Genomic DNA, 110,555 nt, shown 5'->3' on the forward strand with positions numbered 1-110,555 from the left:
TTCGGCGGCTGTCGAGGGCGGGCGGCGCGCAAATCAATTTCCGGCGCCCGCTACTGTTATCGGATGTGAGCACCCCTAACCCCGCCGAGCCCGGCCGCGCCGTCAGTTCCGCTGTGGACAGTGATGTCCCCGAGCAGGTACGGATTCGCCGAGAGAAGCGGGAAAGGCTGCTCTCGGGCGGCGGGGAGGCCTATCCGGTGGTGGTGCCGCGCACCCACACGCTGGCCGAAATTCGGGCCGCCTACCCGGATCTGGAACCCGACACCCAGACCGGCCTGCAGGCCGGTGTCGCCGGGCGCGTCATTTTCGTCCGCAATACCGGCAAGCTGTGTTTCGCCACCCTGCAGGAGGGCGACGGCACCAAGCTGCAGGCGATGATCAGCCTCAACGGTGTCGGCGCCGACGCGCTGGCCGCCTGGAAGGCCGATGTCGACCTCGGCGACTTCGTCTTCGTGCACGGCGAGGTCATCTCCTCGCGCACCGGTGAATTGAGCGTCATGGCCGATTCCTGGTCGATGGCGGCCAAGGCGCTGCGGCCGCTGCCGGTGGCGCACAAGGAGATGAACGAGGAGTCGCGGGTCCGGCAGCGCTATGTGGACCTGATCGTGCGTCCCGAGGCCAGGGAAATGGCCCGTACCCGCGTGAACGTGGTCCGCGCGCTGCGCACCGCGCTCGAGCGCCGCGGTTTCCTCGAGGTCGAGACCCCGATGCTGCAGACCATCCACGGTGGTGCCGCCGCGCGCCCGTTCGTCACCAACTCCAATGCCCTCGACATGGAGTTGTTCCTGCGTATCGCGCCGGAACTGTTCCTCAAGCGCTGCGTGGTCGGCGGCCTGGAGAAGGTCTTCGAGATCAACCGGAACTTCCGCAACGAAGGCGCCGACTCGACCCATTCTCCCGAGTTCGCGATGCTGGAAACCTACGAGGCGTACGGCACGTATGACGACTCCGCGACGATGACCCGGGAATTGATCCAGGAAGTCGCGCAGGAGGCATTCGGCACCCTGCGTGTGACCCTCGCCGACGGCACCGAATATGATCTCGGTGGCGAGTGGACGACCGTCGAGATGTATCCCTCGCTGTCGGAGTCGATCGGTGTGGAGGTCACTCCGGAAACCACTGTCGAGGAATTGCTGGCACTCGCCGAACAGGTCGGTCTGGAAATTCCGGCGGGCAAGGGCTACGGTCACGGCAAACTGGTCGAAGAACTGTGGGAACACGCGTATGGCGACAAGCTGTACGCGCCGACTTTCGTCCGCGACTTCCCGGTCGAGACTTCACCGCTGACCCGTCAGCATCGCAGCAAGTCCGGCGTCACCGAGAAGTGGGACCTCTATGTTCGCGGCTTCGAGTTGGCCACGGGCTATTCGGAGTTGGTCGACCCGGTGATCCAGCGGGAACGGTTCGTCGATCAGGCGAGGCTGGCCGCCGCGGGCGACGATGAGGCGATGGTGCTCGACGAAGACTTCCTTGCCGCGATGGAACACGGTATGCCGCCGACCACCGGAACCGGTATGGGAATCGATCGCTTGTTGATGGCACTCACTGGTTTGGGAATCCGGGAAACGATCCTGTTCCCCATTGTGCGGCCGACTAGTCGCTGACCAGTGAATTTGCGGGGCGAAGGCCCCGTGTTGGAAATTTCGTAATTCGGGGTATTCTTGCCTCGGGTATTCGGCCTGGAGGCAGGCTTGACGATTTCGAGAGGACGCTCATCTCATGGCAAAGAAGGTCACCGTTAGCCTGATCGACGATGTCGACGGTGAGTCCATCGCGGACGAGACCATCGAGTTCGCTATCGATGGGGTGTCGTACGAGATCGACCTGTCGGAGGCAAATGCGGCGCGCCTGCGCGAAGGCCTGGACGAGTGGGTCGCCAACGCGCGCCGCGTGAGTGGCCGTCGCCGGGTGAAGGCAGCCGGTGCGCCCGCGCCGCAGGGCAAGAGCCGCGTTTCCATGGACCGCGAACAGAGCGCCGCAATTCGTGAATGGGCCCGCCGCAAGGGGCACAAGGTGTCTGCGCGTGGGCGTATCTCGGCCGACATCACCGAGGCTTACAACAAAGAGGTCGGCAAGGGCTGAGATATTGGCGGCGCGGGCGCCGCGTGTTCGCGGCCGTCCCGACGATCAGGCACCGTTGCTTGCTCCTTCGTCGCGTACGCAACGGCGCCTGATCGTCGGGACGGCCGCGAACCGGCCGACTGCGTCGGCCGTCCCCTCCTCAGGGTCGGGGAGGGCGGGGTCGGGTCGGGTCGGGATCTTGAAATATTGTTTGCCATCACGTGATTCGTGAGCTCGGGTGGGGAGTTCGCGGGCGCGGGGTGGCTTTTTGGTGTCTTGGGGGTCGGGGTGTGGGCTGGAGCCAACGCGTGTTGGTTGGCCCAGGAGCCGAGGGGCGGGGCGTTAGACTGACTGACGTGCTTACGGTGTTTCGACTCAGTGCTGTCGGGTGTCCCGACCCGATTTCGGGCGCACATGGGTAACTCACCGGGCACGGGCCAACTCGCCCCACACATCCCGCCAGCCGCCAACGCCACGGCCGACGCACCTGAGTCCGGCCAGAATCGCGGAGAGGCGGCACAGTGACTGCGTTTGTCGGGTCGTTTCTTCGGTACACCGATGACACCGGGCGTCAGCACGAGTTGTCGCTGGAGCCGGAGCGGCAGCGGTTCACCATCGGGCGCAATGTGCAGGCCGACCTGGTGCTCGGCTGGGACGCGGAGGTCTCCCGCCTGCACGCGGCGGTCGAGTACCTGGGCGCGCACTGGACGATCGTCGATGACGGGCTGTCGCGGAACGGGACGTTCGTCAACGGGGAACGGTTGGTCGGTCGGCGGCGGTTGAGTCCGGGGGACCGGATTCGGGTGGGGACCACGCTGGTGCACTTCTTCGATTTCGGTGGCGTGGTGGACGACGCGACGCATACGGCGTCGGGGACGACGATTCCGACGATGCGCTCGCTCACCGAGACCCAGCGGGCGGTGCTGATCGCGCTGTGCCGGCCGTACAAGCACGGGACGGGGTTCGCCACGCCCGCGTCGAATCAGCAGATCGCCGAGGAGCTGTTCCTGTCGATCGATGCGATCAAGACGCATCTGCGGGCGCTGTTCGCGAAGTTCGGGGTGGAGAATCTGCCGCAGAATCAGAAGCGCACGCGGCTGGCGGCGCTGGCGATGCAGAGCGGGATGATCTCCGATCACGATCTGTGAGCCGATCGCGTAGGTCGGCGAGCGTCTGAGCCATGTCGGCGGGGGACGCGGGGCGGTTGACTTGTCGTAACGCCGGAACACGGGGAACGAGGTTCCGGGACACGAGTCAGGAGACTTCCCATGTTCGCAGTTCGGTTGGCCGCCATTGTCGCGGCAGTGGTCAGCACGGGGCTGATCGCGGGTGTGTTCTACGCGTATGCGATCTCGGTGATGCCCGCGTTGGCGCGCACCGGTGATCGCACGCTGATCGATGTCATGCAGAAGGTCAACATCGTGATCATCAACCCCTGGTTCATGATCGGCTTTCTCGGCACGGTCGGATTCACGGCGCTGGCCGCGGTGCTGCACCTCGGGTCGGGGCACCGCTCGACGCTGATCTGGCTCGGAATCGCCTTGGCGCTCAACGTGATCGCCTTCGGAGTGACGATCGCGCTGAACGTGCCGCTCAACGAGGCGCTGGACGCGGTGGGCGATCCGGCGGCGATCGCCGACACCGCCGCTGTGCGTGCGGATTACGAGGCCGACTGGGTGCGGTGGAACATCCTGCGCGCGGTGTTGCACACGGCGGCGTTCCTGGTGCTGTGCGGCGCGCTGTTCGTTGCCGGTGTGCAGCAGGGCAAGTCGAGTGCCGAGGCCACCGGTGTGGTTGCCGGACAGCCGGTTTCGCAGGTGGCGGCCGCGCCGACGGTCGGCGGGTACGGCCAGGCGCCGTACCGGTACTGACGGCGATCTTCCGATAGCGCCACGCGACCACTGGAACGTGTTCCATTATGCATGGAACACGTTCTAGTGAGGAGTCGTTTCATGCGACGTAGTTCGAGATCGTTGCTGGTACTGGCCGCCGCCGCGCTGCTGGCCCTCGGCAGTGCGGGCACCGCGGCCGCCGAGTATCCGGTCGACTACAACTTCTTCGCCGGGATCGCACCGGAGCTCATCACCCCCGGCGGATCGCTGCCCGGGGCGAACGATCCGGGCTGCGTCCCGTCGGCCGAGCATCCCAATCCGGTGGTGCTGCTGCACGGCACCGGCGGTGGGGCACAGACGAACTGGGGTGTGTACGCCCCGCTGCTGGCCAATGAGGGCTACTGCGTGTTCTCGCTCACCTACGGCGCCTACGGCCTGCCGTGGCCGGTCTCGGCGGTCGGCGGGATGCGTCCCATCGAGCAGAGCGCGGCCGAGGTGGCGGCCTTCGTCGACGGGGTGCTGGCGAGCACCGGCGCCGCCGAGGTCGACCTCGTCGCCCATTCGCAGGGCAACATCGTCGGCAACTACTACATCAAGCGGGCGGGCGGCGCGGACAAGGTCGGCAAACTGGTCGCGATCGCCCCGCCGTGGCTGGGCACCAACGCGCTCGGCGCCGCCGACATCGCCCACTTCAGCCGGGCGCTCGGGGCTGGACCGGCCTTCGACGCGGTCGCGACCTCGCTGTGTCAGGCCTGCGGGCAGATGTTCGCCGGCTCGCCCTTCCTGACCGCGCTCAACGCCGACGGTGTGTACAGCCCGGCGGTCACCTACACCAACATCGTCTCCGCGATCGACGAGCTGGTCGTGCCCCACACCTCGGGGCTGGTGCCGGGGCCGAACACCACCTCGATCGTCGTCCAGGACGGTTGCGCCCAGGACTACTCCGAGCACCTGGCCATCGCAGGCAGCCCCCGCGCGGCCGGTCACGTCCTCAATGCCCTCGATCCGGCCCGCCAGGCGCCGGTGCCCTGTGTGTTCGTGCCGCCGTTCACCGGTTAGGCCCGCCGCGCACCCTCGCCGAAGTTTCGCTGTAGGCAAAACTGGGGAGGAAACGAATGCCGCGACGTGCGCGTTGTGAGTGAATGACCATGTTGTCGCCGGTCATCAATAGGGTGGACCGGCGGCGTCACGATCCCCTGCCAACTAGAGTGGATGGCGGGGGCCGCAACCCCCGGGCTTCATGGCAGGCTGACAGCGACAGTTGTCGGTCCGACGCCCTAGGTTGTACCGAGCACACTGCGGCGTCTGTTGCCAGAATGTCGGAGCAGGAGAGTGAGGGAGCGATGTTCGAGAGGTTCACCGACCGCGCGAGGCGTGTCGTTGTCCTGGCCCAAGAAGAGGCCCGGATGCTCAACCACAACTACATCGGCACCGAGCACATCCTGCTTGGGTTGATCCACGAGGGCGAGGGCGTGGCGGCGAAGTCGCTGGAGTCCCTCGGAATTTCGCTGGAGGGTGTGCGCAGCCAGGTCGAGGAGATCATCGGACAGGGCCAGCAGGCGCCGTCCGGTCACATCCCCTTCACCCCGCGCGCCAAGAAGGTGCTGGAGCTGAGCCTGCGCGAGGCGCTGCAGCTCGGCCACAACTACATCGGTACCGAGCACATCCTGCTCGGTCTCATCCGCGAGGGTGAGGGCGTCGCCGCCCAGGTTCTGGTCAAGCTCGGTGCCGACCTGAACCGCGTCCGCCAGCAGGTCATCCAGCTGCTGTCCGGGTACCAGGGCAAGGAGCCCGTCGAGGGTTCCGGTTCGCGTGGTGAGGCGGGCACTCCGTCCACTTCGCTGGTGCTCGATCAGTTCGGCCGCAACCTCACTCAGGCCGCGCTCGAGGGCAAGCTCGACCCCGTCATCGGCCGCTCGAAGGAAATCGAGCGCGTCATGCAGGTGCTGAGCCGCCGCACCAAGAACAACCCCGTGCTGATCGGCGAGCCCGGTGTCGGTAAGACCGCGGTCGTCGAGGGTCTCGCTCAGGCCATCGTCAACGGCGAGGTCCCCGAGACGCTCAAGGACAAGCAGCTCTACACCCTCGACCTGGGCTCCCTGGTCGCGGGCAGCCGCTACCGCGGTGACTTCGAAGAGCGCCTGAAGAAGGTGCTCAAGGAGATCAACACCCGCGGCGACATCATCCTGTTCATCGACGAGCTGCACACACTCGTGGGAGCAGGAGCCGCGGAGGGAGCGATCGACGCGGCCTCGATCCTGAAGCCGAAGCTGGCCCGTGGCGAGCTGCAGACCATCGGTGCCACCACTCTCGACGAGTACCGCAAGTACATCGAGAAGGACGCCGCCCTGGAACGCCGTTTCCAGCCGGTGCAGGTGGGCGAGCCGACCGTCGAGCACACCATCAACATCCTCAAGGGCCTGCGCGACCGGTACGAGGCGCATCACCGCGTCTCGATCACCGACAGCGCGCTGGTCGCGGCGGCCACCCTGGCCGACCGCTACATCAACGACCGCTTCCTGCCGGACAAGGCGATCGACCTCATCGACGAGGCGGGCGCGCGCATGCGCATCCGCCGGATGACCGCTCCGCCGGACCTGCGCGACTTCGACGACAAGATCGCCGATGCCCGTCGCGAGAAGGAAAGCGCGATCGACGCGCAGGACTTCGAGAAGGCCGCGCGCCTGCGCGACAAGGAGAAGCAGCTCGTCGCCAAGCGTGCCGAGCGGGAGAAGCAGTGGCGTTCCGGTGATCTGGACGTCGTGGCCGAGGTCGACGACGAGCAGATCGCGGAGGTGCTGGCCAACTGGACCGGCATCCCCGTCTTCAAGCTCACCGAGGAGGAGACCACCCGTCTGCTCCGCATGGAGGACGAGCTGCACAAGCGGATCATCGGCCAGGAGGATGCCGTCAAGGCCGTCTCCAAGGCGATCCGCCGCACGCGCGCCGGTCTGAAGGACCCGAAGCGCCCCTCGGGCTCGTTCATCTTCGCCGGTCCTTCCGGTGTCGGTAAGACCGAGCTGTCCAAGGCGCTGGCGAACTTCCTGTTCGGCGACGACGACGCGCTCATCCAGATCGACATGGGCGAGTTCCACGACCGCTTCACCGCTTCGCGCCTGTTCGGTGCCCCTCCCGGGTACGTGGGCTACGAGGAGGGCGGCCAGCTCACCGAGAAGGTGCGCCGCAAGCCGTTCTCCGTGGTTCTGTTCGACGAGATCGAAAAGGCGCACCAGGAGATCTACAACACCCTCCTGCAGGTGCTCGAGGACGGCCGTCTCACCGACGGTCAGGGTCGTACGGTCGACTTCAAGAACACCGTGCTGATCTTCACCTCGAACCTGGGCACCTCCGACATCTCCAAGGCGGTCGGCCTTGGCTTCACCCAGTCCAACGCCGAGGGCTCGAACTACGAGCGGATGAAGCTCAAGGTCAACGACGAGCTGAAGAAGCACTTCCGCCCCGAGTTCCTCAACCGCATCGACGACGTGATCGTGTTCCACCAGCTCACCAGCGAGCAGATCGTGCAGATGGTGGACCTGATGATCGCCCGCGTCGGCAGGCAGCTGAAGAACAAGGACATGGCCATGGAGCTGACCGATCAGGCCAAGAGCCTGCTCGCCAAGCGTGGCTTCGACCCGGTTCTCGGCGCCCGTCCGCTGCGTCGCACGATTCAGCGCGAGATCGAGGACCAGCTCTCGGAGAAGATCCTCTTCGGCGAGATCGGCCCCGGCCAGACCATCACGGTCGACGTCGAAGGCTGGAACGGCGAGGGTCTCGGCGAGGACGCCAAGTTCACCTTCACCAGCAAGACGAAGCTGACCAAGGCCACCGCCTCGGACGACAAGCCCGAGGTCGTCCTGACCGGTGCCGCCGAAGGCACGGCCCCCGAGGCCGCCGCCTCCGGCGAGTAACCAGCGCAACGAACGAGCCCGCCCCGGCATTCACGCCGGGGCGGGCTTTTCGTGTGCCATCGGCCCGGCGACTCGATCCGGCGTACGCCGGTGCGCGTACCGATTCGTCATCGCACCGGCTCCGGCCCACCTTGGTACCGTGAATCCAGTAGTGGGTTCGCCGTGAGGGGTGTGCTGTGACGCTGGTCGATCCGGGTGCGCGCGGTCTCGAGGATGTGCTCGCCGGGCTGCAGTGGCGGTTCGCCGGACGCGACGAATTCGCGCTGGCGGCGGGCGAGTGGCGGCACCTGGCGGGGGATCCGTGTGCGCTCATCGTGCTCGACGGGTTGATCAGGGTCGAGGGGCTGGAGGAGGCAGAGGATCTGGCGAGTGGGGATTTCCTGTTCGTTCCCGGGGACGACCGGTTCGCGATCAACGCCATGTCCGATGGTGTCGTGCTGTGTGTGCGGCTCGCGCCGGTCACCACGGGCAGCGCCATGGCCGCGCTACCGCAGCGGGTGCTGCTCACCGAGTTCGTCGGGCATTCCCCGCTCGCCGCGACGATGTTCCGCCACCTGGTGCAGCAGTGCCCCGATCCGTACGGCGTGCAGGGTGACCGGGTCGCGACACTGATCGCCGCCATGGCCGTCGAGGCATGGCACACCCGTGGCTGCGCGCCGAAGCGGTGGCTGCTGCGGGTGAACGAACCGGGCGTGGCGCGAGCGGTGGCCGCGATGCACGCCGATCCCGGCCAGGAATGGACGGTCGAGGCGCTGGCCAGGGTCGCCTTGGCGTCGCGGTCCGGTTTCGCCGCCCGATTCCAGGCCGCGACCGGACTCACCCCCGGCCGCTACCTCACCCGGCTCCGGCTCGACCGCGCCCAGCGCTTCCTCACCGAGAAGGATGCCTCGGTGGCGAATGTGGCCCGGCGTCTGGGCTACCGGTCCGAAACGGCTTTCGGCCGAGCCTTCCGCCGCCACACCGGCCACACGCCCTCGGAGTGGCGGCGGGTGGCCGGTGTGAACTCGTAGAACAGGACGCGCAGCCCGCCCAGGTGGGCTGTCGAGGCTCCGTAGCCTCCGTCCTGCGCGGCCCGGCGGATTCCGGTGGACCGAGTGTGGCGCCGCTACTGCCGAACCTGGGTCAGCGACACTCGGACCAGCACGCCGCCGATCACCGCGGCCGCTGCGGCGAGCCAGTAGGTCGGCGCGAGGCCGATGCTGTCCACCCCGCGTCCGCCGACCGCGGAGCCCAGGATGATCGCGGTCTGGAAACCGGCCACCACCAGCCCGCCACCCGCTTCCATCCGGTCGGGCAGCGCGCGCGCCACCCACACCTGGACGAGGTTCAGGATGCCGCCGAACGCACCGCCCCAGATGACCACGGCGACGTAGCCGAGGGCGGGCACGGGCCCCGAGGCGATGATCGCGACCAGGGACAGGCCGATGGCGAACGGAACCGCGATCAGCAGGATGCCGAGGTGCCGGTCGGCCAGGGAACCGAGGACGAAATTGCCGATCAGGCCGCCGATGCCGAACAGCGCGAGCAGCACCGGAATCACCGCGGGACCGGCGCCCAGCAGCTGGTCGAGAGCGGGGCGTACGTAGGTGTATCCGGCGAAATGGCCGCCGATCACCGCGACCACGCTGATCAGGCCCAACGCCACCCCCGGCGACCGCAGCGCGCCACCCAGCGCCCCGAACCCGACCCCCTGGCTCGGCGTGATCGGCGGCAGCATCAGCCGCACCGCGACCGCCGACACGACCGCCAGCCCCGCCGCGACGACGAACACCGTCCGCCACCCCGCGTACGTACTCAGCAGCACGCCCAGCGGCACACCGGCCACCGTCGCGACCGTGGTCCCCGCGTTCACGATCATCATCGCCTTGCCGAGCCGGGCCGCGGGCACCAACTGCGCCGCGATGGCCAGCGCCATCGACCAGTACCCGCCGACGGCGACGCCGAGCAGCAACCGCGCCACCAGTAGCAACGCGATGTTCGGCGCCAACGCCACCACCACGTTCGACACCGCCGCCGCGATGGTCAACCCGATCAACAGGGTGCGCCGATCGAGCCGCGGAAACACCGAGCCCAATCCCAGCGCCGCCACCAGCGCGGTCAACGCGGTCGCACTCACCGAGAGCCCGACCACCCCCTCCGCCACCCCGAGATCGTTCGCGATCACGGTCAACACCCCGGGCGGCAGGAACTCCGCGGTCACCAGCGAAAAGCTGCCGAGAAACATCGTGAGCAACGCGGGCCACACCCGGCGGCCCACTCCGGGCGCCGCGGCACCACTGGTCAAGGTCGTAGTCATGCCAGATGCAACAACTCCGCGTCCCGCTCTTCGCGACCGAAACGCCACACCGCCCGACCCAAACGCCAGGGGTTCGTTTCACCCGGCCGTTGTCGGAACCGGGCCCGGCAGCGGAACCCGTTGGGGTCCTTCGTGTTCGGATCAGGCGAAGTGCTGGAGAAGACCTGACCGATGGCGCGCGGCGTACTCGAACACCTCGACCAGCGCGGCGTAGCCCTGGTCGAGATAGTCGAGTCCCCCGTTGCTCTCGTTCAGCCAGATCCGGGGATACACGCCCGCTCGGTCCATTCCGTGCGGGTCGTAGTGCGCGGCGAGCACGTCGAACGGTGTCCCGCTCAGCAGTTCGGCGGTATGCGACACGTCATCCGGAGTCCATCCGCTGTATTCGCCGATGGGCAACGGCGTACCGGTGAAGAACAGATCGATACCGGTATCCGCCGCTTCCAGCAGGTACTTCAACCCCGCCCACGACTTGTCCAGGTACCCGCTCGGATCGGATTCCGGCGGCTCGAACTCGGCGAGAAACTCCTGCGCGCAGTCGGTGTGCCGCATCACCAGCTCCAGATCTGCCGCGCTCACCCTGGTGAACGACATGGTGACCCCCATGAAAACTCCCCTTTCTTTGAAAAATGCATCGAAGAATTACGCGAATCGACCGATCGCCGCGGATTTCGTGGCGGAGGCGTACGCGAAGAAGGCCTGCAGGTCGTTGTAGGCGACGCGCAGGTGGTCGAGGGCTTCATCGCTTTCCGAGATGTCTGGGCCGGCGCCCTCGTCGTCCATCAGCTCCGGGGAGAAGTGCTCGGCCAGCCGGTCGAATGGCGTGGTGGTGAGGACCTGTGCCGCGGCGGCCACTTCGGCCACCGTCCATACGCTGAGGCAATCGTCGCGCTCGGTCGGCTCGTCGTCGTGCAACAGGTCGAAGTCCACGGCCGCCGCGGTGAGCAGGCACCGCAGTCCGTCCCACATCTGGTCCAGGTCGCCGAGTGGCTCGCCGGGCAGGCGGATCGGCGCGTCGAGGAACTCGTCCGGGATCTCGGGCGACGCGGCGATTCGGTCCGCGTCGGCGGCTGAGATGCGGGTGAAGACGAAGACGATGCTCATGGCGCCTTTCGTGGCAGTGGTCGGACCGTCACGAAAGTAGGAAACCTGCCTTGGCGATACCTTGGCGACTCCTTCTCGCCGGTTCGACGGCCCGGCGCGGCCTATTGCCAACCCGGACGGACCAGGCCGGATTCATAGGCGATGACGACGAGTTGGGTGCGGTCGCGGGCGCCGAGTTTGGTGAGGATGCGGCTGACGTGGGTGCGGGCGGTGGCGGGGCTGAGGTAGAGGCGGGCGCCGATCTCGGCGTTGGTGAGGCCCTCGGCGACCAGGGTCATGACCTCGCGTTCGCGGTCGGTCAGGTCGGCCAGGGCGGCGGGCGGTGGTTGTTTGGCGTGGGTGGAGAACTCGGCGAGCAGGCGGCGGGTGACGCCGGGGGAGAGCAGGGCATCGCCCGCGGCGACGACGCGGACGGCGCGCAGCAGGTCGGTGGGTTCGGTGTGCTTGACCAGGAAGCCCGCCGCGCCGGCCCGGATCGCCTCGAAGACGTATTCGTCGAGCTCGAAGGTGGTCAGGACGACGACGCGCACCCCGGCGAGCTTCGGATCGTCGGCGATCATCCTGGTGGCGGCCAGCCCGTCCAGGATGGGCATGCGAATGTCCATCAGCACCACATCGGGCACCAGCGCGCGCGTCATCCGCACCGCCTGCTCCCCGTTCTCGGCCTCGCCGACCACCTCGATGTCGTCCTGGGCCTCGAGCAGCGCGACGAACCCACCGCGCACCAGCGCCTGATCATCGGCGACCAGCAGCCGGATCCTGGTCGCCTCCGCGCGCGACGTGTGGCCGCTGCCCGCGAACGACTCGTCACCGATTCCGCCGGTCCCGGATTCGCTCATCCGGTGGCCTCCTTGTCCTCAGCGGATTTCGTCGTGCCCGACCGCGAATCGTCGGAGATGCGGGCCGCCCTCGACGACGCGCCACCATCGGTCTTCGCCGATCCCGCGCCCGACGCGGCTTCGGTCTGCCCAGATCCTGCGCGCGAGGTGGTCTCGGCTCGCGTCGATCCCGCGCGCCAGGCGGCTTCGGTCTGCGTCGATCCCGTCCGCGAGGCGGTCTCGGTCTGCGTCGATCCCGCGCGCGGACCAGCATCGGTCTGCGTGGATCCCGAACGGGCGGCGGCTTCGGCCTGCCTTGATTCCGCGGGCGACGAGGTCTCGACCCGCACAGCCCGCGGAGCGGCGGGCGCGCTCCCCGCCGGGCGGGTGGGCAGTCGAGCAGCCACCCGGAATCCGCCGGACGGCCGCGGTCCGGCGGTCAACGCCCCACCCAGCGCGTGGGCGCGCTCCCGCATGCCGATGATCCCGTTCCCGCCCGGCCCGGTGCGGACCGCGGTGCTGGTGGGCCGGGTGTTGTCGACGGTGATGTCGACCGATTCGGGGGTGTAGCGCAGGGTGATCAGCGCGTTGGCGCCGGGCGCGTGCCGCACCACGTTGGTCAGCGATTCCTGCACGATCCTGGCCGCCGCCACATCGATCACGCTCGGCAGCTTCTTGGGGGTGCCGATGATCTTGGTGTCCACGGTGAGTCCGGTCGCGCGGGTCCGCGACAGCAGGGTGTCGAGATCCTCGAGGGTGGGGGCGGGCATGCGCGGTGCCGGTCGTGGCGGCGGTTCGACCGGGGGCGGGGACGCGGGTGCATCCTCGCGGGCCCGCACGGGTTCGGGCGGATCGGGCAGAACCGATGTGCCGCTGCGGATGGCGTGCAGCAGCGTGTGCACCTCGGCCAACGCCTCCTTGGAGGTCGTCTTGATGGTGGCCAGCGCGGCCGCCGCCTGCTGCGGCTTGCGATCGAACAGCTCGAGCGCGACCGAGGACTGCACATTGATCAGCGAAAGACTGTGCGCGAGAACATCGTGCAGCTCGCGGGCGATGGCAAGGCGCTCCTCGCTGGCCGCCCGCGCCTGCTGTGCCTGCGCGTCGCGCTCGGCGGCCTCGGCCCGCTGCCTGCGCGCGAGCACCACCGCGCGCCGCTGCCGCACCCCCTCGGCGATCCCGACGAGCACCCCCATCCATGCCAGCAGCCCGAACACCGGCCAGGCGCCGGTCTCGCGTCCGAGCAGCGCGGGGATGGGCCACACCATCAGCAGGAAGCCGAAGGCGACCAACGGGTAAGTGCGCCACCGTGATCCGGTGCTCGCGGCGGTGAAGAAGGCGATCACCAGGGAGAGCAGGACCGGCCCGTACCCGTAGCCGCCGAGCACATAGGTGACCGCGGCGAGCAGGGTCACCACCAGGACAGGTTCGGGTAGCAAGCGCCGGAAGCCGAGCGCGATCGGACCCGCCAGCAGCAACAGGTACGCGAACGCGTCGAGCGAACGCACCCCGGTCTGCTGCTCGTTGGCGCCGGAGCTACCGACGAGCTGGATCACCGCGACAACCACTGCCAGGCCCCAGTCCTGAACGACCGAGCCACGCTCCCACTTCGCAGACGCTCCCACCTCTCTTACCCTATTGCGTGCGCCCGCCGCCCGCGTCGGCCTGCGCCCGTAATTCCGGTTCGCCCGTCCCGGTACGCCGATCACGGCGGCCGCCAGTGCGAACAGCGTCCGGTTTGCCCACCGATCGCCGGTCGATCCGGCCCGGCCGTGCGCCGCGCGGCGTAGTGCCGAAGCCGCCTCGGGACGGATGTGCACAACCCCGGTCACCCCGGATTCTGAGTCCCATGAACGATTCCATCGTCGTCACCACCGAGCTGACCAAGCGCTACGGCGAGCACAGCGCCGTCGACGCGGTGAGCATGCGGGTCGCCGCCGGGGAGATCTACGGCTTCCTCGGCCCGAACGGCGCGGGCAAGACCACCACGCTGCGCATGCTGGCCGGACTGATCCGCCCCAGCGCGGGCACCGCGACCGTGCACGGCCTCGCCCCCGGCGACCCCGACGGCCTGCGCCGCATCGGCGTACTCATCGAGGGCCCCGGCTTCTACCCGTACCTGTCGGGCCGCGACAACCTGCGCGTCCTGGCCCGCTACCGCGGCTACGGCGGCACCGAGGTCGAGGCGGCACTGGCCCGCGTCGGCCTGACCGACCGCGCCGACGACCGTTTCCGCACCTATTCGCTCGGCATGAAGCAGCGACTCGGCGTCGGCGCGGCCCTGCTCGGCGACCCCGACCTGCTGATCCTCGACGAACCGACCAACGGCCTCGACCCGGCGGGCCTGGCCGACATGCGCACGCTCATCGTCGATCTCGCCGCCGACGGGCACACGATCCTGCTGTCGAGCCATCAGCTGGCCGAGGTGCAGGAGATCTGCCACCGGGTCGGCGTGATCTCCGGTGGGCGCCTGCTCGCCGAATCGACGGTCGCCGAACTGCGCGGCACCGCAACGCTGTTCGTGCGCGCCGAACCCGTGGACCTCGCCTTGGCGGCGATCCGCGCGACAACCGACACCCCGGCGCGGGCGAGCGCCGACGGCATCAGGGTGGAGATGAGTGCCGCCATGGCACCGGTACTCGCCCGCGCGGTGGTGTCGTCGGGCGCCGACCTGCTCGAACTGCGCGTCGACGAGAAATCCCTGGAAGAAGTGTTCTTCGAGATGACAGCTGTGGAGGCCGCGAAATGACCGGTGTGACAAGGGATCTGTGGGCGAGTATCCGGGCCGAATCGATCCGCCTCGGCCGCTGGCCCGCCTTCTGGATCGTGCTCGGCACGTGGGTGCTGCTGAACCTGATGTTCGCCTACCTGTTCAACTACCTGGCCTACCGCTCCGGCGAGAGCGACGCGATGTCGGACGGCCTGCCCCGCGATGTGCTGCTCGGCCAGCTGCTCCCCGCCGCCGTACCCGAGGTGTTCACGCAAGGGATGGCGATGTTCGGTGGCGCGCTGATGCTCATTCTCGGCGCCCTCGCGGTGGGCAGCGGATACGGCTGGGGCACTTGGAAAACCGTGTTCACCCAGGGTCCGAGTCGCGTCGCCGCGGTCGGTGGGCTGCTGGTCGGGCTGCTCGTCGTTGTCCTCGCCCTGGTCTGCGTGGCCTTCGCCGTCGACCTCGGCGTCGCCTCGCTCGTCGCGGTGAGCGAGGGACAGTCGGCCGCCCTGCCATCCCTCGGTCGGACCGCACTCGGAATCGGCACCGGGACAGCCATTCTGAGCATGTGGACCCTGGCGGGCGCGCTCATCGGCGCCATCGCCCGCGGCCCCGCTCTCGCCGTCGGCCTCGGGCTGGTCTGGGTCCTCGTGGTGGAGAACCTGCTGCGCGGCGTGTCAGCCATCTTCGGCCCCATCGAGGTGGTGACCGACCTGCTCCCCGGCACCGCCGCCGGTTCGCTGGCAGGCGCCATGCGCACCGTCGACGGCCCGGCCACCCCCGGCGTCCTCGACATCCTCACCCGCGGCGAATCTCTCGCCCTGCTCGCCGCCTACCTGCTCGCTTTCGCGGGCGGAACGGTGTGGCTGATGACCCGCCGTGACCTCACCTGACCGCCGCTCGGCCGTCGCGGCTGGAAGAGCCTGTGGGATCCGATGCCCCTGGACTGGGCGGGACACCGCGAGCGGCACCGAGTAGCCGACGGCGGTGTGAGCTCAGCTCCACCCAGCCGGGTTCGATGCGGTCTCCCGCGAGATCCCCGAGCCCGTCTCGGGAAATCCACCGAATCGGTCATTGTGCAGGTGGGCGAAGAAATAGCACATCTCCTCGCACTCGGCATCGGTCACCGCGGTCGACGGATCGGCGCGCACGGACTCGTAGTGCTCCCGGCCCATCGCGACGATGAACCCACGGCAGTACAGGAATCCGTCATCGGAGCCATCGGTGATCTCCTGGATGTCGGCGCGATCGATGTCGTAGAGGGCGCGTTCGAGCACCCGGTCCAAGGCGGTGAGCTCGGCGCTGGTGAAATCCGCCGACAGCGTACGCAGTTCGGCGATGACCGGATCCAGCAGATCATCGTCGAACGAGCCGTTGGGTCCTGGCGTGAGCAGTGCGCTCCGAGCGGCACTGGATCCGGTCCGCTCCCAGGCGGTTTCAATCAGGTTCCAGAAGTCGGCGATCTCGGCATCGGTGGGAAGTGTCGTCACGAAGCAAGACGGTAGCGGCGGCCACCGACAGAATCGATCGGTTCCGCGGGTGGTGCGTGCTCTCCGCCGAAGCGACGCCGACGCGGCTCACCGCGGGCCATTCCGACGCTGGAGGTGCCCGACAAAGCCCACCGGCGCATGCCTCCAGACAGATCCCGCCGCTAGTCGGCCCTTGCGCTCGACACCGCTGACGCATCGAGCACGCGGTGGGCGAGTGTGGACAGCCCGTCGGTGATCTGTCGAGCCGACAATCCGCGGTCGAGCTGGTGCAGGTAGACCTCGGCGGCCAGTGGCGCCAGCAGCGTGTCGACCAGCGAATCCGCCTCGGCGACGCCGGCTTCGACGAGCAACGCGCGCACGTGCGCCGCCCAGAACCCGTACGCGCCGGTCGCGAACCGGGCTCCGCCGGTCTCCGCGCCGAGCACCAGATGCGCGTGACCGCGGAGCAACTCGATCATCGCGGCATAGAACGCGGCCAGGCGGTCGGCGGGCGCGGCGCCGGGGCCAAGCGGTGGCTCCCCGCGCAGCAGCTGTTCCTGCAGGGCGCGTTCGTGTTCGTCCAGCAGGGCGACGGCGATGGCGTTGCGATCGGGATAGCGGCGGTAAAGCGTGCCGCGACCGACCCCGGCGGCCTTGGCGATGTCGTCCATGCTGACCGTGCGCGGGTCGCGGGTGGCGAAGAGTTCGGCCGCGGCCGTCAGCACCTTGGCTCGATTGCGGGCCGCGTCGGTGCGCTCGGTGGGGGGCGGCGCGTCCAGCGCCGCGCCGGTGAGCAGGTCGGATCGGGGCTCCATGGATCCGACTCTAGCCCAGATCCGAATATGTGGACAATGTGTCCACTTGTGTCCTATCGTCGAAAACGCAAGCAAATGGACAGCATGTCCACTTATGGAAGGCTCGATCATGACCCACCTGCTGCACCTCGACGCCAGCGCTCGCCCGAACTCCCTGAGCCGCGCCCTCGGCGCGGAATTCGCCACCGCCTGGCGCGCGGCCGAACCCGACGGCGCCTACACCTACCGCGACCTCGCCGCCGAGCCCACACCGTTCATCGACGCGGGCTGGACCGAACTCTGCGACGCCGTCCTCGCCGCGGGCCACACCGACCTCGACGAACTCGCCGACCTGGCCGTCACCCCCGCCCAGCGCGCCGCGTTGACCATCGTCGAACCGCTGCTCGCGCAGGTACTGGCCGCCGACGTGATCCTCATCGGCACCCCGATGTACAACTACTCGATCCCCGCCGCGCTCAAAGCCTGGCTCGACCAGATCACCTTCCCGCGAATGTCGCTGGGACACCGCAGGTTCGTCGTGGTCACCGCCCGCGGCGGCGCCTACTCGCCCGGTGCGCCGAAGGCCGCCTTCGACTACCAGGAGCGCTACCTGCGCGACTTCTTCGCGGGCCATTTCGCCGTCACCGACACGGTCTTCGTCAATGCCGAACTGGCCAACGCCGTCCACGACCCGGCCCTGGCCCACCTGCGCGAGGCACACGAATCCTCGCTGGCCACCGCCCGCGCCGAAATCCGGGTACTCGCCGAGGATTACGCGCGATGAGCTGGCTGATTCTGATCGCGGCCGGGCTGGTGGAAATCGTCTGGTCGCAGACCATCAAACCGACCGAGAACTTCACCCGGCTCGGGCCGACCCTGCTGTGCATCGCCCTCGGCTCACTCGCGGTGTACCTGCTCTCACGGGCCATGCACACCCTCCCGGTTGGCACCGCCTACGTCGTGTTCACCGGAATCGGGGCGGTCGGCGCGATCGGGTTGGGCGTGCTGATCCACAAGGATCCGCTCAGCGCGGGTCGCGCGCTCGCGCTGTCGCTGATTCTCGGCGGCATCGTGCTCGCCCGGCTCACCAATCCCGAGTGACGCTGTCGCACACCCGATGCGGCGATCGCCCGGTCGGAGCCGGTAGGGTCAGCTGATGGACCAGCCAGTTCGCCCCCCGGACCTGTCCACGCGGCCGCACGAGCTCATGGTGGAGCGCGTGATGAAGGCCTCGCCCGGCCTGCTCTACGCGGCCTGGACCCAAGGCCTCGATCTGTGGCTGGCCGTTCCCGGATCGGTGCTGATGCGGGCCGGGGTCAACGAACCGCTGTACTTCGACACCGGCTCGGCCGACAAGCGCAATCCGCACTACGGCCGCATCCTGACCCTGGAACCGGATCGCCGGGTCGAGTTCACCTGGGTCACCGCCGCCACCGACGGCGTCGAGACCGTGGTCGCCGCCGAATTCCGCAAACAGCCGCGCGGCATCCGGCTGCGGCTGCGCCACTCCGGCTTCCCGACCGCCGCCGTGCGCGACCTGCATCAGCAGGTGTGGCCGGAGATGCTGGAACGCCTCGACGAGGTCACCAGCGCCGCCCCATGAGCCACCCGCGCGCGAGTAGCTTCGTAACCGGATCGCACGCACCCGAAGCGAAAGGATTGTGAATGCCTACTCGTAGTGCACGAACCACGTGGGCAGGCGGGCTGCAGGACGGCTCGGGCCAGGTCGAACTGGTCAGCTCGCAGGTCGGCAAGTTCGACGTGAGCTTCCCGCGCCGCGTGGCCGACACGGCCGAGGGGACCAGCCCGGAAGAGCTGATCGCCGCCGCGCACTCGTCGTGCTACTCGATGGCGCTCTCGGCCGAGATCGCCAATGCCGGCGGCACGCCGGAGAGCTTGGACGTCACCGCAGACGTGACGCTCGGCCCCGATCCCGAGGGCGGCTTCCGGATCAGCAAGATCAAGCTGACCGTGCGGGCCGTCGCGTCCGGCATCGGTGCCGAGGGCTTCTACGCCGCGGCCACCGCCGCCAAGCACGGCTGCCCGGTGAGCAAGGCGCTCGCCGGTGTCGCCGAGGTGGAACTGGACGCCGAGATCATCTGATCCCGCGCCGGGCACGCGTGCCGAGCGCGCGCGTGCCCGATCAGCGCTGGGTGAACCAGCGATGCGCGGCCGGGGTGTACATCGCCGGGATCGCGATCACCACGGCAAGGACGTGCACTGCCCGCAGGCTCGCCAGCACGGTGGACTCGGCGGTGTACCCGGCGAACAGCGTGCCGAAATCATCGGTCGACAACACGACCGCCAGCGGCTCGATGATCAACGAGACCAGCCCGACAACTCCGATACCGACGGTCAGCACCGCGCGCGCGATACGACTGCCGTTGAGCATGTACAGCGCCACCCCGAACACGGCCAGATAGATGGCGAGCCGGGGCAGCAGTCCGGTCGCGGTGGCGCCGAACTCGCCACCGCCGCGCATCGCGCGCAGCAGGCCCTCGGCGACACCGGCACCGAGCGCGGTCACCAGTCCGGCGAACGCGACGGTCACCGCGCGCGGACGGACCGCGGAAACAACAGCAGAAGCGGGAACAGAAAGGGCAGTGTCGGTCATGACACCGACACTGCCTTTCCCGCATACGCGCCAGGATCACCCTGCGGTAGCGACCTGCTCTGCTACCGGAGTGCTACGCCGAGAGGCGAATTCGGTGAGCGCGGCGAACGCCAGCCCCAGACTCGCCCACAGCGTGGCCGTCTGGGCCAGTGAGGCCACCCGGAATTCCCACAGCAGCGAGGCCGGGAAATCGTCGGCGACTTCGTTCACGCCGGGCAACACGATGTAGCCGACCGTGGTGACCAGCACGAACGCCGCGACACCCGCGATCAACTGGACCGTGCCCAGCTGACTCGCCAGCGCACGGTACGCCGCGACCCCGGCCGCGACCGCGAGCAGACCGACGACGACGGCGGCCACCCACAGCCAGGTGCGCTCGTTGATGGTGTCCGGATCACCCACCGCGGGTGGGTTGGCCGGGTACTTGAAGAACGGCACCGCGACGATCGCCGCCCACGCGAGCACCGCGCCGGTCAGCACCAGCCGTGGTCCCGAGAGCGTGCTGAACCGCCGGGCGTAGTTGATCGCCAGGGCGAACAGCGCGCCGAACGCCATCCCGGCCAGGCCGAGCGCGAGGAACTGGCCCGCCTTCTGCCCGGACCGGCTGACCTCGGCCTCGTCGTCGCCGTGGGAGTGGCCACCGGCGGCTTCTTCTTCGCCGTGACCGTGCTCGGCCGGAGCGGCCGCGGCCTCTTCGATCGCGATCGCGGCGTCGATCTTGGGCTCGCCGACGAAATAGCCCACCGAGGCGGCCAGCAGGCCGGCGATCAGACCGGCCAGCAGGCCGCGCAACAGCAGGGTCTTGAGTGAATCGGTCAGTGGCACGGGACACCCAGCAGATGACGTCCGTCGTGCATCAGCTCGTGCAGGAACATCCCGCTACGCGAGACGGCCCCCTGATCGAACCCGACCAGGTACAGCGTGAGCAGAGCGAGCAGAACGACACCGACCGTGACGAGCACGGTTGCCAGGTTGTCGAGGCCGGCCTCCCGGCCGGGTGAATGCGCGATGGCCATTCGGGTCCTCCTCAGGGATACGCGTCCCATGGTCGAGTGTGGTGCGAAGGTGCCGGTGTCTGGCTCTCCGGCACCGGGGACCCGGTACGTGGATACAGTGGCGCGACCGCTCCGGACTCACACCGGAATTACCGCGCACCCTCGCGTATGTTCACTCGAACTGTGACAGTCGCCCTGCGTCTCGTCAATACGAGCGCCCGCATGTCCAGCGGAAACGCCGTTATCAGCCCTTGGCGGGGACGTCGAGAACAACCTCGAACTCGAGCAGCGAGGCCCCGGTCGACACCGGCTTGGGACGCTCGCCCTCGCCACCGTTGCCCGCGTGCGCGGCCCGGGCCGGTCCGTCGCGCCAGGCGGCGAAGGAATCCTCGGAATCCCACTGCGTCACCACGAAATACCGGTTGTCACCGGCGACCGGGCGCAGCAGCTGGAAACCGAGGAAACCGGGGGAGTTCTCCACCGCGTGCGCACGCGCGGCGAATCGCTTCTCCAGCTCGGGTCCGGCACCTTCGGGGATCTCGATCGCATTGATCTTCACAACAGCCATGCCAGAAACAGTAGCTTCGCGTCCGGCAGAATCGGCAGGGTGTTGTACGACGAAGGGGGCACCGGCGCCCCGATCCTGCTGCTGCACGGGCTGATGGGCAGCGCGCGCACCTGGGCCGATCAGCTGCCCTGGCTGCGGACGCACGGTCACCTCTACACCGTCGACGCCGCCGGGCACGGTCGCGTCCCGCCCGCCGAGCTCACCACCGAGGCGTTCGTCGCGGATCTGGCCGAGCTCACCGCCGCGATCAGCGAGCCGATGGTGATCGTCGGGCATTCGATGGGCGCGATCCACGGCTGGGTCTTCGCCGCCACCCACCCCGAACGCGTGCGCGCCCTCGTCGTCGAGGACATCGCCCCCGATTTCACCGGGCGCACCGCCGCGCACTGGGCCGCGCTCATCCACTCCTGGCCCCAGCCCTTCCCCGACGAGCGGGCGTTGCACGACTACTTCGGCCCCATCGCGGGCCGCTACTTCCTGCGCGCGTTCACCGCGGGCCCCGACGGCTACCGCCTGCACGGCGAGGTCGACACCTTCCGCGCGATCTCCGAGGAATGGGGCACCCGCGATTTCTGGACCGAATGGAAATCGCTCCGGGTACCCGCCCTGCTCATCGAGGGCGAGCACACCATCACCCCGCCGGGGCAGATGCGCACCATGGCCGACGTCCATCCCGATGCCGAGTACGTGCGGATTGCGGACGCGGGCCACCTCGTCCACGACGAACAACCCGAGGTCTATCGCACCCACGTCAGCCGCTTCCTGGCTCGCGTCCTGCCCTGACGATGTTGGACAGCTGATCACCAGGCACTCAGGTGAGCATCGGCCGAGAAGCGAACGCCACCAGAGCCTGGTGATCAACAGTCCAGGTCGGTCGTGGAAGGGCTAACCCGTGCCGCCTTCGCCTGCGAGGGCGAAGAGGCCGTCTTCGGTTTGTTCGATGAGGCCGTCGACGAGGAGGGAGTCGAGGGCGCGGGCGCGCTGGCCGGGGTCGCGGGTCCAGGCGAGGTCGAGGCGGATCTGTTCGACCGGGCCGCTGGCCGCGCGCAACACGTCGAGGAGGCGGCCGCGGGCCTGACGGTCGGTGCCCTCGTACTTCTGCACTTTGCGCGCCACCGCGGCGGCGGGACGACCCGCGTCGACCCACGCGCAGTCGGGTAGCGGGCACTGCGCGCAGCTGGGATTGCGGGCCGTGCAGACCAGGGCACCCAGTTCCATCAGCGCCGCGGAGAATTTCGTCGCGTGCGCTACGTCGGTGGGGAGGAGCGCTTCGGTTTCGGCGAGGTCGCGCGTGGCGGGATTGCCCGGCTCGCGCCCGTGCACGGCGCGTGCGACCACGCGTCGAACATTGGTGTCCACCACGGGAACTCGCTGACCGTAGGCGAAGCAGGCCACCGCGCGGGCGGTGTAGGAACCGATGCCGGGCAGGCTCAGCAGCACGTCGACATCGGTGGGTACCTCGTCGCCGTGCTCGGTGGCCAGCACCCGCGCGCACTCGTGCAACCGCAGCGCCCGCCGCGGATAGCCGAGCTTGCCCCACGCGCGCAGCACCTCGGCCTGCGAGGAGGCCGCCATCGCCGAGGGCACCGGCCAGCGTGCCACCCACTCGCGCCAGATCGGCTCCACCCGGACCACCGGGGTCTGCTGCAGCATGATCTCGCTCATCAGGATGTGCCACGCACTGGCTTCGGGCCTGCGCCACGGCAGGTCGCGTGCCGTGGCGGTGAACCAGTCAACGAGGACGTCCGCGTCGATACTCACTGTTTCCGTTCCACCTCTGCCAGGCTCTCTTTGCCGACGCGTAACGCGCCGGACTCGCTGGTAACCCCCGGCCTGTGCACAATGGTCGGTATGCCTGGTTCAAATCCGATAAGCGCCTGGAAGTCGCTGCGCGAAGGCAACGAGCGCTTCGTCAACGACACCCTGCTGCATCCTAGCCAGGGCGCCGCCGACCGAGCCAAGCTCGTCAGCGGTCAGCACCCACACGCGATTCTGTTCGGCTGCGGCGACTCCCGCGTGGCCGCCGAGTTGATCTTCGACCAGGGTCTCGGCGACATGTTCGTGGTCCGCACCGCGGGCCACGTCGTCGACAGCTCGGTGCTCGGCTCGATCGAGTACGGCGTCGCGGTGCTCAACGTGCCGTTGATCGTGGTGCTCGGCCACGACAGCTGCGGCGCGGTGAAGGCCACCATCGACGCGCTCGACGGCGGCGAGGTGCCCGGCGGGTTCATCCGCAGCGTGGTCGAGCGGGTCACCCCGTCGATCCTGGTCGGTCGCCGCGAAGGGCTCACCACCATCGACGAGTTCGAGGCGCGCCACGTGGTGGAGACCAGCCGTCTGCTCATGCAGCGGTCGATGATCATCTCCGAGCGGGTGGCCACCGGTCAGTTGGCCATCGCCAGCGTCACCTACAAGCTCTCCGACGGCAAGGTGCACCTGCGTCGCACCGTCGGCAACATCGGTGAGGTGGTCTGAAACCGGCCGAACCAGCCGGGTTCACCGCCGACACGCCGAGGTCATCGAGCGCGCGTCCCCGCGCTGCGCTTACCGTTGAGGCGTGCTGGAACCGAATGGACCGCTACCACCGGAGATCTACTGGCGTCGCCGGGCACTCGCCATCGGCGTCATCGTCGTCGCGCTCGCACTGGTGATCTGGCTCGTCACGCTGGTCGCGCGCGGTGGCGACTCCTCCGGCGGCACCGAGGCCGCCGCGACCACGTCATCGTCGTCCACGACTGCCACCACGTCGTCGGTGTCGAGTAGTACGAGCGAGACCAGCGAGTCGGCCACTCCCAGCGAGGAGGCCACGCCGACCACCGACCCCGACGAGCCGGCGGCACAGCCGTGCACCGATCAGTCGCTGGCGTTGAAGGTGACCGTCGGCCAGCCCACCTATCGGGTGGGCGACCAGCCGGGCTTCGGCACGGTCATCACCAACATCTCCTCGGCGCCCTGCGCCCGCGATCTCGGTGCGGGCCCGCAATTCCTCGTCTACACCCTCGACGGCCAGCGCCGGTTATGGGCGAGCGACGACTGCAATCCCGACGGACCGCCGGAGATGAAGACGCTCAAGGCCGGTGAGCAGCTGTCGTACAAGGGCACCTGGTTCGGCACCACCTCGCAGCCCGAGTGCGCCGGTGACCGTCTCCCGGTCCCCGCGGGCGCCTACATGGTGGTCGCTCAGCTCGGCGCCGTCCGCAGCGCCGCGGAGCCGTTCAACCTGGCGGAGTGAACCCGGGGCATACATTGTCCGGGTGCGCCGTAGGTCACATGTTCAGGTTCGGTGGATTTGCAGTGTTCGCAGGATCGGGGCGGGCGTCAATGGCTGTTGGCGCGGAAATGGCGTGACCGCGCGGAATTCGGGGTTTGCCGGGGTTATTCCACGCCCACCGGTTCCCTGGGTGCGCGAGATTTGCGGAGTTCGGCCAATCGCAGCGCCGAACGCAGGTCGCTCACCTCGTGGATACGCATCGAGCCGATCTTGGTCTTTTCCGATCCGGGCGGGACGAGCGCGGTGGTGAAGCCGAGTCGTTCGGCCTCGGCGAGGCGGCGGGTGAGCCCGGTGACCTTGCGGACCTCACCGGCCAGACCCACCTCGCCGAGGATCACCCAGCCCGCGGGCAGTGCGATGTCGGCCTCGGCGGAGGCGATCGCGAGCGCGATGGCCAGATCGGCGGTCGGCTCGAGCAGCCGCATCCCGCCGACGGTGGCGGCGTACACGTCGTGCTTGCCGAGGAACACCCGTCCCCGGCTCTGCAGCACCGCCAGCACCATCGCCACGCGGTTGTAGTCCAGCCCGCTCACCGCCCGGCGCGGCTGCGGGATCTCGGTCTTGACGGTCAGCCCCTGCACCTCGGCGACGAGCGGGCGTTTGCCGTCCATCGCCACCGTCACCGCCGTGCCGGGCACGGCATCGGTGCGGTGGTGCAGGAACAGCCCGGACGGATCGTCGACACAGGCGATGCCGTCCTCGTGCAGTTCGAAACAGCCCACCTCGTCGGCGCTGCCGAACCGGTTCTTGATGCCGCGGACCATGCGCAGCGAGGAGTTCTTGTCGCCCTCGAACTGCAGCACCACGTCCACCAGGTGCTCGAGCGTGCGCGGCCCGGCCACATTGCCATCCTTGGTGACATGGCCGACCAGCAGCACCGCGATCCCGCTCGCCTTGGCCAGCGAGGTCAACGCCGCCGTCACCGCGCGCACCTGGGTGACACCGCCGATCACCCCGTCCACCTCGGGCGCCAGCATGGTCTGCACCGAGTCGACGACCAGCAGCGTCGGGCGCACCTGTTCCACGTGCCCGAGCACGATCGACAGGTCCGATTCGGCCGCCAGGTACACCCGGTCGTGCACGGCACCGGTCCGGTCGGCGCGCAGCCGCACCTGCCCCGCGGACTCCTCGGCCGTCACGTACAGCGCGGTCGCCTCGCGCTGTACGGCCCACCGGTAGGCCACCTCGAGCAACAGGGTCGACTTGCCGACGCCGGGCTCACCCGAGAGCAGCACCACCGAGCCCGGCACCACCCCGCCGCCGAGCACCCGATCGAGCTCGCTGACCCCCGTCGACCTGGCCTGGGTGATCTTGGCGTCGATCTGCGACAGCGGCGCCGCCGCGGTACTCGGCAGCATGGCGCGCCGCCCCGGGGCCGCGGCCGCCGCCGAGACGGCCACCTCGTTCACCGTGCCCCAGGCACCGCAATCCGGGCACTTACCCACCCATTTGGACACCTCGTGCGAGCACGCGGAGCAACGGAAGACTGCTTTGGACTTGGCCACACGCGCACCCTACGGACCCGCCCCGACAAAAAGGAGCAGCCGCCGCGGTGGACCGCGACGGCTGCTCGATTCGGCTGACTCAGTGCCCGCCGCCCGCGCCCTCGGGCGCGGGGCCGGACTTCTCGTTCTCGACGCGCTCGACCGCGGCGGCGTCGACCGGGACCGACACCTGCACGGTGCCCGCGTCCTTGAAGTTGAAGGTGACGTTGTAGGTCAGACCGGGGGAGATGGCCTCGGTCAGGCCGGTGATCTCGATGCTGGCCGGGGTGGCCTCCGGGTCGATCGACGGGGTGTCACCGCTCGCCGTCGTGGTCGGCGCGGCCGTGGTCGTCGGCGCGGCCGAGGTGGCACCGTGATCGTCGCCGTGCGCACCCGAGGCGGCCGTGGCCTTGCCCGTGCCCGCGACCACGGTCTGCTGCGGCGCGAGCACGAACTTCGTGTCACTCGCGGGGCCGGTGATACTGACCTGACCGAGGTCGGTGGTGACGCTGGTCAGCTCGTCGGTGACCGTCTCGCTGTTGTTGATGATCGACAGCGCGAGCACCGCCTTGCCACCCTTGTCGTGCTCGGCGGTGGCCTCCGGGTACACGATGTGCACGTTGCGCAGGGCGATGGCGCCGATGTCGGCGTGGTTGCCGTTGATGGCGGCCGCCTGCGACGAGGTCTGGGTGTGCTGACCGGCGCTGCAGCCGGTCAAGGCGATGCCCGCGGCAGCGGCGAGCGCGGCAACCGTCACCATGCGACGTCGCGCCGAGTGGGCGGTCACAGCTTTCAGGGCAGTCACGGTTTGTCCTCCATGTCGACCGGGCTCACTCCGTCCACACGGCGGATCGGAGGGTAGTAACTAGGCAGCGTAGTAGTTCGCTTCGCGCGCGTGGCGACGGGGCTCGCGACGCGCGGGCACGGAAGTAACAGTTCGGTGTCCGGAGCGGGGTTGCCCGATCGATGCCGGGCGCGGTGCTCGCGTCAACCGGTCCCTGTGCTGGTGGTTAACCCGTTCTGGCACAACGCAATGCACACCGATTCTTTCTTGTCAACCCCTGCGGTGGCCTCGTTGTGGCCCTGACCTGCACAGTTGATCGCGCCGTTATCGAGTCGCATGTTAAACTGTGAACATCGAAAGGGGCACGGGACACATGATTTTTAAGGTCGGAGACACCGTCGTTTACCCCCACCACGGAGCGGCGCTGATCGAAGCAATCGAGACCCGCACCATCAAGGGTGTGCAGAAAGAGTATCTGGTCCTGAAGGTTGCGCAAGGCGACCTGACCGTTCGGGTTCCCGCAGAGAACGCCGAATACGTCGGCGTCCGTGACGTCGTCGGCCAGGAAGGTCTCGACCGCGTCTTCCAGGTGCTGCGCGCGCCACACACGGAGGAGCCGACCAACTGGTCCCGCCGTTACAAGGCCAACCTCGAGAAACTCGCCTCCGGCGATGTGAACAAGGTGGCCGAGGTCGTGCGTGATCTCTGGCGTCGTGAGCAGGATCGCGGGCTTTCCGCCGGTGAGAAGCGGATGCTGGCCAAGGCTCGTCAGATCCTCGTCGGTGAGCTCGCGCTCGCCGAGGGCACCGACGACGGCAAGGCCGAATCGCTGCTCGACGAGGTCCTCGCCGCGGCTTCCTAGAAGTGCGACCTGTCGTAGCACTGGTCCCTGCCGCCGGTCGTGGCGTGCGCCTGGGTGAATCAACCCCGAAGGCGTTCGTCCCGGTCGGCGGCATACCTATGGTCCGGCTGGCTGTCGAGGGGCTGATCGCGTCCGGTGCGGTGCACCGCGTCGTCGTGGTCGTCCCCGCCGAGCTCCTCGACACCGCGACCGCACTGCTGTCCACCACATCACTGCCCGGCGGTTCGCTGCCCCCTGTGCCGGTGCAGGTCGTCGTCGGCGGTGCCGAGCGCACCGATTCGGTGCGCGCCGGAATCGCCGCCGCACCCGATGCCGCCGCCTATCTCGTGCACGACGCCGCACGCGCGCTCACGCCGCCGGAGTTGATCGCGCGGGTGGCCGCCGAGCTGCACGCGGGCAGCCAGGCCGTCGTTCCCGCCCTTCCTGTCGTCGACACCGTCAAATCGGTCGACGACACGGGCATCGTCACCGGCACCCCCGATCGCGCCCACCTGCGCGCCATCCAGACACCCCAGGGCTTCGCCGCCGAGCTGCTGCGCCGCGCCTACGCCACCGAGGTCGGCGCCACCGACGACGCCGGCCTGGTCGAACGCCTCGGCGTCGCCGTGCACACCGTCCCCGGCGACCCGCTGGCCTTCAAGATCACCACCCCACTCGATCTGCGCCTGGCCGAGGCGTTGCGCGCCGACGATGCCGCCGGGCAGGCGCCGAGCGCCCGCTCCGAGCAGGCGGTCGCCCGATGAGAGTCGGCATCGGCAGCGATGTGCACCCCATCGAGCAGGGCCGTCCCTGCTGGATGGCCGGTCTGCTGTTCCCCGATGCCGACGGCTGCGCCGGGCACTCCGACGGTGACGTCGCCGCGCACGCCCTGTGCGACGCACTGCTCTCGGCCGCCGGTCTCGGCGATGTCGGCGCCGTGTTCGGCGTCGGCCGTCCCGAATGGGCCGGGGTCACCGGCGCCGCCATGCTCACCGAGGTCCGCAGGCTGCTGGCCGAGGAGGGTTTCACCGTCGTCAACGCCGCGGTGCAGGTCATCGGCAATCGCCCGAAGATCGGCCCGCGCCGCGCCGAGGCGCAGAAAGTGCTCGGCGAACTGCTCGACGCGCCCGTCTCGGTGTCGGGTACCACCACCGACGGGCTGGGTCTGACCGGTCGCGGCGAGGGTGTCGCGGCCATCGCCACCTGTCTGCTCGCGGTGTGTTCGTAGCCCGAACGGGCCTGCACGTCTCCACCGCGCCACCACCTTCACGCCGCTTCACTACACCATTGCCGCCGTCGCGGCGAGTCATGAACCGGCCGGTCAACCCCACTCTCATCCCACCGACTAGGATCGAATGCCGTGACCTTGCGCCTTTTTGACACCGACACGCGGACCCTGCGGGAATTCACCCCGCTGGTCCCCGGCCGTGCCTCGGTGTATCTGTGTGGGGCCACCGTGCAGGGTCAGCCCCATATCGGTCATGTGCGCAGTGGCGTCGCCTTCGACGTCCTGCGCCGCTGGTTGCTCGCGCACGACTACGACGTGCTGTTCATCCGCAATGTCACCGATATCGACGACAAGATCCTGACCAAGGCCGCCGAGGCGGGTCGGCCCTGGTGGGAGTGGGCGGCGACGCACGAGCGCGCCTTCGAGGCCGCCTACGCGACCCTCGGCGTGCTGCCCCCCTCGGCCGAGCCGCGCGCCACCGGCCACATCACCCAGATGGTCGGGCTGATGGAACGGCTGATCGAGCGCGGGCACGCCTACGCCTGCGACGGCGACGTCTATTTCGATGTGCTGAGTTGGCCGAATTACGGCGAGCTGTCGGGCCACCGACTAGACGACGTGCACCAGGGCGAGGCCCCCACTCGCGGAAAACGCGATCCGCGCGATTTCACGCTCTGGAAAGCGGCCAAACCGGGTGAGCCGAGCTGGCCGTCGCCGTGGGGTCCCGGCCGCCCCGGCTGGCATCTGGAATGCTCCGCGATGGCCGAGTTCTATCTCGGCCCGGAATTCGATATCCATTGCGGTGGAATGGATTTGGTTTTCCCGCACCACGAGAACGAGATCGCTCAGTCCAAGGCGGCCGGTGACGGTTTCGCGCGTTACTGGTTGCACAACGGCTGGGTGACGATGGGCGGGGAGAAAATGTCGAAGTCACTCGGCAATGTGCTCTCGGTACCGAATGTGCTCACCCGGGTTCGCCCGGTGGAATTGCGTTTCTATCTCGGCAGCGCGCATTACCGTTCGATGCTCGAATACTCCGACAAGGCGCTCGATGACGCGGTCGCCTCGTATCAGCGCATCGAGGCATTCGTGCACCGGGTGCTCGACCGCGCGGGTGAGGTGCCGGTCGGGAAATGGACCGACGGCTTCGCCGCCGCGATCGACGACGATCTGGCGATCCCGAAGGCGCTGGCCGAGATCCACCACGTGGTGCACGAGGGCAACCGCGCGATGGAGGCCGGTGCGCTCGAGACCGCGGTCGAGCTGGCCGGTCAGGTGCGCGCGATGCTGGGCATTCTCGGCGTCGACCCGCTCGACGAGCACTGGTACACCCCCGCCGACAACTCGGCGGCGCTCGACGCGCTCGACGTGCTGGTCCGCTCCGAGCTGGATCGCCGGGCGGGCGCGCGGGCGGAGAAGAACTGGGCAGAAGCCGATGCCGCACGGGATCGGCTCATCGCGGCGGGTATCGAGGTCACCGACACCCCGCAGGGGCCGGAATGGTCGCTGGGCGCAGCTAGCGGAAAGGCGAACTGATGGCAGGCAATTCACAGCGACGCGGAGCGGTTCGGAAGGGCGGTACCAAGAAGGGTGCCGTCGTCGGCACCGGCGGTAAGCGCCGCCGGGGGCTGGAGGGCAGGGGCGCGACCCCGCCCGCCGTCGAGCGCACCAAGCATCCGGCCGCCAAGCGAGCCGCGGCCGCCGCCAAAGCCAAAGCGGCACAGGGCCGTCCGACCGGCAAGTCCGGTGTGCCGCGCGCGGGCCGCAAGTCCGACGAGGGGCCGGAGCTCGTACTCGGCCGCAACCCGGTGCTCGAGTGTCTGCGCGCCGAGGTCCCGGCGACTGCCCTCTACGTCGCGGTCGGCACCGAGAACGACGACCGGCTCTCGGAGAGCGTGCAGCGCGCCGCCGACCTCGGCATCTCCATTCTCGAGGTACCGCGCACCGATCTGGATCGGTTGAGCGCCAACGGGATGCACCAGGGCGTCGCCCTGCAGGTGCCGCCGTACCGCTACGCCCATCCCGACGACCTGATGGACAAGGTGAAGACCTCGGGCGAACCCGGTCTGGTCGTCGCCCTCGACAACATCTCCGATCCGCGCAACCTCGGCGCGGTCATCCGCTCGGTCGCCGCGTTCGGCGGTCAGGGCGTGGTGATCCCGCAGCGTCGCAGTGCCAGCGTCACCGCGGTGGCCTGGCGTACCAGCGCCGGTGCGGCCGCCCGGCTGCCCGTCGCCAGGGCGACCAACCTGACTCGCACGCTCAAGGACTGGGCGTCCCAGGGCTTCCAGATCGTCGGCCTCGACGCGGGTGGCGACACCACCCTCGACGAGTTCGACGCCAGCGTCCCGACGGTCGTCGTGGTCGGCTCCGAGGGCAAGGGGCTCTCGCGCCTGGTGCGCGAGAACTGTGACTCGATCCTGAGCATCCCGATGGCCGGTCCGGTGGAGTCGCTCAACGCCTCGGTGGCGGCCGGTGTGGTCCTCGCCGACATCGCCCGCCAGCGCCGTCTGGGCTGAGTCAGCGCGGTTTCCGGGCAAAACCGCTCTGTCACCGTAGAATTCGATCGTGGCCATTCCCAATCAGCCGATCGGCGAGACGGTCGAGCACCCGCAAGCCAACATGATCCTCGTGCTCGGGTTGATCAGCCCGTTCTGCTGCGGGATCCTCGGCCCGATCGCGTGGGCGCTCGGCAAGCGGGCGCTCAACGACATCGACGGGTCCTACGGCAGGCTCAGTGGTCGGCCGCAGGTGCTGATCGGCTATATCGCGGGGATCATCGGCAGCATCCTGATGCTGTTGATGGCCCTGCTGTACCTGCTCGGTTCGTGCAACGGGAACTTCTGAGCGTCAGTCCAGGCGCGGGGGCTCGCCGGGCGCGTCCCAGGCGGGCCACTCGGTGCTGATGCTGCCGGTCCAGCTCGGCTGACGGCGGTCGCGGAACGCGGCCATCGCCTCGCCGCCGTCGACACTCTTGGCGACGTGCGCGTTGAGCTCGGATTCGAGCTGCCCGACGACGGCCGGGGTCATCCCGAGGCCCTCCCAGAGCAGTCGCTTGGTCAGCGCGACGGGCAGCGGCGCGGGTCCGCTGGCGATGTCCTGGGCCACGGCCAGCGCGGTCGTCAGCACCTCGGCCGCGGGCAGGCTGGCGTTGGCCAGCCCCATCGATTTGGCCTCGTCACCGTCGAAGGTGCGGCCGGTGAGCATGATGTCGGCGGCATTGGCGAGCCCTGCCAGCCGCGGCACCGTCCAGTGCGCGTAGCCGTCGGCCAGCACGCCGCGGCGCACCTGGCTCAGCCCGTAGACGGCGTCGCGGGCGAAGTACCGCAGATCGCACTGCAGGGCCAGCGCCAGCCCGATCCCGACGGCGTGCCCGTTGACGGCGGCGATCACCGGTTTGCGCACCTGCCACGGCGGCGGGTCGAGGGTGGCGCTCACCTCGCCCGCCCGCGCGGACAGGTCGGCGCCGGCGCAGAAGGCGGGTGGGGTGCCGGTGATGACGACGGCGCGGATCGCGTCCTCGGCGTCGCAGCGGCGGAGCGCGGCGCTGAGTTCGGCGGCCATCGTCGGGGTGACGGCGTTCTGCTGGGCGGGACGGTTGAGTGTCAGCACGGCGACTCCGGCGGAGACGTCGACGAGCAGTTCCGAACTCATGGGCCGAATGGTACTAGCGGCGGCCGGCCGGCACCGGAGGTGGGAGCGTTCATTCGCGGAGCAGATGGCGGCCGATGGCGTACTTGTGCACCTCGGTCGGCCCGTCGTAGAGCCGGAACGCGCGCATGTCCCGGAACAGCATCTCGACCACGGTCTCGTCGCTGATCCCGATCCCGCCGAGCACCTGCACGCAGCGGTCGGTGACCTTGAACAGCTCCTCGGAGACGTAGGACTTGGCCATCGACGATTCGTGCCTGGCCTGGTGGCCCTGGTCCATCAGCCAGCAGCTGTGCCAGATGGTGAGCCGACACTGGTGCAGCGCCACCTCGTTGTCGGCGAGCATGAACGACACGCCCTCGTGCTCGCCGATCGGCTTGCCGAAGGCGGTGCGGATGCGCGCGTAGTCGATGGCGATGCTCTGCGCCCGTTCGGCGGCGCCGAGCCAGCGCATACAGTGCGTGAGCCGCGCCGGTGCCAGCCGTAGCTGGGCGTAGCGCAGGGCCTGCCCGGTGCGCCCGAGCACGGCCGAGGCGGGCAGGGTGAGGTCGTCGAACCGCACCACCGCGTGCCCGCCGACGTAGTTGCGGTCCATCGTGTTCATGATCCGCTCGATGACGATGCCCGGCGCGTCACCCTCGGTGAGGAACAGCGTCGGCCCGGCGGGCAGGTGCGGGTTCTCGGCCAGCAGCGCCATGATGATCCAGGTCTTGGCGCCGTCGGCGCCGGTGATCAGCCACTTGCGCCCGTTGAGCACGAAGTTCTCGCCGTCGAACACGGCTTCGGTGCTGAGCTGGCCGGGGTCCGAGCCCGCCCCGCCGGGTTCGGTCATGGCGAACACCGAGCGCTGTTCGCCGCGGATCACCGGCATCAGGTACTGGTCGACCTGGTCCGGGTCGGCGATCTTGCCGAGCAGGAACATGTTGCCCTCGTCGGGCGCGGCGCAGTTCATCGCGACCGGTCCCAGCGTCGACCAGCCCGCGGCCTCGTAGACCAGCGCCTGTTCGACATGGCTGAGCCCGAGGCCGCCGTACTCCACGGGTGCCTGCACGGTCAGCAGCTTCTCGGCACGGGCCAGTTCGACGAGTTCGGCGCGCAGGTCGTCGGTCGGACCGTGCGCGGTGAGCCGGTGATCGCGCTCGAACGGCACGATCTGCTCGGTGACGAAGTGACGGACCCGATCGCGCAGTGCCGCGAGATCGTCGGGCACGGAGAAATCGATCATGGGTTGCATTGTGCGCGGCGCCACCGGCGGCCCGTGGCCGTTTGCGCGGGTCGGGTCAGCGCGCGGGCGCGAGTTGCCGCTGCCGATGGCCGACGACCCGGCACACCAGATAGATGGTGAACGAGATCGCGGTGACGAAGGTCGACACCGGAACGCCCGGCGCGAGCGAGAGCAGCAGCCCGCCCACCGCGGCCACCTCGGCGAAGATCACCGACAGCACGGTCGCCCGCATCGGGCTGGAGGTGACCTGAGCGGCCGCCGCGGCCGGGGTGATCAGCAGCGCGAGCACCAGCAGCGCGCCGACGATCTGCACGCCGAAGGCCGCGGTGATACCGAGCAGCACGGCGAAGACCACCGACAGCGCCCGCACCGGCACCCCGCGCGCGATCGCGACCTCGGGATCGGCGCTGGCGAACAGCAGCGGCCGGTACACCACCGACAGCACGGCGAGCACGATCGCGGTGCAGGTGAGCAGCAGCGCGAGCCCGTCGTAGCCGACGCTGGCGACCTGCCCGGTGAGCAGCGAGAACTTCGATCCGGCGCGGTCGGGAGCCAGCCACAGGAACAGCACCGACAGGCCGAGCCCGAACGAGAGCACCACCGCGATCACCGAATCACGTTCGCGCGCACGGGAACCCAGCCAGCCGAAGAGCACGGCGGCGACCACCGACCCGGCGATGGCGCCGAACCCGATCCCGACACCGAGCAGCAGCGCGGCCGACGCGCCGGTCAGCGACAACTCGCTGGTGCCGTGCACGGCGAACGACATCTGCCGCATCACGATCAGCGGCCCGATCAGCCCGGCCAGCAGGCCGAGCAGGGCGCTGGCCAGCAGCGCCTGCTGGACGAAGTCGTAGGTGAGCAGATCGGCGGTGATGCCGAAGTCGAGCATCTGCTGGAAGACCTTGGTGAGCTTGTCCATCAGGCCGTCCCGCCCAGCGCGTCCATGTCGTCGCCGGTGCCGACCACGACCAGGCGCCCACGCACCCGCAGCACCTCGACCTCGGTGCCGTAGAGCTCCGAGAGCGTCGCCGAGGTCATCACCTCGTCGGGCGTGCCGATCCGGAACTCGCCGTCGACGAGGTAGAGCACCCGGTCGACCAGCGGCAGGATCGGGTTGATCTCGTGGGTCACGAACAGCACGGCGGTGTCGTGCTCGCGGCGACGCCGGTCGACCAGCTCGGCGACCAGGCGCTGATTGGCCAGGTCGAGGCTGAGCAGCGGCTCGTCGCACAGCAGCACCGACGGATCGCCGACCAGCGCCTGGGCGACCCGCAGCCGCTGCTGCTCACCGCCGGAGAGGGTGTCCAGGGGGGCGTGCGCGAAACCCTGCGCGCCGACCGCGGCGATGGCCGCCTCGACCTTGCGCGCGCGTTCACCGCGGCGCCGTCGGCCCAGGCCCCACCGATGCCCGTCGACGCCGAGCCCGACCAGATCGACCCCGCGCAGCTGCACACCGGCATCGATGGTCTTCTGCTGCGGCACGTAACCGATGCCGGGGTTGCCGACGGTGGCCTGCTCGCCCGCGATCTGCGCGGTGCCGGAACTGAGCCCGAGGCGGCCGAGCAGGACCCGCAGCAGCGAGGTCTTGCCGGAACCGTTGGGGCCGAGGACCGCGATGAACTCACCCGGTGCCACGTCGAGGTCGAGGTCGCGCCACAGGACGCGCTCACCGAACGACAGCGTCGCCGCGCGCAGGCGGATCGCCGCGTCGGCGGTGTCGGCCTGTGCGCGGACCGCGGTGGTGGTCTCGCTCAGCGCTGCTCCTTCGGTCATCTGGTCCGGCATGGTCAGTTCAGTGCCGCGGCGAGCGCCTTGGCGTTGGCGGTCTGCCACTGCACGTAGTCGACGCCCTCGGGCAGGGTCTCGGTCACCTCGATGATCGCGATGCCCGCGTTCTGCGCGGCGGTCCGCAGGTCCTGGGTGATCTTGTCGGTGGTCTGGGTGTTGTAGACGAACGCCTGCACCTGCTTGCCGGTGATCAGGTCGCGGGTGGCCGCCACGGCGGCGGGCGAGGGGTCGGTCTCCTGCTCGATCGCTTCCTGGAAATCGTGCGGGGTCTTGTCCTGCGCGGTCGCGGCCAGCAGCAGGTAGTGCGCCAGCGGCTCGGACTGGGCGACGGGCGCGTTCGGGTGCTGGGTGGCGATGGTGCCGGTGATGGTGCTGATACCGATCAGCTGGTTCTTGAAGGTGACCGCGCGCTCGGTGTAGGCGCCCGCGTTGGTGGCGTCGAGCTCGCCGAGTTCGGCGGCGATCCGGTCGGCGACCGCGGCGACGGTGGGGACGTCGTACCAGACGTGCTCGTTGTCGTCGTTCTTGTCCGGGCGCTCCTCGAAGGCCTCGACGGTGCGCTTGTTCCGGCCGGAGATGGCCTTCTCGATGAACTCGTCGTAGTGGCCGCCGTTGAACACGACCAGATCGGCATCGCTGATCTTGGCGGTGTCGGAGGCCGAGGTCTCGAAGGAGTGCGGGTCGGCGGCCGGGTCGCTGATGATCGAGGTGACCTGGATGTCGGGGCCTGCGACGGCGGTGGCGATGGAGCCCCACACATTGGTGGAGGCGACGATCGAGAGGCCGTCGTTGTCCGCGGAGCCGCTGCCGCAGGCGGTGAGGACGACCGCGGTCACCACACCTGCCGTGAGACCGGCAAAGACGCGGGCGAATCGAGTGTTCACGCGGAGCTCCTGGCAGTGCTGATCCAGGGCGGACGTGCTCTAGATCATAATGGAAACCGTTACCGTTTTAGATTAGCAGGAACGCGTACCCAGCACGAACCACACTGCGAAGCCGGGCTCGAACGGTTCGAGCCCGGCTTCGCAGGTAGAGGGTCAGACCAGAACGTTGGCCGGCTGGCTCAGCAGTTGAGCGCAGCGCAGCAGGCCGAGGTGGCTGTAGGCCTGGGGGTGGTTGCCGAGGGAGCGTTCGGCGACCGGGTCGTACTCCTCGCTCAGCAGGCCGGTGGGGCCTGCTGCGGCGACGAGCTGGGCGAACAGGGCCTCGGCGTCGGAACGCCTGCCGATCAGCAGGTACGCCTCGACGAGCCAGGCGGCGCACAGGTGGAAGCCGCCCTCACCGCCGGGGAGGCCGTCGTCGTGGTGGTAGCGGTAGACGGTCGCACCGCTGCGCAGTTCGGCCTCGGTGGCCACGACCGTTGCCGCGAAGCGCGGGTCGGCGGGGTCGATCAGGCCGCTGAGGCCGATGTGCAGGGTGGCCGCGTCCAGATCGGTGCCGTCGTAGGCGGCGGTGTAGGACTGCACCTCGTCGTTCCAGCCCTTGGTCTTCACCTCGTCGGCGATGGTGTCGCGCAGGGTCACCCACTCGGGGTCGGCGGGGCGGTCGAAGCGCTCGGCCAGGGTCAGCGCGCGGTCGATCGTCAGCCAGCCCATCACCTTGGAGTACACGTGATGACGCGGGTTGCCGCGGATCTCCCAGATGCCGTGGTCGGGCTCGGTCCAGCGCCGCTGCACCGCCGAGACCATGGCGTGCACCAGTTCCCAGTCGGCATCGGGCAGCGCCTTGACTGGCGCGGTCGCGCCCTGGCGCTCGCGCTCCTGCGCCATCGAGGTGATCAGGTCGACGATCGGCCCGAACACATCGAGCTGCACCTGCATGTTGGCCGCGTTGCCCACCCGCACCGGCCGCGAACCGGCATAGCCGGGCAGCAGGTCGATGACGGCTTCCGGCGGCAGCGTCTCGCCGTAGATCGTGTACAGCGGGTGCAGCCGCTCGGGGCCGGGCAGCGTGGCGAGCACCTTGTGCACCCACTCGAGGAACTCGTCGGCCTCGGTCAGCGAGCCCAGCGTCACCAGCGCCTGCGCGGTCAGTGAGGCGTCGCGCAGCCAGCAGTAGCGGTAGTCCCAGTTGCGCACGCCGCCGATGTCCTCAGGCAGCGAGGTGGTCGCCGCCGCCAGGATCGAGCCCGACGGGCGATGGACGAGCCCGCGCAGGGTCAGCGCCGAGCGCTTCATCAGGTCCGGCTTGAGCGGGGGCAGCTGCAGCCCGGCCGCCCACTCCGACCAGTACTGCTCGGCGAGCTGCCGACGCTGCCGTTCCGGTGTCATCGAGGGGGCGAGATCAGCCGTACCGCAGCGCAATTCGAGCACGATCGGGGCGACCGACGGATCGACCACCGCGCGCGCCTGCTCGTAGGTGCCGTCGGAGATGATCTCCCACTCGACACCGGGGGAGCGCAGCACCATCGGATCGTTGGTGCCGCTGACCCGAAGTCCGTTGCGCACGGCCTCGATTCGCACCTGGACCTGTCCGAACTCCGGTCGCGGCGCGAAGGTCACCACGGCCTTCGCGTCACCGGTGATCACCCGGGTCAGGTCGGTGCGGTTGGGGGCCACGTCGTGCGGCAGGTAGTCCACCACACCCAAACTGGCCCAGCGGGTTTCGACGGTCATCGTGCCGTCCACATACCGCTGCGACAGCGGCAGGCCGGCGCGTTCGGGCGCGACGGTGAAGTGCCCGGCCGCGTTGCCGCCGAGCAGATGGGCGAACACCGCCGCCGAATCCGGCTCGGGGTGGCAGAACCAGGTCACCGTCGCGTCCGGGGTCAGCAGCGCGACCGAGCGCGGGCTGGCCAGCATGGTCAGCCGTTCGATGCGCGGCGCGCTCGCCCCGGCCAGCCAGGTGCGGCGCTCCTCGGCGAGGAAGGCCAGTGCCCGCGCCACGTCCTCGGTGGACTCGACCCGCAGCTTGGCCAGGCTCTCGCCCTCGCCGACCTTGATCCCGACATCGGGGCCCGAGAGCACCCGGAACGCCTTCTCGTCGGTGACGTCGTCGCCGAAGAACACCGCGGCGGAGGAACTCTCCTGATGCCGGATGGTGTCCAGCGCGGTGCCCTTGTCGGTGGGAATCACCGCGAGTTCGATCACCGCCTTGCCCTCGGTCACCTGCACGCCCACCCAGCAGGCGGGGCCCTGGCGTACCGAATTCAGTGCGCGCCTGCCGATCTCGGGGCTGGCATTGCGCACGTGCAGGGCGGCGCTGGCCGGTTTGGTCTCGACCGTCACGCCGGGGTTCTCGGCCGCGATCTTCGCGAAGGCGGTCTGGATCTCGGCGAGCAGCTGCTTGGCATCGTTGTCGATGGCGTGCACGAAGCCGACGTCGAACTCCGAGCCGTGGCTGCCGATCAGCTGCACCTCGACCGGCAACCGCGACAGTGCGGCCAGATCACGTAGTGCCCGACCGGAAATCACCGCGGCCGTCGTGTTCGCCAACCCCGCCAGCGCGCGTAACGCGCTCACCGATTCCCGTTGGGGAAACGCTTTCGCGGGGTCGGACACGATCGGGGCAATAGTCCCGTCGTAGTCCGAGGCAACCAGAAGCCGTGGCACGCGCGCAACCGACGCCAGTGCACGGCGGACTTCCAAGGGCAGATCCTGTGCGCTCACGCATCCAACCTAGTGATCGGAGGAGTTGATCAGGGGGCGCGAAAAACAATACTGTGTCAATTTTGCCGCCCGGACGGCGCGGCGGGTTGTGCGGTCGAGTGTCTTGCGGTCGCTCGCGATCTCGCGGCTAATTCCGGGCTTTCCGCCCATCGCGCGGGCCGGTGTCGGCCGAGCTCACCGCGGGCGAGCCGCCGTCGGCGAGGCCCGCGGTCGCCGTAGGTGCACTGTTTCGCATATGCGACGTCGGCTATGCATCTTCCTACTGGAAGGCGCACAGCCGACGTGTGTCAACAGGCATGGGTGATTTGTGACGATGTTGCCGCGGTATCGGCAGCCTCGCGGTGCTATCCGCGATCGCCCAGCAACAGGTCGACCGTCAGCTCGAGCCGTTCGGTGACATCGGTCGCAGAGGCACGGCGAGTGAGCCACGCGACAAGGTTGGACAGCCACACATCCGAGATGACGCGGGCGATGGCGAGCTGGCGGTCATCGGGTTCGCCGTCGCTCATGGCGCGGGCGAAGACGCGGTCCATCACCTTGCCGACCCGGTCCACCTCGGCGGCCGCGGAGGCGTCGGCGAACATGAACGCGCGGGTCATGGCCTCGGTGAGCAGCGGGTCGCGCTGCATCATCCGGGTGATCTGGGTGAGCAGGCCGTGCATGCGCTCGGATGGACCGTCGCCGGGTAGTGGCCTGCGCTTGCCCTCGAACTGCTCGAATTCCCTGGCCAGTGCCGAGACCAACAGGTGGACCTTGGACGGGAAATAGCGGTACAGCGTGCCGACGGCGACATCGGCGCGCTCGGCGACCGCGCGCATCTGCACGGCGTCGTAGCCGCCCTTGGAGGCCAGTGCGAGCGTGGCGTCGAGGATGCGCTTGCGGCGCTCACGCTGTGCGGAAGAACTCAGCTCGTCCTCGGACAGTGTCGTCACGGTGGGCGTGGGGGCAGGACTGTCCATCGTGGAAACCCTTTCGCTGTGTTCTTTTTCATCGGCGGTGCCGCACGCCACTGTGCGCCTGGAGCATCCGTCAGTGTAGGTCTCTTGACTTACACCCGGCCCAGATATTAGAACATGTTCTAGGAGTGGGAGCCACGCCGGAAGGGCGGATTTTCTTGTGACCATCGCCACCACTGACGAGCATAAAGCCGCCGCGGAGTCGCTGCGGGGCTGGGCGAGTTCGGTCGCGCCGATTGCAACAATGCGGGCCCGCGGTGCGGGCAGCTGGCACGAGTACTGGCCCGCGTTGTCGGAGTTCGGCCTGTTCGGGGTCGCGCTCGACGAGGAGCACGGCGGACTCGGCGGTACCGTCGCCGACCTGGCCGTACTGCTGGAACAGACCGCCGACGACCTGGTCGGCGGTCCGGTTCTGGCCACCGCGCTGGCCGGGCTGATCACCGAGGGTGCTGTGTCCGACGGCACACCGTGCGCGGTCGCCGTGCCGACCGCGCAACACACCGCCACCGCGGTGGGGTCCGATGCCGACGGCTGGACCGTCACCGGCACGTGGGATCTCGTCTACGGCGCCGACGAGCGGACCCAGGTCCTGGTGCCCGCGACGACCGAGGACGGCACGCGCTGGCTGCTGATTCCGGCTGCGACGGTGACGATCACGCCGCTGGCCAACTCGGACCACACGGTGCCGCTGGCCCAGGTGAGCGCCACCGCGGTCACGGCCGGGTCGAGCTTCGCGCCGAGTGCCGATGTCACCGACCTGTTCGTCACCCTCGCGGTGGCCGAACTGGCCGGGATCGCCGGCTGGTGCCTGCGCACCGCGGTCGAATACGCCAAGGTCCGTGAGCAATTCGGCAAACCGATCGGCAGTTTCCAGTCGATCAAGCACCTGTGCGCCTGGATGCTGTGCCGCACCGAGCTGATCCGCGCCGTCGCCGCCGACGCGGCCGCCGCGGTCGACTCCGGCGGGACCGAACTGCCCATCGCCGCCGCCGTCGCCGCGGCCGTCGCGCTCGACGCCGCGGTCGACACCGCCAAGGACGCCATCCAGGTGCTCGGCGGCATCGGCTTCACCTGGGAACACGACGCGCACTTCTACCTGCGCCGAGCCAGCGCCCTGCGGCAACTGCTGGGCGGATCGGCCCGCTGGCGGGCCAGGGTCGCCGAGCTCACCAGGGCCGGACAGCGCCGCACCACCGGCGCCGAGCGCATCCTCGGCGACGCCACGGCCGACGCCGACGTGGCCGCCGAGATCGCCGACATCGCCGCCCTGCCCGCGGACGAACAGCCTGCCGCGCTGGTCAGGGCAGGTCTGGTCATGCCGCACTGGCCCGCGCCCTACGGCCGCGCGGCCGACCCGATGACCTGCCTGCAGATCGCCGAACAGCTGCGCCGCGCCGGACTGGAGACCCCCGACCTGGCCATCGCGGGCTGGGCGGTGCCGACGCTGCTGCGATTCGGTTCCCAGGCCCAGATCGACCGATTCGTCCGCCCGACGCTGCACGGCGAGGTGATCTGGTGCCAGCTGTTCAGTGAACCGGGCGCCGGTTCCGATCTGGCCGCGCTGCGCACCACCGCCGAGAAGGTGGACGGTGGCTGGGTGCTGCGCGGGCAGAAGGTGTGGACCTCGCTGGGCTCGACCGCGAACTGGGGCATCTGCCTGGCGCGCACCGATCCGGCGGCGGCCAAGCATCGCGGGATCAGCTACTTCCTCGTCGACATGCGCGCCGCGGGCGTGCAGGTGCGTCCGCTGGTGCAGATCACCGGCGAGGACCGTTTCAGCGAGGTCTTCCTCGACGATGTGTTCGTCCCCGACGACTGCCTGGTCGGCGCGCTCAACAACGGCTGGAAGATCGCGCGCACCACGCTGTCGGCCGAGCGAGTCGCCATGGGCGGCGGCGGAATCGGCGGCGCGCTCGAAACGCTGCTCGACCGTTTCCCGCCCGGCGGATGGGGAACTGAACTGCGGGAGGACCGTTTCGGCGCCCTGATCACCTCCTCGATCGCTGGTTCATTGCTGGAACAGCGGATCGCGGTGGCGACGATGGCCGGAGTCGACGCGGGCGCGCAAGCCAGCGTCCGCAAGCTCGTCGGCGTCCGGCATCGCCAGGACCTGGCGGAATACGCCTTGGAACTGACCGGTCCGGAAGGTTCCCTGGATGGCGACGCTCTGAAAGAATTCTTGCTCACACGCTGTCTCTCCATCGCGGGCGGTACCGAGCAGATCCTGTTGACCGTGGCCGCCGAACGGATTCTCGGCCTGCCGCGCGATGCGGACAGTTAGCTCGATGAGGGAGGACGCCGTGGATTTCACCCGCGACGAAAGCGCCGACGCGGTAGCCGAGGTGGTCGTGAGCCTGCTCGAACGAGAGCAGGCGCGCGATATGGAATTGTGGCCCAGTCTGATCGACTCCGGGCTGCTCGCAGTTCCCGTGCCCGAGCGCTTCGGCGGCGACGGCATGGGCCTGCTCGAGGTGTCGGCCCTGCTCATGGAGCTGGCCACCGACGCCGTCGCGGTGCCCGCGCTACCGACCTTCGGGTTCGGCGTACTGCCACTGCTGCCGGTGCTGTCCGACGAGCTCTCCGAGCGCGTGCTCGCCGAGGTCGGCAAGGGCACCGTGCTCACCGCCGCGCTGAACGAGCCGGGCGCGCCGTTCACCACCGCGCCCGCCACCACCGCGGTGCGCGACGGCGAGACGGTGCGGATCAGCGGCCGCAAGGTCGGCGTGATCTATGCCGAGCAGGCGCGCTGGATCCTGGTGCCCACCGATTCCGGTGTGGCACTGGTGGATTCGGTCGCACCCGGTCTGGAGATCATTCCGGTCGCAGGTTCGGCCGGTATCCCGGAGGCGACGCTGGTCCTCGACGAGGTCGAGATCCCCGCCGACCAGCTGCTGCCCGACGCCCTGCCCGGGCTGCACCGCCACGCACTGGCCACCATCGGCGCGGTCGCCGACGGCCTGCTCAAGGGCGCGCTCACCCTCACTGCCGAGCATGTGCGCACCAGGGAGCAGTTCGGCAGGCCGCTGGCCGAATTCCAGGCGGTGGCCCAGCAGATCGCCGACCTGTACGTGGTCTCGCGCACCCTGCACGTGGCCGCGGAATCGGCGTGCTGGGCGCTGGCGCAGGATGATTCGTCGCCCGAGCACCAGCACCGCATCGACGAGGACCTCGACGTGCTCGCCTACTGGGCGGCGTCGGAGGTTCCGCGCGCCATGCAGCACTGTCACCACCTGCATGGTGGGCTCGGGGTGGATATCACCCACCCGATGCACCGGTACTACTCACAGGCCAAAGACCTCGCCCGTCTGCTCGGCGGAGCGGGCCTGCGGCTCGACCTTCTGGGAGCAAGATGTTCATCGATCTGACCGCCGAACAGCGGCGGTTGCGCGAGGAATTGCGTTCCTATTTCGCCGATCTCATCAGCCCGGCCGAAGCCGCGGCGATGGCCACCGACCGGCACGGCGACACCTACCGCGAGGTGGTGCGCCGGATGGGCCGCGACGGCTGGCTCGGCGTCGGCTGGCCGAAGGAGTTCGGCGGCCAGGGTTTCGGCCCAATGGAACAGCAGATCTTCTTCAACGAGGCCGTCCGCGCGGACGTGCCGCTGCCGCTGGTGACCCTGCTGACCGTCGGCCCGACCCTGCAGAAGTACGGCACCGACCTGCAGAAGAAGAAGTTCCTGCCCGGAATCCTTTCCGGCGACATCCATTTCGCCATCGGTTACTCCGAGCCGGAGGCGGGCACCGACCTGGCCGCGCTGCGCACCTCCGCGGTGCGCGACGGCGACGGTGACTGGATCGTCAACGGGCAGAAGATCTTCACCACCGGCGCGCACGAGGCCGACTACGTCTGGCTGGCCTGCCGCACCGGCACGGTCGAATCCCGGCACCGCGGCATCACCATCCTCATCGTCGACACCAAGGACCCCGGCTATTCCTGGACGCCGATCATCACCTGCGACGGTGCCCACCACACCAACGCCACGTATTTCGACGACGTGCGCGTACCGGCGGAGATGCTGGTCGGCGAGGAGAACCGCGGCTGGCGGCTGATCACCACCCAGCTCAACCACGAGCGGGTGAGCCTCGGCCCGTCGGGCAAGATCGAGCAGCTCTACGACCGGCTGCGCGACTGGTCGGCCGAACACGACCTGCTCGGCGAGCCCGAGGTTCGCCGCGCGCTCGGCCGGGTGCGCACCATGGTGCGGCTCAACGAGCTGCTGAACTGGCAGGTCGCGGCCGCCGACACCAGTGCCGCACAGAACGCCGTGATCGCCGACGCCTCGGCCACCAAGATCTTCTCCACCGAATCGCTGCAGGAGGCGGGCCGGATCGTGGAGGAGATCATCGGCCGCTACGGCGATCCCGCCGAGCCCGGCACCGCCGAGCTGCTCGGCTGGCTGGACCGGCGGACCAAACAGAACCTCGTCGTCACCTTCGGCGGCGGCGTCAACGAGATCATGCGCGAACTGGTCGCCTCGGCCGGGCTCGAACTGCCGCGCGTGCCCCGATGAGCGAGGAGCGGCGCGTGCCGGAAAGCATTGCCCCCGAAGACATTCCCGAAGCCCTGGCGAAGCTGTCCGCCACCGGTGCGTCCGCGCCGCGCGCCGGGCGCGATCCGGTGAACCAGCCGATGATCAACAACTGGGTCGAGGCACTGGGCGACACCAATCCGATCTACGTCGACGACGAGGCGGCGCGGGCCGCCGGCCATCCCGGCATCGTCGCCCCGCCCGCCATGGCGCAGGTGTGGACGATGAACGGCCTGCACGGGACGCGCACCGCCGACGACCCGCTCGGTCTGGCCACGCAGCTGCTCGACGACGCGGGCTACACCTCTGTCGTCGGCACCAACTGTGAGCAGACCTACCACCGCTATCTCCGGCCGGGGGAGGAGGTGACCGTCTCCAGTCGGCTCTCGGAGTTCAAGGGCCCCAAGCGAACCGGACTCGGCGACGGGTGGTTCCTCACCTTCACCACGTCCTGGCACGTCGGCGACGAACTGGTCACCGAGATGCTGTTCCGCATCCTGAAATTCGCGCCCGCAGCTGCCGAGGCTGGTGGATCGGACGCAGGCGCGATCGACATCGCACCGGCTGGCCGGGTCGGTCCGGTGGTCTCGCGGGACACCGAATTCTTCTGGGCTGGAACCGAACTCGGCGAGCTGCGCATTCAGCGTTTGCCTGACGGCACCCTGCGGCATCCGCCCGTGCCCGCCCTGTGGCAGGACAAGGCCGAGTCCACCGACTACGTGGTGGCGGCGGGCACCGGCACGGTGTTCAGCTTCGTCGTGCACCACGCGCCCAAGGTGCCCGGCCGCGACCTGCCGTTCGTCGTCGCCTTGGTCGAACTCGACGAGGGCGTGCGCATGCTCGGTGAGCTGCGCGGTATCGACCCTGCCGAGGTGGCGATCGGGGTGCCGGTGCGGGTGGCCTTCGAGAGGCTGCCGGACGGATCGGTTCTCCCGTACTGGCAGGCGGTCGGATGACCGCGGACGTCGGCCCGCTACCCGCCCACCGGCGGTCCCCGCTCTCGGCCGGTCCGCCCACGCGACACGGTCCGCGCTCGACAAGCCTGCCCGTAGCTCGCCGCACCCGCGATGCGCACCGCCGTGTCGCGGTGGGCGCGCCACCGCGCTCCGCCCGTCCGGAAAGGACGCCACGATGACCTCCACCGTCGACCCCGCCGCCATCGCGGTGGGCGCCACGCTGCCGGAGCTGGTGATCCACGCCGATCCCACCTTCGTGATCAGCACCGCCCTGGCCACCAGGGACTTCCAGGACGTGCACCACGACCGCGACAAGGCGGTGGCGCGCGGTTCGTCCGACATCTTCGTCAACATCCTCACCGACACCGGCCTGGTTCAGCGCTTCGTCACCGACTGGGCGGGACCGAGCACGCTGGTGAAGTCGATCGCCCTGCGCCTCGGCGTCCCGCTGTATTCCGGTGACACCCTGACCCTTTCGGGCACGGTCACCGAGATCGACGGCACGCAGGTCACCGTCTACGTACGCGGCCGCGACAGTCTCGGCGAACACATCACCGCCACGGCCGTCGTCGTCGTTCCCGGGTTGGCATCGAAATGAGTCCAGGCCGGCGAGCCATCACCACAGCAGACGTAGGCCAGCACTTCACCGCCACGGCCGATGGTGGTCCAGCCCCAGCACCGGCACAGCGGTCGTCAATCCCCGAAGCGGAGTCGAAATGAGCACAGCGCACACCGAGTCCACCCGTGCGGGCCTGTCGGGCCGCGCCGCCATCGTCGGCATCGGCGCTACGGACTTCTCCAAGGATTCCGGCCGCAGTGAGCTACGTCTGGCCGCTGAGGCGGTGAGCGCCGCGCTCGCCGATGCCGGGCTCACTCCCGCCGATGTCGACGGCCTGACCACCTTCACCATGGACACCAACACGCAGGCCGCCGTGGCCAGGGCGGTCGGCATCCCGAGCCTGAAGTTCTTCAGCCACATCGGGTATGGCGGAGGTGCGGCGTGCGCGACCGTGCAGCAGGCGGCGATGGCGGTGGCCACCGGGGTCGCCGACGTGGTTGTCGCCTACCGTGCGTTCAACGAACGTTCCGGTGCGCGGTTCGGCCAGTTCTCCCCGGCTCTCGCCGCCGCACCCACCTCGTCGGGTATAGACGCGGGCTGGGCGTACCCACAGGGCCTTGGCACCCCGGCTGCCCAGGTCGCGATGGTCGCGCGCCGGTACATGCACGTCACCGGCGCCACCAGTGCCGACTTCGGCGCCGTCGCCGTGGCCGACCGCAAGCACGCCGCGGTCAACCCCAATGCCTTCTTCTATGGCAAGCCGATCACCCTGGAACAGCACCAGGATTCGCGCTGGATCGCCGAACCGCTGCACCTGCTCGACTGCTGCCAGGAATCCGACGGTGGCGTGGCGATCGTGGTCACCAGCGTCGAACGCGCTCGCGATCTCGCGCAGCGACCCGCCGTCATCGCGGCCGCCGCCCAGGGGTCCGGCGCGGATCAGTACGTGATGACCAGCTACTACCGCGACGCCATGACCGGCCTCCCGGAAATGGGCCTGGTGGGCGACCAGCTGTGGGCGCAGAGCGGCCTGACCGCCGCCGACATGCAGGCCGCCATCCTCTACGACCACTTCACCCCGTTCGTCCTCATGCAGCTCGAGGAACTGGGCTTCTGCGCCCGCGGCGAGGCCAAGGACTTCATCGCCGACGGCGCCATCGAGCTCGGCGGCCGCCTGCCGCTCAACACCCACGGCGGGCAACTCGGCGAGGCCTACATCCACGGGATGAACGGCATCGCCGAGGCAGTCCGGCAGATCCGTGGCACCTCGGTCAACCAGGTCGAGGACCTGGAACGCATCCTCGTCACGGCAGGCACCGGCGTCCCCACCTCGGGTCTGGTGCTCACGGCGTAGCGACCAGCTTTCGGTGCTCATGGCGTAGCGACCCAGGTTCGGTGCTCATCGCGTAGCGGCCAGTCTTGGTGCTCGTAGCGTCAGGACCAGGTTCGGTGCGCCATGAGCGCTACCAAGTGCGCTGCACGGTGCCTTTGGCACCGGTCACCAAGCTGCTCGCCGGCACGTCTTCGGCCACGACCGCGCCCGCGGCGATCACCGCATCCTGCCCGATGCTGACGCCGGGCAGAATCATCGCGCCCGCACCGATCCACACGTTCTCCGCGATGTCGATCGGTGCGCCGGTGAGGAATTCGCGCCGTTCCTGTGGGTCCACCGGGTGGCCCATGGTGATGAAAGTGGCCTTCGGGCCGATCATCACGCCTCTGCCGAGCCGGATTCCGGCGTAGTCGAGGAACGTACACCCCTGGTTGATGAACACGCGCTCGCCCAGGTCGAGGTTCAGTCCGTGGTCGGTGTAGAAGGGCGGGTAGATGGTGAGACCCGCCGGGAGCGGTCGGCCGAGGATCTGTTCGAGCAACGCAGTCTTCCCCGCCTCGTCGTCGAAGGGCAGGACATTGAGTCGGGACGTCAACGCGGTGGCTTCCAGCACCCGCTCGTGCATGGCGCGGAATTCGGCGCCGAGTACGCGTTCGCCGCGGGCAAGAAGTTCGGGATCGTGGATCAACATGAGGGGATCGCTCGCCATCGCCCGATTCTCGCCCGACCCGAATTCGTAGGCTCGACAGGGTGACTCCCTGCCACCTGGTCGACGTCCATGTACTCCTGATCCGCGATGACCGCATCCTGCTGAGCCTGCGCCGCAGCGGCGACAAGTACGACAACCGCTGGCACCTGCCCTCGGGCAAGCTCGAAGTCGGTGAATCCGCCGCCACCGGTGCGGCTCGGGAAGCCGCCGAGGAAGTGGGCGTCACCATCGACCCCACCGCGCTCCAGCTGATCCACCTCGCCCACGTGACCGCACCCGGCCGCGACGCCCGCCTCGGCCTCTTCTTCCGCACCGAACACTGGGTCGGCGACCCGGTCAATCGCGAACCCGACAAATGCTATGAGCTGCGCTGGTTCCCCCTCACCGATCTCCCCGCCAACCTCATCGAATACTCCGCCCTCGGCATCGTCGCCCTCAGCTCACCCACGCCCTACACCGAATTCGGTTGGCCCGGAAACTGATCGGTGGCCCCCGCCGTCCACACGCTGCCCGGATCCACCACCCCGCCGACGTGTCTCCCGACTTGGACGGTTGATCACCAGGCTCTGGTGGCGTTCGCTACTCGGCCGATACTTACCTGAGTGCCTGGTGATCAACCGTCCAACATCTGGTCATCGTGGGGGTGTGCGCGCCGGGATTTCACGGCCCGGTGGCTCGAGTGGGTTGCCGTGCGCTCGTCAGGAACGAGCTGAGTGGGCGGGCGAGTTGGGCGACGCTGTCCGGAGTGCCCGTTGGCGATTCCGCGCGGAGCCCGGCGAATCGGTCGAAGACCAGGCCCTCGAGGAGAGCGAGAAAGTCACCGGCGGTCCCGCGCGGATCGTCGGCGCCGAGTGCGGTGAACAGTTCGGTGGCGCGGTCGAGGGCGAAGAGGCTGCCCGCGAGGCGGGCATGAAGGTCCGGATCGGAGAGGACCTCGATGATCAGCGCGTGACGCGCGATGAGCTCGCTACGGCGATGTGTCAGCAGCTGATCGAGCCAACCGGCGATGTCGTGCGCGACGGTCACAGGGTCGAGCGGCCCCTCCTGTGCAGACCGAGAGAATGCGGCAGGTTGCTGCGTCGCCTGGGGTTCAGCGGGGGCGGATCGGCGCTGTTGGGTGGCGGCCGGTCGATCCTGTGCCACGGCGGTGTCAGTCTGTGCCGGGCTGGTCGTGCCCGCGGAAACCATCCCGATGTTCAGGTCAGGGGCGGTATCGGGGTGTGCTGCGGCGAAATCGGCTCGGGAGCGGGCGGTGATGCCGTCGGCGACCGCTTCGATCAGGGCGTGCCTGGTGCGGAAGTAGTACGAGGTCGAGCCCGACGGCAGCTCGAGCAGGGTGTCCACCCCGCGATGCGTGAGCGCCCTGATCCCCCGAGTCGCGATGAGCTCGATCGCCCCCGCCACGATCTGCCCGCGCCGATCTGTGGACATCGTCACCTCCGCTGGTAGCCGCCCGTTCCCGTCCTCTACAACTGTAGAGGACGAAGGAGGACGGTATGAACCCCGAAACCCTGATCCTCGACCCAGCGCAGGTCACGGCATCCAACGCACTCGCATCCCTGCTCGACCAGAACGGTCGCCCCCCGGCGCGGCCCACCGGCGCTCAACGCCTGGACCCGCACGGCCGCCCACTCGAGCATCGTTCCCGGCCCACGTTTCTCGGCCGGTGCGGCCGGCAACTCGGCAGCCTGTTCGGCCGTCCCGACCCGCCGGACGATCGTCGGCCCCCGTTGTCCGATCTGCCGGGCGACGGCCGCCCCTCGGCGCCGGATCCGCCGCGCGGTCGTCGGTCGTGGGTCCTCGGCTCGCCGCCCACCCGGCGCCGCGGGGTCTACCTGCACGGCAGGCCAGGGCGGGGTAAGACGATGGTGATGGATCGGTTCTTCGTGAGTGTCGATTCGGAACGCAAGCGCCGCTTCCACTTCCACGCCTTCTTCGCCGATCTGCACGCCACCACGCACACCCTCGGCTCCATCGAACGCGCCGTCGATGCCCTGCTCGGCGACGCGGAGCTGATCTGCTTCGACGAGTTCCACGTCAACGACATCGGCGATGCCATGCTCATCGCCCGCCTGATCGACACCCTCTTCGCCGACCGTCGGACCCTCGTGGTCACCTCGAACCACCCACCCGCGGATCTCCTCCCCAACCCCCTGTTCCACGATCGCTTCGTCCCCACCATCGACCAGATCCTCTCCAACCTCACTGTCGTCTCCCTGGACGGACCGGTCGACTACCGCACCCTCGGCCCCCGCCGCGACCACGGCTTCGCCACGGGCAACTACATCCTCGACCCGCCCGAACATGCCGCCGCCGACCCTCGCCGACGGGACCCGTCGGCCTCGCGCATCACCCTGGCCGACGGTCGCACCGTCCGCACACACGCCGTCGAGGGCGACGCGATCACCTTCGGCTTCGAGGACCTGTGCGGCGCCCCGACCAGCGCCGCCGACTACCTCCACCTGACCAGGGGATTCCGCCGCTGGACCTTGCGCGCGGTCCCGCCACTGCGCGAGGTCCCCACGGACTGGACCATGCGCCTGGTGAATCTCGTCGACATCCTCTACGACGCCGACCTGCCCCTCACGATCCACGCCGCCGAGCCGGTCGACGAGCTCACCGCGGGCGTGCAGGCGATCCCGGATCTGGCGCGCACCGCCAGTCGCCTTTGTGAACTGTCACAGGTCGCCGCGAAGAATATTCGTACTGCTCAGCAGGGTGGGTAGGGCGAGGGGGACAATGAAAGGGGAGGAAATCCAAAAGCGCCGATTTCCTCCCGAGCGAACCACTCGGCATGTAACTATGTGGCTGTTTTGTGCAGTCTCTGGGGTTTGGTGGTACAGCTGTGATCGGGGTGAATCAGCCCATACCGCGGGCGATCGTCGTGATCGCGCTGATCGTCGCGGCGACCATCGCGTTGCAGGGCAGTCTGCCCGGCGCCGGTGAGGCGTCGAATACCGCGCCGTCCCCACTGCTGGTGGCGGTGATGCCGGTGCTGCTGCTGGTCTCCATCGTCATCCTGGTCGCCGGAGTGATCGCCAGTCAGCATCGTCTTCCCTTGGCGATGCCGCAAGCCGAACGCGAAGAACTTCCCCGGGTGCAGTGGCGCAAGCTGGCGCTGCTGGTGCCGGTCTCGATCGCGGCCGTCGCGCTGGTCTTCGCGGGCGGGGTCACCGCACTGTTCCTGCTGCCGGGCGCGCGCCCGATGCGCCCCGCGGTCGAAACCCTCCCGGAAGGCTCCGGCCCGGTACCCACGCCGACGGGCGCACCGGCCCCCGATCCGACCACCGGCCCCACCCAGCTCACCGGAACCGCGCTGCTGATCGCGGCGGTGCTGGCCATCGTGCTGATCGCCGTCGCCCTGTTCGGTCTCGTCGTGGTCGCCATCGCCGCGCGCCGCGAACCCGCGCCCGCCGCACCGGAGCTGCCCGACGCGACACCGGACGAGGTCGACTCCCTCACCAGGGCCGCCGAGATGGGCCTGGCCGCGATGAACGCGCCGGGCCAGGACCCGCGCACCGCCATCATCGCCTGCTACGTGGCGATGGAACGCGGCCTGTCCAGCGACCGCGCCGCCCGCCCGCAAGCCTCCGACACCCCGATGGAGGTCCTGGCCAGGGCCTTCGAAAGCGGTGTGCTGCACGACGCCTCGGCCCGCGAGCTGGTCGCGCTGTTCGAGGAGGCGCGGTTCAGCCCGCACTCGATGCTCGAATGGCAGCGCATGCGCGCCGAACAGCTGTTGCGCATCGTGCTCACGGATCTGCAGCGAAGGTTGGTCCCGGCATGAGCGGTCAGCGCCCGGAGGCGGTAGCTTGCGTCACCACGCAGGGCGCCCGAGCATGCCCAGGGGGTGCAGCGTGAAAGAGCAGATTGTCGAACCGAGCGGGATGAGCCGGGCGTCGGTGATCGTGACCGCGATCGTCGTGGTGGTGCTGATCGAGGTCGCCCTGCTGCGGCTCGACCGCGATGTCCTGCTGCTCGCGGTCGCCCTGCCGGTCGCCGTCGCATTGGCCCTGCTGCTCTGGTCGCTGCGCCACCGCGTGGTGCGCGAGGAACCGCTCACCGAGTACATCGACAACGGACCGGCCGAGATGCTCGGTCGCTGGCACGCGCGGGCGGAGATGCTGACCGCGCGCGCCGAGGGCACCCGCGCCGACTGGGACCGCCACCTGCGGCCGTTGCTCGCCAAGGAGTTCGAGTTGTCCACCGGTCTGCGGGTCGCCAAGAACCGCAGGGCCACCGAAGCCGCCGGTCAGCTGCAGTTCGGTCCCGAACTGTGGCGTTGGGTCGACCCGGCGAACTCGGCATTGCGCGACCAGACCGGTCGCGCACCGGGTAGGGCGGCGCTGGACGAGATCCTGCGCCGATTGCAGACGATGTGAGGGGTTAGAGGCCACCGATGACCATGCCGTTGAACGTGACCGTCCAGCGCTCCGACGCCGTGCTGCGTGAGCTGGGCCGAGTCGTGGTCGGCAAGCGCGATGAGATGCAGCTCATCATGATCGCCGTGCTGTCCGGGGGACATGTCCTCATCGAGGATCTGCCAGGTCTTGGCAAGACGCTGATCGCGCGGTCGTTCGCGGCCGCGCTCGGGCTCGACTTCACCCGCGTGCAGTTCACGCCGGATTTACTGCCCGCTGATCTGCTCGGCTCGACGATCTACGACATGTCGTCGGGCCGTTTCAATTTCCGGCGCGGACCGGTGTTCACCAATGTGCTGCTGGCCGACGAGATCAACCGCACCCCGCCCAAGACCCAGGCGGCGCTGCTGGAGGCGATGGCCGAGGGCCAGGTGAGCATCGACGGCGAAACCTTCCTGCTCCCACAGCCTTTCATCGTGCTCGCCACCGACAACCCGATCGAGTACGAGGGCACCTACCCGCTGCCGGAGGCCCAGCTCGACCGCTTCGCCATCCAGCTGCGCCTCGGCTATCTGTCCGAGCAGGACGAGACGCAGATGATCCGGCGCAGGCTCGAACGCGGTTCCACCCCACCGCAGGTCGGCCAGGTGGTCGACGCGCAGGGGCTGATGGAGATGCGCCAGTCGGTCGAGTTCGTCACGGTGCACCCCGATGTCGTGAATTACGTTGTCGCCCTTGCCACGGCGACCCGCAGTCACCCGCAGGTGGAGGTGGGCGCGAGCCCGCGTGCCGAACTCGACCTGGTGCAGATGTCGCGGGCGCGCGCTCTGCTGCTCGGGCGCGACTACGTGATCCCCGAGGACGTCAAGGCGCTGGCGGTGCCCGCGATGGCGCACCGCATCACCCTGCGTCCGGAGATGTGGGTGCGCCGCATCCGCGGCGAGGACGTCATCGCTGAACTGCTCCGACGGCTACCGGTGCCGCGCGCCACCAGCACATGAAGCACCGCGACGAATCCAGGACGGTCGAGGTCGACCTGCGGTGGCGGCCCGCCCCGTTGGTGTTCATCCTGGCCGGGTGCGCCGCGGTGGCACTGGTCGTCGCGGTGCTGCGTGGACAGTGGCAGCTGGTGGTCTTCGCCGCCCCGATGCTCGGCGTGCTCGCCGCCGCGCCGTGGCAGCAGGCGCCGACCCGGATCCAGGTCGACGGCAGCGGCACCGTGCGCTGCTTCGAGAACGAGGTGATCAGCTGCACCGCCGCCGCGTTCGTCGAACGCGGGCACGCCCTGCTGCGGATGACGGCGCTGCCGCTGCCCGGTCTCGACCTCGAGGTCGAGGAGGCGCACGATTCCGGCGGCGCGCCCGCGGGCATGCGGCTCGGTCTCTCGGCCACGCGCTGGGGACGCTATCCGGTGCAGGTCAAGGTGGCGGCGCTGAGTCCGGCCGGACTCGCGGTCGCCACCGCCGAACTGCCCGCGGCCAAGCTCTACGTGTACCCGATCGCCGACCCGCACCGAATGCGCCTGCCGCGCACCGAACTTCCCGACCGCATCGGCACCCATCTCACCCGCAGGCACGGCCCCGGCGTGGAATACGCCGACATCCGCGCCTACGCGCCCGGCGACCAGCTGCGCACCGTGAACTGGCCGGTGAGCGCGCGCCGCGGGCGGCTCTACATCACCGAACGGTTCACCAATCGCTCCGCCGATGTGGTCGTCCTCGTCGACACCTCGTTGCAGGCGCCCGGCCCGGCCAGCGCCTCGCTGGAACTGTCCGTGCGCGGCGCGGCGCAGGTGGTGCAGTCCACGCTGCAGGCCGGTGACCGCACCGCCGTCGTCTGCCTCGGCGATTCCCCGCGCTGGCTGCGGCCCGACATCGGCCGCAGGCAGTTCTACCGGATCGTCGACACCGTCCTCGGCGTCGGTGACGAACACGTCGAGACCACCGGCACCCTGGCCCCGCACGCCGCGGTGCCGATCGGCGCGATCGTCGTCGCCTTCTCCACCCTGCTCGACACCCAGTTCGCGCTGGCCCTGATCGACCTGCGTAAACGCGGCCACGTGGTGATCGCGGTCGACGTCCTGCGCGGCACCCCGTTCGAGGAGGGCCTCGACCCGACCATGGCCAAGATGTGGCAGCTGGAACGCGCCTCGATGTATCGCGACATGGGCACCGTCGGCGTCGACATCATCGCCTGGCCCGAGGACACCCGCCTCGACCAGGCCATGCGCCTGCTGCCCGATCATCGCCGAACGGTCCGGGTGCGCCGATGACGAGATTCCTCGCCCTGCTGGCCGGCCTGCTGCTGGTCTCGGCCATCGCGCTGATCAACCCGCCCGCGGGCGCGGCCGCGCTCGCCCTGGTCATCGTGAGCTGGTGGTGGCGCCCCGCCGCCGTCGCCGCGGTGCTGGTGGCGATCGGCGTCATCGCCTTCGCCGACATCGGCGTGATCGCCTCCGCCGCAACAGGTCTGGTGGCCACCACCTACCTCCTCAACGCCGCCGTCCTGCACGCCCCCGAAGGCGTTGTCCCGACCACGATCCCCTCGGTCGGCGGCGCCGTCCTGTTCACCATCGCCGCCACCACCGCGGCCTTGGTCCCCGTAGAACTCGCCTGGGCCCCCCTCGCCGCGCCCATCCTCATCGTCCTCATCTACGCCCTCCTCATCGGCGGGCTCACCCCCAAACCAAGATCACCAGGTCCTGATGGCGGTCAGCTCTCGGCCGATGCCGCCACCAAGACCTGGTGATCAGTAGTCCAGTTCAGGCGATGTGCAGAACCACGTCGCCGAGGACGGGGGCGTCCTCGCGTTCGGCCACCGTGACGGTGGCGATGAGGTCGTCGGCCTCGCGCCAGACCTTGATGCGCAGCGTCTCGCCGGGGTAGAGGACACCGGCGAACTTGGCGCGGAAGCCGCCGACGCGGGTGGCGTCGCCGTCGAGGAGGGCGTCGGTGAGGGCCTTGCAGACCACGCCGTAGGTGCACAGGCCGTGCAGGATCGGCGCGGGAAAGCCCGCGCCCTTGGCGAATTCGGGATCGGAGTGCAGCGGGTTGCGGTCACCGCAGAGGCGGTAGAGCAGGGCCTGCTGCGGCAGCGTGGGGGTGCTGATCTCCGCGTCCGGCGCGCGATCGGGGAGCGCGGTCTTCGAGCTCGGGCCACGCTCGCCGCCGAAACCGCCCTCGCCCTTGGCGAAGATCGAGGACCGGACCGTCCACAGCGGTTCGCCGTCGGAGCCGACGACCGTGTTCTCCTGCACGATCACCGCGTTCGCGCCCTTGTCCCAGATCTCGCTGATCCGGCCGGTGCTCGTCGCCTTGCCCGTGGCCGGAATCGGCTTGTGCACCACCACTTCCTGGTGTCCGTGCACCACCTTGGCCAGGTCGATCTCGATGCCGGGGAAGCTCACCCGCGGCGGCTCGGTCTCGCGCAGGGTGGGCGCCACCGTCGCGAAGGTCGGCAGCACCTGGGGTGCGAGGTCGTCGAGATAGGTCAGTTCGACCGGGTCGAGCGGGCGCGCACCGGCGCCGAGGCCCAGGTGGTAGAGCTGCACGTCGGTCGGCGTCCAGCTGAACTCCCGGCTCGGCAGGGCCGCGCCGAGCGCGATCTGTGGGTCGATGGGCATTGCGTCACTCCTGCGAAGTCGGGATCTGCTGATCGGTCGTCATGCGGCGTCCTTGGCGGCGGCGATGTCGAGCACCGCGAGGTAGGCGAAGGTGATGGCGGGGCCGATGGTGGCGCCGGGGCCCGCGTAGGTGTGGCCCATCACCGGCGCGCTGGTGTTGCCCGCGGCGTAGAGGCCTTCGATCACCGAATTGTCTTCGCGCAGTACGCGACCAGACGTGTCGGTGACTAGTCCGCCCTTGGTGCCCAGGTCGCCAGGGACGATCTTGGCGGCGTAGAACGGGCCCTGCGAGATCTCGGCCAGGCACGGGTTGGGCTTGACGGTGGGATCGCCGTAGTAGCGGTCGTAATGGCTGTTGCCGCGGCCGAAGTCCTCGTCCTTGCCCGCGGCGACGAAGCCGTTGAACCGGGTCACGGTGGCGGTGAGGCTTTCGGCGGGGACGCCGATGCGCTCGGCCAGTTCCTCGACGGTGTCGGCCTTGACGATGTAGTCGTTCTCCAGCCAGCGCGAGGGGAACCGCTGGCCCGGCTGCAATCCGGCGAAGATGTAGCGGTTGCGGTAGCGCTGATCGAAGACCAGCCAGGCGGGTACGTTCTCGCCCGGGCCCGCGCCCTGGCCGTACTCGCCGCCGTACATGGTGTGCACGGCCTCGACGTAGGGCGCCGACTCGTTGCCGAACCGCTCACCGCGATCGTTGACCATGATCGTGCCGGGCAGATTGCGCTCGGCCAGGGCGAACCAGGGCTTGCCGCCCTTGAAGATCGTCGGACCCCACCAGGCGTCCTCCATGAATCCGACCGTCGCGCCCGCTGCCATACCGGCCACGATGCCATCGCCGGTGTTGGCCTTGGCGCCCGTTGTCCACTCAGTGGTGATCGGCTGACGCTGGTACTTGGCCCGCATGTCGGCGTTGTGCTCGAACCCGCCGGTGCCGAGGACCACGCCGTAGCGCGCGGTGAACGTCGTCGGCTCGCCGTCGACGACGGCCTTGACGCCGGTGACCCGGCCCTCGGTGATCACCAGGTCGGTCAGCGGGGTGTTGAGCAGCACCGGCACCCCGGCGTCGAGCAGGCCCTTGCGCAGGGCGGCGATGATCGCCTGGCCCATGCCGAGCAGGTGCTTGCCGGTGAACTTGGCCCAGTAGGTGCGCGCACCGACCCGCATGGCCCGCATCATGCCCTTGGGGTGGCGGCGGATCAGGTTGAGCCGCACGAAGTCGGCCTGGGTGACCACGACATTGAGGGGGGCCTTGGCGTAGGCCGGTTCCAGGTTGGCCACCTCGGCGCCGAGGACCTTCGCGTTGAACGGCTTGGGCTCGCAGGAGCGTCCGGCGGCGCGTCCGCCCGGTGCTTCGGGGTAGTAGTCGGAGTAGCCGGGGACCCAGTTCATCTTCAGCGGACTGTGGTCGAGGACGAAGTCGAACGCCTCGGCCCCGCGATCGAGGTAGGTGTCGATCTTCTCGGCGGGCACCACGTCGCCGATGATGCTGTGCAGGTAGGTGCGCGCGTCCTCGCGGTCGTCGGGCCGACCCGAGGCGAGCAGCGCCTTGTTGCCCGGAATCCACACGCCACCGCCGGACCGGGCCGTCGACCCGCCGTAGTGCGCTGCCTTCTCGAGCAGTACCACGCTCAGTCCACGGTGGGCCGCGGTGAGGGCGGCCGTCATCCCGGCGGCGCCGCTACCGACGACCACCACATCGTATTCCCGATCACTCATGTAGAACACGTTATAGAAGCGATCCTCGGTTTGGCAGAGGTTTGTCTCCCATGAAGTGGAACGTGTTATAGAAATCACCTGTGGTTGCGTTGTATTGTCAGGTGAACGGCTGACGTCGAACCGAGAAACCCGTTACAGTTTTGGCGTCCGGAACCTACGGCTGTGCGGCCTGGCGCCGCCCGGCGAGGTTCCGCTGCTCCACCCATTGACCGTGCTGCCAAGGAGGTCCGCGTGCTGCCCGACGCGGTACGAACCCAACTCGCCGATGAACTCGCCCGTGCCGAGGACGAGCGGGTGGCCGTGTCGCCGCTCGTCGACCGGTATCCCGACATCGATGTCGTCGATGCCTACGAGATCCAGCTGCTCAACATCCAGCGCAGGCTGCGCTCCGGGTCGAAGGTGGTCGGCCACAAGGTCGGACTGTCGTCGAAGGCGATGCAGCAGATGATGGGTGTCGACGAGCCCGACTACGGGCATCTGCTCGCGGAGATGGAGGTCTTCGAGAACGTTCCCGTCGAGACCTCCCGCTACCTGCTGCCACGGGTGGAGGTCGAGGTCGGGTTCGTCCTCGGCGCCGATCTGCCCGGTGCGGACTGCACCGAGGCCGATGTGCTCGCCGCGACCGTCGCCTACGCGCCCGCGATCGAGCTGATCGATTCCCGGATCAAGGACTGGCGGATCGGCCTGGCCGACACCATCTCCGACAACGCCTCCTCGGCCGGATACGTCCTCGGCAAGGAGCGGGTCGCCCCCGGCGACATCGACATCACCGCCATCGACGCGGTACTCACCCGTAACGACGAGGTCGTCGCCGAGGGCCGCAGCGACGCCGTGCTCGGCGATCCGCTGATCGCGGTCGCCTGGCTGGCCCGCAAGGTCGCCTCCTTCGGAGTCCGGTTGAAAGCCGGTGACATCGTGCTGCCCGGGTCGTGTACCCGTGCCATCGACGCCCGCCCCGGCGACATCTTCCATGCCGAGTTCGCCGGGCTCGGTTCCGTCCGCCTGAACTTCGCCTAGGCCATCACCGTGCTCAGGTGGCCGCCGCTGTTCACCGGAGCCGTTCATCCCGCCGGGTAGTGCCCGGCCACCACTAGGAGGCCTACCGTGTCCAACGGGAACGTCACCGCCGCGATCGTCGGATCCGGCAACATCAGCACCGACCTGCTCTACAAACTCCTGCGCTCGGACAAGATCGAGCCGCGCTGGATGATCGGCATCGACCCCGACAGCGAAGGGTTGAAGCGGGCGCGCGGACTGGGGCTGGAGACCTCGGCCGAAGGTGCGGACTGGCTGCTCGCGCTCGACGAGAAGCCGGACCTGCTGTTCGAGGCCACCTCCGCCTACGTGCACCGCGCGTACGCGCCGAAGTACGAGGCCGCGGGCATCCGGGCCGTCGACCTGACCCCGGCCGCGGTCGGGCCTGCGGTGATCCCGCCGGTGAACCTGGACTCGCTGCGGGACGCGGCGAACGTCAACATGATCACCTGCGGCGGGCAGGCCACCATTCCCATGGTCGCGGCCGTGTCCCGGGTCGTGCCGGTGGCCTATGCCGAGATCGTCGCCTCGGTGTCGTCGGTGTCGGCCGGTCCCGGTACACGCGCCAACATCGACGAGTTCACCAAGACCACCAGTCGCGGCGTGGAAACCATCGGCGGCGCCCAGCGCGGCAAGGCCATCATCATCCTGAATCCGGCCGAACCGCCGATGATCATGCGCGACACCATCTTCTGCGCCATCCCCGAAGACGCCGATCGCGACGCCATCGCCGAGTCCATCCTGCGGATGGAGAAGTCGATCCAGGAGTACGTGCCCGGCTACCGGCTGCTCAACGAACCCCAGTTCGACGACCCGTCACTGGTTTCCGGTGGCATGGCGAAGGTGTCGATCTTCGTCGAGGTCGAAGGCGCCGGTGACTTCCTGCCCCCGTACGCGGGCAATCTCGACATCATGACCGCCGCCGCCACCCGCGTCGGTGACGTGCTGGCCGATCAGATCATCTCGGCTCGGGTGTAAGGAGAATCGACCATGAGCACCAAGCCCTTCTCGGCTGAACTCGACGTCCGCGTCACCGACACCTCGCTGCGCGACGGCTCCCATCACAAACGCCACCAGTTCACCGTCGACGAGGTGCGCAATATCGTTGCCGCCCTTGATGGTTCGGGTGTCCCGGTCATCGAGGTGACCCACGGTGACGGTCTCGGCGGTTCCTCGTTCAACTACGGGTTCTCGAAAACCCCTGAGCAGGAACTGATCAAGGTCGCCGCCGAGACCGCCAAGCAGGCCAAGATCGCCTTCCTCATGCTGCCCGGCGTCGGGGTCAAGGAAGACATCAAGATCTCCCAGGACAACGGCGGCAGCATCTGCCGCATCGCCACCCACTGCACCGAGGCCGATGTCTCCATCCAGCACTTCGGTCTCGCCCGCGAACTCGGCCTCGAGACGGTCGGGTTCCTCATGATGGCCCACTCCACCACCCCGGAGAACCTGGCCAAGCAGGCCCGCATCATGGCCGACGCGGGCTGCCAGTGCGTCTACGTCGTCGACTCCGCGGGTGCGCTCGTGCTCGAGCAGGTGTCCGACCGCGTCTCGGCCCTGGTCGCCGAGCTCGGCGACGACGCCCAGGTCGGCTTCCACGGCCACGAAAACCTCGGCCTGGCCGTGGCCAACTCGGTCTATGCCGTCCGCGCAGGCGCCACCCAGATCGACGGCTCGGCCCGCCGCTTCGGCGCGGGCGCGGGCAACCTGCCGGTCGAAGCCTTCATCGGCGTCTGCGACAAACTCGGCATCGCCACCGGCGTCGATTTCTTCGCCGTCACCGACGCCGCCGAAGACGTCGTCCGCCCCGCCATGCCCACCGAATGCCTCCTCGACCGCCAAGCCCTCATGATGGGCTACGCCGGGGTCTACTCCAGCTTCCTCCGCCACGCCGAACGCCAAGCCGAACGGTACGGGGTCTCCGCCGCGGAAATGCTGGTCCGCGCCGGCAAACGCAAACTCGTCGGCGGCCAGGAAGACCAACTCATCGACATCGCCCTCGAACTCCAACGCGAAAACGCAGCCGTAGCCTCGGCCTGACCCTCTCTGTAGACGGCGTGACCCGACCCCGGGTCACGCCGTCTCGCATTCCCGGCCGAATCCGCGCCGGCTGCACCCCAATCGCCGCCGACCAGCTGACTTCTCCGGCCTTGGCGGCATGCGGTCGCCCGCTCGCCCGGCAGCTGTTTGCAGCATCGGCGGCCCCGCGATGGTTCTTTGCCGGGGGATCGACACACACTCTGGCCGATGGAGCGAGTGTCACTGTCGCAACGAATGCGCCCCGACCGCGAGATAGTCCTCGCCGCCGACATACAACGTGCGACCAGCAGGCGAGTCGTCCGTGGCCGCACGCACGATCACCCGAGCGAAATCCTCGACGGTGGGCAGTGGTCCGGCCTGCCTGCGTGACTCCACGCTGTCGGGATCGCGGCGCTCGATGCAAGCGCACCGACCCTGACGTCAAGTTATGCGGTTTACGCATATCAATCAGGGTGGAGATATAGCATCAACGCTATGGGTTGGGGTAGCGTTGAGCTGGAAACAGAGGTGCGCGAATGGCTGGAGAAACTGCCAACAGACATGTTCGCTCGTGCAGCGTTCTACATCGATTTGTTGCAGGACAACGGCCCCTTACTCGGCGAGCCGTACACGAGACAACTCGACCGCAAACTTCGAGAGTTGCGTTTCTATCTGGGACCGGACGCGGTTCGTGTCACGTACTGGATTGCGTCGGGGCGCAGAATCGTCATGCTGACGGTTTTCGTCAAGACGCGGATGGTGGAACGGCGTGAGATCGCGCGGGCGCTCGCCGCGATGCGACGCTGCGAAGCCGAGCGTCATGTTTTGGAGGAGAGCAACGATGGCTGAACGTAGCGAGTGGGCTGACCTGCGGGACCAGCGGATGAGCGAGCCAGGTGCCGCGGAGGCGTATGAAGCGACACGGCTGGCCTTCGATCTCGGACGCACGATCCGTGGGATGCGCGAAGACCGCGGCTGGAGTCAGTCCACTTTGGCCGAAGCAGCCGGGATGACCCAGTCGGCGGTCGCCCGCTTCGAAGCGGGAGGAACAGTCCCGAGCCTCCCTGTCCTCGAACGCCTGGCCCGTGCTCTCGACGCCGATCTCGTAGTACAGGTGCGCCCACGCGTCGCATGACGACGCGTACCCCCTCGGCTTCCTCGACCTGCGCCGCCGCATGGGCAACTGCTCGTCGAGCATGCTCGCCGACCGCCTCCAACAACTCCAATCCGCGGGCCTCACCCGCAAGAACGGCCCCCGAGGCGCCCACGAACTGACCACCGAAGGCGCCCTCCTCTCCGAATCCCTCCAACCCCTCTGGGACTGGGCCGAACACCGAACCCCCACCGGCGACGGCAACGGCCGAATCCCCTGGCGCCCCGGCTGAGCCCAATCGGCGCTCGCGATAGCTGGACGACTGATCATCAGGCATTCACGCAAACACCGCCCGAGAGCGAAAAGCCGTCAGTGCCTGGTGATCAACTGTCCAACCTCGAAGCTGTGGGGATGTCGGTGGGGTGGGGGACGATCGCACGGCATGGGGGTATTCGATGAACCGTTTATCGGGTCGTGGGCCGTGGCGGCGGGGTTGGTCACTCGGTATCGGTTGCGGCTCGACTTCGAGCGGGTCGCGCCGGATGTGTACACGCGCAAAGGCATAGAGCTGGACGCGGTAGGCCGAGCCAAGGCGGCGGTCCAGTGGACCAAAGGGGAAGGTGTGCTCGTCGGTCGGGCGGCAGCGGCACTGCACGAGGACAGGTGGGCGGACCCCGATCAGCCGGTTGAGATCGCCTTGCCGCGGCATCGCCATGCGCCGCCGGGCATCACCGTGGTGCAGGTCCCGCTCGCTCGACACGAGCGGTGCGAAGTGGATGGCTATCCGGTTACCACGCCGATCCGCACCGCATTCGACCTCGCGCGGAAACTGCCTCGCGAACGGGCTGTCCCGGCACTCGACGCGCTGTGCCGCGGCGCCGGGCTCGCACCGTCCGCGGTTCTCGATTTCGCCGATGGCTACCCGCGTGCGCGCGGCTGCGCTGCCGTACGTGCGGTGCTCCAGCAGGTCGACCCCGGCGCGGAGTCGCCACAGGAGTCGCTGACCCGATTGCTGCTGGTCGATCATGGGCTGCCCGCTCCTACCACCCAGATAGTGGTTAGGGACATCGCCGGAGAGTTCCTCGCCCGCCTCGACATGGGCTGGAAGAAATGGCGTGTTGGGGTGGAGTACGACGGTGCCCAGCATTGGACCGACCCGGTACAGCGGGCCAAGGACATCGACCGCCTCGCGGTTCTCGCTGAGCACGGCTAGCAGATCGTCCGAGTGGGTGCCGACCTGCTACGCAACCGGCCGCACGTCATCATCGACCGTGTCTGCGCCGCCCTGAATGCCCGCGGGGCCCGGCTGGACGACTGATCACCAGGCATTGGCGCAAACATCGCGCGAGAAGAAAAAGCCACCAGTGCCTGATGATCTTGATGGCAGGGGGAAATTCGCTGGACAGCACGGCTATGACTGGTGGATGGGCGAGGAGGACTTGGCGACGGTGTTCTGTGATCGGGACTTGGCGGCCCGAATCGAGAGGTTGGAGACGGCCGCGATCGCGGGCGGTGTCGAGGCTGCTCGGCGGCGGAGTCCGAGTGGGTTCGTGTTGCCGTTGGGTGGGGGCGCCGCTTGTTTCGCTGAGGTGGGGTCGCCGTTGAACAAGGTCGCCGGGGTGGGGTTCGGTGCGGTGCCGAGTGCGGGGGAGTGGGAGCGGGTCGAGGCAGCGTATGCAGAGGTGGGGGTGCCGGTGCAGGTGGAGTTGGCGCATTTGGCGGATTCGCGGATCGGGGCGGAACTCACCGGGCGTGGGTATCGGCTGACGTCGTTCGAGAACGTTCTCGGGCGCCGACTCGTGGGGCGCACGTCGTCGGCTTCCGCGCAGATCGAGGTTCGGCGCGACGACGAGAGCGGGTTCGAGGTGTGGCTCGAGGTTGTCGTCGATGGGTTCGCCAGTCCGGATGACGACGGTTCCCCCACGCATGAGGAGTTCCCTCGGGAAGCGATTGCCGCTGTCATGCGGGACATGGCCGGTGTCGGGGACACTCGCCGGTACCTCGCCTATCGCGACGGTGTGCCGGTCGGTGGCGCGAGTATGCGGATCGACGCCGGCGTGGCCGCTCTCGCGGGTGCCGCCACGCTTCCCGCACACCGCCGGCGCGGCGTCCAGACCGCGCTGCTCGCGGCCCGTCTCGCCGATGCTGCCGCCGCCGGCTGCGATCTCGCGGTGATCACCACCGAGCCCGGCTCGAAGTCACAGGAGAACGCCCAGAAGAGCGGCTTCGGCCTCCTCTACACCCGCGCGGTGCTGGTCAAAGAGGTCTGATCACGGACCTCGTCGGCCCGGCGGGGCTCGACCGGTCACCAGGTGGTGATGGCCTGGACGGCTCGGGCAGCACGCGGCTGACTTCGCCGGGGGCCGGCCGGTACCAGGTGGTGATGGTCTGGATGGCTCGGGCAGCGCGCTCGGCTGACTTCGGCAGAGTCGGTTCGGCGGGGCTCGGCCGGTCAACCAGGCGGTGATGGCTTGGACGCCCGGGAGCGTGCGCCCGACTTCGCCAAGGTCGGCTTGGCGGGCTCGGCCGGTCACAAGGTCGTGACGACCTGGACGACCCGGGCCGCACGCTCGGCCGGAGACTTCGCCTTCAGGATCGGTAGGAACAGACGGTACTGCTCGGAGCGGCCGAGGGCGGTGTACGCGGCTTGGGCTTCGGGGCATCCGGATAGGGCGGCAGCGAGGTCGGTGGGGGTTTCGGCGGTGCGTTGGGGCTCGTAGGCGTTGGCCCAGCGGCCGTCGGTCACGGCTTGTTCGATGGCGGCGTAGCCGGAGGGTCGCATGCGGCCTGTGGCGATGAGGGCTTCGGCCTTGGTGACATTGACCTGGGACCACGGGCTGCGGGTGCGGCGGGGGGAGTAGCGCTGGAGGTAGTGGGTGGGGTCGAGGGTGCGGCGGTGGCTGTCTATCCAGCCGTAGCACAGGGCGCCGTCTAGGGTTTCGGTGATGGTTACCGAGGGGGTGGGGGCGTTCTTCTTGGCGATCCGTACCCAGACTTCACCGGCGGTGTCGTGGTGGGTGGCCAGCCATTCTTCCCATTCGCGCGCGGTGGCGCAGGTGATGTAGTCGATGCTCATACCGGCAATGATCCGCGGATAACTGCTCACCAAATGAGCACTTTGAGCGAAAGAACGGGGGTGGCGCGAATCGTGTACGCGCCACCCCCGCCCGGGTTCTCGGCCGCCTCGGATCCGAGGGGCGAGACGTAACGGCGAAGCTGGAGTATCACCCCTCGGATCCGAGGTCCAAGGGGGAACTCTGCGGCGCCAGCAGCCGATCACTGCTCCGAAGTCCAGTGGGTCGTCGAGAACCCTGCGTTGCCAGCCGCCAAGGTTCCAGCCCCTCGGGTTCGAGGGCCGAGAGCCAGCGGTGCCAGCTGCCAGACCTACAACCAGGTGTCGAGGCTGGTGGTCGTGAGGAAATGGTCCAGGTCAGCGCGCCAGGGCGCGGGGGTGGTCTTGTCGGGTTCGATGCCGGTGTACTGGCCCCGGTAGAACAGCAGCGGGCGACCGCCGGTGCTCGCCGATTCTGCCAGGGCGTGGACCCGCCCGATGACGATGTAGTGATCACCGCCGTCGACCACGGAGTCGACCGTGCACTCGATGGTCGCCAACGAGCCGTCGAGCACGGGAACACCCAATTCGGAGGTGTGCCAGTCGACTCCGGCGAACTTGTCGGTCTCGCGGGAGCCGAACCGCGCGCATGTCGGCTGCTGTTCCTCGGAGAGCACGTTCACGCAGAACCGCCCCGCCGCTCCGATCGCCGCCCAGGACCGCGACCCCTTGGTGGGGCAGAACAGCACCAGTGGCGGGTCGAGGGAGAGGGCGGCGAAGGACTGGCAGGCGAAGCCGATCGGCGCACCCGCCGGGTCGAGCGCGGTGATCACGGTGATGCCGGTGCAGAACTGTCCGAGCACCGTGCGGAACTGCCGGCCGTCGATCGCCGGCGTCTGTTCGGTCATGTCCCTCGCCGCCATTCCTATTGCTGCTTGAATCCGACAGTGAAGTCGTGACCCCACAGGCTGACCGCGGTCGACTCGCGGGCGATCCAGTCGTCGTCATCGACTTCCAGTCCCTCGCAGCCGAATTCGATGTCGAATCCGCCGGGCGTCTTCATGTAGAACGACAGCATCTTGTCGTTGATGTGCCGGCCGAGGGTGGCCGACATCTTCACCTTCTTGCGAATGGCGCGGTCCAGGCACAGGCCGACGTCGTCGGCCTCCTCCACCTCGACCATGAGGTGCACGATCCCGGTCGGATTCGGCAGTGGCAGGAACGCCAGTGCGTGATGGCGCGGGTTGCAGCCGTAGAAGCGCAGCCAGGCCGGATCGCCGTCGGCGGGACGGCCCACCATCTGCGGCGGCAGCCGCATGGAGTCGCGGAGCCGGAAGCCGAGGACGTCCTGGTAGAACGCCTGCGCGGCGGCATCGTCGGTGCAGGTCAGCACCACGTGGCCAAGGCCCTGCTCGGCGGTGACGAACTTGTGGCCGTAGGGGCTCACGAAGCGGCGGCCCAGGTACTGGGCGCCGTAGAACGCCTCGAGGGTGTTCCCGGACGGATCCTGGAACCGGATCATGCCCTCGACGCGGCGTTCGTCCAGCTCTTCCTTGGTGCCCTCGGTGAAAGCGACGTCGGCCTTGGTCAGTGTCTCGCGCAGCTGCTGCAGGCCGGGGCCGTCGGTGACCTCCCAGCCCGAGACCAGCAGCCGGTCCTGCTCGCCGGGCACGATCACCAGGCGCGCGGCGAAGTCGTCCATGCGCAGGTAGAGCGCGTCGGGGTCGAGCCCCTTGCCCTCCATCATGCCGAGCACCTTGAGGCCGTACTCGCGCCAGGCCGCCATGTCGGTGGCCTCGATGCGCATGTAGCCCAGTGCGCGAATACTCATCACTTGTCTCCGAGGAAATCGATGGTGAGCCGGTTGAACTCGTCGAACTTCTCCAGCTGTGCCCAGTGCCCGCAGCCGCCGAACACGTGCAGCTGCACGCGCGGGATGACCTTGGTGGCCACCAGCGCGCCGTCGAGCGGGTTCACCCGATCCTCGCGACCCCAGATGAGCAGCACCGGCTGACGCAGCTTGTAGGCGTCACGCCACAGCATGCCCTTCTCGTAGTCGGCGCTGGCGAAGGACTTGCCCATCGCCTTCATCGCCGCCAGCGACTCGGGGGTGTTGGCCAGGGCGAACCGCTCGTCGATCAGTTCCTCGGTGACCAGCGACTGGTCGAACACCATGATCCGCAGGAACTTCTCCAGGTTGTCCCTGGTCGGTTCATAGGTGAACTTCGAGAGCAGTTTGACGCCCTCGGTCGGGTCGGGCGCGAACAGATTGGTGCTCAGCCCGCCCGGTCCCATCAGCACGAGCTTGCCCGCGCGGGTGGGGTGGTCGAGGGCGAAGCGCACCGAGGCGCCGCCGCCGAGCGAGTTGCCGAGCAGGTGCACGCGCTCGGTGATCTCGAGGTGGTCGAGCAGGGCCAGCAGCGCGTTCGAGCTGTGCACGAAGTACTGCGGGTGGTCGACCGGCTTGTCGGACTTGCCGTAGCCGGGCTGATCGGGCGCGATCACGTGATAGTGCTCGGCCAGCACGGGGATGTTGCGGGCGAAGTTCGACCACGCCGAGGCACCCGGCCCGCCACCGTGCAGCAGCACGATCGTGGGCCCGTTGCCGACTCCGGCTTCGTGGTAGTGCAGCTTCAGCGAAGGGGTGACCTGCGCGAAGCGTGAGGTCGATTCGTAGGTCAGTTCAGCGGTCTGGGTCATCGGCTACACCATGGCGTCTTTGACGGGCAGCCCGAACTCGTGCGTGCCGTACATGACGTAGGCGCGCTCGGGATCGTTGGCCGCGTGCACGCGCCCGGCATGGGCGTCACGCCAGAAGCGTTGCAGCGGTGTGCCATTGGCCAGCGCGGTGGCACCCGAGGACTCGAAGAGCTTGTCGATCGCGGCGATCACCCGGCCGGTGGCGCGCACCTGGTCGCGACGGGCGCGCACACGCAGGTCGAAGGGCACTTCCTCGCCCGCCACCAGCAGCGCGTACTCCTCGGCGACATTGCCCGAGAGCTGGCGCCACGCGGCGTCGATGTCGCTGGCCGCCTCGGCCACGCGCACCTTGGCGAACGGATCGTCCTTGGCGTTCTCGCCCGCGTAGGCCGCGCGCACCCGCTTGCCCTGATGCTCGACATGCGCCTCGTAGGCGCCGTAACCCATGCCGACGATCGGCGTGGAGATGGTGGTGGGATGGATGGTGCCCCACGGCATCTTGTACACCGCGTCGGTGTTCTGCTCGAGGCCCGGCGCGCGGCCCTCGCTCATCGCGCGGAAGCTCAGGAACCGGTGCGTCGGCACGAAGACGTCCTCGACCACGACGGTGTTGGAGCCGGTGCCGCGCAGGCCGACGACGTTCCACACGTCATCGATGCGGTAGTCCGAGCGCGGGATCAGGAAGCTGCCGAAATCGACCGGCTTGCCGTTCTTGATCACCGGACCACCGAGCACCGCCCAGGTGGCGTGATCCGAACCGGAGGACCAGGCCCACGAACCGCGCACGATGTAGCCGCCGTCGACTGCCTGACCGGCGCCCATCGGCGCGTACGACGACGAGATCCGCACGTCGGTGTCCTCGCCCCACACGTCCTGCTGGGCCTGCTGGTCGTAGAGGGCCAGGTGCCAGTTGTGCACGCCGATGATGCCCGCGACCCACCCGGTGGACCCGCAGGCGCTGGCGATCTTGCGGACCGTGTCGTAGAAGACGACCGGATCGGCGGCGTGCCCGCCCCACTGCTTGGGCTGCAGCAGCCGGAAGAACCCGGTCTCCTGCAGCGCCTTGATGGATTCCTCGGGAATCTGGCGCAGGTCCTCGGCCTCCTGCGCGCGTTCACGCAGTGTCGGCAGCAGTGCCTCGACCCGTTCGGTCACTTCTTGCGTCATCTCGGGGCCCGCTCCTACCTCGTCGGATCGACAACCGGTTCTTGTTCGTCTCTGAGATTAGAACAGGTTCTCATTTCTGTCGAGAAGATCGGCCGACCTCGGATATAACAGGAGTCAAGAGCGAAGTTCGCTGGACAGCTGGCGTGAAGTGGCCTCGTTTTGTAACGTGTTCTAGTGAACAAGGAGGGTTCGGGATGGCAGTCAACCCCAAGGTGAGGGAACTCGATGTCGGCACCACGCCGACCAGGTTTGCGCGTGGCTGGCACTGTGTCGGCCTCGCGAAGACCTTTCGCGACGGCAAGCCGCACGCGATCGAGATCTTCGGGACCAAGCTCGTGGTCTGGACCGATACCAACGACGAACTGCGCGTGCTCGATGCCTACTGCAGGCATATGGGCGGCGATCTGAGCATGGGGACGGTGAAGGGCGATGACATCGCCTGCCCGTTCCACGACTGGCGCTGGGGTGCGAGCGGCAAGTGCACCTCGATTCCGTACGCGCGCCGGGTGCCGCCCCTGGCTCGCACCAGGAAGTGGACCACGCTCGAGCGCAACGGTCAGCTGTTCGTGTGGCACGACCACGAGGGCAATCCACCGCCCGAGGACGTCACGATCCCGCACATCGAGGGTGCCTACACCGACGCGGAGGGCAACCCGAGCGAGACCCACGACAGCGGCTGGACCGACTGGACCTGGAACGAGATGGAGATCCAGGGCGCCAACTGCCGCGAGATCATCGACAACGTGGTCGACATGGCGCACTTCTTCTACATCCACTTCGCCTTCCCGACGTACTTCAAGAACGTCTTCGAAGGCCACGTGGCGACGCAGTTCCTGGAGACCAAGGGCCGTCCCGACATCGGGATGGCGGCCAAGTACGGCGCCGAGACGCTGCTGAAGTCGGAGGCGTCCTACTTCGGTCCGTCGTACATGATCAATCCGCTGGTCAACATCTACGGCGGCTACCAGATCAAGGTGGTGCTGATCAACTGCCACTACCCGATCTCGCAGGACTCGTTCATGCTCCAGTACGGCCTGACCGTGGAGAAGCCCAAGGGCATCGACGACGCGACCGCCGAGAAGCTGGCCCGCTCGATGACCGAGTTCTTCGGCGACGGCTTCCTGCAGGACGTGGAGATCTGGAAGCACAAGTCCAAGGTCGAGAACCCGCTGCTGTGCGAGGAGGACGGCCCGGTCTACCAGCTGCGCCGCTGGTACGAGCAGTTCTACGTCGACGCCGATGAGGTCACCGAGAAGATGACCCAGCGCTTCGAATTCGAGGTCGACACGACCAAGGCCAATGTGGCCTGGGAGGCCGAGGTGGCCGAGAACCTGCGCCGCAAGGCCGAGGCCGACGCCGAAGAAGCCGAAGCGGGCGTCTGAGATGACCCCGACCTGGGCCAAGGCACCCGACTTCGCCGATCAGCCCGCGCGGCAGGCCGCGGTGCGGGCCCAGACCACGGTCGACAAACAGCACTACCTGGACGAGGGCCTGACACCGCTGCGGTGTCAGGCCTGCCAGGCCGGCGTCCTGGTCCGCAAGTCCAGCCAGCACCAGACCTCGGTGCAGTGGACCGAACGACCCGACACGCACTGCCCCGTCTTCGCCCAGCTGGCCGCGCACGGCGCGCGGCCGGGGCGGCCGGAATCGTGTCCGTCGCTGGAGAAGTCGATCAAATGGGCGGTCGACGAGGGTGTGCTCGAGGTGCCCGAGTAGTCAGCCGAACGGGGTGTGCGGGCGGTCCTGGAGAACGCCGTCGAGGTAGATGTCGACCTTCTCGTTGTAGAAGCACGCCAGCCCGGCGACCTTCTGGCTCTCCGGTAACGGGGTGCGGTAGATCCATACGATGTCCTCGTGCACCGCGTCGCCGACCTGGACGCTCCAGTAGTCGGCGGTGCCCTTGTACGGGCAGCTGGTGTGCGTGTCGGAGGCGACGAGTAGATCCATTCGCACATCGGGCAGCGGCAGGTAATACCTTGCGGGCAAACCGGTTTCGAACAGGATCCGCGGGGAGGACGAGTCGGCGACGGTGACGCCGTCGACCTCGACCCGCACGTTCCGGGAGCTGCCGAGGATGTCGATCCGGGCATACGGATCGCGCGGGTGGACGAAGATCGGCTCGTCCTCCTCGAACCAGTCGAAGGCGGCGAAGTCGAGGCGCACAGCGTCTTTCAGTGCCGTCAACGGTGAGTCCGGGTATCGCACCGCGGCGCCGTCGGCCCGCACGCCGTCGATCACCACGTCGTATCCGGTGGAATCGCCGCGGCTGGGGGAGTGCTCGGTGATCCCGTTCGGTTCCAGATCGGCCTTGATGTCGGTGAGCGGCAGGTAGTAGGTCGGGTAGTAAGGGACTTCCCAGACGAGCAGCGGCCGCACGGTGTCGGCCACCAGCCGTCCGCTCAGATACACCCGAACCCGCTTCTGCCCGGCTTCCACCTTGACGCGCCCGCGCTGATCATCGGTCATGTCATCGACGCTACGCCCGCTCTCTGACAGGTGATCGCGCCATCGGCCTGCTCATGTCCGCGACAACGAATCGGCCCCCAGCGCTCGTGGCACCGGGGGCCGGTTCGTCGGGATCGGGGGGTCAATCCCCGACGGTGATGGCCTGGGCCTCTTCGACGCTGTGTGGCGCCGGGTCGTGGTCGTCGATGTGGGCCAAGGCGTTGCGGCCGATGAACAGCGCGCCGACCGCGGCCGCGGTACAGGCCGCGCCCAGCCAGAACGGCAGCGAGACGCTGTGCTCACCGAGCTTGCCCGCGATCCACGGTGCCGCCGCACCACCGCCGAAGCGGACGAAGCTGTAGGCGGCCGAGGCGGTGGAGCGCTCGACCGGCGCCGAGATCATCACGGCCTCGGTGATCAGGGTGTTGTTCACGCCGAGGAACAGGCCCGCGATCACCACGCCGACGATCAGCACGATCTTGTGCTCGGCGAACAGGCCCATCACGGCCAGATCGGCGGCGAACAGCCCGAGCGACAGCCCCATCATCGGCAGGCTGCCGAAGCGCGCCTGCAGTTTCGGCGCGAGGAACACCGAGGACACGGCCAGCAGGATGCCCCAGCCGCAGAAGATGAAGCCGATCGCGTAGGTGCCCATGTCCAGCGGGAACGGGGTGTAGGCGAGCAGGGTGAAGAAGCCGAAGTTGTAGAGCAGCGCGGTGATGCTGACGGTCAGCAATCCCTTGTGCCGCAACGCCTTGAACGGCGCGGTGATCGAGGTCGGCTTCGCGGGTTTCGGCATCTCCGGCAGCAACACGACGATCGCGACGAACGCCACCGCCATCAGCACCGACACCCCGAAAAACGGCCCACGCCAGCTGATTCCACCGAGCACGCCACCCAGCAGCGGGCCGGTCGCGATGCCGATACCCAGCGCCGCCTCGTAGAGGATGATCGCCTTGGCGACACCGCCGCTGGCCGCGCCGACGATGGTGGCCAGCGCCGTCGCGATGAACAGCGCGTTGCCGAGACCCCACCCGGCGCGGAAACCGATGATCTCGCCGATGCTCCCGGACATGCCGGCCAGCGCGGCGAACACGATGATGATCGCCAGCCCGGACAGCAGCGTCTTCTTCGCGCCGAACCGGCTCGAGATCACCCCGGTCACCAGCATGGCGACGCCGGTGACGGCCATGTAGCTGGTGAACAGCAGCGAGACCTGCGACGGGCTCGCGTTCAGCTGCTCGCCGATCGGCTTGAGAATGGGATCGACCAGGCCGATGCCCATGAACGCGATCACGCTCGCGAAGGCGACGGCCCAGACGGCCTTGGGTTGTCCGGTGGACGGGGCGGTGGTGGCTGCGGCGTCGTCGTCGCGAGTCAACTGGGGGATGCTCATCGGCGCTCCTGGTTGCTTCACTGATGACCGCGGGCAACCGCGCGCAGGGCTGTCAGCAGGTCGTTCATGTCGTTGTCGAGCCGGATCAGCCGATCGAGATCGAAGTCGGCGAGTCCGGGGGCCATGGCGGCGGCGTAGGCCTGCCTGGCCTGGGTGAGACGGGTCCGGCCCGCCGGGGTCAGTTCGACGAGAACCGCCCGTGAGTCGTGCGGGTCCTTGGTGCGGGTGGCGAATCCGTCGGTGACGAGCCGGCCGATCAGCGCCGTTGCCGCCGGTTGGGAACATCGATCGATCCGAGCGAAATCGCTGACCCGCAGGCCGCCGTGCTCGTCGAGCACGGCGAGGGCCCGCAGGACCGCGCGGGGCAGATCGTCGTCGCTGATCGCCCCGGCGAGCCGGGTGAGCCGACCGGCAGTGACCAACAGGTCGACCACGATGTCGTCCGGGGAGGGCTGCTCTGTCTGCTGCACGCTGAATATTATTGCATAAGCTAACTATATAAATCGAGACGCCACGGCAGGTGAGATCGAGCACAGCGGGTTACGGGTAGGCCCGCCGGTGGCTGCGGTTCACCTCGATGATCTCGTCGAGGGTGTCGCGGGTGCGGAGCAGGTCGGCGATGTGCTGTTCCAGCTGTGCGCGTTCTTCGAGCAGGCGCGCCCAGGCTTCGTCCGTCTGTTCGGCGCTGGGTGAGTCGACGCACGGCAGCAGTTCCGCGATGGTGCTGCTCGACAGTCCGGCCGCATAGAGCCGCTGTAGCAAGCGAACTCGTTCGACCGCGTCCTCGGCATAGGTGCGCTGACCGCCGCCGCTGCGCTCGCTGGTCAACAGCCCGTGCTCCTCGTAGTAGCGCAACGAGCGGACGCTCACCCCCGCCTGCTCGGCCAGTTCGCCGATCCGCATTGTGACCTCGCTCATATATCTGACACCTGACGTCAACGGTAGGTTCTACCGTCGAAGTATGACACCAACACTGTTCGATGCCTACGACCTGGCCGACCTTCGGCTCCCGAACCGGATCGCGATGGCCCCGATGGGCCGGGTCCGCTCCGGTGTCGAGGGACTGGCGACGCCGTCGATGGCCGCCTACTACGCCCAGCGCGCTACCGCGGGCCTGATCATCTCCGAGGGCGTCCAGCCCAGCCTGCTCGGCCAGTCCAACCCGCTGACACCGGGGCTCTACACCGATGCCCAGGTCGAATCGTGGAAGCAGGTCACCGGAGCGGTCCACGCCAACGGCGGACGCATCTTCGCGCAGATCATGCACGGCGGCCGGATCAGTCACCCCGACACCACGGGCCTGCAACCGGTCGGCCCGTCGGCGGTGGCCGCGCGCGAGACGATGGTCTTCACGCCGACCGGCCCGCAGCCCGCTCGGGTCCCGCGCGCCCTGACCACCGCGGAGGTCGGCGAGGAAGCGCTGTCCTACGCGCGCGCGGCCCGCCGGGCGATCGACGCGGGGTTCGACGGTGTCGAGCTGCACGGCGCCAACGGCTATCTGATCGGGCAGTTCCTGTCCAGCAATGCCAACCTGCGCACCGATGGGTACGGCGGCTCGATCGCGGGCCGGATCCGCTTCGCGGCCGAAGCCGTCGCGGCCACGGTGGCCGCCATCGGCGCCAACCGGGTCGGCATCAGGCTCAGCCCGGGGGCGGGCATCTGGGACGCGATCGACGCGGACGTCCCCGAGCTCTACGGGGCACTGCTGACCGAGCTCGCCACCCACGACCTGGCCTATGTCCACCTCGAGGCGACCGCCGACGAGCAAACCCTGCTCGGCCTGCGCCGCACCTGGCCGGGCCGCCTGATCGTCAACCCATCCATCCCCGGCGGCCCCGTCCCCGCCGACCGCAAAGCCGCCGAACACTGGCTAGACCTCGGCGCCGACCTGATCAGCTTCGGCCGCGCCTTCCTCGCCAACCCCGACCTCGTCGAACGCCTACGCGCCGACCTCCCGCTCGACGAAGCCGACGAGGCGACCTACTACACCGGCGGCGACACCGGCTACCTCACCTACAGCTCCTACCGATACCCGGCGGCAAGCTAGGCGGTGTCCCCGCACGTTCACCATGAAGCGACGAACCCGGTTGTCCGCGCCGCGACGAACCTGACATCGTGTCCAGATGGCCGTACTTCTGGGTGAAAAGGGCAGGTTCGCTGTCGAAGTCGGCGACTCGGCGGCGGGGCTGCGTCGAGTGGACCTGTGGGCCGCCGACCAGTGGTTGACCTGCGACGACAATATGGTCTTCGTCGCGCAGTTCCGCCGCTCTGTGGCGGAAACCGCGGTGTCGATACGTGCCGGGCATGTTCGGCCGCTGCCCTTTGCCGGGCTGTCCCCAGTTGCCACCCATCGCCGGTTCGGCACCGCGACCGACGACGACCCGATCGGCGAGATGCGCGAGCAGTTCGGGTTCCTGCACTGGGGACCTACGACCGATAATGTGCAGACCTTCGTCTTCCGCGATGGCGACCACATGGTGATCACGCTGCAGTTCTGGCGTGCGGCGCATTTGCTCGATCACCCCGAGCATGTGGGCCGGGTCTTCGAGGTCGAGATCGAGTCCGCAGAACTCGCTGACATCCTCGAAGGCCTGGCCGCCGCCCTGTAGGTCGTCGGCGACAGGGCAAATACCGACTATGCGGCGACTACCGGGCGGGGGCCTGTGCCGAAGAGTTCGCTGGTGGCGTGGGCGCGCTTGAAATAGAGGTGGGCGTCGTGTTCCCAGGTGATGGCGATGCCGCCGTGGAGTTGGATGGTTTCGGCGGCGACTGTGGAGAATGCCTCGGTGCAGTGTTTGCGTGCGACCCAGGTGTCCTCGGGCGCCGACGCGCTGTTCTCGGCCACGGCCTGTGCTGCCGCCAGCGCGGTTGATTCCGCTGACTCGACCAGGACGTACATGTCGGCCATTCGGTGCTTGAGTGCCTGGAAACTGCCGATCGCGCGGCCGAACTGCACGCGTGAGGCGGTGTACTCGACCGTCATCTCGAGGCAGTGGCGGGCGGCGCCGACCTGTTCGGCGGCGAGTGCGGCCCAGGCGATTTCGCGCAGGCGGGTGCGCAGTTCGGCTGGGTCGCCGGTGCCGAGGCGGGTGGCGGGGGTGTCGGCGAAGGTGATGGTGGCGAGTTTGCGGGTGGGGTCGAGTGCCGGGGTGGGCGTGATGGTGACGCCCGGTGCGCCCGCTGTCGTCTCGAACAGGCCGTTGTCGGTCAGGACGAGCAGGAGGTCGGACTGCGCGCCGTGCAGAACGTAATGCGCTGTCCCGCTGAGAGTTCCGCCCGCCGCCGAAAGGTCGCCCGCTGCTGAAGCGTTGCCCGCCGCCGAGACCCCGGCCGTGTCCCAGCCCTCGGCATCAGCCCAGCACAGTGCCGCTGTGCGCGACCCGTCTGCCAGATCCGGCAGCAGCCGCGCGCACGCCTGCTCGTCGCCGGCCAGCAGCACCGCCTGCACCCCGAGCACAGCCGAGCCGAGCATCGGCACACCCGCGAGCGTCCGGCCGAGTTCGCCGACCACGAGCAGCGATTCGACCAGCCCGGCCCCGGCCCCACCCGACTCCTCCGGCACCGCCAGCGCCGCGACGCCGACCTGCTCGCACAGCATCCGCCATAGCGCCGGGTCGTACCCCAGCTCGCTGTCCATGGCCGTGCGCAGGGCGGCGGGCGTCGCGTGCTTGCTCAACAGCGCCCGCACGCTGGTCCGGAATTCGAGCAGTTCATTCGATGACATGAGATTCCTCAACAGTGGTCGTCAACTTCGTAGCCCACAGGCCCGCATGGTGTTCAGCTCGCGGTGGTCGCCGGTGCGCGCAGGGCGGTGGCGATGCGGGCGCGGTGGAAATCGGCGGTGCCCCAGGCGGTGCGCAGGGCGGTGACGCGGGTCAGCCACACCGACAGGTCGTATTCGGCGGTGTAGCCGATGGCGCCGTGGACCTGGAGGCCCGCGCGGGCGGCGAGGTGGGCGGCATCGCCGCAGGCCACGAGGGCCGCGGAGACGTCGCGGGTGCGGTCGGGGGATTCGAGGGTGAGGGCGGCGCGATACAGCAGCGGCTCGGCCAGGTCCAGGGCGATCAGGACGTTCGCGAGTTGCTGCTTCACCGCCTGGAATTCACCGATCACCCGCCCGAACTGCTTGCGCTGCTTGGCGTAGTTCGTGGTCTGGTCCAGGATCGCGCGCCCCGCACCGAGCAACTGCGCGGCACAGGCGAGGACGCCGAGGTCGAAGGCGTAGTCGATCGCCTCCTGGACGTCGGTTCCCTCGATGACCAGCTCGTCGGCGGTGATGCCGAACAGCTTGCGCGCCGGGTCGATCGAGGTCACGGCCCCCGCGAGCCCGGCGGCAGGCGCGGAATCCGCTGTGTCGGTGTGCTCGATCGCATCGCCAGGTCCACCGTTCGCGCCAGGAGCGCGGCGTCCCAGGCTGATCCGCCCGTCCCCGGCGACCAGCACGAGGTCGGCGGTTTCGGCATCGAGAGCGATCCCACGCTGTGGCTCGTCGAAGGCAATCGTGCCGAGCAGTCCACCGCCGGTGAGCGCGGGCAGCCAGCGCCGGGCGGCCTCGGGATCCGGAAGACCCTGCAGCAGCGTCGGAATCACGGCCGCCGATTCGATGACCGGCCCCGGTACCGCGGCCCGGCCCAGCTCGACCAGCGCGACGGTGAGGTCGACCGGCGTCGCCTCGGCCCCGCCGTACTGCTCGTCGACGAGCAGGCCGAACACGCCCATCTCGGCCACCTGCCGCAGCAGCGCCCGCCCCTTGGCGGTGTCGCCGTCGGCCCACGCGCGCACGGCCGTCGGCACCTGCCCGGCGTCGAGGATCTTGCGGAGCTCCGCGGCGAAGTCGAGCTGTTCGGTGCTGAGCGCGAATCTCATCGCGAGCCTCCTGCGGTGGGACGAGTGGATGCGCGGCGCGGATGTTCGCCGTCGGAGCGTGGGCGCTCGGTTGCCATGACGTGCACGGTCATCGCTTGCTCTCACGGGGCAGGCCGAGGATGCGTTCGGCGATGATGTTGCGCTGGATCTCGTTGGTGCCCGCGTAGATCGGGCCGGAGAGGGAGAACAGGTAGCCGTCGGTCCAGCGGCTCTGCTGTTCGGCGGCGGCGCCGAGCAGATCGAGCCCGGTCTCGTGCATGGCGATGTCGAGATCGGACCAGAAGACCTTGGTGATCGAGGATTCCGCGCCGAGCTGACCGCCGTCGGTGAGGCGGGTGACCGTGCCGAAGGTGTGCAGACGGTAGGCCTCGGCGCCCAGCCAGGCGTCGACCACCGCGTTGCGGGCGGCGGTGTCGGCCGGGTCGGTGGTCTCCTGCCACAGATCGATGAGCCGCTGCGCGGTGGCGCTGAACCGCCCCGGGCTGCGCAGCGACAGGCCACGCTCGTTGCTGGAGGTGGCCATCGCGACCCGCCAGCCCTCGTTGACCGCGCCGATCACATCGCGGTCGGGCACGAAGACGTCGTCGAGGAAGATCTCGGCGAAGCCGGGTTCGCCGTCGAGCTGCGGAATCGGCCGCACGCTCACACCATGGGCGGTGAGTGGGAACATCACATAGGTCAGACCGTGATGACGCTGCGCCTCCGGATCGCTGCGGAACAGGCCGAAGGCCCAATCCGCGTAGGACGCACGCGAACTCCACGTCTTCTGCCCGTTGAGCAGCCAGCCACCTTCGGTGCGCCGCGCGGTGGAACGCAGGCTCGCCAGGTCGCTGCCCGATTCGGGTTCGGACCAGGCCTGCGCCCAGATGTCGTCACCGCGCGCCATCCGCGGCAGGATCCGGGCCAGCTGCTCGGGGGTGCCGTGTTCGAACAGGGTCGGTGCCAGCAGGAAGATGCCGTTCTGCGCCACCCGGCCGGGCGCGCCCGCGGCGTAGTACTCCTGCTCGAACAGCACCCATTCCAGGATGGAGGCGTCGCGCCCGCCGTACTCGGCCGGCCAGGACACCGCCGAGAGCCGGGCTTCGGCCAGCGTCGCCTCCCAGGCACGGTGCGCCTCGAAGCCCGCCTGAGTGTCCATGGAGGGCAACGGTTCACGCGGGACATGGGTGGCGAGGAACTCGCGCACCTCCAGCTGGAACTCCCGGACGGCCGGGTCGATCTCGAGATCCACTTACTTGCTTCCGTTCTGTTCGGTCGCGGCGCTCTTCATCGAGCGGGCGTTCATCCCGCCGAGCGAATCGGCACCCACCTCGGCGTTGTGCGCGTGCGCGAAATGATGCAGTCCGAAGACCGAGTCCATGCCGGAGCGCATGCCCATCAGGTCCTCGGCCTGGTTGACGGCCTTCTTGGTGAGCGCGAGCCCGAATTGCGGCATGGTGGCGATCTTCTCGGCCAGCGCGAGCACCTCGGTCTCGAGTTCGGCGCGCGGCACGACCCGGTTGACCATGCCCCACTCCTTGGCCTGCGCCGCGTCGAACCGGTCACCGGTGAACAGGAACTCCTTGGCCGCACGCGGACCCATCACCCACGGATGCGCGAAGTACTCGACCCCCGGAATACCCATCCGGACAACGGGATCGGAGAAGAACGCGTCCTCGGAGCAGACGATCAGATCGCACACCCAGGCCAGCATGAGCCCGCCCGCGATGCACGCGCCCTGCACCATCGCCACGGTCGGCTTGGGGATTTCCCGCCAGCGCCTGCACATTCCGAGATACACCTCGGTCTCGCGGGCGAAGCGCTGATCGCCACCGGCGCGGTCGAGGTGGTCCCACCACAGCGCGGCCTTGTTCTCGTAGTGCGCGTCGTGATCGCGCCCCGGTGTGCCGATGTCGTGCCCGGCACTGAAGTGTTTCCCGTTGCCCGCCAACACGATCACCTTGACCTCGGGGTCCTCGACGGCCCGCACGAACGCGGCGTCGAGGGCGTAGGTCATCTTCGAGTTCTGCGCGTTGCGGAAATCGGGCCGGTTCATGGTGACCACGGCGACCGGTCCGCGCACCTCGTAGGTGACGACCTCGGTCTCGGATTCGGGACTCACGACTTCTCCTCACGTAGCTCACGTTTGAGCACCTTGCCCGCCGCGCTGTAGGGCAGCTGGTCGCGGAACTCCACGAGCCGGGGGACTTTGAAATTGGCCAATTGCCCGGTGGCGTAGGCGATCACGTCGTCGACGCTCAGTGTCGAGCCGGGCTTGCGGACGACGAAGGCCTTGCCCACCTCACCCATCCGGGTGTCGGGCACCCCGACGACCGCCGATTCGGCGACCCCGTCGAGCCGGGCGAGGGTCTGTTCGATCTCGGCGGGATAGACGTTGAATCCGCCGGTGATGTACATGTCCTTGAGCCGGTCGGTGATCTTGAGGTACCCGCGCTCGTTGACCACGCCGATGTCGCCGGTGTGCAGCCAGCCCTCGGCGTCGATCGCCTCGGCGGTGGCCTCGGGATCGTCGAGATAGCCGAGCATCACGTTCGGGCCGCGCAGCAGCACTTCGCCGCTGTCGTCGAGGCGCAGTTCGAATCCGGCCATCGGGCGGCCGCAGGTGTTCGCGATGGTCTCCGCGTCGTCGTCGGGTCGGCACATGGTGCCGAAACCGGCGGACTCGGACAGCCCGTACGCGGTGACCACCACGTCGAATTCGAGTTCGTCGCGCATCCGCTCGATCAGCACCACCGGCACCGTCGCCGCGCCGGTCACCGCGACCCGCAGCGAGGACAGGTCGTGTGCGCCGCGCTGTGGATGCTCGAGGATGGTCTGGTAGATGGTCGGCGGGCCGGTGAGCACGGTGATGCGCTCGGATTCGACCAGGGCGAGGGTGGTCGGCACGTCGAAGGTGGCCTGCGGGACGATCGTGGCCCCGGTGACCAGGCACGCGAGCATCGCCGCCTTGTAGCCGAAATTGTGGAAGAACGGCGGGATCACCAGGTAGCGGTCGCCCGCGCGCAGGGTGGAGCACTCGACCCAGCCGCGCACCACGTCGAGCGCCTGCCGGTGCGCGATCAGGGTGCCCTTGCTGCGGCCGGTGGTGCCGGAGGTGAACAGGATGTCGGAGATGTCCTCGGGGGACACCTGGGCGGCCCGCTGTTCGCCGGCTTCTTCGGTGACGGTCGTAGCCTGTTCGAGCAGTTCGGCCCAGCTCAGCGTTGTCCGCGCCGAGCCGCTTCCCGTCGATGCGGCCGGGCTCGTGGTCGCTTCCTGCTCGACCGGAAGAACGACGACGGTCCCGATCCCCAACTCCGGCGCCTCGGCCAGCAGTTCGGCCGCCCGATCGCGGCCGAGGAACGGCCCGGCGACGAAGATCGCCTTCGCCTCGACCCGGCCCAGCACGTCGGCGGCCTCGGCCGCCACGTACCGGGTGTTCAACGGCACCAGCGCGGCACCGACCGAATGCGCGGCGAGCGCGGCGACGACCCAGTGGTGGGTGTTGGGCGCCCACATCGCGACCCGGTCGCCGGGGGAGATGTCGCGGGCGATCAGGGCGCGCGCGACGACGCGCACCCGGTCGAGCAGCTCGTCCCAGGTCAGGCGGGTCGCGCCGTCGATCAGGGCGGGCTCGTTCGGGTGCGCCGCGGCGATGTCTCGCAGCGCCTGCGGGGTGGTCTGTGCAGGGGTGGTCACGGGGTCCTCACCGTTGTGCGGTCGCTGTTCTTGACGAAGCAGCTAACAAAGCAAGTGCTTGGTAGGTTATCCTATCGCTGTGGGTGTGATCCAGACCTCAGATTCCGATACCGCGACCTCCGACGCGGAGTTTTGCGCGGAAATACGCGATTGGCTCGCCGAAAATCTCTCCGGCGAGTTCGCTGACCTGCGCGGCACCGGCGGACCCGGCCGCGAGCACGAGTTCTTCGAAGAACGCCTGGCCTGGGACCGGCATCTCGCCGCCGCGGGCTGGACGTGCCTGGGCTGGCCCGCCGAATACGGCGGCCGCGGCGCCAGCGTGCGCCAGCAGGTGATCTTCCACGAGGAGTACGCGAAGGCCGACGCGCCCGCGCGGGTCTCGCACGTGGGCGAGGAACTGCTCGGCCCGACGCTGCTGGCCTTCGGCACCGAGGAGCAGAAGCGGCGCTTCCTGCCCGGCGTGCGCTCGGTCGGCGAACTGTGGTGCCAGGGCTACTCCGAGCCCGGCGCGGGGTCGGACCTGGCCGCGGTCGCCACGACCGCCCGCCTCGACGGCGACAAGTGGGTGATCAACGGCCAGAAGATCTGGACCTCACTGGCCCACGTCGCCGACTGGTGCTTCGTCATCGCCCGTACCGAGCGCGGCTCCACCCGTCATCACGGCCTGTCCTACCTGCTGGTCCCGATGAACCAGCCGGGTATCGAAGTGCGCCCGATCGAACAGCTCACCGGCACTTCCGAATTCAACGAGGTGTTCTTCGACGACGCCGTCACCGAGGCCGACCTCGTCGTCGGCGCACCGGGCGACGGCTGGCGAATCGCCATGGGCACCTTGACCTTCGAGCGCGGCATCTCCACGCTCGGCCAGCAGATCCGCTTCGCCCGCGAACTCGCCGACATCGAGGCGCTGGCCCGCCGCACCGGCGCCGCCGACGATCCGCTGATCGCCGACCGTCTCGACCGCGCCTGGGTGGGCTTGCGTGTGCTGCGCGCCCACGCGCTGCGCACCATGAGCGAGGACCACGACGACGCGGGCGGCGCCTCGGTGTCGAAGTTGTTGTGGGCCAACTGGCATCGCGGACTCGGTGAACTGGCCATGGCGGTGCAGGGCGCCGCCGGACTGGTCACCGGGGAAGACGACATGACGTCATGGCAGCGGCTGTACCTGTTCAGCCGCGCCGACACGATCTATGGAGGTTCGAACGAAGTGCAGCGCAACATCATCGCCGAGCGTGTGCTCGGCCTGCCGCGGGAGGCCCGCCCGTGACCGGACCACTCTCCGTCCCGCCGGCATCGATCCCCGGCCACGGCCTGCTGACCGGCCGTAAGGCCGTGATCACCGCCGCCGCGGGCACCGGCATCGGCTCGGCCACCGCGCGCAGGCTCCTCGAGGAGGGCGCCGATGTCGTCGTCTCCGACTGGCACGAGCGCAGGCTCACCGAGACCGCCGAACTGCTGGCCAAGGAGTTCCCGGAGCGCACGGTCGCCGCGGTGGTCTGCGATGTCCGCGACACCGCCCAGGTGAACCAGCTGCTCACCGACGCCGCCGCCGCGCTCGGCCGGATCGACATCATGGTCAACAACGCGGGCCTCGGCGGTGAGACCCCCGTGGTCGACATGACCGACGAGCAGTGGGACCAGGTCCTCGACATCACCCTCACCGGTACCTTCCGCTGCACCCGCGCCGCGCTCGGCTACTTCCGCTCCGCCGGACACGGTGGCGTGCTCGTCAACAACGCCAGCGTGCTCGGCTGGCGCGCCCAGCACGGTCAGGCGCACTACGCCGCGGCCAAGGCGGGCGTCATGGCGCTCACCCGGTGCAGTGCGGTGGAGGCGGCCGAATTCGGGGTGCGGATCAATGCCGTCGCGCCGAGCATCGCCCGGCATCCCTTCCTGGACAAGGTGAGCTCGTCGGAACTGCTCGACGCGCTCAGTGAACGCGAGGCCTTCGGTCGCGCCGCCGAGCCTTGGGAAGTCGCCGCAACCATCGCCATGCTGGCCAGTGACTACACCTCATACCTGACCGGTGAGGTGGTCTCGGTGAGCAGTCAGCGCGCATGATCAGGGCGGATGGTTCCCGAATCAGGGAACCAAGCAATTGCTTGGTTGTACGATGTCAGGTGTGACCGCACCCGATACCGTGAAACGCACGCGCCGCGCCGAACTCCTCGACCTCGCCGCCGACCTGTTCGCCGAACGTGGCCTGCGCGCCACCACGGTGCGCGACATCGCCGATTCGGCGGGGATCCTCTCGGGCAGCCTCTACCACCACTTCGACTCCAAGGAGTCGATGGTCGACGAGATCCTGCGCGGCTTCCTCGACGACCTGTTCGGCCGCTACCGCGAGATCGCCGCGGCCGGGCTCAGCTCGCGAGAGACGTTGGAAGCCTTGGTGGTCGCCTCCTACGAGGCGTTCGACCGTCACCACGCGGCCGTCGCCATCTACCAGGCCGAGGCCAAGAACCTGCGCGACGTCGAACGGTTCGGCTACATCCGCGACTTCAACACCGAGTTCCGCGACCTGTGGCACCGGGTGCTCACCGCCGGTGTCGCCGACGGCAGCTTCCGCCCCGAACTCGACGTGGAACTGGCCTTCCGCTTCCTGCGCGACACCGTGTGGGTCGCGGTGCGCTGGTACACCCCCGGTGGCCCGATCACCGTGAAAAACCTTGCCCAGCAATATCTCACCATCGTGCTCGACGGGCTCACCGTGCCCGAGGGCAGTCCCAGCTAGGAGTTCTCCCATGACCGCTCGGCCCTACACCCCGCTGCGCCAGGCCTATGTGATCGATGCGGTGCGTACCGCGGTCGGCAAGCGCGGTGGCGCGCTGGCCGAGGTGCACCCGGCCGACCTCGGCGCCGCCGCGCTGCGCGGGCTGGTCGAGCGCACCGGGATCGACCCGGCCGTGGTCGACGACGTGATCGTCGGCTGTGTCGACAACATCGGCCCGCAGGCGGGCAACATCGGCCGCACCATGTGGCTGACCGCCGGTTACCCCGAGGAAGTCCCCGGCGTCACCGTCGACCGGCAGTGCGGTTCCAGCCAGCAGGCCATCAACTTCGGCGCGCAGGCCATCATGAGCGGCACCGCCGAGGTGATCGTGGCCGCCGGCGTGCAGAACATGAGCGCCATCCCGATCTCGGCCGCCATGCTCGCGGGCAAGGAGTACGGCTTCGACTCCCCGTTCGTCGGCGCCACCGGCTGGGACACCCGCTACGGCACCGGCGAGGTCTCGCAGTTCCGCGGCGCCGAGCTGATCGCCGAGAAGTGGGGCATCACCCGCGAGGACATGGAGCACTGGGCGCTGCGCAGCCACGACCGCGCCCGCGCCGCCATCGCCGATGGCCGGTTCGAGGCCGAGATCGTGCCGGTCGGCGAGTTCACCGTCGACCAGGGGCCGCGCGAGACCAGCTTGGAGAAGATGGCGACCCTGAAACCGCTGGGCGATGGCAGCCCGCTCACCGCCGCGGTCGCCAGCCAGATCTCCGACGGCGCTTCGGCGACGCTGCTCGCCTCGGAATGGGCGGTCCAGGAGTACGGCCTGACCCCGCGCGCCCGCATCCACCACGTGAGCGCGCGCGGCGCCGACCCGATCTTCATGCTCAGCGCTCCGATTCCGGCGACCCAGTGGGCGCTGGAGAAGACCGGACTGACCATCGACGACATCGACGTCATCGAGATCAACGAGGCGTTCGCGCCGGTGGTGCTGGCCTGGATCAAGGAGATCGGGGCCGATCCCGAGAAGGTGAACGTCAACGGCGGGGCCATCGCGCTGGGTCACCCCCTCGGCGCGACCGGGGCGAAGCTGTTCGCGACCCTGCTGCACGAGCTCGAGCGCGTCAACGGGCGCTACGGGCTGCTCACCATCTGTGAAGGTGGCGGTACGGCGAACGTGACCATCATCGAGCGGCTCGACGCGGCGGAGTAGCGCGCTCAGTAGTTGGCGGCCCGGTGTCGGAGTTTCCGGCACCGGGCCGTCGGTTGTTTTCCGACCTTGCCAGCAGCCGGTCGTTCGTAAAGACTGAAGGGTTGCTCATCCCACTACCGCGATAACACCTTGGCGCAGTGGGTAAGCCATGAGCTGAAGTGTCGCCGGATGGGTGTCACTCGTGAGAACAGGGAACAGGAACACCGAATGGGTCACCCACAACCGCCCAACCCCTATCAAGGTCAGCCCTATCAGGGACAGCCGATGGGCCAGCCCTACCAGCAGCAGCCGATGCCGGGTCAGCCGTACCCGCAGGGCCAGCCCTACCAGCAGGGCCAGTCGTACCCGCAGGGTCAGCCGTACCCACAGGGGCAGCCGTATCAGCAGGGCGGGCCGCAGTACGGCGCGCCGGGTGGTTACGGGCAGCCGCCGCGCCAGTCCGGCGGCAGCGGCGGCAAGATCGCGCTCATCCTGGGTGGCGTGGTCATCCTGGCCGCCGTAGCGGTCGGTGCGTTGTTCGTGTTGGGCGGCGGCGGTTCGATCGTCGGTGGCGGCGGTTACGACTCCCCGCGCGCGGCGGCACAGGCCTGGGTCGACCAGAAGGGCGACCTCGAGGACCTGGTGTGCGCCGCCGATCGGGACGAGATCTCCAAGTACGAGAACCAGCCGACGCCGACCGGGGTTCCGTCAGGCGGCGATCTCCCGAAGACGACCACCACCTTGAAGAGCGTGGATGTCGCTTCCGGGAGCAAGTCCGGCACCTTCACCACGTCGATGAAGATGTCGATTCTCGGCCAGAACACGACCTCGACCGCGACGTACAAGCTGGTCGAAGAGGGCGGCAGCTGGAAGGTGTGCGGAATTCTCAACCCGGACATCGAGGTGGAGTGAGGTAGCGAGCAGACCCTCGGCGGGCGCGTACCGAGCCTCCGGTCCCTACGATGGATCGGGTGAAGGTGCTCGGTGCGTGCCCGCTCGACTGCCCCGACGCGTGCTCGTGGGTGGTGACCGTCGAGGACGGCGTCGCGACCGGGCTGCGGGGGAACAAGGAACACCCGGTCACGCGCGGTGCGCTGTGCGTGAAGGTGAACCGGTACCTCGAGCAGGTGGGGGCACCGGATCGATTGCGGTATCCGATGCGCCGGACCGGGCCGAAGGGCTCGGGGCGATTCGAGCGGATCAGCTGGGACGAGGCGCTCGACGAGATCGCGAACCGGCTCACCGGCATCATCGACGAGTTCGGCGGCGAGGCGATCTGGCCGTTCCACGGCACCGGCAGCCTCGGCTACCTGCAGGGCATGGAGGGCTATCCCGGCCGCCGGATGTTCAACCTGCTCGGCGCCTCCCACCACCGGCCGACCATCTGCTCGGTCGCGGGCAGCGCGGGCGTGCGCTACACCCTCGGCACCTCCGGCGGCATGGACCCCGAAGACCTCGCGCACTCGAAGCTGATCCTGCTCTGGGGCACCAACCCGCTGCACTCCGGCCACCACGTGTGGAAGTTCATCCAGGACAGCGGCGCCTACCTGGTCTCCATCGACCCGGTCCGCACCAAGACCTCCGAACGCTGCGACGAACACCTCGCGCCGCTGCCCGGCACCGACGCGGCGCTGGCGCTCGGCCTGCTGCACGTGATCATCGCCCAGGGCGCCCAGGACGACGCGTTCATCGCCGAGCACACCGAGGGCTGGCCCGAATTCCGCGACCTCGTCGCCGAATACACCCCGGAGCGGGTCGCCGAGATCACCGGACTCGCGGTGGAACAGATCGTCGGTCTCGGCGAGCGCATCGCCCGCACCAGGCCCACCGCGATCCGCGCCTCGCAGGGCATGCAGCGGCACGCGGGTGGCGGCATGGCGATGCGGGTGCTGGCCTGCCTGCCCGGTGTCACCGGCGACTGGGCGATTCCCGGTGGGGGACTGCACTATTCGACGAGCGGGCACTTCCGCGTCGATGTGGACGCGCTGGTCCGTGACGATCTGCTGCCGCATCCGGTGCGCACCCTGTCGATGACCAAGCTCGGCGAGAACCTGCTCGAGACCGAGGATCCGCCGGTCAAAGCGCTGTTCGTGATCGGCGCCAACCCGGTCGGCTCGAATCCCGATCAGCGCAGGGTGATCGAGGGGCTTTCGCGTGAGGACCTCTTCACCGTGGTCCTCGAACACTTCGGCACCGACACCGTCGACTACGCCGACATCGTCCTGCCCGCCACCATGCAGCCCGAACACCTCGACGTGCTCGCCGGGTACGGCCACCTCTACCTGATCTGGAACGAACCGGCCATCGAGCCACCAGGCGAATGCCTGTCCACCACAGAGACTTTCCGTCAACTCTCGCATCGACTCGGCCTCACCGAACCGGCCCTCTACGACTCCGACGACGAACTGATGCGGCAGCTGCTCAAAGGCCACGACCTCGACCGGCTCCGGGCCGACGGCTTCCTCAAGGTCGAAGCCGGACCCGTCCCCGCGGGCAAACTGCAATTCGTCTCCGCCCGTGCCGAACTCGCCGGACACGATCCGCTGCCCGCCTACACCCCACCCGCCGATCCCGGCGACGGCCTGGTACTCATCTCCGCCGCCTCGCAGTACTTCCTGAACACCTCGTTCGGCGCCAACGCCGAACTGCGCCGCCGCGCGGGCGAACCCCGCATCACCCTGCACCCCGACGACGCCGCCGCCCGCGGCATCACTGACGGCGACCCCGTCCGCGTCGCCAACACTCGCGGGTCCTTCGACTCCATCGCCGAGATCTCCGACCGCGTCCGCCCCGGCGTCGCCGCCACCACGAAGGGCCGCTGGGCCAAGTTCACCGGCGGCGCCACCGTCAACGCCACCATCGCCGAACGCGACGCTGACTACGGCGGCGGTGCCGTCTTCCACGACAACCGCGTCGAGGTACATCCGCGCTGACGAAAGCCGTCGTGACCACTCCACGCGGGCAGCGCGGCCGTCACTTCGGTGCGGATTTCGACGGTCACGGGGTACTCCACCCCCAGCGCGTGGCGACTGTGCCACGGTGGATCAAACCGACCGAAGGGACGCGATGATGCTCGAACACATCGGCCGTGCGGCGATCGTGACGGCGGCGACCGCAGGCCTGCTGCTGGGAACGACGACGACCGCCTCGGCGGCGACCTCGTTCGCGCCGGCCTACACCCTCGCCACCGGCTGGACCTGCGCCGGTCAGATCGACGGCACCGCCATCCCGGGCCCCAGCGACTACAGCGGCCCCGGCGAGGCCGCGGTCTACCTGCGCGGCACCTTCTGGAGCGCGACCCCCGGCTCCCACGAGAGCGGCTGCACGGTCACCACGACAGTCGACTGGCACAACCTCGACACCGACGCCTCGGGTTCGACCGCCGTGGTCGTCGTCGGCGGCCCCGCCGGCCAGACCGGCCCCGCGGTGGGCGTCCTCCTCCCGACCGGCCCCGGCCGCATCGAAGCAACGGTGCGCACGACCCCACTCGCCCACCTCCCCGGAACGGCCGCGTTCACCGTCGACGCGCTCTGAACGAGAAAGCGCCGGACCAGATGCGCACTTCGTGGGTGCAGCACCTGATCCGGCGCTCGGCCGCCCGGTGGGCTGACGGTGGCTTGTCGTCAGCGGGCGGAGTTCGTGTGCCGGTCGACAACTGGACTGTCGATCACCAGGCTCTGGTGGCGTGCTTACCTGAGCGTGGTGATCACATGCCCAGCTGGATCAGCGAGGGTCGACGGCGGGTTCGGTGGTGAGGGCCGCGACGGCGTTGATCCGGGCGACGGCGTCGGTGACGATCTGGTCGATCAGCTCGGCCACGGTGGGCAGGCTGTCGATGATGCCGGTGACCTGGCCCGCGGGCAGGACGCCGGCGTCGGTGCGGCCCTCGACGAGGCCGGCCTTGGTGAGCATGGCCGAGTTGGCCGCCATCACGACCTGCGACCAGGTGAGGTCCTTGGTCTTGCGCATGGCCAGTCCGTCGCGCACGAGCGTCGACCACTTCATGCCCGTCATGGACTTGAACTTGGCCGCGTTGCCGACCGCGGCCGACAGACCGCGCCAGCCGCCGGAGTGCTCCAGCTTCTCGACCAGTTCGGTGTTCAGCATCCGGTGCGGCATGCCGTCGACCTTCACCGACACCACCGTGTCACCGAGTCCGCGCGCCAGGTACTCCTGCTTGACGGCCTCGGGGACGGTGCTCTCCTGCGTGAGCAGGAAGCGCGTACCCATCGCGACACCGGCGGCACCATAGGACAGTGCGGCGGCGAGACCGCGCCCGTCGAAGAAGCCGCCCGCCGCGACCACCGGGATGTCGACCGCGTCGAGCACCGAGGGCAGCAGCAGCGTGGTGGCGACCGGACCGGTGTGCCCACCGCCCTCGCCACCCTGCACGATCACCGCGTCGGCGCCCCAGGAGGCCACCTTCACCGCGTGCTTGGCCGCGCCGATCGACGGAATCACCACCACACCAGCGTCTTTGAGCCGGGCGATGAGCTCCTTCTTGGGCGCGAGCGCGAACGACGCCACCCGCACCTGCTCACGAATGAGCAGCTCGATGCGCTCGGTGGCATCGGTCGCGTCCGCGCGGATGTTCACGCCGAACGGCTTGCCGGTGAGCGACTTGGTCTTGGCGACCGCCGCCTCGAGCTCCTCGAAAGTCATGGTGGCCGAGGCCAGAATGCCCAGCCCGCCCGCGTTCGCGGTGGCCGCCACCAGCCGTGGACCGGCAACCCAGCCCATCCCGGTCTGCACGACCGGATGCTCGATCCCGACCAGCTCGGTCAGCGGGGTCCGCAGACTCATGCCGCCACTTCCTTCTCACGGAAACCCTTGGGATCCAGAACGGTTCGGATGATCCGCAGTTCCTCGTCGGTCGGCAGCCGGGTCTCGCCCGCCTCGCCCAGCCCGGCGATCTCGAAGGAGGTGTTCTCGGCGACCTCATCGGCACCGACACCCGGATGCAGCGACAGCGCGCGCAGCGTGTGGTCGGGGCCGTTGAAGTCGAACACACCCAGGTTCGTCACCACGCGATGCAGGTGGTGGAACCGGTAGGCCGGGTTGTCGGGATCGATTCGGTCGTAACCGATTCCGGAGATGATGTCGACCTGGTCGACGAACACCCGCTTGTTGTGCCGCGGCACGAAGTAACTGGTGGCGTGGTTGATGGTGTTACCCGGCGCGCCACGCACACCGAACATCTGCCGCTTCGGCTGCTGCAGCGGACCGAAGGCCGACAGGTTCTGATTGCCGAACCGGTCGATCTGATTCGCCCCCATCACCACGTGCCGACGACCCGAGGCGACCACATCGAACACCTTCGAGAACGGAATCCAGCCCTCCACAGGAGCTTTCGCGCCGATGGCCGGAACCTCGGCGAAGAACAGCGCCTCACCGTCGGACAGCAGCAGATCGGGTTCGAAGGTGAGCCGGGCCAGCCGCGCCCCGATGGTGGTGACCGTCGACATCGGGCTGGCCATGATCTCGCCCGCCCCGCGGAAGATCTCTGCGGCAGCGACGACGCAGACTTCGGCGCGAGTAATGGTCATAGTTTCTGCTCCTCGGCGAAAGCGTGGACGGCGGCCTGGTATTCGGCCTCGGGCACATCGAGATAGCGGCCCTTGAACTCGGCCCAGGACTCCGGCGTCTGCGCGGCGGCCACATAGTGCTTCTGGAACTTCTCGTCGCGCCCGTAGCTGCCGGAGAAGGTGAAGTGCGCGCCACCGGGCGCCTCGACAACGCCGTCGACCAGCATCCGGTTGAGGATGATCGCCTGCTGCGGAACGGCTTTCACCAGCTCCTCGGTCTCGACCAGGCGATCGGCCGAGACGTAGCGTCGCTCGGCGGCGAGGCAGTAGAGGTCGTCGAAGTACGGGTCGACGCCGGTGTAGGCGGCGTTGCCGTGCTTGTCGGCCAGATCCAGGTGCACGAAGGCCGCGTCCAGATTCAGCGCGGGCATCGCCACCAGGGTCTCCACGCGCCCGTCGGCGGCGGGATACGGCGACGGGATGGTCTTGAGCTCGCCCTCCCAGAAGTCGAGCACCGCCGACCCGAGCCCGGCCCGGATCGGCAGGAACGGCAGCCGTGCCGCGGCCGCCTGCAGCCCGCACTTCACCATGCCCTCGTCCATCTCGCGCACGGTGATCGCGCCCTCGGTGCGTGCCTTGGCGAACCACGGATCGTAGAAGGGCGCCGAATCCAGCGAGACGAACCCGTAGTACGCCTTGCGGACCTTGCCCGCCGAGCACAGCAGCCCCAGATCGGGCCCGCCGTAGGTCACCACGGTCAGATCGGTGACGTCGGAGCGCAGCAGCGCGCGCACCAGCGCCATCGGCTTGCGCCGGGAACCCCAGCCGCCGATGCCGATCGTCATTCCGCTGCGCAGCTCGCCGACGACCTCGTCGAGCGTCATTCTCTTGTCGCGCATGGCGTCTACTTCTCCTTCTTCTGCGCGGCGAGATCGTCGTCGAAGCGCGCCCTGATCTCGTCGGCCACACCGGCGAGGTTGAGTTCCATCGTGAAGCCCTGTTCGTAGCGGTAGGACCGGTGCACGTCCTGCACATCGATGCCGTTGAGTGCGCGCTTGGCCGCCCGGATCACCCGGCCGTCCTTGTTCGCGATGTTCTTGGCGACCTCCATGGCGGCGGCGTCGAGTTCATTGCGCGGCACCACCTTGTAGACCGAGCCGAAGTGGTGCAGCTGCTGGGCGGTGAGCTTGCCCGCGGTGTAGAACATGGTCCGCATCAGATGCTGGGGGACCAGCCGGGCCAGGTGGGTGGCCGCGCCGAGCGCGCCACGGTCCACCTCGGGCAGGCCGAAGGTGGCGTCGTCGGAGGCCACGATGACATCGGAGTTGCCGACCAGGCCGATGCCGCCGCCGAGGCAGAAGCCGTTGACCGCGGCGATCACCGGCACCTCGCAGTCGTAGACCGCGGCGAAGGCGTCGAAGCAGCCGTGGTTGGCGCGGATCAGCGCGGTGTGGCCGACATCGGCGTTCATCTCCTTGATGTCCACGCCCGCGTTGAAGCCGCGGCCCTCGGCGCGCAGCACGACCACGCGGGTCTGCGGATTGCGCCCGGCCTGTCTGACCGCATCGGCCAGGGCGAACCAGCCATCGGACGGTAGTGCGTTGACCGGCGGATAGTCGACGGTCACGACGTCGACGCCCTCGGTTTCGGTGTGACGGTGTATCCCCATCGCGGTGTCCCATCGTGCACGCCTCGGCGAACCCGAGACAAAGCAAGCAATTGCTTGGTAGGTTAGCATGGTGGCTGTAGAAATCGACCTTTCCGAGCAGATCGTTCTGGTGACCGGCGGGGTGCGCGGCGTCGGCGCCGGGATCAGCCGGGCCTTCCTCGCCGCGGGCGCGACGGTGCTGACCTGCGCCCGCAGGCCCGCCGACGAGCCGATCACCCTCGGCGATCGCGGCACCGAGCACTTCACCTGCGATGTGCGCGACGCCGACGCGGTCGCCGCGCTGTTCGAACAGATCCTCGACCGGTACGGCCGGATCGACCACGTGGTGAACAACGCGGGCGGCGCCCCCTTCGCCCTGGCCGACACCGCCAGCCCCCGCTATCACTCGAAGATCGTGGAGCTGAACCTGCTCGCCCCCTTGCTCATCTCGCAGCAGGCCAACGCGGTGATGCAGAAGCAGGACGCGGGCGGGTCGATCGTGATGGTCACCAGCGTGAGCGGGCACCGCCCCTCGCCCGGCACCGCCGCCTACGGCGCGGCCAAGGCTGGCCTGGACAACCTAACCACCTCGCTGGCCGTCGAATGGGCGCCCAAGGTGCGACTGAACTCGATCGTGGTCGGCCCGGTCGAAACGGAACTGAGCCACCTGCACTACGGCGACGCCGACGGCCTGGCCGCGGTGGCGAGCACCGTCCCCCTCGGCCGCCTAGCCAGCCCCTCGGATGTCGGTTCAGCCGCGGTCTTCCTCGCCTCCCCACTGGCCGCCTACATCAGCGGCGCCGCCCTACTCGTCCACGGCGGCGGCGAACGCCCCGCCTTCCTCGACGCCGCCAACACAAACCACTGACCGCCAAAAGCCCGCCTACTCCCGCGACTGAACGCCCCCACTCCACGCAACAACGCCACCCACCCAACCCAACCACCACGGTTTTCGGCCGCCTCGCACCCGAAGGGCGAGACGTAACGCCGAAGGCGCAGTGTCGCCCTTCGGGTGTGAGGCCTCCAGGGCCGAAAACCCCGCGGCGCCAGCCGCCAATAAACACAGGAGTTCCGATATGGACGACCAGCAAAAGATCTGCGCGGGGCGCACGGTGATCGTCACCGGTGCGGGCCGGGGGATCGGTCGCGCGCACGCACTCGCCTTCGCCGCCGCGGGTGCGCGCGTGGTGGTCAACGATGTGGGCACGGCGCTCGACGGCGCCGCCACCACCGAGACGCCCGCGCAGCTGGTCGTCGACGAGATCGTCGCGGCCGGGGGCGAGGCTGTCGCCAACTACGACGACGTCGCAGACTGGGAAGGCGCGCGCAGGCTGATCCGGCAGGCCGTCGACACCTTCGGCGGCCTCGACGTACTGGTCAACAACGCGGGCTTCGTCCGCGACCGCATGCTGGTCAACCTCGGCGAGGACGAATGGGACGCGGTGGTCCGCGTGCACCTCAAGGGCCACTTCGCCACCATGCGTCACGCCGCCGAGTACTGGCGCGGCGAGTCGAAGGCCGGTCGACCGGTCGACGCCCGCGTGATCAACACCAGCTCCGGTGCCGGCCTGCAGGGCAGCGTCGGGCAGGGCAACTACGGCGCCGCGAAGGCGGGTATCGCGGGACTCACACTCACGGCTTCGGCCGAGTTCGGCCGCTACGGCGTGACGGTGAACGCCATCGCCCCCGCCGCCCGCACCCGGATGACCGAGACCGTGTTCGCCGACACCATGGCCGCCCCCGATTCCGGCTTCGACGCGATGGCCCCGGAGAACATCTCGCCGCTGGTCGTCTGGCTCGGCAGCACCGAATCCGCGGGCGTGACCGGTCGGATGTTCGAGGTCGAGGGCGGAAAAGTCGCGCTGGCCCAGGGCTGGCGGCACGGCGCTCCGGTCGATCGCGGGGCCCGCTGGAACCCGGCCGAGCTGGGTCCTGTGGTCGCCGAACTGATCGAGAAGAGCGTCTCGCCGGAGCCGGTGTACGGCGCATAGCAAACTCTCCGGGTGTGGGCTGTGGGAAAGATCCCCGGCCTGCACTTATGGGGAGTAACACATGTTCAGGGGGCTGGACGACTCTTGCTCTCTCCTGCGGGCATCCGGCGGTGGGTTTACTATGGGCTACTGTTCGTCGATCCCGGATTGTGTCGCGACCGGGGGTAATTCTGCGCTGAAAACATAAGGGGATGATCTAGCGCATGGCCATTGGTCGCATGTTGCGCGTTTTTGCCGCTGCGAGTGTGCTGGCCGGCTGTGCTCTACTCGGGCCCGCGGCCGCCGTCGCGGCCCCAGGCAACCCATCCGCCCCCGCCGAGCAGGTGCCGGGGAGCGGAAGCAGTGGTGAGGGCGACAGCGGGCCGGGTAACGGTGGCCAGAACAATGGCAACGGCCTGCCCCGTGAGCTGAGACTGCCGGGCAACGGCAGCAGCGACGGTCCGGCGCAGGGTGCCCCGGGCGAAGGCGGCGCTCCCGCCGACGCCCCAGGTGCCGCTCCCGCCGCCCCGCCCTCGGGCGCTCAGGTCGCCGAGGACGAGTGGACCCCGCTGACCATCCCCGGCCAATCACCCGCCGACGTTCCCAAGAAGGACGTCGCGGGCACCGGCTCGGCCTCCGGCTCCGCCGCGGTCGGCTCGGCCGCCGGCGCGGGGTCGGCAGGCGCCGCCGCCGTCCTCGGCACCGGCTCGGCGGGCCTCGGCGTCCTGCTCGGCACCGGCTCCGCGGGCGTCGGCGCACTCCTCGGCACCGGTTCAGCGGGCGCCGCCATCCTCGCGGGCACCGGTTCCGCGGCGGGCGCCGCGGTCCTGGGCACGGGTTCCGCGGCGGGTGCGGCGGTACTCGGCACGGGCTCGGCCGCGGGTGCCGCTGTGCTCGGCACCGGCTCTGCCGCCGTCGGCTCAGCGGCCGCGGGCACCGGCTCGGCCGCGTTCGGTGCGGGCTCTGCGGTCCTCGGAACAGGTTCTGCCGCAGTGGGTTCCGCCGCCGTCGGCTCGGCGGGGGTCGGTTCCGCCGGCGTCGGCTCGGCCGCGGTCGGCTCGGCGGCGGTCGGTTCCGCCGCGGTGGGCTCGGCGACCCCACTGCTCCTGCTGCTGATCCCCATTCCGTCGGTCCCGGCGGCTCCCGCCTTACCGCCGATCGCGATACCACCTTCCCCGGCCGCCCCCGCGGTGCCCGGCGTGCCGAATATCGCTGTGGCGGCGCCGGTTCCGGCCGCTGAGGCACCCGCCCCCGAGGCGCCTCCCGCCCCGCCCGCGGCCGCCGCACCGGCGCCGCAGGCCGCGCCCAATCACGAGGTCATGCCGACCAGCGACAACAGCGGCCTGCCCGAGCCCAAACTGCTGTCGGTGATCGGCGGCCTGATCGCGCTGACGCTGGCCGGAACCGGTTCGGGCGCAGTGAGTTTCCAAGGTGCCGCGGCCGCCCAGGCACGGGTGAACGCGGCGCGTGCCGAATTCTTCGGACCCAGGTCGTGAGGGGATCTTCGATGAGCAGGAGCAAGACCCAATCCACCTCGCGGTCCTACCGGCGCGTGGCTGCCGCCGTCGACGCGGTGTGCGCGGTCGCCGCCGATTCCGACGCGACCACCCTCGATGAGGTGGTCGCGGCGATCTCGCTCGAACGCGATCGCGAAATCGAGATCACCAGTGCGCAATTGGGCCCCGGTGTGTGCGGTCAGCGCCGGTTCTATCCGGAACGCGACATCATCGTCCTGGCCGATGCCCTGCCCAGCCGCGACCACACCCTCGCCCACGAACTGGGCCACATCGTCTTCGATCACGAAGGCGCCCCCGCGGTGGAGACCACGCTCGAGGTCAGCGACGACCTGATCGCCTACATGCTCAGCCAGCGCGCCCACGCCCAGATCGTCGACGACGGACTCGACGATCTGGCCGAGTGGGAGGCCGAGACCTTCGCGGCCATGCTGATGACCCGGCTGCGCGTGTTCAACAACCGGGGCGCAGGCGTCTCGGTCCTTCGATTCGATGAGGCACTCGGATGACACTCTGGTTGACAGCCCTGCTGGTCTGGGTTGCCGCGGGTGCGCGAGTGGGTCGCGTGCTGGTCAAGCCCGCGACGACCGCTCGCGTCGCCATCGTCGTCGCGGTCGCGGCCGTCGCGCTCGCCGCGACCGTCGCCATCCCCGACATCGCGGTCGCCATCGACAATCTGCTGCCCGGTGGGGTCCGTAGCGGGTGGTTGTCCACCGGCATCGTCACCTCGGCCTGGATTCTGTTCACCACCGCGACCTCGGTGGTCGCCTCCGCGGCCTGGCCGGTGGTGTCGCGGCGCAATCTGCGCCAGATCGCCCTGGTCGTCTACAGCATCGGCGCGCTCGCGATCGCCGTCACCCTCGGCTGGTCGTTCACCTTCGGCTGGATCGTGGTCGCCCTCGCCGCGGTGTTCATCGTGACCACCGGTCTGCGCAACCTGGACTGGACCACGCTCGGTCGCGGCATCGCCATCTACACCGCGGGCACGGCGCTGGTCGCGGTCCTCGCCGTCGCCAACGCGGGTCGCGGCTTCTCGAACGCCACCCCGACGCCGCCCGGCGAGCCGACCTGGGGCTGGCAGGCGTGGGAGATCGCGAGCCTGCTGATCGCGTTCGGCGCGGTGTCGATCGTGGTCGAGCTGTGGTGGCGCGCGCGCGTCCTGCTGCGCCGGATCAAGCCGCTGCACCGGCTGATGATCGGCCGGTTCCCCGATGTGGTCGCCCCGGAGCAGAACGCCACCTCGACCCAGCTGAAGGCCTCCGATCACGTGGCCCAGGTGATGGACGCGCTGTATCTGCTCTCCGGCAGCGGCATCGTGATCCCCGCGGCGGGTGAGCCGCCCACCTCGGTGCCCGAACGTGCCGCGGTGGTCGCGGAGTGGGCGCGAAATCCGTTGGGGGAGTTGTTCGTCGACGCGCGCTGGATCGCGCCGCCGCCCGGGGTGAGTCCCCGCGGCTGGGTGCTGGCGCTGGCGAGCAAGTACGACGAGGCGGTGGCCGCCGCGGGTGCGGCGCCGCGCAGTGCGGCCGCCACCAACTGAGGCGAACCAGAAAACGGGCCTGAGCTGGTGATTTCTCACCGTCTCAGGCCCGTTGTCTGCGTATCCGATATGTCACGGCCGCACCCAGGACACCATCAGGTGCGTCAGGTCGGCCGGTGTGTGGATCCTATTCTGTTCCGTCCGGAGGAATTTCGGGCAAGCCTTCGCTGGCCCGCAACTTCTCCGCCATCGAGGTGAGCAGATTCTGTGATTCTTCGGAGAGGTCGAATGCCCTGCTCGACAGTCGACGCAACCCGTAGCCCTGCAGCTGCGCGAGCAGCTCCAGGTCGTGATCGATCTTGGCCGCGTAGATGTCGTTGAAGAAGTAGTCAGGCTTGACCTTGAAGAACTTCGCCAGGGCGGCCACCGTCTCGTCGGACGGGTTCGTACGTTGTCCCGACCGCAACTGCGAGAGATACGGCTTCGAGATCGGATGCCCGGAGGCAGTCAGCGCAGCCGCAACCTCTGCGTTGGTGTGCGGCTTGCGCCCCGGGGGATGCACGGTTTCGAACAGCTTGTTCAGCCGCGCCGCGAAATCAGCCATTGTGAGCCGCCCAATTCCCTTCACTGTACTAACAGTCGTTATCTCGGATACGTATCATTGATATTAGCGGCTCAGTAACTGAAAACCTACGCCTGATTCGGGATTTCTCTGCGGATTCCCACTCTCACCTGCGTGCAGGGGCGGTGGTGGCCGCGTTTGCGGGTCGCGCCAACGACTCTTGTGGAGCCGGAGGGTGCCCGGGTTCGTGCCCGTCGCGGGGCTCTTCTACCATGGGCCCATGGTAGCTCAAAGATAGCTGATGTCTCATCTTCCCCCTCGCCCCCGTGATTGTGTGGCGTACGACACGTTCCGGGCGCCCTGGGATGAATGTTCAACCTGGGCGCCCGGTTTCGGTGAGGACCAGTCTACAGGCGCTCGATGATCGTGCCGGTGGCGAGTGCGCCGCCCGCGCACATCAGCACCATGGCGGTCCCGGCGCCGGTGCGCTCCAGCTCGTGCAACGCGGTCGTGATCAAACGTGAACCGGTGGAACCGACCGGATGCCCGATTGCGATCGCACCGCCGTTGACATTTACCCGTTCCATGTCCGGCTGATGTACAGAAGCCCACGAAAGTGCAACCGAGGCGAATGCTTCGTTGATCTCGAATACATCGATATCGCCGATCGACATTCCGGAGCGCTCGAGCAGTCGCGTGCACGCCTGCACCGGACCGTCCAGGTGGAACTCCGGCTCGGCGCCGACCAGCACCTGGGTGTGGATGCGCGCCCGCGGCCGCAAACCCTTTCGCCGTGCGACGGTTTCGTCCATCAGCAGCACCGCGGCGGCGCCGTCGGAGATCTGCGAGGACGTGCCGGCGGTGTGGATACCGTCGGACACCACGGGCTTCAGCGCGGCCAGGCCCTCGCGGGTGGTCGCGCGCAGGCCCTGGTCGCGGGTCACCTCAGCCTTCTCGCCGGTCAGCGCGCCCTCGCTGTCGAGCACCGGCGCCGAGACCGGGAGCACCTCGCGGTCGTAGCGGCCCTCGGCCCAAGCCTTGGCCGCCAATCGCTGTGAGCGCAGGCCGAACTCGTCGATGTCGTCGCGGGTGATGCCGCGCCTGCGGGCGATGCGCTCGGCCGCGCCGAACTGGTCGGGCAGGTCGATCGACCACGACGCGGGCCGCCGCGGCCCCGCCTCGGTGCCGACATTGGCGCCCAGCGGCACCCGGCTCATCGCCTCGACGCCACAGGCGATGCCGACATCGATCGCCCCGGTGGCGATGAGGCCGGCGATGAGGTGGTTGGCCTGCTGGGCCGAGCCGCACTGGGCGTCGATGGTGGTCGCGCCGGTCTGCCAGGGCAGGCCCGCGTGCAGCCAGGCGGTGCGGGTGACGTTGTTGGACTGCTCGCCCGCCTGGGTGACGCAGCCGCCGATCACCTGTTCGACCTCGGCCGGGTCGAGCCCGGCCCGGTCGAGCAGGCCGCGCTGGGCCAGGCCGAGCAGTTCGGCGGCGTGCAGTCCCGAAAGTAGCCCGCGCCGTTTGCCGATCGGGGTACGCACGGCTTCGACGATGACGGGTGTTCCCATCTGATTCTCCCTCGTAACTGCAACAAGTTCTGTTCTGTAGCCCAGGGTAAAACCGTGAGGTTCTTCCGTCGCGGCTACCCCTGTGCTTGAATGATTGTAGAACGTGTTTCAGTTTGTCGAAGGAGACATCTGGTGGTAGATCCGCGCAATGAAGCCACGGGCACCCGGCCGAACCTGCCGGACGGGTTCGACGTCACCGACCCGGACATCTACGCCGAGCGTGTCCCGGTCGAAGAGTTCGCCGAACTGCGCCGAACGGGGCAGATCTGGTGGAACGAGCAGTCGCCGGAGGTCGGTGGTTTCCACGACGACGGCTTCTGGGTGGTCAGCAGGCACGCCGACGTCAAGGAGGTCTCGCGCCGCAGCGACGTGTTCTCCACCTTCGAGAACACCGCGATCCCGCGCTTCAACGACGACATCGAACGCCAGCAGATCGAACTGCAGCGCTTCGTCCTGTTGAACATGGACGCTCCCGAGCACACCAAGCTGCGCAAGCTCATCTCCAAGGGCTTCACCCCGCGCGCGGTCAACGGCCTGCGCGCCGAGCTGTCCGCGCGCGCCGAGGACATCGTGCGCCGGGCGGCGGAGTCGGGTACCGGCGACTTCGTCACCCAGGTGGCCTGCGAACTGCCGCTGCAGGCGATCGCCGAGCTCATCGGCGTGCCGCAGGAAGACCGGATGAAGGTCTTCGCCTGGTCCAACGACATGACCGGCTACGACGATCCCGACAGCGACGCCGACCCGGTGGCCGCGTCGATGGAGATCCTCGGCTACTCGTATCAGATGGCCGAAGCCAGGAAGGCCTGTCCGGCCGACGACCTGGTCACCACGTTGGTCGAGGCCGACGTCGACGGTGAGCACCTCACCCCCGAGGAGTTCGGCTTCTTCGTGATCCTGCTCGCCGTCGCGGGCAACGAGACGACCCGCAACGCCATCACCCACGGCATGAACGCCTTCATGGACCACCCCGACCAGTGGGAGCTGTTCAAGAAGGAGCGCCCGGCCACCGCGGTGGACGAGATCATCCGCTGGGCCACCCCGGTCACCTCCTTCCAGCGCACCGCGCTCGAGGACACCGAGCTCGGCGGCGTGCAGATCAAGAAGGGTCAGCGTCTGGTGATGCTGTACCGCTCGGCCAACTTCGACGAAGAGGTGTTCGAAGAGCCGGAGAAGTTCGACATCATGCGCAAGGACAACCAGCACCTCGCCTTCGGCGGCACCGGCGCGCATTTCTGTGTCGGGGCGAATCTGGCCCGGCTCGAGGTCGATCTGATCTTCAACGCCATCGCCGACCACCTGCCCGACATCACCAAGGTCGGTGACCCCAAGCGCCTGCGCTCGGGCTGGCTCAACGGTGTCAAGGAGCTGCCGGTGGACTACAAGACCTCCTCGGGCTGCCCTGTCGCCCACTGATTGCCAGCAAACGAATTACGGCCCCGGACGAAAAGTCCGGGGCCGTTATTCGTTGTGGATATTCAGGAGACGGCGCGGGTGGTGGCGACGGCGCGCTCGACCTCCCAGAATGCGCGCAGGGCGGCGATCTTGCCCTCGGCGTCGACCCGGTAGGTGAACACACCCTCGGCATCGATCACGTGCCCGCCGAGGGTGGTGCGGATCAGGCCGGTGAAGGCGATCTCGTTGCCGCAGGCGAAGGAGTCCTCGAAACGGAACTCGATCGACTCCGTCATCGCGATCGCCTTGTCCCAGAACGCGCCGATCGCCGCGTGCCCGCGGTGGCCGACGCCGTCGGGGTCGAACCCCGACGGGCCGACCGGGTCCTCGACGATCCCGTCCTCGGCGAACAGGGCGACCCAGGCGGCCTTGTCCCTGGCCCGCACGGCGGCCTGGGAGGCCAGCCCGGCGGCGCGCGCCGAGCGGTCGACGGTGGTCTCGGTCATGACTTCACCTTCGCGACGATGGGATCGGCGATGTACTTCTCGGCGAACCGGTGCAGCGATTCCTGCTTGGCGGCGAGTTCGCCGTCGAAGCCGATCCCGTCCATCAGCCACGGCACCACGATGGTGTCGGTGACGCCCGCGTCGGCCAGGTCCTGATAGCCGTCACGGCCGTAGCGGTCGATGCACACGGCCTGGATCTCGAATGGCTCTGCGGCCCTGCCGTATTCGGTGCGCAGGTCGTTCAGGGTGGCGATGGTGGTTTCGAGCTGCTCGAACTTCATCATCGCCGAGGTCCAGCCGTCGCCGATGCGGGCGGCGCGCCGCAGAGCGGGACCGGTGTGCCCGCCGACGTAGAACGGCACCGGCTGACTGGGCGCAGGCGACATCTGCAGCGAGTCGAAATCGTAGAACTCGCCGTGGAATTCGACCATGCCGCCGTCGAGGACGAGCTTGATCACCTCGATCATCTCGTCGACCCGCGCGCCACGCCGCTCATACGGCACGCCACACCATTCGAATTCCTCTGGTGCCCAACCGATTCCGACGCCGAAGCCGAACCGGTTGCCGGACATGTTCGCCACCGAGCCGACCTGGCGGGCCAGCAGCAGTGGATTGCGCGAGCCGAGCTTGAGGACGTTGGTGTAGAACCGGAGGTCGGTGGTCACCGCCGCCATGGCCGCCGCCGCGATCAGCGGGTCGACCCACGGGGTGTCCGGAGTCCAGAACCGGCTGCCGTCGGGGGTGTAGGGATAGTCCGCGGCTTGGGACTTCATGTAGAACAGTGAGTCGGGCAACGCGATCGAGGTGAACCCGCATTCTTCGGCCGTCTTGGCCAGCTCGGTGAGCTGGTCGAGCGGGCTCAGTGCGATACCGAGGGCGAACTTCATTCCGGACGCTCGCTTCCCACGACCCACATCGAGAAGTACTGGGACCCACCGCCGTACGCGTGGCCGAACGCCTTGCGGGCATCGGTCACCTGGTAGTCGCCCGCCCGGCCCATCACCTGCTTGGCCGCCTCGGCGAAGCGGATCAGGCCGGAGGCGCCGATCGGGTTGGACGAGAGCACGCCACCCGAGGGGTTCACCGGGAGGCGGCCGCCGATCTCGGTCTCGCCCTTGTCGGTGAGTTTCCAGCCGTCGCCCTCGGCGGCGAAACCGAGGTTCTCCAGCCACATCGGCTCGAACCAGGAGAACGGCACGTAGATCTCGGCGACGTCGATCTCCTCGAGCGGATCGGTGATCCCGGCGGACTTCCACAGCGCGGCGGCCGCGTCCCGACCGGCCTGCGGGTTCACCTGATCGCGACCGGAGAAGGTGGTCGGCTCGGTGCGCATCGCGGTGCCGTGCACCCACGCCACCTTCTTGCCCTCGGCCTCGACTGCCGCCGCGGCTTCGGCATTGCCGATCACCAAGGCGCAGGCACCGTCGGAGGAGGGGCAGGTCTCGTCGAAACGAATGGGGTCCCAGAGCATTTGGGAGGCGAGCACCGATTCGACGGTGATGTCGGGCTGATGCAGATGGGCCAGCGGGTTCTTCGCGCCGTTGCGCCGATCCTTCACCGCCACCATGGCACCGATGTGCATGGGCGCGTTGGAGCGGCGGATGTAGGAACGGACGTGCGGGGCGAAGTAGCCGCCCGCGCCCGCGCCGACCGGCATGGTGAACGGTACCGGAATCGACAACGCCCACATGGCATTCGACTCCGACTGCTTCTCCCACGCGATCGCGAGCACCTTGCCGTGCACGCCCGCCTGCACCAGATTGGCGGCGACCACGCCGGTGGAGCCGCCGACCGAGCCGGCGGTGTGCACGCGCAGCAGCGGCTTGCCGATGGCGCCGAGCGCCTCGGCCAGATACAGCTCCGGCATCATGACGCCCTCGAAGTAGTCGGGCGCCTTGCCGACCACGACGGCGTCGATGTCACCGAGGGTCAGGCCCGAGTCTTCGAGTGCGCGATCGATCGCCTCGCGGCACATGCCCGCCATGGACACGTCGGAGCGTTTTGTCACGTGATGAGTTTGGCCGGTGCCCAGCACCGCCGCGGGGAAGCTCATCGTGCCTCCGATTCCAGTACGGCGACCAGGTTCTGCTGCAGCGCGGGGCCGCTGGTCGCATGAGCGAGAGTCCGGTTCGCATCGCCGGAGATGATGGCCGTGGCGGCGTTGCCGATCCGTTCCAGGCCCGCCGCGAACATCGGGTTGGCCGCGAGCGCACCGCCGGACGGATTGATCCGGGTGCCGGGGGACAGGCCGATGGCCTCGGCCAGGATCAGCTGCTGATGGCTGAACGGCGCGTGCAGTTCGGCCAGGTCGAAAGTGGTGTCACCACGGGTGGCCGACGCGGCGGCCCTGGTGGCCGAAGGTGAACGGGTCAGGTCGCGACCACCGAGCGCCTGGGCGTCGATGTTGTGCGCGATTCCGGTGATCCACGCCGGGCGCTCGCACAGTTCGCGGGCCCGGTCGCCGACCGCGAGCACGATCGCGGCGGCACCATCGGTGACCGGCGCGATGTCGTGGGCGCGCAGCGGATCGGCGACATACGGTGCGGCCAGCAGGGATTCGATGTCACCACCGGCGACAGCGGCCATTTCCTGCTCGGTCCAGCGGCCCGCGTCCAGGCCGGCCCGCGCCTGTAGGCCCGCGATCGAGACGGCGTCGGGCCACAGCGGCGCGACCAGGTACGGATCGAGCTGCATGGTCAGCACCTGCTGGATGGACTCGGCGGCCGAGGACTTGCCGAAGCCGTAGACGAGCGCGGTCTCGGCCTGGCCGGACAGCAGTTTCACCCACGCCTCGTAGAGGGCCCAGGCCGCGTCCATCTCGACATGCGACTCGTTGATCGGCGGCACGGCGCCGATCGCGTCGACCGCCGAGATGAACGAGAACGCCCGGCCCGCCAGGAAGTCCGAGGATCCGGAGCACCAGAAGTCGATGTCGGACTTGGTGATACCGAGATCGGCGTAGAGCTGCTGGAAGCACGGCACGAGCATCTCGACGCCGTTGGTGGTGCCGTGGGTTTCCGGCACGTGCGGTGCGTGGGCGAAGCCCACCACCGCGATTTCGGGGATACTCAACGTCGCCTCTCTACAGGTGGTGCTGGTAGGACTCGTACGGGGCATCGGCCTCGCCGGTCGGGCGGAAGTGGTCGATGTTGGCCAGGGCGTGGCCCCACTCCTCGCGGGGTTTCCACACGGCCTCGACCCGCATGCCCATCCGCACCTCGGATGCCTCGCAGCCGAGAACCAGGTGCAGGAACGGGATGTCGGCGCCGTCGAGGAGCACGTAGGCGGCCACGTACGGCGGCTTGATGCGCTGGCCGAGGAACGGCACGTTGACGATGCAGAAGGTGGTCACCGTGCCCTTGTCGGGCAGCTCCACCAGGTCGTTGGTCGGTGTACCGTCGGTCGGGTTGGCGCCGCGCGGCGGGAAGTACACCCGGCCACCGGCCTCGGAGCGGCCGCCGATCAGCTTGCCTTCGGCCAGACCGCGCAGGTAGATGCTCTCCTGCGGGGAGGCGGTGTGCTTGTAGCTCAGATCGACTGGGGTGGTCAGCATGGTGACCGGTTCGGCGGTGTCGTCGGCGGGTGTCGCCGCCGCGGTGGCCTCGCCGGGTTCGAAGCAGGCGATGTCGGTGATGGCGCCGGTCGGCTCCTCGGCCCACCGGGCGCGCACGCGCAGGCCGGTGCTCAGCTGGGCCGGGTCGGTCACGTCCAGCGCGTGCAACAGTGCCGTGTCGGCACCGTCGAGCTGGATCAACGCCCAGGCGAACGGGCGGTCGAACGGCTGGCCCGGCAGCGGTTCGGGCACCCACGTCCACGACTGCACCGTGCCGGTCGGCGCGACTTCGACCAGCTCGGCCAGCGGGGCCGAGGTGATCGGGTCGTACTCCTGGGCGGGTACGAGCACCCGGCCGTCACTGCCACGGACGCCGAGTATCCGGCGTTCGCGCAATCCGGTCAGGAAGGCGCCGATGATAGGTCCGACGGATCTGGTGTAGTCGAACTGCACCCGAAGGGGTGCACTCAATACTTCCACTGCGGTATTCCCCTGGGTCACGATATCGAGTAGAACAGGTTCTTATTCTGCCCGCAAGGATTCGCCGGGAAAGGGCGTAGAAGATGAAATTCGGACTGCAACTCGGATACTGGGGCGCGCAGCCGCCCGCCAACGTCGGTGAGCTCGTGCTCGCGGCCGAGGAAACCGGCTTCGACGCCGTGTTCGCCGCCGAATCCTGGGGCTCGGACGCCTTCGCGCCGCTGGCCTGGTGGGGCTCGGCGACCCAGCGCGTTCGCCTCGGCACCTCGGTGGCGCAGATGTCGGCGCGCACCCCGGCGGCCACCGCGATGCACGCGCTCACCCTCGACCACCTGTCCGGCGGCCGGGCCATCCTCGGTCTCGGCGTCTCCGGTCCGCAGGTGGTGGAGGGCTGGTACGGCCAGCCGTTCGCCCAGCCGCTGCGGCGCACCCGCGAGTACGTCGACATCGTGCGCAAGGTGCTGGCCCGCGAGGCCCCGGTGACCTCCGAGGGCAAGCACTACGGCCTGCCCTACACCGGTCCCGGCGCGACCGGGCTGGGCAAACCGCTCAAGCCGATCGTGCATCCGCTGCGCGCTGATCTGCCGATCTGGCTGGGTGCGGAGGGTCCGAAGAACGTCGCCCAGACCGCCGAGATCGCCGACGGCTGGCTCGCGATCTACTACGCGCCGCGCCTGGCCGGGATGTACAACGAGTGGCTCGACGAAGGCTTCGCGCGGCCCGGCGCCCGGCGGAACAGGGCCGATTTCGAGATCGCCGCGAGCGCGCAGGTGGTCGTCACCGACGATCCGGCGGCCGAGATCGAGCGGATGCGCTGGATCAGCGCGCTCTACATCGGTGGCATGGGCGCGCCGGAACTGAACTTCCACGCCCAGGTCTACCGGCGGATGGGCTACGGCAACGAGGTCGACGAGATCTCGGCGCTGTTCCAGGCGGGCCGCAAGGCCGAGGCCGCCGCGGCGGTGCCCGACGAGCTCATCACCGACACCGCGATCTTCGGCGACGAGGCCCATGTGCGCTCGCGGTTGAAGGAATGGGAGGACGCCGGCGTGACCATGATGCTGATCTCCGTTTCCGACGCCGAGCAACTGCGTCGGATCGCACCCCTTGTAGAACAGTAGAACACGTTCTAAATTCGAAGGGGTGAGCAGCCAGCAGACAACGGAAGTCCTCGGACTGTGGAATATCGCCGCGGCCGATCCCGAGCGGATCGCCGTCGTCGACCCGGACGGCAGGGAGATCACCTATCGAGAATTGGCCACTCTTGCCAACCGGTACGCCAACGGCCTACGCGGGATCGGATTGCGGACCGGTGACGTCGTGGTCAGCATGCTGCACAACGGCGTCGAGGCGATCGCCGCGTATTTCGCCGCCTACCAGGCGGGTCTCTACATCGTCGCGGTGAACTGGCACCTCACCGCGCCGGAGATCGCCTACATCCTCGGCGACAGCGAGGCCTCGGCCTTCCTGGCCAGTGAGCGCTTCGGCGCCACCGCGGCCGAGGCCGCCGACCTGGCCGAACTGTCGGCCGATGCCCGCTTCGCGGTGGGCACGATCCCCGGCTTCCGGCCGGTGTCGTGGCTGGGTGCCGCCGACACCGGCAGGCCGGACGAGCGCTCGGTGGGCGCGCCGATGCTCTACACCTCGGGCACCACCGGGCGTCCCAAGGGCGTGCGCCGCCCGCTGACCGGGGCCGATCCCGATGTGGTTCCGCCGCCGAACAAGGCGTTCTTCGGCCTGTTCGGCCTCGCGCCCTACGACGAGCACGTGCACATCTGCGGTTCGCCGCTCTATCACACGGCCGTGCTGAACTTCTCGACCATCTCGATCCAGTTGGGCCACAAGCTCGTTCTCATGGATCGCTGGGATGCCGAGGACATGCTCCGGCTCATCCAGGAGCAGAAGGTGACGCACAGCCACATGGTGCCCACCCAGTTCCATCGCCTCCTCGCCCTGCCCGAGGAGGTGCGCGCCCGCTACGACGTGTCCTCGCTGCGCAGCATGGTGCACGGCGCCGCGCCGTGCCCGCCGCAGACCAAGCGGCAGATGCTCGCGTGGTGGGGTCCGGTCGTCACCGAGTACTACGCCGCCACCGAGGGCGGTGGCACGGTGATCAACGGGACCGAATGGCTGGCCAAGCCCGGCTCGGTCGGCAAGGCCTGGCCGTGGTCGGTGATCAAGGTGCTCGACGAGGCCGACGGCACCGAATTGCCCGCGGGCAAAGAGGGCCTGGTCTACATGAAGATGGGCGCGTCGAGCTTCGAGTACCACCACGCCAAGGAGAAGACCGAGGAGGCGCGCGTCGGTGACCTGTTCACCGTCGGCGACATCGGCTACCTCGACGAGGACGGCTACCTGTTCCTGTGCGACCGGCGCTCGGACCTGATCCTGTCCGGCGGGGTGAACATCTATCCGGCCGAGATCGAGGGCGTGCTGATGAGCCACCCGAAGGTGGCCGACGTGGCGGTGCTCGGTGTGCCGGACCCGGATTGGGGTCAGCAGGTGAAGGCCTTCGTCCAGCCGGTCGACGGCCTCGCCGGTGACGAGGCGCTCACCGCCGAGATCCTCGAGTTCGCGGCAGGCCAGCTCGCCAAGTACAAGCTGCCCCGCACGATCGAATTCCGCGCGGAGCTGCCCCGCGACCCCAACGGCAAGCTCTACAAGCGACGCCTGCTGTGAGAGCTGTTCCCGCTCAGGCGGCTTCGCGCCATTCCGGCGGCAGTCCGAAGAGCGGGAACAGCCGCTGGGTGTCGAGGAAGAAGTTCAGTCCGGCGACGGTGTCGCCGTCGAGCTCGAGCACCGTGATCGACCACGGCACCCAGACACCGGGCTCCTCGCTCGGCTTGTAATGTCCGAAGGCGGGCAGGCCGTTGGCCCCTTCCAGCGGCACCATCCGCGAATTCCGGCACGCGCTGCCGGTGCCGAGCATGAACGCGGCCACGTTCTCCGGTCCGGAGATCCAGAGGTCGAACGGCGGCATGGACAGTGCCACATCGGCTTTCAGCAGTGCGGTGAGCGCGTCCATGTCGTAGGCCTCGAAGGCCTGCACGAAATCGTCGATCAGTTTGCGCTGGTCGGGATCGGACTCGTCGAAGCTCGCGGTGACGGTCGGCTGCACCTTCGACATGGTCGCCCTGGCTCGTTGCAGCGCGCTGTTCACCGACGCGGGCGACATCATCAGCGCCTCGGCGGTCTCACTCGCCGAGAAGCGCAGCACCTCGCGCATGATCAGGATGGCGCGCTGGGTGGCGGGCAGATGCTGACAGGCGGCGACGAACGCCAGGCGCAACGTGTCCTTGGTCGAGGCGTGCTCGGCCGGATCGGCGCCGAAGGCGAGCGCGTTGGGAATGGGCTCGATCCACACGTAGTCCGGCTGCGGGGCGGGCAGCGGTGAATCCGGGCGGCCCGGCCCGTTGAGGTCCATCGGTCTGGCTCGGCTCTGTGGCCGGTCGAGCATGTCGAGACAGATGTTGGTGGCGATCTTGTACAGCCACGAGCGCAGGCTGGCGCGGCCCTCGAACGAGTCGTAGGAGCGCCAGGCGCGGGTGAAGGTCTCCTGCACGGCGTCCTCGGCCTCGAAGGAGGAGCCGAGCATGCGGTAGGCGTACGCGCACAATTCGCGCCGGTGCGTCTCGAATTCGGCGAGTACGGCGGGGTCGGGGCCGGTGGTCGCGGTTGTGGCGTCGGTCATGGCAATCACGATGCCACAGGGGTCCGACAGCCGACAGAGGAACTTTTTCGGAATGCGATTAATCCGCAACCGCTGCCGCGTCTACATGAACGAGACAGCAACAACGCTTCCGAAAGGTTCCCGCCATGAGCAGCAAGATGATCTTCATCAACCTCCCCGTCGCCGATCTCGACCGGTCCAAGGGGTTCTACGAGGCGCTCGGCTGGAAAGTGAACGAGGATTTCACCGACCAGAACGCATCCTGCATCGTGGTCGACGACAACATCTGCCTGATGTTGCTGACCAAGGACTTCTTCACCACGTTCAGCAAGCGTCCGATCGCCGACACCAGCGGCGCGATCGGGGCGGCGTACGCGCTGTCGCTGGGCAGTGCGGAGGAAGTGGACGCGCTGACCGAGGCCGCGCTGGCCGCGGGCGCTTCCGAGGAAGTGAACGACGACAAGCGTGCCGAAGAAGCTCAGGTCGGCATGCACGGTCGCACTTTCATCGACCCCGACGGTCACCAGTGGGAGCCGTTCTACATGAACTACCCGGGCGCGTAGGCGCCACGGATCTCAGGGTGCGGGGCAATTGCCCCGCACCCTCGAGGTGTTTCTCAGGAACCGGTGAAAGTGGGCTTGCGCTTTTCCGCGAAGGCCTTGGGGCCCTCTTTCGCATCGGCGCTCTTGAACACCGCGGCGCCCAATTCGGCGTCGATCTTGAAAGCGTCGTTCTCGTGCAGGCCCTCGGTGTCGCGGATGGTCTTGAGAATCGCCTGAATGGCCAGCGGGCCGTTGGCGGCGATCATGTCGGCCAGCTCCAGCGCCTTGTCCAGCGCGGTGCCGTCGGGGACCACGTGGCCGATCAGGCCGATCTCCTTGGCCTCGGGCGCCTTGATGTGCCGGCCGGTCAGCAGCAGGTCCGCGGCGACGGTGGCCGGGATCTGGCGGGGCAGCCGCACCGCCGAGCCGCCGAGCGGGAACAGGCCCCAACGCGGTTCGGAGACACCGAATTTCGCGCTCTCACCGGCCACCCGGATGTCGGTGGCCTGCAGGATCTCGGTGCCACCCGCGATGGCTGGACCCTCGACCGCGGCGATCAGCGGCTTGGTGAGCCTGCGGCCCTTGAGCAGGGCGTCGATGCGCGAAAGATCCCAGCCGCCGCCCTTGAAGGAGTCGCCCGGATGCTGGGTGGTCATCGCCTTGAGGTCGGCGCCCGCGCAGAACGCGCCGCCCGCGCCGGTCAGGATCGCGACCCGGATCTCGGGATCGCTGTCCACCTGGTCCCAGGCGTCGCGCATGATCGCCATCATCTCGCCGGACAGGGCGTTGCGCGCCTCCGGGCGATTCATGGTCACGATGAGGACATGGTCGCGCTTCTCGACCAGGCAGTGGGTCATCTGGATATCTCCTGACACTCGACTCTTGTCAGAAACAGTAACACGTTCTATTTTTAACACTGTGAGCTACAACATAGCCGATCTCGTCGAACATGCCGTCGACTTGATGCCCGACCGGATCGTGCTGG

Annotated in this window: 117 protein-coding genes (1 of these 117 running past the window's edge); 64 read left to right on the top strand and 53 right to left on the bottom strand. The window is 68.7% G+C overall.

Annotated elements, in window-relative coordinates; genetic code table 11:
* Positions 1-65 precede the first annotated feature (65 nt).
* From lysS to ACFVVM_RS23460, 7 genes are all read left to right on the top strand, one after another.
* On the top strand, positions 66-1,604 hold the full coding sequence (lysS, locus tag ACFVVM_RS23430) for a lysine--tRNA ligase (RefSeq protein WP_387621887.1): 1,539 nt from the start codon (positions 66-68) through the stop codon (positions 1,602-1,604).
* Positions 1,605-1,719: 115 nt separating this feature from the next.
* The gene (locus tag ACFVVM_RS23435) at positions 1,720-2,082 is read left to right on the top strand and encodes an Lsr2 family protein (protein ID WP_302876424.1); all 363 of its coding nucleotides are present in this window, start codon (positions 1,720-1,722) and stop codon (positions 2,080-2,082) included.
* A 500-nt stretch (positions 2,083-2,582) separates the two neighbouring features.
* Positions 2,583-3,209, top strand: coding sequence for an FHA domain-containing protein (locus ACFVVM_RS23440; protein ID WP_071925943.1), 627 nt, complete (start codon positions 2,583-2,585; stop codon positions 3,207-3,209).
* Between the two features lie 120 nt (positions 3,210-3,329).
* Positions 3,330-3,932: a DUF1772 domain-containing protein gene (locus ACFVVM_RS23445; protein ID WP_387621891.1), complete on the top strand. Its 603-nt coding sequence runs from the start codon at positions 3,330-3,332 to the stop codon at positions 3,930-3,932.
* Between the two features lie 81 nt (positions 3,933-4,013).
* Positions 4,014-4,952, top strand: coding sequence for an esterase/lipase family protein (locus ACFVVM_RS23450; RefSeq protein ID WP_387621894.1), 939 nt, complete (start codon positions 4,014-4,016; stop codon positions 4,950-4,952).
* A gap of 284 nt (positions 4,953-5,236) precedes the next feature.
* Positions 5,237-7,804 (top strand): ATP-dependent Clp protease ATP-binding subunit, encoded by a 2,568-nt coding sequence (locus tag ACFVVM_RS23455; RefSeq protein WP_387621896.1) that lies wholly within the window; start codon positions 5,237-5,239, stop codon positions 7,802-7,804.
* A 176-nt stretch (positions 7,805-7,980) separates the two neighbouring features.
* Entirely contained in the window at positions 7,981-8,814 is an 834-nt protein-coding gene (locus ACFVVM_RS23460; RefSeq protein ID WP_387621899.1) for a helix-turn-helix domain-containing protein, read from the top strand.
* A 95-nt stretch (positions 8,815-8,909) separates the two neighbouring features.
* Here ACFVVM_RS23460 and ACFVVM_RS23465 read toward each other — a convergent pair whose 3' ends face one another.
* From ACFVVM_RS23465 to ACFVVM_RS23485, 5 genes are all read right to left on the bottom strand, one after another.
* On the bottom strand, positions 8,910-10,100 hold the full coding sequence (locus ACFVVM_RS23465; RefSeq protein WP_387621901.1) for an MFS transporter: 1,191 nt from the start codon (positions 10,098-10,100) through the stop codon (positions 8,910-8,912).
* A gap of 141 nt (positions 10,101-10,241) precedes the next feature.
* Complete coding sequence (locus ACFVVM_RS23470) at positions 10,242-10,706, bottom strand: YfbM family protein (protein WP_387621903.1); 465 nt, start codon at positions 10,704-10,706, stop codon at positions 10,242-10,244.
* A 36-nt stretch (positions 10,707-10,742) separates the two neighbouring features.
* The gene (locus ACFVVM_RS23475) at positions 10,743-11,204 is read right to left on the bottom strand and encodes a DUF1877 family protein (RefSeq protein ID WP_387621906.1); all 462 of its coding nucleotides are present in this window, start codon (positions 11,202-11,204) and stop codon (positions 10,743-10,745) included.
* 101 nt (positions 11,205-11,305) lie between these two features.
* On the bottom strand, positions 11,306-12,043 hold the full coding sequence (locus ACFVVM_RS23480) for a response regulator (RefSeq protein ID WP_387621909.1): 738 nt from the start codon (positions 12,041-12,043) through the stop codon (positions 11,306-11,308).
* On the bottom strand, positions 12,040-13,644 hold the full coding sequence (locus tag ACFVVM_RS23485) for a histidine kinase (protein WP_387621912.1): 1,605 nt from the start codon (positions 13,642-13,644) through the stop codon (positions 12,040-12,042). The genes ACFVVM_RS23480 and ACFVVM_RS23485 overlap by 4 nt, the downstream gene beginning before the upstream one ends.
* A 224-nt stretch (positions 13,645-13,868) precedes the next feature.
* On the opposite strand from ACFVVM_RS23485, the gene ACFVVM_RS23490 reads away from it, so the two are divergent.
* Both ACFVVM_RS23490 and ACFVVM_RS23495 read left to right on the top strand, forming a co-directional pair.
* Complete coding sequence (locus ACFVVM_RS23490; protein WP_387621915.1) at positions 13,869-14,768, top strand: ABC transporter ATP-binding protein; 900 nt, start codon at positions 13,869-13,871, stop codon at positions 14,766-14,768.
* Positions 14,765-15,625: an ABC transporter permease gene (locus tag ACFVVM_RS23495; RefSeq protein WP_387621918.1), complete on the top strand. Its 861-nt coding sequence runs from the start codon at positions 14,765-14,767 to the stop codon at positions 15,623-15,625. Before ACFVVM_RS23490 ends, ACFVVM_RS23495 begins: the two co-directional genes overlap by 4 nt.
* Positions 15,626-15,727: 102 nt before the next feature.
* Here ACFVVM_RS23495 and ACFVVM_RS23500 read toward each other — a convergent pair whose 3' ends face one another.
* The gene (locus ACFVVM_RS23500; RefSeq protein ID WP_387621921.1) at positions 15,728-16,222 is read right to left on the bottom strand and encodes a DUF4240 domain-containing protein; all 495 of its coding nucleotides are present in this window, start codon (positions 16,220-16,222) and stop codon (positions 15,728-15,730) included.
* A gap of 161 nt (positions 16,223-16,383) precedes the next feature.
* Entirely contained in the window at positions 16,384-17,016 is a 633-nt protein-coding gene (locus ACFVVM_RS23505; RefSeq protein WP_387621923.1) for a TetR/AcrR family transcriptional regulator, read from the bottom strand.
* 109 nt (positions 17,017-17,125) lie between these two features.
* Between ACFVVM_RS23505 and ACFVVM_RS23510 the strand changes: the two genes are divergently transcribed.
* From ACFVVM_RS23510 to ACFVVM_RS23525, 4 genes are all read left to right on the top strand, one after another.
* Positions 17,126-17,779 (top strand): FMN-dependent NADH-azoreductase, encoded by a 654-nt coding sequence (locus tag ACFVVM_RS23510; protein WP_387621926.1) that lies wholly within the window; start codon positions 17,126-17,128, stop codon positions 17,777-17,779.
* Positions 17,776-18,096 carry a DMT family transporter gene (locus ACFVVM_RS23515; protein WP_387621929.1) on the top strand — a complete coding sequence of 107 codons (321 nt, stop codon included), beginning with the start codon at positions 17,776-17,778 and terminating at the stop codon, positions 18,094-18,096. The genes ACFVVM_RS23510 and ACFVVM_RS23515 overlap by 4 nt, the downstream gene beginning before the upstream one ends.
* A 55-nt stretch (positions 18,097-18,151) precedes the next feature.
* Positions 18,152-18,598 (top strand): SRPBCC domain-containing protein, encoded by a 447-nt coding sequence (locus ACFVVM_RS23520; protein ID WP_387621932.1) that lies wholly within the window; start codon positions 18,152-18,154, stop codon positions 18,596-18,598.
* Positions 18,599-18,660: 62 nt separating this feature from the next.
* Positions 18,661-19,098, top strand: coding sequence for an OsmC family peroxiredoxin (locus ACFVVM_RS23525; RefSeq protein WP_387621935.1), 438 nt, complete (start codon positions 18,661-18,663; stop codon positions 19,096-19,098).
* A gap of 40 nt (positions 19,099-19,138) precedes the next feature.
* Here the strand turns inward: ACFVVM_RS23525 and ACFVVM_RS23530 are convergent, their stop codons facing one another.
* The 4 genes from ACFVVM_RS23530 to ACFVVM_RS23545 all read right to left on the bottom strand — a co-directional run bounded on the left by ACFVVM_RS23530 (position 19,139) and on the right by ACFVVM_RS23545 (position 21,172).
* Positions 19,139-19,609, bottom strand: coding sequence for a hypothetical protein (locus ACFVVM_RS23530; RefSeq protein WP_387621937.1), 471 nt, complete (start codon positions 19,607-19,609; stop codon positions 19,139-19,141).
* Between the two features lie 36 nt (positions 19,610-19,645).
* On the bottom strand, positions 19,646-20,434 hold the full coding sequence (locus ACFVVM_RS23535) for a CbtA family protein (protein WP_387621939.1): 789 nt from the start codon (positions 20,432-20,434) through the stop codon (positions 19,646-19,648).
* Positions 20,425-20,625 carry a CbtB-domain containing protein gene (locus ACFVVM_RS23540; protein ID WP_387621941.1) on the bottom strand — a complete coding sequence of 67 codons (201 nt, stop codon included), beginning with the start codon at positions 20,623-20,625 and terminating at the stop codon, positions 20,425-20,427. The genes ACFVVM_RS23535 and ACFVVM_RS23540 overlap by 10 nt, the downstream gene beginning before the upstream one ends.
* Positions 20,626-20,848: 223 nt before the next feature.
* The gene (locus tag ACFVVM_RS23545; RefSeq protein ID WP_071925954.1) at positions 20,849-21,172 is read right to left on the bottom strand and encodes an antibiotic biosynthesis monooxygenase; all 324 of its coding nucleotides are present in this window, start codon (positions 21,170-21,172) and stop codon (positions 20,849-20,851) included.
* Positions 21,173-21,211: 39 nt separating this feature from the next.
* Between ACFVVM_RS23545 and ACFVVM_RS23550 the strand changes: the two genes are divergently transcribed.
* Entirely contained in the window at positions 21,212-21,955 is a 744-nt protein-coding gene (locus tag ACFVVM_RS23550) for an alpha/beta fold hydrolase (RefSeq protein ID WP_387621943.1), read from the top strand.
* A gap of 102 nt (positions 21,956-22,057) precedes the next feature.
* Here the strand turns inward: ACFVVM_RS23550 and ACFVVM_RS23555 are convergent, their stop codons facing one another.
* On the bottom strand, positions 22,058-22,933 hold the full coding sequence (locus ACFVVM_RS23555; RefSeq protein WP_387621945.1) for an A/G-specific adenine glycosylase: 876 nt from the start codon (positions 22,931-22,933) through the stop codon (positions 22,058-22,060).
* A 90-nt stretch (positions 22,934-23,023) separates the two neighbouring features.
* On the opposite strand from ACFVVM_RS23555, the gene ACFVVM_RS23560 reads away from it, so the two are divergent.
* Both ACFVVM_RS23560 and ACFVVM_RS23565 read left to right on the top strand, forming a co-directional pair.
* Positions 23,024-23,647, top strand: a complete 624-nt coding sequence (locus ACFVVM_RS23560; protein WP_387621948.1) for a carbonic anhydrase — start codon at positions 23,024-23,026, stop codon at positions 23,645-23,647.
* An 82-nt stretch (positions 23,648-23,729) separates the two neighbouring features.
* Positions 23,730-24,404 carry a hypothetical protein gene (locus ACFVVM_RS23565; protein ID WP_387621950.1) on the top strand — a complete coding sequence of 225 codons (675 nt, stop codon included), beginning with the start codon at positions 23,730-23,732 and terminating at the stop codon, positions 24,402-24,404.
* Between the two features lie 143 nt (positions 24,405-24,547).
* Here ACFVVM_RS23565 and radA read toward each other — a convergent pair whose 3' ends face one another.
* On the bottom strand, positions 24,548-25,948 hold the full coding sequence (gene radA, locus ACFVVM_RS23570) for a DNA repair protein RadA (RefSeq protein WP_387621952.1): 1,401 nt from the start codon (positions 25,946-25,948) through the stop codon (positions 24,548-24,550).
* 79 nt (positions 25,949-26,027) lie between these two features.
* Complete coding sequence (locus ACFVVM_RS23575; RefSeq protein ID WP_387621954.1) at positions 26,028-26,732, bottom strand: hypothetical protein; 705 nt, start codon at positions 26,730-26,732, stop codon at positions 26,028-26,030.
* Between the two features lie 352 nt (positions 26,733-27,084).
* Between ACFVVM_RS23575 and carD the strand changes: the two genes are divergently transcribed.
* The 6 genes from carD (at position 27,085) to ACFVVM_RS23605 (ending at position 31,627) form a co-directional block, all read left to right on the top strand.
* Positions 27,085-27,573 (top strand): RNA polymerase-binding transcription factor CarD, encoded by a 489-nt coding sequence (carD, locus tag ACFVVM_RS23580; RefSeq protein ID WP_019044685.1) that lies wholly within the window; start codon positions 27,085-27,087, stop codon positions 27,571-27,573.
* 2 nt (positions 27,574-27,575) lie between these two features.
* On the top strand, positions 27,576-28,316 hold the full coding sequence (ispD, locus tag ACFVVM_RS23585; protein WP_387621957.1) for a 2-C-methyl-D-erythritol 4-phosphate cytidylyltransferase: 741 nt from the start codon (positions 27,576-27,578) through the stop codon (positions 28,314-28,316).
* Positions 28,313-28,780, top strand: a complete 468-nt coding sequence (gene ispF / locus ACFVVM_RS23590) for a 2-C-methyl-D-erythritol 2,4-cyclodiphosphate synthase (RefSeq protein WP_387621960.1) — start codon at positions 28,313-28,315, stop codon at positions 28,778-28,780. Before ispD ends, ispF begins: the two co-directional genes overlap by 4 nt.
* Positions 28,781-28,912: 132 nt before the next feature.
* A complete protein-coding gene (cysS, locus tag ACFVVM_RS23595; protein WP_387621962.1) occupies positions 28,913-30,316 on the top strand; it encodes a cysteine--tRNA ligase in 1,404 nt (467 codons plus the stop codon).
* A complete protein-coding gene (gene rlmB / locus ACFVVM_RS23600) occupies positions 30,316-31,299 on the top strand; it encodes a 23S rRNA (guanosine(2251)-2'-O)-methyltransferase RlmB (protein WP_387621963.1) in 984 nt (327 codons plus the stop codon). Before cysS ends, rlmB begins: the two co-directional genes overlap by 1 nt.
* 49 nt (positions 31,300-31,348) lie before the next feature.
* On the top strand, positions 31,349-31,627 hold the full coding sequence (locus ACFVVM_RS23605; RefSeq protein WP_387621966.1) for a DUF4190 domain-containing protein: 279 nt from the start codon (positions 31,349-31,351) through the stop codon (positions 31,625-31,627).
* A 3-nt stretch (positions 31,628-31,630) separates the two neighbouring features.
* On the opposite strand, the gene ACFVVM_RS23610 is transcribed toward ACFVVM_RS23605, so the two are convergent.
* From ACFVVM_RS23610 to kstR, 7 genes are all read right to left on the bottom strand, one after another.
* Complete coding sequence (locus ACFVVM_RS23610) at positions 31,631-32,434, bottom strand: enoyl-CoA hydratase/isomerase family protein (RefSeq protein ID WP_387621969.1); 804 nt, start codon at positions 32,432-32,434, stop codon at positions 31,631-31,633.
* Between the two features lie 49 nt (positions 32,435-32,483).
* The gene (locus ACFVVM_RS23615) at positions 32,484-33,656 is read right to left on the bottom strand and encodes an acyl-CoA dehydrogenase family protein (RefSeq protein WP_387621971.1); all 1,173 of its coding nucleotides are present in this window, start codon (positions 33,654-33,656) and stop codon (positions 32,484-32,486) included.
* 55 nt (positions 33,657-33,711) lie between these two features.
* Positions 33,712-34,578: a metal ABC transporter permease gene (locus tag ACFVVM_RS23620; RefSeq protein WP_387621974.1), complete on the bottom strand. Its 867-nt coding sequence runs from the start codon at positions 34,576-34,578 to the stop codon at positions 33,712-33,714.
* Positions 34,578-35,450 (bottom strand): metal ABC transporter ATP-binding protein, encoded by an 873-nt coding sequence (locus tag ACFVVM_RS23625; protein ID WP_387622367.1) that lies wholly within the window; start codon positions 35,448-35,450, stop codon positions 34,578-34,580. Before ACFVVM_RS23625 ends, ACFVVM_RS23620 begins: the two co-directional genes overlap by 1 nt.
* Positions 35,447-36,331: a metal ABC transporter solute-binding protein, Zn/Mn family gene (locus ACFVVM_RS23630; RefSeq protein ID WP_387621977.1), complete on the bottom strand. Its 885-nt coding sequence runs from the start codon at positions 36,329-36,331 to the stop codon at positions 35,447-35,449. The genes ACFVVM_RS23625 and ACFVVM_RS23630 overlap by 4 nt, the downstream gene beginning before the upstream one ends.
* 153 nt (positions 36,332-36,484) lie before the next feature.
* Complete coding sequence (gene otsB / locus ACFVVM_RS23635; protein WP_387621980.1) at positions 36,485-39,055, bottom strand: trehalose-phosphatase; 2,571 nt, start codon at positions 39,053-39,055, stop codon at positions 36,485-36,487.
* A 344-nt stretch (positions 39,056-39,399) separates the two neighbouring features.
* Positions 39,400-40,014, bottom strand: a complete 615-nt coding sequence (gene kstR / locus ACFVVM_RS23640; protein WP_071925968.1) for a cholesterol catabolism transcriptional regulator KstR — start codon at positions 40,012-40,014, stop codon at positions 39,400-39,402.
* Positions 40,015-40,171: 157 nt separating this feature from the next.
* Between kstR and ACFVVM_RS23645 the strand changes: the two genes are divergently transcribed.
* The 6 genes from ACFVVM_RS23645 to ACFVVM_RS23670 all read left to right on the top strand — a co-directional run bounded on the left by ACFVVM_RS23645 (position 40,172) and on the right by ACFVVM_RS23670 (position 47,411).
* The gene (locus ACFVVM_RS23645) at positions 40,172-42,292 is read left to right on the top strand and encodes an acyl-CoA dehydrogenase family protein (RefSeq protein WP_387621984.1); all 2,121 of its coding nucleotides are present in this window, start codon (positions 40,172-40,174) and stop codon (positions 42,290-42,292) included.
* A gap of 19 nt (positions 42,293-42,311) precedes the next feature.
* On the top strand, positions 42,312-43,376 hold the full coding sequence (locus ACFVVM_RS23650) for an acyl-CoA dehydrogenase family protein (protein ID WP_387622370.1): 1,065 nt from the start codon (positions 42,312-42,314) through the stop codon (positions 43,374-43,376).
* Positions 43,361-44,524 (top strand): acyl-CoA dehydrogenase family protein, encoded by a 1,164-nt coding sequence (locus tag ACFVVM_RS23655; protein WP_387621987.1) that lies wholly within the window; start codon positions 43,361-43,363, stop codon positions 44,522-44,524. Before ACFVVM_RS23650 ends, ACFVVM_RS23655 begins: the two co-directional genes overlap by 16 nt.
* Positions 44,521-45,498 carry a bifunctional MaoC family dehydratase N-terminal/OB-fold nucleic acid binding domain-containing protein gene (locus ACFVVM_RS23660; RefSeq protein WP_387621990.1) on the top strand — a complete coding sequence of 326 codons (978 nt, stop codon included), beginning with the start codon at positions 44,521-44,523 and terminating at the stop codon, positions 45,496-45,498. Before ACFVVM_RS23655 ends, ACFVVM_RS23660 begins: the two co-directional genes overlap by 4 nt.
* Before the next feature lie 175 nt (positions 45,499-45,673).
* On the top strand, positions 45,674-46,096 hold the full coding sequence (locus tag ACFVVM_RS23665) for a MaoC family dehydratase (RefSeq protein ID WP_387621992.1): 423 nt from the start codon (positions 45,674-45,676) through the stop codon (positions 46,094-46,096).
* 118 nt (positions 46,097-46,214) lie between these two features.
* The gene (locus tag ACFVVM_RS23670; protein ID WP_387621994.1) at positions 46,215-47,411 is read left to right on the top strand and encodes a lipid-transfer protein; all 1,197 of its coding nucleotides are present in this window, start codon (positions 46,215-46,217) and stop codon (positions 47,409-47,411) included.
* Between the two features lie 109 nt (positions 47,412-47,520).
* Here ACFVVM_RS23670 and ACFVVM_RS23675 read toward each other — a convergent pair whose 3' ends face one another.
* Entirely contained in the window at positions 47,521-48,099 is a 579-nt protein-coding gene (locus tag ACFVVM_RS23675; RefSeq protein ID WP_387621997.1) for a DapH/DapD/GlmU-related protein, read from the bottom strand.
* 41 nt (positions 48,100-48,140) lie between these two features.
* Here ACFVVM_RS23675 and ACFVVM_RS23680 point away from each other — a divergent pair, with 41 nt between their 5' ends.
* On the top strand, positions 48,141-48,581 hold the full coding sequence (locus ACFVVM_RS23680) for an NUDIX domain-containing protein (protein WP_387621999.1): 441 nt from the start codon (positions 48,141-48,143) through the stop codon (positions 48,579-48,581).
* Between the two features lie 178 nt (positions 48,582-48,759).
* Here ACFVVM_RS23680 and ACFVVM_RS23685 read toward each other — a convergent pair whose 3' ends face one another.
* A complete protein-coding gene (locus tag ACFVVM_RS23685; RefSeq protein WP_387622002.1) occupies positions 48,760-49,530 on the bottom strand; it encodes a TetR/AcrR family transcriptional regulator in 771 nt (256 codons plus the stop codon).
* A 65-nt stretch (positions 49,531-49,595) separates the two neighbouring features.
* Here ACFVVM_RS23685 and zapE point away from each other — a divergent pair, with 65 nt between their 5' ends.
* From zapE to ACFVVM_RS23715, 6 genes are all read left to right on the top strand, one after another.
* A complete protein-coding gene (gene zapE, locus ACFVVM_RS23690; RefSeq protein ID WP_387622005.1) occupies positions 49,596-50,825 on the top strand; it encodes a cell division protein ZapE in 1,230 nt (409 codons plus the stop codon).
* Positions 50,826-50,953: 128 nt separating this feature from the next.
* Positions 50,954-51,886 (top strand): DUF4129 domain-containing protein, encoded by a 933-nt coding sequence (locus tag ACFVVM_RS23695; protein ID WP_387622007.1) that lies wholly within the window; start codon positions 50,954-50,956, stop codon positions 51,884-51,886.
* A 70-nt stretch (positions 51,887-51,956) separates the two neighbouring features.
* Complete coding sequence (locus ACFVVM_RS23700) at positions 51,957-52,481, top strand: hypothetical protein (RefSeq protein WP_387622010.1); 525 nt, start codon at positions 51,957-51,959, stop codon at positions 52,479-52,481.
* 17 nt (positions 52,482-52,498) lie between these two features.
* Positions 52,499-53,461 (top strand): AAA family ATPase, encoded by a 963-nt coding sequence (locus ACFVVM_RS23705; protein ID WP_387622012.1) that lies wholly within the window; start codon positions 52,499-52,501, stop codon positions 53,459-53,461.
* The gene (locus tag ACFVVM_RS23710; RefSeq protein WP_387622014.1) at positions 53,458-54,732 is read left to right on the top strand and encodes a DUF58 domain-containing protein; all 1,275 of its coding nucleotides are present in this window, start codon (positions 53,458-53,460) and stop codon (positions 54,730-54,732) included. The genes ACFVVM_RS23705 and ACFVVM_RS23710 overlap by 4 nt, the downstream gene beginning before the upstream one ends.
* Positions 54,729-55,208 (top strand): hypothetical protein, encoded by a 480-nt coding sequence (locus ACFVVM_RS23715; protein WP_387622016.1) that lies wholly within the window; start codon positions 54,729-54,731, stop codon positions 55,206-55,208. The genes ACFVVM_RS23710 and ACFVVM_RS23715 overlap by 4 nt, the downstream gene beginning before the upstream one ends.
* 13 nt (positions 55,209-55,221) lie before the next feature.
* On the opposite strand, the gene ACFVVM_RS23720 is transcribed toward ACFVVM_RS23715, so the two are convergent.
* Together ACFVVM_RS23720 and kstD are read right to left on the bottom strand one after the other, a co-directional pair.
* On the bottom strand, positions 55,222-56,082 hold the full coding sequence (locus ACFVVM_RS23720) for a MaoC/PaaZ C-terminal domain-containing protein (RefSeq protein ID WP_387622018.1): 861 nt from the start codon (positions 56,080-56,082) through the stop codon (positions 55,222-55,224).
* 39 nt (positions 56,083-56,121) lie between these two features.
* The gene (kstD, locus tag ACFVVM_RS23725; RefSeq protein ID WP_387622020.1) at positions 56,122-57,807 is read right to left on the bottom strand and encodes a 3-oxosteroid 1-dehydrogenase; all 1,686 of its coding nucleotides are present in this window, start codon (positions 57,805-57,807) and stop codon (positions 56,122-56,124) included.
* Positions 57,808-58,029: 222 nt separating this feature from the next.
* Here kstD and ACFVVM_RS23730 point away from each other — a divergent pair, with 222 nt between their 5' ends.
* The 3 genes from ACFVVM_RS23730 to dmpG all read left to right on the top strand — a co-directional run bounded on the left by ACFVVM_RS23730 (position 58,030) and on the right by dmpG (position 60,873).
* Complete coding sequence (locus tag ACFVVM_RS23730; protein ID WP_387622023.1) at positions 58,030-58,815, top strand: 2-keto-4-pentenoate hydratase; 786 nt, start codon at positions 58,030-58,032, stop codon at positions 58,813-58,815.
* 87 nt (positions 58,816-58,902) lie between these two features.
* Positions 58,903-59,811, top strand: a complete 909-nt coding sequence (locus tag ACFVVM_RS23735) for an acetaldehyde dehydrogenase (acetylating) (protein WP_387622025.1) — start codon at positions 58,903-58,905, stop codon at positions 59,809-59,811.
* 12 nt (positions 59,812-59,823) lie between these two features.
* Positions 59,824-60,873, top strand: coding sequence for a 4-hydroxy-2-oxovalerate aldolase (gene dmpG, locus ACFVVM_RS23740; RefSeq protein WP_387622028.1), 1,050 nt, complete (start codon positions 59,824-59,826; stop codon positions 60,871-60,873).
* Between the two features lie 219 nt (positions 60,874-61,092).
* Here the strand turns inward: dmpG and ACFVVM_RS23745 are convergent, their stop codons facing one another.
* Positions 61,093-61,248 carry a hypothetical protein gene (locus tag ACFVVM_RS23745; RefSeq protein WP_387622031.1) on the bottom strand — a complete coding sequence of 52 codons (156 nt, stop codon included), beginning with the start codon at positions 61,246-61,248 and terminating at the stop codon, positions 61,093-61,095.
* A gap of 99 nt (positions 61,249-61,347) precedes the next feature.
* Here ACFVVM_RS23745 and ACFVVM_RS23750 point away from each other — a divergent pair, with 99 nt between their 5' ends.
* The 5 genes from ACFVVM_RS23750 (at position 61,348) to ACFVVM_RS23770 (ending at position 64,215) form a co-directional block, all read left to right on the top strand.
* Positions 61,348-61,701, top strand: coding sequence for a type II toxin-antitoxin system RelE/ParE family toxin (locus ACFVVM_RS23750; protein WP_387622034.1), 354 nt, complete (start codon positions 61,348-61,350; stop codon positions 61,699-61,701).
* Entirely contained in the window at positions 61,694-61,987 is a 294-nt protein-coding gene (locus ACFVVM_RS23755) for a multiprotein-bridging factor 1 family protein (protein ID WP_387622037.1), read from the top strand. The genes ACFVVM_RS23750 and ACFVVM_RS23755 overlap by 8 nt, the downstream gene beginning before the upstream one ends.
* 28 nt (positions 61,988-62,015) lie before the next feature.
* The gene (locus tag ACFVVM_RS23760; protein WP_387622373.1) at positions 62,016-62,237 is read left to right on the top strand and encodes a winged helix-turn-helix transcriptional regulator; all 222 of its coding nucleotides are present in this window, start codon (positions 62,016-62,018) and stop codon (positions 62,235-62,237) included.
* Between the two features lie 150 nt (positions 62,238-62,387).
* Positions 62,388-63,158 (top strand): hypothetical protein, encoded by a 771-nt coding sequence (locus ACFVVM_RS23765; RefSeq protein ID WP_387622039.1) that lies wholly within the window; start codon positions 62,388-62,390, stop codon positions 63,156-63,158.
* A 211-nt stretch (positions 63,159-63,369) separates the two neighbouring features.
* Entirely contained in the window at positions 63,370-64,215 is an 846-nt protein-coding gene (locus ACFVVM_RS23770) for a GNAT family N-acetyltransferase (RefSeq protein WP_387622376.1), read from the top strand.
* Between the two features lie 260 nt (positions 64,216-64,475).
* Here ACFVVM_RS23770 and ACFVVM_RS23775 read toward each other — a convergent pair whose 3' ends face one another.
* The 5 genes from ACFVVM_RS23775 to hsaA form a co-directional block, all read right to left on the bottom strand.
* A complete protein-coding gene (locus ACFVVM_RS23775; RefSeq protein ID WP_387622042.1) occupies positions 64,476-65,021 on the bottom strand; it encodes a YdeI family protein in 546 nt (181 codons plus the stop codon).
* A gap of 308 nt (positions 65,022-65,329) precedes the next feature.
* Entirely contained in the window at positions 65,330-65,905 is a 576-nt protein-coding gene (hsaB, locus tag ACFVVM_RS23780; protein WP_387622045.1) for a 3-hydroxy-9,10-secoandrosta-1,3,5(10)-triene-9,17-dione monooxygenase reductase subunit, read from the bottom strand.
* Positions 65,906-65,922: 17 nt separating this feature from the next.
* A complete protein-coding gene (gene hsaC / locus ACFVVM_RS23785; RefSeq protein WP_387622048.1) occupies positions 65,923-66,831 on the bottom strand; it encodes an iron-dependent extradiol dioxygenase HsaC in 909 nt (302 codons plus the stop codon).
* Positions 66,828-67,697, bottom strand: coding sequence for a 4,5:9,10-diseco-3-hydroxy-5,9,17-trioxoandrosta-1(10),2-diene-4-oate hydrolase (hsaD, locus tag ACFVVM_RS23790; protein ID WP_387622051.1), 870 nt, complete (start codon positions 67,695-67,697; stop codon positions 66,828-66,830). The genes hsaC and hsaD overlap by 4 nt, the downstream gene beginning before the upstream one ends.
* Before the next feature lie 3 nt (positions 67,698-67,700).
* Positions 67,701-68,864, bottom strand: a complete 1,164-nt coding sequence (gene hsaA / locus ACFVVM_RS23795) for a 3-hydroxy-9,10-secoandrosta-1,3,5(10)-triene-9,17-dione monooxygenase oxygenase subunit (RefSeq protein WP_387622055.1) — start codon at positions 68,862-68,864, stop codon at positions 67,701-67,703.
* Between the two features lie 194 nt (positions 68,865-69,058).
* Between hsaA and ACFVVM_RS23800 the strand changes: the two genes are divergently transcribed.
* Together ACFVVM_RS23800 and ACFVVM_RS23805 are read left to right on the top strand one after the other, a co-directional pair.
* Positions 69,059-70,246, top strand: coding sequence for a Rieske 2Fe-2S domain-containing protein (locus tag ACFVVM_RS23800; protein WP_387622058.1), 1,188 nt, complete (start codon positions 69,059-69,061; stop codon positions 70,244-70,246).
* Between the two features lies 1 nt (position 70,247).
* On the top strand, positions 70,248-70,580 hold the full coding sequence (locus ACFVVM_RS23805; RefSeq protein ID WP_387622060.1) for a hypothetical protein: 333 nt from the start codon (positions 70,248-70,250) through the stop codon (positions 70,578-70,580).
* Here ACFVVM_RS23805 and ACFVVM_RS23810 read toward each other — a convergent pair whose 3' ends face one another.
* The 4 genes from ACFVVM_RS23810 to ACFVVM_RS23825 all read right to left on the bottom strand — a co-directional run bounded on the left by ACFVVM_RS23810 (position 70,581) and on the right by ACFVVM_RS23825 (position 73,623).
* A complete protein-coding gene (locus ACFVVM_RS23810; protein ID WP_387622063.1) occupies positions 70,581-71,330 on the bottom strand; it encodes a DUF427 domain-containing protein in 750 nt (249 codons plus the stop codon).
* A gap of 121 nt (positions 71,331-71,451) precedes the next feature.
* The gene (locus ACFVVM_RS23815; protein ID WP_387622065.1) at positions 71,452-72,705 is read right to left on the bottom strand and encodes an MFS transporter; all 1,254 of its coding nucleotides are present in this window, start codon (positions 72,703-72,705) and stop codon (positions 71,452-71,454) included.
* A gap of 17 nt (positions 72,706-72,722) precedes the next feature.
* On the bottom strand, positions 72,723-73,175 hold the full coding sequence (locus ACFVVM_RS23820; protein WP_387622068.1) for a MarR family winged helix-turn-helix transcriptional regulator: 453 nt from the start codon (positions 73,173-73,175) through the stop codon (positions 72,723-72,725).
* A gap of 70 nt (positions 73,176-73,245) precedes the next feature.
* A complete protein-coding gene (locus ACFVVM_RS23825) occupies positions 73,246-73,623 on the bottom strand; it encodes a MerR family transcriptional regulator (protein ID WP_387622071.1) in 378 nt (125 codons plus the stop codon).
* A gap of 43 nt (positions 73,624-73,666) precedes the next feature.
* On the opposite strand from ACFVVM_RS23825, the gene ACFVVM_RS23830 reads away from it, so the two are divergent.
* Together ACFVVM_RS23830 and ACFVVM_RS23835 are read left to right on the top strand one after the other, a co-directional pair.
* Positions 73,667-74,752 (top strand): alkene reductase, encoded by a 1,086-nt coding sequence (locus ACFVVM_RS23830; RefSeq protein ID WP_387622074.1) that lies wholly within the window; start codon positions 73,667-73,669, stop codon positions 74,750-74,752.
* Between the two features lie 148 nt (positions 74,753-74,900).
* The gene (locus ACFVVM_RS23835; protein ID WP_387622077.1) at positions 74,901-75,314 is read left to right on the top strand and encodes a hypothetical protein; all 414 of its coding nucleotides are present in this window, start codon (positions 74,901-74,903) and stop codon (positions 75,312-75,314) included.
* 26 nt (positions 75,315-75,340) lie between these two features.
* Here ACFVVM_RS23835 and ACFVVM_RS23840 read toward each other — a convergent pair whose 3' ends face one another.
* From ACFVVM_RS23840 to ACFVVM_RS23860, 5 genes are all read right to left on the bottom strand, one after another.
* A complete protein-coding gene (locus tag ACFVVM_RS23840; RefSeq protein ID WP_387622079.1) occupies positions 75,341-76,429 on the bottom strand; it encodes an acyl-CoA dehydrogenase family protein in 1,089 nt (362 codons plus the stop codon).
* Between the two features lie 53 nt (positions 76,430-76,482).
* Complete coding sequence (locus tag ACFVVM_RS23845; RefSeq protein WP_387622082.1) at positions 76,483-77,571, bottom strand: acyl-CoA dehydrogenase family protein; 1,089 nt, start codon at positions 77,569-77,571, stop codon at positions 76,483-76,485.
* 88 nt (positions 77,572-77,659) lie between these two features.
* On the bottom strand, positions 77,660-78,802 hold the full coding sequence (locus ACFVVM_RS23850) for an acyl-CoA dehydrogenase family protein (RefSeq protein ID WP_387622085.1): 1,143 nt from the start codon (positions 78,800-78,802) through the stop codon (positions 77,660-77,662).
* Entirely contained in the window at positions 78,803-79,672 is an 870-nt protein-coding gene (locus ACFVVM_RS23855; protein WP_387622088.1) for an enoyl-CoA hydratase, read from the bottom strand.
* Positions 79,669-81,249 (bottom strand): FadD3 family acyl-CoA ligase, encoded by a 1,581-nt coding sequence (locus ACFVVM_RS23860; protein WP_387622091.1) that lies wholly within the window; start codon positions 81,247-81,249, stop codon positions 79,669-79,671. Before ACFVVM_RS23860 ends, ACFVVM_RS23855 begins: the two co-directional genes overlap by 4 nt.
* Positions 81,250-81,328: 79 nt before the next feature.
* On the opposite strand from ACFVVM_RS23860, the gene ACFVVM_RS23865 reads away from it, so the two are divergent.
* The 7 genes from ACFVVM_RS23865 (at position 81,329) to ACFVVM_RS23895 (ending at position 88,691) form a co-directional block, all read left to right on the top strand.
* Positions 81,329-82,516, top strand: a complete 1,188-nt coding sequence (locus ACFVVM_RS23865; protein WP_387622094.1) for an acyl-CoA dehydrogenase family protein — start codon at positions 81,329-81,331, stop codon at positions 82,514-82,516.
* Complete coding sequence (locus ACFVVM_RS23870) at positions 82,513-83,310, top strand: SDR family oxidoreductase (RefSeq protein WP_387622097.1); 798 nt, start codon at positions 82,513-82,515, stop codon at positions 83,308-83,310. The genes ACFVVM_RS23865 and ACFVVM_RS23870 overlap by 4 nt, the downstream gene beginning before the upstream one ends.
* Positions 83,311-83,371: 61 nt before the next feature.
* A complete protein-coding gene (locus ACFVVM_RS23875; protein WP_387622100.1) occupies positions 83,372-83,983 on the top strand; it encodes a TetR/AcrR family transcriptional regulator in 612 nt (203 codons plus the stop codon).
* A gap of 10 nt (positions 83,984-83,993) precedes the next feature.
* Positions 83,994-85,178, top strand: a complete 1,185-nt coding sequence (locus ACFVVM_RS23880; protein WP_387622103.1) for an acetyl-CoA C-acetyltransferase — start codon at positions 83,994-83,996, stop codon at positions 85,176-85,178.
* Positions 85,179-85,385: 207 nt separating this feature from the next.
* Positions 85,386-86,069, top strand: coding sequence for a hypothetical protein (locus ACFVVM_RS23885; protein WP_387622106.1), 684 nt, complete (start codon positions 85,386-85,388; stop codon positions 86,067-86,069).
* Between the two features lie 50 nt (positions 86,070-86,119).
* Positions 86,120-88,090 (top strand): molybdopterin-dependent oxidoreductase, encoded by a 1,971-nt coding sequence (locus ACFVVM_RS23890; RefSeq protein ID WP_387622108.1) that lies wholly within the window; start codon positions 86,120-86,122, stop codon positions 88,088-88,090.
* Between the two features lie 106 nt (positions 88,091-88,196).
* A complete protein-coding gene (locus ACFVVM_RS23895) occupies positions 88,197-88,691 on the top strand; it encodes a hypothetical protein (protein ID WP_387622110.1) in 495 nt (164 codons plus the stop codon).
* 189 nt (positions 88,692-88,880) lie between these two features.
* Here the strand turns inward: ACFVVM_RS23895 and ACFVVM_RS23900 are convergent, their stop codons facing one another.
* Genes ACFVVM_RS23900 through ACFVVM_RS23915 form a run of 4 tightly spaced genes read right to left on the bottom strand, consistent with a single transcriptional unit; the run spans position 88,881 to position 92,351 of the window.
* Positions 88,881-89,960: an NAD(P)H-dependent flavin oxidoreductase gene (locus ACFVVM_RS23900; protein ID WP_387622112.1), complete on the bottom strand. Its 1,080-nt coding sequence runs from the start codon at positions 89,958-89,960 to the stop codon at positions 88,881-88,883.
* A complete protein-coding gene (locus ACFVVM_RS23905) occupies positions 89,957-90,703 on the bottom strand; it encodes a CoA-transferase subunit beta (RefSeq protein ID WP_387622115.1) in 747 nt (248 codons plus the stop codon). Before ACFVVM_RS23905 ends, ACFVVM_RS23900 begins: the two co-directional genes overlap by 4 nt.
* Complete coding sequence (locus ACFVVM_RS23910) at positions 90,700-91,581, bottom strand: CoA transferase subunit A (protein ID WP_387622118.1); 882 nt, start codon at positions 91,579-91,581, stop codon at positions 90,700-90,702. The genes ACFVVM_RS23905 and ACFVVM_RS23910 overlap by 4 nt, the downstream gene beginning before the upstream one ends.
* Positions 91,582-91,586: 5 nt before the next feature.
* Positions 91,587-92,351, bottom strand: a complete 765-nt coding sequence (locus tag ACFVVM_RS23915; RefSeq protein WP_387622121.1) for an enoyl-CoA hydratase family protein — start codon at positions 92,349-92,351, stop codon at positions 91,587-91,589.
* A 70-nt stretch (positions 92,352-92,421) separates the two neighbouring features.
* Between ACFVVM_RS23915 and ACFVVM_RS23920 the strand changes: the two genes are divergently transcribed.
* From ACFVVM_RS23920 to ACFVVM_RS23940, 5 genes are all read left to right on the top strand, one after another.
* Entirely contained in the window at positions 92,422-93,198 is a 777-nt protein-coding gene (locus ACFVVM_RS23920; RefSeq protein ID WP_387622124.1) for an SDR family oxidoreductase, read from the top strand.
* A gap of 208 nt (positions 93,199-93,406) precedes the next feature.
* A complete protein-coding gene (locus ACFVVM_RS23925) occupies positions 93,407-94,321 on the top strand; it encodes an SDR family oxidoreductase (protein ID WP_387622127.1) in 915 nt (304 codons plus the stop codon).
* Positions 94,322-94,524: 203 nt separating this feature from the next.
* Positions 94,525-95,796: a hypothetical protein gene (locus ACFVVM_RS23930; protein WP_387622129.1), complete on the top strand. Its 1,272-nt coding sequence runs from the start codon at positions 94,525-94,527 to the stop codon at positions 95,794-95,796.
* An 11-nt stretch (positions 95,797-95,807) separates the two neighbouring features.
* On the top strand, positions 95,808-96,323 hold the full coding sequence (locus tag ACFVVM_RS23935; RefSeq protein ID WP_387622131.1) for an ImmA/IrrE family metallo-endopeptidase: 516 nt from the start codon (positions 95,808-95,810) through the stop codon (positions 96,321-96,323).
* On the top strand, positions 96,320-97,354 hold the full coding sequence (locus tag ACFVVM_RS23940; RefSeq protein WP_387622134.1) for a hypothetical protein: 1,035 nt from the start codon (positions 96,320-96,322) through the stop codon (positions 97,352-97,354). The genes ACFVVM_RS23935 and ACFVVM_RS23940 overlap by 4 nt, the downstream gene beginning before the upstream one ends.
* Positions 97,355-97,481: 127 nt before the next feature.
* Here ACFVVM_RS23940 and ACFVVM_RS23945 read toward each other — a convergent pair whose 3' ends face one another.
* Together ACFVVM_RS23945 and ACFVVM_RS23950 are read right to left on the bottom strand one after the other, a co-directional pair.
* A complete protein-coding gene (locus ACFVVM_RS23945) occupies positions 97,482-97,898 on the bottom strand; it encodes a helix-turn-helix domain-containing protein (RefSeq protein ID WP_019044759.1) in 417 nt (138 codons plus the stop codon).
* 365 nt (positions 97,899-98,263) lie between these two features.
* Positions 98,264-99,427, bottom strand: a complete 1,164-nt coding sequence (locus ACFVVM_RS23950) for a steroid 3-ketoacyl-CoA thiolase (RefSeq protein ID WP_387622136.1) — start codon at positions 99,425-99,427, stop codon at positions 98,264-98,266.
* 132 nt (positions 99,428-99,559) lie between these two features.
* On the opposite strand from ACFVVM_RS23950, the gene ACFVVM_RS23955 reads away from it, so the two are divergent.
* Positions 99,560-100,840 (top strand): cytochrome P450, encoded by a 1,281-nt coding sequence (locus ACFVVM_RS23955; protein ID WP_387622139.1) that lies wholly within the window; start codon positions 99,560-99,562, stop codon positions 100,838-100,840.
* Positions 100,841-100,902: 62 nt separating this feature from the next.
* On the opposite strand, the gene ACFVVM_RS23960 is transcribed toward ACFVVM_RS23955, so the two are convergent.
* From ACFVVM_RS23960 to ACFVVM_RS23980, 5 genes are read right to left on the bottom strand one after another with little or no spacing between them, the layout of a single operon-like run.
* A complete protein-coding gene (locus ACFVVM_RS23960; protein ID WP_387622141.1) occupies positions 100,903-101,325 on the bottom strand; it encodes a nuclear transport factor 2 family protein in 423 nt (140 codons plus the stop codon).
* Complete coding sequence (locus ACFVVM_RS23965) at positions 101,322-102,212, bottom strand: TIGR03619 family F420-dependent LLM class oxidoreductase (protein WP_387622145.1); 891 nt, start codon at positions 102,210-102,212, stop codon at positions 101,322-101,324. Before ACFVVM_RS23965 ends, ACFVVM_RS23960 begins: the two co-directional genes overlap by 4 nt.
* Entirely contained in the window at positions 102,209-103,378 is a 1,170-nt protein-coding gene (locus tag ACFVVM_RS23970) for a thiolase domain-containing protein (RefSeq protein WP_387622148.1), read from the bottom strand. Before ACFVVM_RS23970 ends, ACFVVM_RS23965 begins: the two co-directional genes overlap by 4 nt.
* Positions 103,375-104,391: a thiolase domain-containing protein gene (locus tag ACFVVM_RS23975; protein WP_387622378.1), complete on the bottom strand. Its 1,017-nt coding sequence runs from the start codon at positions 104,389-104,391 to the stop codon at positions 103,375-103,377. The genes ACFVVM_RS23970 and ACFVVM_RS23975 overlap by 4 nt, the downstream gene beginning before the upstream one ends.
* Positions 104,392-104,407: 16 nt before the next feature.
* The gene (locus ACFVVM_RS23980) at positions 104,408-105,379 is read right to left on the bottom strand and encodes a Zn-ribbon domain-containing OB-fold protein (RefSeq protein ID WP_387622150.1); all 972 of its coding nucleotides are present in this window, start codon (positions 105,377-105,379) and stop codon (positions 104,408-104,410) included.
* Positions 105,380-105,441: 62 nt separating this feature from the next.
* Here ACFVVM_RS23980 and ACFVVM_RS23985 point away from each other — a divergent pair, with 62 nt between their 5' ends.
* Together ACFVVM_RS23985 and ACFVVM_RS23990 are read left to right on the top strand one after the other, a co-directional pair.
* Positions 105,442-106,479, top strand: a complete 1,038-nt coding sequence (locus ACFVVM_RS23985; protein WP_387622153.1) for an LLM class F420-dependent oxidoreductase — start codon at positions 105,442-105,444, stop codon at positions 106,477-106,479.
* A 22-nt stretch (positions 106,480-106,501) separates the two neighbouring features.
* On the top strand, positions 106,502-108,037 hold the full coding sequence (locus ACFVVM_RS23990; protein WP_387622155.1) for an acyl-CoA synthetase: 1,536 nt from the start codon (positions 106,502-106,504) through the stop codon (positions 108,035-108,037).
* Between the two features lie 13 nt (positions 108,038-108,050).
* Here ACFVVM_RS23990 and ACFVVM_RS23995 read toward each other — a convergent pair whose 3' ends face one another.
* A complete protein-coding gene (locus ACFVVM_RS23995; RefSeq protein WP_387622158.1) occupies positions 108,051-109,049 on the bottom strand; it encodes a sigma-70 family RNA polymerase sigma factor in 999 nt (332 codons plus the stop codon).
* Positions 109,050-109,174: 125 nt separating this feature from the next.
* Between ACFVVM_RS23995 and ACFVVM_RS24000 the strand changes: the two genes are divergently transcribed.
* Positions 109,175-109,591 (top strand): VOC family protein, encoded by a 417-nt coding sequence (locus tag ACFVVM_RS24000; RefSeq protein ID WP_387622160.1) that lies wholly within the window; start codon positions 109,175-109,177, stop codon positions 109,589-109,591.
* A 53-nt stretch (positions 109,592-109,644) separates the two neighbouring features.
* On the opposite strand, the gene ACFVVM_RS24005 is transcribed toward ACFVVM_RS24000, so the two are convergent.
* Entirely contained in the window at positions 109,645-110,427 is a 783-nt protein-coding gene (locus ACFVVM_RS24005) for a crotonase/enoyl-CoA hydratase family protein (protein WP_387622163.1), read from the bottom strand.
* A 61-nt stretch (positions 110,428-110,488) separates the two neighbouring features.
* Here ACFVVM_RS24005 and ACFVVM_RS24010 point away from each other — a divergent pair, with 61 nt between their 5' ends.
* Positions 110,489-110,555: the 5' end (the start) of an acyl-CoA synthetase gene (locus ACFVVM_RS24010; protein ID WP_387622165.1), read on the top strand. The gene runs 1,577 nt beyond the window's last position; 67 of the gene's 1,644 nt are visible here — the first part of the coding sequence; its start codon is at positions 110,489-110,491; its stop codon lies beyond the right edge, outside the window.

Origin of the sequence: Nocardia sp. NPDC058176 (assembly GCF_042883805.1) — a bacterium.
Taxonomy (GTDB): Bacteria; Actinomycetota; Actinomycetes; order Mycobacteriales; family Mycobacteriaceae; genus Nocardia.

Excerpts from the sequence above, each read along its gene's own strand:
- ACFVVM_RS23435 (WP_302876424.1), top strand. The coding sequence starts at position 1,720 with ATGGCAAAGAAGGTCACCGTTAGCCTGATCGACGATGTCGACGGTGAG.
- ACFVVM_RS23445 (WP_387621891.1), top strand. The coding sequence starts at position 3,330 with ATGTTCGCAGTTCGGTTGGCCGCCATTGTCGCGGCAGTGGTCAGCACG.
- ACFVVM_RS23450 (WP_387621894.1), top strand. The coding sequence starts at position 4,014 with ATGCGACGTAGTTCGAGATCGTTGCTGGTACTGGCCGCCGCCGCGCTG.
- ACFVVM_RS23455 (WP_387621896.1), top strand. The coding sequence starts at position 5,237 with ATGTTCGAGAGGTTCACCGACCGCGCGAGGCGTGTCGTTGTCCTGGCC.
- ACFVVM_RS23465 (WP_387621901.1), bottom strand. The coding sequence starts at position 10,100 with ATGACTACGACCTTGACCAGTGGTGCCGCGGCGCCCGGAGTGGGCCGC.
- ACFVVM_RS23470 (WP_387621903.1), bottom strand. The coding sequence starts at position 10,706 with ATGGGGGTCACCATGTCGTTCACCAGGGTGAGCGCGGCAGATCTGGAG.
- ACFVVM_RS23475 (WP_387621906.1), bottom strand. The coding sequence starts at position 11,204 with ATGAGCATCGTCTTCGTCTTCACCCGCATCTCAGCCGCCGACGCGGAC.
- ACFVVM_RS23480 (WP_387621909.1), bottom strand. The coding sequence starts at position 12,043 with ATGAGCGAATCCGGGACCGGCGGAATCGGTGACGAGTCGTTCGCGGGC.
- ACFVVM_RS23490 (WP_387621915.1), top strand. The coding sequence starts at position 13,869 with ATGAACGATTCCATCGTCGTCACCACCGAGCTGACCAAGCGCTACGGC.
- ACFVVM_RS23495 (WP_387621918.1), top strand. The coding sequence starts at position 14,765 with ATGACCGGTGTGACAAGGGATCTGTGGGCGAGTATCCGGGCCGAATCG.
- ACFVVM_RS23505 (WP_387621923.1), bottom strand. The coding sequence starts at position 17,016 with ATGGAGCCCCGATCCGACCTGCTCACCGGCGCGGCGCTGGACGCGCCG.
- ACFVVM_RS23510 (WP_387621926.1), top strand. The coding sequence starts at position 17,126 with ATGACCCACCTGCTGCACCTCGACGCCAGCGCTCGCCCGAACTCCCTG.
- ACFVVM_RS23515 (WP_387621929.1), top strand. The coding sequence starts at position 17,776 with ATGAGCTGGCTGATTCTGATCGCGGCCGGGCTGGTGGAAATCGTCTGG.
- ACFVVM_RS23520 (WP_387621932.1), top strand. The coding sequence starts at position 18,152 with ATGGACCAGCCAGTTCGCCCCCCGGACCTGTCCACGCGGCCGCACGAG.
- ACFVVM_RS23525 (WP_387621935.1), top strand. The coding sequence starts at position 18,661 with ATGCCTACTCGTAGTGCACGAACCACGTGGGCAGGCGGGCTGCAGGAC.
- ACFVVM_RS23530 (WP_387621937.1), bottom strand. The coding sequence starts at position 19,609 with ATGACCGACACTGCCCTTTCTGTTCCCGCTTCTGCTGTTGTTTCCGCG.
- ACFVVM_RS23540 (WP_387621941.1), bottom strand. The coding sequence starts at position 20,625 with ATGGCCATCGCGCATTCACCCGGCCGGGAGGCCGGCCTCGACAACCTG.
- ACFVVM_RS23545 (WP_071925954.1), bottom strand. The coding sequence starts at position 21,172 with ATGGCTGTTGTGAAGATCAATGCGATCGAGATCCCCGAAGGTGCCGGA.
- ACFVVM_RS23560 (WP_387621948.1), top strand. The coding sequence starts at position 23,024 with ATGCCTGGTTCAAATCCGATAAGCGCCTGGAAGTCGCTGCGCGAAGGC.
- carD (WP_019044685.1), top strand. The coding sequence starts at position 27,085 with ATGATTTTTAAGGTCGGAGACACCGTCGTTTACCCCCACCACGGAGCG.
- ispF (WP_387621960.1), top strand. The coding sequence starts at position 28,313 with ATGAGAGTCGGCATCGGCAGCGATGTGCACCCCATCGAGCAGGGCCGT.
- rlmB (WP_387621963.1), top strand. The coding sequence starts at position 30,316 with ATGGCAGGCAATTCACAGCGACGCGGAGCGGTTCGGAAGGGCGGTACC.
- ACFVVM_RS23610 (WP_387621969.1), bottom strand. The coding sequence starts at position 32,434 with ATGAGTTCGGAACTGCTCGTCGACGTCTCCGCCGGAGTCGCCGTGCTG.
- ACFVVM_RS23615 (WP_387621971.1), bottom strand. The coding sequence starts at position 33,656 with ATGATCGATTTCTCCGTGCCCGACGATCTCGCGGCACTGCGCGATCGG.
- ACFVVM_RS23620 (WP_387621974.1), bottom strand. The coding sequence starts at position 34,578 with ATGGACAAGCTCACCAAGGTCTTCCAGCAGATGCTCGACTTCGGCATC.
- kstR (WP_071925968.1), bottom strand. The coding sequence starts at position 40,014 with ATGGACAGTCCTGCCCCCACGCCCACCGTGACGACACTGTCCGAGGAC.
- ACFVVM_RS23655 (WP_387621987.1), top strand. The coding sequence starts at position 43,361 with ATGTTCATCGATCTGACCGCCGAACAGCGGCGGTTGCGCGAGGAATTG.
- ACFVVM_RS23660 (WP_387621990.1), top strand. The coding sequence starts at position 44,521 with ATGAGCGAGGAGCGGCGCGTGCCGGAAAGCATTGCCCCCGAAGACATT.
- ACFVVM_RS23665 (WP_387621992.1), top strand. The coding sequence starts at position 45,674 with ATGACCTCCACCGTCGACCCCGCCGCCATCGCGGTGGGCGCCACGCTG.
- ACFVVM_RS23670 (WP_387621994.1), top strand. The coding sequence starts at position 46,215 with ATGAGCACAGCGCACACCGAGTCCACCCGTGCGGGCCTGTCGGGCCGC.
- ACFVVM_RS23675 (WP_387621997.1), bottom strand. The coding sequence starts at position 48,099 with ATGGCGAGCGATCCCCTCATGTTGATCCACGATCCCGAACTTCTTGCC.
- ACFVVM_RS23685 (WP_387622002.1), bottom strand. The coding sequence starts at position 49,530 with ATGTCCACAGATCGGCGCGGGCAGATCGTGGCGGGGGCGATCGAGCTC.
- zapE (WP_387622005.1), top strand. The coding sequence starts at position 49,596 with ATGAACCCCGAAACCCTGATCCTCGACCCAGCGCAGGTCACGGCATCC.
- ACFVVM_RS23705 (WP_387622012.1), top strand. The coding sequence starts at position 52,499 with ATGACCATGCCGTTGAACGTGACCGTCCAGCGCTCCGACGCCGTGCTG.
- ACFVVM_RS23710 (WP_387622014.1), top strand. The coding sequence starts at position 53,458 with ATGAAGCACCGCGACGAATCCAGGACGGTCGAGGTCGACCTGCGGTGG.
- ACFVVM_RS23715 (WP_387622016.1), top strand. The coding sequence starts at position 54,729 with ATGACGAGATTCCTCGCCCTGCTGGCCGGCCTGCTGCTGGTCTCGGCC.
- ACFVVM_RS23720 (WP_387622018.1), bottom strand. The coding sequence starts at position 56,082 with ATGCCCATCGACCCACAGATCGCGCTCGGCGCGGCCCTGCCGAGCCGG.
- dmpG (WP_387622028.1), top strand. The coding sequence starts at position 59,824 with ATGAGCACCAAGCCCTTCTCGGCTGAACTCGACGTCCGCGTCACCGAC.
- ACFVVM_RS23750 (WP_387622034.1), top strand. The coding sequence starts at position 61,348 with ATGGGTTGGGGTAGCGTTGAGCTGGAAACAGAGGTGCGCGAATGGCTG.
- ACFVVM_RS23755 (WP_387622037.1), top strand. The coding sequence starts at position 61,694 with ATGGCTGAACGTAGCGAGTGGGCTGACCTGCGGGACCAGCGGATGAGC.
- ACFVVM_RS23765 (WP_387622039.1), top strand. The coding sequence starts at position 62,388 with ATGGGGGTATTCGATGAACCGTTTATCGGGTCGTGGGCCGTGGCGGCG.
- ACFVVM_RS23770 (WP_387622376.1), top strand. The coding sequence starts at position 63,370 with ATGGGCGAGGAGGACTTGGCGACGGTGTTCTGTGATCGGGACTTGGCG.
- ACFVVM_RS23775 (WP_387622042.1), bottom strand. The coding sequence starts at position 65,021 with ATGAGCATCGACTACATCACCTGCGCCACCGCGCGCGAATGGGAAGAA.
- hsaB (WP_387622045.1), bottom strand. The coding sequence starts at position 65,905 with ATGACCGAACAGACGCCGGCGATCGACGGCCGGCAGTTCCGCACGGTG.
- hsaD (WP_387622051.1), bottom strand. The coding sequence starts at position 67,697 with ATGACCCAGACCGCTGAACTGACCTACGAATCGACCTCACGCTTCGCG.
- hsaA (WP_387622055.1), bottom strand. The coding sequence starts at position 68,864 with ATGACGCAAGAAGTGACCGAACGGGTCGAGGCACTGCTGCCGACACTG.
- ACFVVM_RS23800 (WP_387622058.1), top strand. The coding sequence starts at position 69,059 with ATGGCAGTCAACCCCAAGGTGAGGGAACTCGATGTCGGCACCACGCCG.
- ACFVVM_RS23805 (WP_387622060.1), top strand. The coding sequence starts at position 70,248 with ATGACCCCGACCTGGGCCAAGGCACCCGACTTCGCCGATCAGCCCGCG.
- ACFVVM_RS23810 (WP_387622063.1), bottom strand. The coding sequence starts at position 71,330 with ATGACCGATGATCAGCGCGGGCGCGTCAAGGTGGAAGCCGGGCAGAAG.
- ACFVVM_RS23815 (WP_387622065.1), bottom strand. The coding sequence starts at position 72,705 with ATGAGCATCCCCCAGTTGACTCGCGACGACGACGCCGCAGCCACCACC.
- ACFVVM_RS23825 (WP_387622071.1), bottom strand. The coding sequence starts at position 73,623 with ATGAGCGAGGTCACAATGCGGATCGGCGAACTGGCCGAGCAGGCGGGG.
- ACFVVM_RS23830 (WP_387622074.1), top strand. The coding sequence starts at position 73,667 with ATGACACCAACACTGTTCGATGCCTACGACCTGGCCGACCTTCGGCTC.
- ACFVVM_RS23840 (WP_387622079.1), bottom strand. The coding sequence starts at position 76,429 with ATGTCATCGAATGAACTGCTCGAATTCCGGACCAGCGTGCGGGCGCTG.
- ACFVVM_RS23845 (WP_387622082.1), bottom strand. The coding sequence starts at position 77,571 with ATGAGATTCGCGCTCAGCACCGAACAGCTCGACTTCGCCGCGGAGCTC.
- ACFVVM_RS23880 (WP_387622103.1), top strand. The coding sequence starts at position 83,994 with ATGACCGCTCGGCCCTACACCCCGCTGCGCCAGGCCTATGTGATCGAT.
- ACFVVM_RS23885 (WP_387622106.1), top strand. The coding sequence starts at position 85,386 with ATGGGTCACCCACAACCGCCCAACCCCTATCAAGGTCAGCCCTATCAG.
- ACFVVM_RS23890 (WP_387622108.1), top strand. The coding sequence starts at position 86,120 with ATGGATCGGGTGAAGGTGCTCGGTGCGTGCCCGCTCGACTGCCCCGAC.
- ACFVVM_RS23900 (WP_387622112.1), bottom strand. The coding sequence starts at position 89,960 with ATGAGTCTGCGGACCCCGCTGACCGAGCTGGTCGGGATCGAGCATCCG.
- ACFVVM_RS23905 (WP_387622115.1), bottom strand. The coding sequence starts at position 90,703 with ATGACCATTACTCGCGCCGAAGTCTGCGTCGTCGCTGCCGCAGAGATC.
- ACFVVM_RS23910 (WP_387622118.1), bottom strand. The coding sequence starts at position 91,581 with ATGCGCGACAAGAGAATGACGCTCGACGAGGTCGTCGGCGAGCTGCGC.
- ACFVVM_RS23915 (WP_387622121.1), bottom strand. The coding sequence starts at position 92,351 with ATGGGGATACACCGTCACACCGAAACCGAGGGCGTCGACGTCGTGACC.
- ACFVVM_RS23925 (WP_387622127.1), top strand. The coding sequence starts at position 93,407 with ATGGACGACCAGCAAAAGATCTGCGCGGGGCGCACGGTGATCGTCACC.
- ACFVVM_RS23930 (WP_387622129.1), top strand. The coding sequence starts at position 94,525 with ATGGCCATTGGTCGCATGTTGCGCGTTTTTGCCGCTGCGAGTGTGCTG.
- ACFVVM_RS23935 (WP_387622131.1), top strand. The coding sequence starts at position 95,808 with ATGAGCAGGAGCAAGACCCAATCCACCTCGCGGTCCTACCGGCGCGTG.
- ACFVVM_RS23940 (WP_387622134.1), top strand. The coding sequence starts at position 96,320 with ATGACACTCTGGTTGACAGCCCTGCTGGTCTGGGTTGCCGCGGGTGCG.
- ACFVVM_RS23945 (WP_019044759.1), bottom strand. The coding sequence starts at position 97,898 with ATGGCTGATTTCGCGGCGCGGCTGAACAAGCTGTTCGAAACCGTGCAT.
- ACFVVM_RS23950 (WP_387622136.1), bottom strand. The coding sequence starts at position 99,427 with ATGGGAACACCCGTCATCGTCGAAGCCGTGCGTACCCCGATCGGCAAA.
- ACFVVM_RS23960 (WP_387622141.1), bottom strand. The coding sequence starts at position 101,325 with ATGACCGAGACCACCGTCGACCGCTCGGCGCGCGCCGCCGGGCTGGCC.
- ACFVVM_RS23965 (WP_387622145.1), bottom strand. The coding sequence starts at position 102,212 with ATGAAGTTCGCCCTCGGTATCGCACTGAGCCCGCTCGACCAGCTCACC.
- ACFVVM_RS23970 (WP_387622148.1), bottom strand. The coding sequence starts at position 103,378 with ATGAGCTTCCCCGCGGCGGTGCTGGGCACCGGCCAAACTCATCACGTG.
- ACFVVM_RS23985 (WP_387622153.1), top strand. The coding sequence starts at position 105,442 with ATGAAATTCGGACTGCAACTCGGATACTGGGGCGCGCAGCCGCCCGCC.
- ACFVVM_RS23995 (WP_387622158.1), bottom strand. The coding sequence starts at position 109,049 with ATGACCGACGCCACAACCGCGACCACCGGCCCCGACCCCGCCGTACTC.
- ACFVVM_RS24000 (WP_387622160.1), top strand. The coding sequence starts at position 109,175 with ATGAGCAGCAAGATGATCTTCATCAACCTCCCCGTCGCCGATCTCGAC.
- ACFVVM_RS24005 (WP_387622163.1), bottom strand. The coding sequence starts at position 110,427 with ATGACCCACTGCCTGGTCGAGAAGCGCGACCATGTCCTCATCGTGACC.